This window comes from Escherichia sp. B1147, assembly GCF_001660175.1.
GTDB lineage: Bacteria > Pseudomonadota > Gammaproteobacteria > Enterobacterales > Enterobacteriaceae > Escherichia > Escherichia whittamii.
The window spans coordinates 1-98,856 of record NZ_LFHY01000019.1; the positions used below are offsets into that span (position 1 = coordinate 1).

Annotated in this window: 76 protein-coding genes, 1 tRNA gene and 10 pseudogenes; 40 read left to right on the forward strand and 47 right to left on the reverse strand. The window is 49.9% G+C overall.

All coding sequences use genetic code 11. The annotated features are described in order from the left end of the window. Positions 1-259: 259 nt before the first annotated feature. Genes ytfR through A9180_RS19475 form a run of 4 tightly spaced genes read left to right on the forward strand, consistent with a single transcriptional unit; the run spans position 260 to position 4,331 of the window. Positions 260-1,762, forward strand: a complete 1,503-nt coding sequence (ytfR, locus tag A9180_RS19460; protein WP_064530196.1) for a galactofuranose ABC transporter, ATP-binding protein YtfR — start codon at positions 260-262, stop codon at positions 1,760-1,762. Positions 1,763-1,775: 13 nt separating this feature from the next. Beyond that, the gene (gene ytfT / locus A9180_RS19465; protein ID WP_064530197.1) at positions 1,776-2,798 is read left to right on the forward strand and encodes a galactofuranose ABC transporter, ATP-binding protein YtfT; all 1,023 of its coding nucleotides are present in this window, start codon (positions 1,776-1,778) and stop codon (positions 2,796-2,798) included. Beyond that, a complete protein-coding gene (yjfF, locus tag A9180_RS19470; RefSeq protein ID WP_064530198.1) occupies positions 2,785-3,789 on the forward strand; it encodes a galactofuranose ABC transporter, permease protein YjfF in 1,005 nt (334 codons plus the stop codon). Before ytfT ends, yjfF begins: the two co-directional genes overlap by 14 nt. 26 nt (positions 3,790-3,815) lie before the next feature. Beyond that, a complete protein-coding gene (locus A9180_RS19475) occupies positions 3,816-4,331 on the forward strand; it encodes a DUF2569 domain-containing protein (RefSeq protein ID WP_064530199.1) in 516 nt (171 codons plus the stop codon). 39 nt (positions 4,332-4,370) lie between these two features. On the opposite strand, the gene fbp is transcribed toward A9180_RS19475, so the two are convergent. Then, positions 4,371-5,369, reverse strand: a complete 999-nt coding sequence (gene fbp / locus A9180_RS19480; RefSeq protein WP_064530200.1) for a class 1 fructose-bisphosphatase — start codon at positions 5,367-5,369, stop codon at positions 4,371-4,373. A gap of 175 nt (positions 5,370-5,544) precedes the next feature. Here fbp and mpl point away from each other — a divergent pair, with 175 nt between their 5' ends. Then, a complete protein-coding gene (gene mpl / locus A9180_RS19485; RefSeq protein ID WP_064530201.1) occupies positions 5,545-6,918 on the forward strand; it encodes a UDP-N-acetylmuramate:L-alanyl-gamma-D-glutamyl-meso-diaminopimelate ligase in 1,374 nt (457 codons plus the stop codon). A gap of 149 nt (positions 6,919-7,067) precedes the next feature. Here mpl and yjgA read toward each other — a convergent pair whose 3' ends face one another. Further along, positions 7,068-7,619 (reverse strand): ribosome biogenesis factor YjgA, encoded by a 552-nt coding sequence (gene yjgA / locus A9180_RS19490; RefSeq protein WP_000166266.1) that lies wholly within the window; start codon positions 7,617-7,619, stop codon positions 7,068-7,070. Positions 7,620-7,712: 93 nt separating this feature from the next. Here yjgA and pmbA point away from each other — a divergent pair, with 93 nt between their 5' ends. From pmbA to A9180_RS19510, 4 genes and pseudogenes are all read left to right on the forward strand, one after another. Next, the gene (gene pmbA, locus A9180_RS19495) at positions 7,713-9,065 is read left to right on the forward strand and encodes a metalloprotease PmbA (RefSeq protein WP_001162191.1); all 1,353 of its coding nucleotides are present in this window, start codon (positions 7,713-7,715) and stop codon (positions 9,063-9,065) included. A gap of 181 nt (positions 9,066-9,246) precedes the next feature. Next, positions 9,247-9,633: a cytochrome b562 gene (gene cybC / locus A9180_RS19500; RefSeq protein ID WP_064530202.1), complete on the forward strand. Its 387-nt coding sequence runs from the start codon at positions 9,247-9,249 to the stop codon at positions 9,631-9,633. A gap of 191 nt (positions 9,634-9,824) precedes the next feature. Beyond that, positions 9,825-10,067 (forward strand): type II toxin-antitoxin system RelB/DinJ family antitoxin, encoded by a 243-nt coding sequence (locus tag A9180_RS19505; RefSeq protein ID WP_064530203.1) that lies wholly within the window; start codon positions 9,825-9,827, stop codon positions 10,065-10,067. Beyond that, positions 10,057-10,346 (forward strand): annotated as a pseudogene (locus tag A9180_RS19510) (type II toxin-antitoxin system RelE family toxin). The gene A9180_RS19505 and the pseudogene A9180_RS19510 overlap by 11 nt, the downstream one beginning before the upstream one ends. On the opposite strand, the gene nrdG reads toward A9180_RS19510, so the two are convergent. The 3 genes from nrdG to treR all read right to left on the reverse strand — a co-directional run bounded on the left by nrdG (position 10,347) and on the right by treR (position 14,655). Next, on the reverse strand, positions 10,347-10,811 hold the full coding sequence (gene nrdG / locus A9180_RS19515) for an anaerobic ribonucleoside-triphosphate reductase-activating protein (protein WP_064530204.1): 465 nt from the start codon (positions 10,809-10,811) through the stop codon (positions 10,347-10,349). 223 nt (positions 10,812-11,034) lie between these two features. After that, positions 11,035-13,173, reverse strand: coding sequence for an anaerobic ribonucleoside-triphosphate reductase (gene nrdD, locus A9180_RS19520; RefSeq protein WP_064530205.1), 2,139 nt, complete (start codon positions 13,171-13,173; stop codon positions 11,035-11,037). Positions 13,174-13,707: 534 nt separating this feature from the next. Further along, positions 13,708-14,655: a trehalose operon repressor TreR gene (treR, locus tag A9180_RS19530; RefSeq protein ID WP_064530206.1), complete on the reverse strand. Its 948-nt coding sequence runs from the start codon at positions 14,653-14,655 to the stop codon at positions 13,708-13,710. A gap of 173 nt (positions 14,656-14,828) precedes the next feature. Between treR and mgtL the strand changes: the two genes are divergently transcribed. Together mgtL and mgtA are read left to right on the forward strand one after the other, a co-directional pair. Further along, complete coding sequence (gene mgtL, locus A9180_RS24430; RefSeq protein ID WP_100207247.1) at positions 14,829-14,882, forward strand: mgtA regulatory leader peptide MgtL; 54 nt, start codon at positions 14,829-14,831, stop codon at positions 14,880-14,882. A 140-nt stretch (positions 14,883-15,022) separates the two neighbouring features. Continuing rightward, positions 15,023-17,719 carry a magnesium-translocating P-type ATPase gene (gene mgtA, locus A9180_RS19535; RefSeq protein ID WP_064530207.1) on the forward strand — a complete coding sequence of 899 codons (2,697 nt, stop codon included), beginning with the start codon at positions 15,023-15,025 and terminating at the stop codon, positions 17,717-17,719. Between the two features lie 44 nt (positions 17,720-17,763). Here mgtA and A9180_RS19540 read toward each other — a convergent pair whose 3' ends face one another. The 5 genes from A9180_RS19540 to pyrL all read right to left on the reverse strand — a co-directional run bounded on the left by A9180_RS19540 (position 17,764) and on the right by pyrL (position 20,291). Then, positions 17,764-18,219 (reverse strand): transposase, encoded by a 456-nt coding sequence (locus tag A9180_RS19540; RefSeq protein ID WP_064530208.1) that lies wholly within the window; start codon positions 18,217-18,219, stop codon positions 17,764-17,766. A gap of 66 nt (positions 18,220-18,285) precedes the next feature. Beyond that, positions 18,286-18,672, reverse strand: a complete 387-nt coding sequence (locus A9180_RS19545; protein WP_064530209.1) for an enamine/imine deaminase — start codon at positions 18,670-18,672, stop codon at positions 18,286-18,288. A 72-nt stretch (positions 18,673-18,744) separates the two neighbouring features. Next, positions 18,745-19,206 (reverse strand): aspartate carbamoyltransferase regulatory subunit, encoded by a 462-nt coding sequence (pyrI, locus tag A9180_RS19550; protein WP_064530210.1) that lies wholly within the window; start codon positions 19,204-19,206, stop codon positions 18,745-18,747. A gap of 12 nt (positions 19,207-19,218) precedes the next feature. Then, positions 19,219-20,154 carry an aspartate carbamoyltransferase gene (pyrB, locus tag A9180_RS19555; protein ID WP_000013046.1) on the reverse strand — a complete coding sequence of 312 codons (936 nt, stop codon included), beginning with the start codon at positions 20,152-20,154 and terminating at the stop codon, positions 19,219-19,221. A 2-nt stretch (positions 20,155-20,156) separates the two neighbouring features. After that, on the reverse strand, positions 20,157-20,291 hold the full coding sequence (gene pyrL / locus A9180_RS19560; RefSeq protein ID WP_032341226.1) for a pyr operon leader peptide: 135 nt from the start codon (positions 20,289-20,291) through the stop codon (positions 20,157-20,159). 260 nt (positions 20,292-20,551) lie between these two features. On the opposite strand from pyrL, the gene tabA reads away from it, so the two are divergent. Beyond that, positions 20,552-21,004, forward strand: a complete 453-nt coding sequence (gene tabA / locus A9180_RS19565; RefSeq protein WP_064530211.1) for a toxin-antitoxin biofilm protein TabA — start codon at positions 20,552-20,554, stop codon at positions 21,002-21,004. A 45-nt stretch (positions 21,005-21,049) separates the two neighbouring features. Here tabA and argF read toward each other — a convergent pair whose 3' ends face one another. Next, on the reverse strand, positions 21,050-22,054 hold the full coding sequence (gene argF, locus A9180_RS19570; protein WP_064530212.1) for an ornithine carbamoyltransferase: 1,005 nt from the start codon (positions 22,052-22,054) through the stop codon (positions 21,050-21,052). A gap of 161 nt (positions 22,055-22,215) precedes the next feature. On the opposite strand from argF, the gene rraB reads away from it, so the two are divergent. Further along, on the forward strand, positions 22,216-22,632 hold the full coding sequence (rraB, locus tag A9180_RS19575) for a ribonuclease E inhibitor RraB (RefSeq protein WP_000002947.1): 417 nt from the start codon (positions 22,216-22,218) through the stop codon (positions 22,630-22,632). 45 nt (positions 22,633-22,677) lie between these two features. On the opposite strand, the gene A9180_RS19580 is transcribed toward rraB, so the two are convergent. Further along, the gene (locus tag A9180_RS19580) at positions 22,678-23,181 is read right to left on the reverse strand and encodes a GNAT family N-acetyltransferase (RefSeq protein ID WP_064530213.1); all 504 of its coding nucleotides are present in this window, start codon (positions 23,179-23,181) and stop codon (positions 22,678-22,680) included. 192 nt (positions 23,182-23,373) lie between these two features. Here A9180_RS19580 and A9180_RS19585 point away from each other — a divergent pair, with 192 nt between their 5' ends. Next, on the forward strand, positions 23,374-24,561 hold the full coding sequence (locus A9180_RS19585) for a YjgN family protein (RefSeq protein ID WP_064530214.1): 1,188 nt from the start codon (positions 23,374-23,376) through the stop codon (positions 24,559-24,561). Between the two features lie 46 nt (positions 24,562-24,607). Here the strand turns inward: A9180_RS19585 and valS are convergent, their stop codons facing one another. The 3 genes from valS to pepA all read right to left on the reverse strand — a co-directional run bounded on the left by valS (position 24,608) and on the right by pepA (position 29,579). After that, entirely contained in the window at positions 24,608-27,463 is a 2,856-nt protein-coding gene (gene valS / locus A9180_RS19590) for a valine--tRNA ligase (RefSeq protein ID WP_064530215.1), read from the reverse strand. Beyond that, positions 27,463-27,906: a DNA polymerase III subunit chi gene (gene holC, locus A9180_RS19595; RefSeq protein ID WP_000786393.1), complete on the reverse strand. Its 444-nt coding sequence runs from the start codon at positions 27,904-27,906 to the stop codon at positions 27,463-27,465. Before holC ends, valS begins: the two co-directional genes overlap by 1 nt. Positions 27,907-28,067: 161 nt before the next feature. Continuing rightward, the gene (pepA, locus tag A9180_RS19600) at positions 28,068-29,579 is read right to left on the reverse strand and encodes a leucyl aminopeptidase (protein WP_000397144.1); all 1,512 of its coding nucleotides are present in this window, start codon (positions 29,577-29,579) and stop codon (positions 28,068-28,070) included. A 153-nt stretch (positions 29,580-29,732) separates the two neighbouring features. Here pepA and ytgA point away from each other — a divergent pair, with 153 nt between their 5' ends. The 3 genes from ytgA to lptG all read left to right on the forward strand — a co-directional run bounded on the left by ytgA (position 29,733) and on the right by lptG (position 32,028). Continuing rightward, positions 29,733-29,783 (forward strand): protein YtgA, encoded by a 51-nt coding sequence (gene ytgA / locus A9180_RS24660; protein ID WP_211180521.1) that lies wholly within the window; start codon positions 29,733-29,735, stop codon positions 29,781-29,783. A gap of 62 nt (positions 29,784-29,845) precedes the next feature. Next, a complete protein-coding gene (gene lptF, locus A9180_RS19605; protein ID WP_064530216.1) occupies positions 29,846-30,946 on the forward strand; it encodes an LPS export ABC transporter permease LptF in 1,101 nt (366 codons plus the stop codon). After that, complete coding sequence (gene lptG / locus A9180_RS19610) at positions 30,946-32,028, forward strand: LPS export ABC transporter permease LptG (RefSeq protein ID WP_001182249.1); 1,083 nt, start codon at positions 30,946-30,948, stop codon at positions 32,026-32,028. Before lptF ends, lptG begins: the two co-directional genes overlap by 1 nt. Positions 32,029-32,210: 182 nt before the next feature. Here the strand turns inward: lptG and A9180_RS19615 are convergent, their stop codons facing one another. Further along, on the reverse strand, positions 32,211-33,713 hold the full coding sequence (locus tag A9180_RS19615; RefSeq protein ID WP_064530217.1) for a helicase HerA-like C-terminal domain-containing protein: 1,503 nt from the start codon (positions 33,711-33,713) through the stop codon (positions 32,211-32,213). Positions 33,714-33,819: 106 nt separating this feature from the next. Next, positions 33,820-34,050: pseudogene (locus A9180_RS23540) on the reverse strand (alcohol dehydrogenase); the annotation flags it as partial. A gap of 190 nt (positions 34,051-34,240) precedes the next feature. Here A9180_RS23540 and A9180_RS19620 point away from each other — a divergent pair. The 4 genes and pseudogenes from A9180_RS19620 (at position 34,241) to A9180_RS19635 (ending at position 37,876) form a co-directional block, all read left to right on the forward strand. After that, a tRNA-Leu gene (locus A9180_RS19620) sits at positions 34,241-34,325 on the forward strand. 180 nt (positions 34,326-34,505) lie between these two features. Continuing rightward, positions 34,506-35,703: pseudogene (locus A9180_RS19625) on the forward strand (tyrosine-type recombinase/integrase). Between the two features lie 114 nt (positions 35,704-35,817). Continuing rightward, positions 35,818-37,002: a DNA cytosine methyltransferase gene (locus tag A9180_RS19630; RefSeq protein WP_064530218.1), complete on the forward strand. Its 1,185-nt coding sequence runs from the start codon at positions 35,818-35,820 to the stop codon at positions 37,000-37,002. After that, positions 36,989-37,876 (forward strand): Bpu10I family restriction endonuclease, encoded by an 888-nt coding sequence (locus tag A9180_RS19635; RefSeq protein ID WP_064530219.1) that lies wholly within the window; start codon positions 36,989-36,991, stop codon positions 37,874-37,876. Before A9180_RS19630 ends, A9180_RS19635 begins: the two co-directional genes overlap by 14 nt. Positions 37,877-38,085: 209 nt before the next feature. Here A9180_RS19635 and A9180_RS19640 read toward each other — a convergent pair whose 3' ends face one another. The 3 genes and pseudogenes from A9180_RS19640 to A9180_RS19645 form a co-directional block, all read right to left on the reverse strand. Next, the gene (locus A9180_RS19640) at positions 38,086-38,397 is read right to left on the reverse strand and encodes a conjugal transfer protein TraD (RefSeq protein WP_064530220.1); all 312 of its coding nucleotides are present in this window, start codon (positions 38,395-38,397) and stop codon (positions 38,086-38,088) included. 766 nt (positions 38,398-39,163) lie between these two features. After that, positions 39,164-39,343, reverse strand: a pseudogene (locus A9180_RS23545) (sialate O-acetylesterase); the annotation flags it as partial. 104 nt (positions 39,344-39,447) lie between these two features. Next, a complete protein-coding gene (locus A9180_RS19645) occupies positions 39,448-40,554 on the reverse strand; it encodes an N-acetylneuraminate epimerase (protein WP_064530221.1) in 1,107 nt (368 codons plus the stop codon). 573 nt (positions 40,555-41,127) lie between these two features. Between A9180_RS19645 and uxuA the strand changes: the two genes are divergently transcribed. The 4 genes from uxuA to iraD all read left to right on the forward strand — a co-directional run bounded on the left by uxuA (position 41,128) and on the right by iraD (position 45,717). Then, complete coding sequence (gene uxuA / locus A9180_RS19655) at positions 41,128-42,312, forward strand: mannonate dehydratase (RefSeq protein ID WP_064530222.1); 1,185 nt, start codon at positions 41,128-41,130, stop codon at positions 42,310-42,312. Positions 42,313-42,392: 80 nt separating this feature from the next. After that, positions 42,393-43,853, forward strand: coding sequence for a fructuronate reductase (locus A9180_RS19660; RefSeq protein WP_064530223.1), 1,461 nt, complete (start codon positions 42,393-42,395; stop codon positions 43,851-43,853). A 268-nt stretch (positions 43,854-44,121) separates the two neighbouring features. Next, positions 44,122-44,895 carry a Uxu operon transcriptional regulator gene (gene uxuR / locus A9180_RS19665; protein WP_064530224.1) on the forward strand — a complete coding sequence of 258 codons (774 nt, stop codon included), beginning with the start codon at positions 44,122-44,124 and terminating at the stop codon, positions 44,893-44,895. Between the two features lie 417 nt (positions 44,896-45,312). Further along, the gene (gene iraD, locus A9180_RS19675; RefSeq protein WP_064530225.1) at positions 45,313-45,717 is read left to right on the forward strand and encodes an anti-adapter protein IraD; all 405 of its coding nucleotides are present in this window, start codon (positions 45,313-45,315) and stop codon (positions 45,715-45,717) included. On the opposite strand, the gene hypT is transcribed toward iraD, so the two are convergent. From hypT to A9180_RS19695, 4 genes and pseudogenes are all read right to left on the reverse strand, one after another. Continuing rightward, a complete protein-coding gene (hypT, locus tag A9180_RS19680) occupies positions 45,697-46,608 on the reverse strand; it encodes a hypochlorite stress DNA-binding transcriptional regulator HypT (protein ID WP_064530226.1) in 912 nt (303 codons plus the stop codon). The genes iraD and hypT overlap by 21 nt on opposite strands. A 64-nt stretch (positions 46,609-46,672) precedes the next feature. Further along, positions 46,673-47,845, reverse strand: a complete 1,173-nt coding sequence (gene iadA, locus A9180_RS19685; protein ID WP_064530227.1) for a beta-aspartyl-peptidase — start codon at positions 47,843-47,845, stop codon at positions 46,673-46,675. 12 nt (positions 47,846-47,857) lie between these two features. Then, positions 47,858-48,319: a YjiG family protein gene (locus A9180_RS19690; protein WP_064530228.1), complete on the reverse strand. Its 462-nt coding sequence runs from the start codon at positions 48,317-48,319 to the stop codon at positions 47,858-47,860. After that, positions 48,316-48,998 (reverse strand): annotated as a pseudogene (locus A9180_RS19695) (nucleoside recognition domain-containing protein). Before A9180_RS19695 ends, A9180_RS19690 begins: the two are co-directional and overlap by 4 nt. A 139-nt stretch (positions 48,999-49,137) precedes the next feature. On the opposite strand from A9180_RS19695, the pseudogene A9180_RS24440 reads away from it, so the two are divergent. Beyond that, positions 49,138-49,200 (forward strand): annotated as a pseudogene (locus A9180_RS24440) (RNA--NAD 2'-phosphotransferase); the annotation flags it as partial. Between the two features lie 12 nt (positions 49,201-49,212). Here the strand turns inward: A9180_RS24440 and A9180_RS19700 are convergent. From A9180_RS19700 to A9180_RS19715, 4 genes and pseudogenes are all read right to left on the reverse strand, one after another. Beyond that, a pseudogene (locus tag A9180_RS19700) lies at positions 49,213-50,368 on the reverse strand (MFS transporter). 67 nt (positions 50,369-50,435) lie between these two features. Next, a complete protein-coding gene (locus A9180_RS19705) occupies positions 50,436-51,296 on the reverse strand; it encodes an SdiA-regulated domain-containing protein (protein WP_064530229.1) in 861 nt (286 codons plus the stop codon). Positions 51,297-51,456: 160 nt separating this feature from the next. Next, positions 51,457-51,666, reverse strand: a pseudogene (locus A9180_RS19710) (hypothetical protein); the annotation flags it as partial. A 43-nt stretch (positions 51,667-51,709) separates the two neighbouring features. After that, a complete protein-coding gene (locus A9180_RS19715; protein ID WP_064530231.1) occupies positions 51,710-52,990 on the reverse strand; it encodes a DUF445 domain-containing protein in 1,281 nt (426 codons plus the stop codon). Between the two features lie 185 nt (positions 52,991-53,175). Here A9180_RS19715 and A9180_RS19720 point away from each other — a divergent pair, with 185 nt between their 5' ends. Further along, positions 53,176-54,132, forward strand: coding sequence for an Rpn family recombination-promoting nuclease/putative transposase (locus A9180_RS19720; protein ID WP_064530232.1), 957 nt, complete (start codon positions 53,176-53,178; stop codon positions 54,130-54,132). A 241-nt stretch (positions 54,133-54,373) separates the two neighbouring features. Here the strand turns inward: A9180_RS19720 and A9180_RS19725 are convergent, their stop codons facing one another. After that, the gene (locus tag A9180_RS19725) at positions 54,374-55,786 is read right to left on the reverse strand and encodes a PLP-dependent aminotransferase family protein (RefSeq protein WP_064530233.1); all 1,413 of its coding nucleotides are present in this window, start codon (positions 55,784-55,786) and stop codon (positions 54,374-54,376) included. A 142-nt stretch (positions 55,787-55,928) separates the two neighbouring features. Here A9180_RS19725 and A9180_RS24835 point away from each other — a divergent pair, with 142 nt between their 5' ends. From A9180_RS24835 to A9180_RS19740, 4 genes are all read left to right on the forward strand, one after another. Next, positions 55,929-56,048: a cytoplasmic protein gene (locus A9180_RS24835; protein ID WP_241957069.1), complete on the forward strand. Its 120-nt coding sequence runs from the start codon at positions 55,929-55,931 to the stop codon at positions 56,046-56,048. Continuing rightward, entirely contained in the window at positions 55,999-56,127 is a 129-nt protein-coding gene (locus A9180_RS19730; RefSeq protein WP_241957071.1) for a DUF1127 domain-containing protein, read from the forward strand. Before A9180_RS24835 ends, A9180_RS19730 begins: the two co-directional genes overlap by 50 nt. A gap of 482 nt (positions 56,128-56,609) precedes the next feature. Then, on the forward strand, positions 56,610-59,900 hold the full coding sequence (gene yjiT, locus A9180_RS19735; RefSeq protein WP_064530234.1) for a protein YjiT: 3,291 nt from the start codon (positions 56,610-56,612) through the stop codon (positions 59,898-59,900). Between the two features lie 12 nt (positions 59,901-59,912). Then, entirely contained in the window at positions 59,913-66,257 is a 6,345-nt protein-coding gene (locus tag A9180_RS19740) for a DEAD/DEAH box helicase (protein ID WP_064530235.1), read from the forward strand. 42 nt (positions 66,258-66,299) lie between these two features. Here the strand turns inward: A9180_RS19740 and symE are convergent, their stop codons facing one another. The 4 genes from symE to hsdR form a co-directional block, all read right to left on the reverse strand. Next, complete coding sequence (gene symE, locus A9180_RS19745; protein WP_064530236.1) at positions 66,300-66,641, reverse strand: endoribonuclease SymE; 342 nt, start codon at positions 66,639-66,641, stop codon at positions 66,300-66,302. Positions 66,642-66,868: 227 nt separating this feature from the next. Continuing rightward, complete coding sequence (locus A9180_RS19750; protein ID WP_064530237.1) at positions 66,869-68,203, reverse strand: restriction endonuclease subunit S; 1,335 nt, start codon at positions 68,201-68,203, stop codon at positions 66,869-66,871. After that, a complete protein-coding gene (gene hsdM, locus A9180_RS19755) occupies positions 68,203-69,789 on the reverse strand; it encodes a type I restriction-modification system methyltransferase (protein WP_064530238.1) in 1,587 nt (528 codons plus the stop codon). The genes A9180_RS19750 and hsdM overlap by 1 nt, the downstream gene beginning before the upstream one ends. Before the next feature lie 201 nt (positions 69,790-69,990). Further along, a complete protein-coding gene (gene hsdR, locus A9180_RS19760; RefSeq protein ID WP_064530239.1) occupies positions 69,991-73,503 on the reverse strand; it encodes a type I restriction-modification system endonuclease in 3,513 nt (1,170 codons plus the stop codon). 187 nt (positions 73,504-73,690) lie between these two features. Between hsdR and mrr the strand changes: the two genes are divergently transcribed. Continuing rightward, on the forward strand, positions 73,691-74,605 hold the full coding sequence (gene mrr / locus A9180_RS19765) for an adenine/cytosine-specific restriction endonuclease Mrr (RefSeq protein WP_001517695.1): 915 nt from the start codon (positions 73,691-73,693) through the stop codon (positions 74,603-74,605). A 43-nt stretch (positions 74,606-74,648) separates the two neighbouring features. Here mrr and yjiA read toward each other — a convergent pair whose 3' ends face one another. The 4 genes from yjiA to A9180_RS19790 all read right to left on the reverse strand — a co-directional run bounded on the left by yjiA (position 74,649) and on the right by A9180_RS19790 (position 79,699). Continuing rightward, a complete protein-coding gene (gene yjiA, locus A9180_RS19770) occupies positions 74,649-75,605 on the reverse strand; it encodes a GTPase (RefSeq protein WP_001600951.1) in 957 nt (318 codons plus the stop codon). Positions 75,606-75,615: 10 nt separating this feature from the next. Further along, positions 75,616-75,819, reverse strand: a complete 204-nt coding sequence (locus A9180_RS19775) for a YbdD/YjiX family protein (RefSeq protein WP_000467859.1) — start codon at positions 75,817-75,819, stop codon at positions 75,616-75,618. 117 nt (positions 75,820-75,936) lie between these two features. Further along, positions 75,937-78,087 (reverse strand): pyruvate/proton symporter BtsT, encoded by a 2,151-nt coding sequence (gene btsT / locus A9180_RS19780; RefSeq protein ID WP_001298933.1) that lies wholly within the window; start codon positions 78,085-78,087, stop codon positions 75,937-75,939. 391 nt (positions 78,088-78,478) lie between these two features. Further along, positions 78,479-79,699, reverse strand: a complete 1,221-nt coding sequence (locus A9180_RS19790) for an amino acid deaminase (RefSeq protein WP_064530241.1) — start codon at positions 79,697-79,699, stop codon at positions 78,479-78,481. Positions 79,700-79,899: 200 nt separating this feature from the next. On the opposite strand from A9180_RS19790, the gene A9180_RS19795 reads away from it, so the two are divergent. The 3 genes from A9180_RS19795 to A9180_RS19805 all read left to right on the forward strand — a co-directional run bounded on the left by A9180_RS19795 (position 79,900) and on the right by A9180_RS19805 (position 83,313). Beyond that, positions 79,900-81,342 carry an N-acyl-D-amino-acid deacylase family protein gene (locus tag A9180_RS19795; RefSeq protein WP_064530242.1) on the forward strand — a complete coding sequence of 481 codons (1,443 nt, stop codon included), beginning with the start codon at positions 79,900-79,902 and terminating at the stop codon, positions 81,340-81,342. 9 nt (positions 81,343-81,351) lie between these two features. After that, on the forward strand, positions 81,352-81,741 hold the full coding sequence (locus tag A9180_RS19800; RefSeq protein ID WP_064530243.1) for a RidA family protein: 390 nt from the start codon (positions 81,352-81,354) through the stop codon (positions 81,739-81,741). A 102-nt stretch (positions 81,742-81,843) separates the two neighbouring features. Further along, on the forward strand, positions 81,844-83,313 hold the full coding sequence (locus A9180_RS19805) for a sodium:solute symporter family protein (RefSeq protein WP_064530244.1): 1,470 nt from the start codon (positions 81,844-81,846) through the stop codon (positions 83,311-83,313). 9 nt (positions 83,314-83,322) lie between these two features. Here the strand turns inward: A9180_RS19805 and A9180_RS19810 are convergent, their stop codons facing one another. Then, positions 83,323-84,186 (reverse strand): MurR/RpiR family transcriptional regulator, encoded by an 864-nt coding sequence (locus A9180_RS19810; RefSeq protein WP_064530245.1) that lies wholly within the window; start codon positions 84,184-84,186, stop codon positions 83,323-83,325. 182 nt (positions 84,187-84,368) lie between these two features. Here A9180_RS19810 and tsr point away from each other — a divergent pair. After that, a pseudogene (tsr, locus tag A9180_RS19815) lies at positions 84,369-86,039 on the forward strand (methyl-accepting chemotaxis protein). Positions 86,040-86,087: 48 nt separating this feature from the next. On the opposite strand, the gene A9180_RS19820 reads toward tsr, so the two are convergent. Continuing rightward, a complete protein-coding gene (locus A9180_RS19820; protein WP_000410144.1) occupies positions 86,088-87,449 on the reverse strand; it encodes an MFS transporter in 1,362 nt (453 codons plus the stop codon). A gap of 214 nt (positions 87,450-87,663) precedes the next feature. Next, positions 87,664-88,578 carry a GntR family transcriptional regulator gene (locus A9180_RS19825; protein WP_064530246.1) on the reverse strand — a complete coding sequence of 305 codons (915 nt, stop codon included), beginning with the start codon at positions 88,576-88,578 and terminating at the stop codon, positions 87,664-87,666. Positions 88,579-88,716: 138 nt separating this feature from the next. On the opposite strand from A9180_RS19825, the gene lgoD reads away from it, so the two are divergent. Continuing rightward, complete coding sequence (lgoD, locus tag A9180_RS19830; RefSeq protein WP_053273433.1) at positions 88,717-89,739, forward strand: L-galactonate oxidoreductase; 1,023 nt, start codon at positions 88,717-88,719, stop codon at positions 89,737-89,739. A 179-nt stretch (positions 89,740-89,918) separates the two neighbouring features. Here lgoD and opgB read toward each other — a convergent pair whose 3' ends face one another. The 6 genes and pseudogenes from opgB to A9180_RS19860 form a co-directional block, all read right to left on the reverse strand. Next, complete coding sequence (gene opgB / locus A9180_RS19835) at positions 89,919-92,210, reverse strand: phosphatidylglycerol--membrane-oligosaccharide glycerophosphotransferase (protein ID WP_064530247.1); 2,292 nt, start codon at positions 92,208-92,210, stop codon at positions 89,919-89,921. Between the two features lie 254 nt (positions 92,211-92,464). Continuing rightward, positions 92,465-92,896, reverse strand: a pseudogene (locus tag A9180_RS19840) (DUF2501 domain-containing protein). 48 nt (positions 92,897-92,944) lie between these two features. Then, entirely contained in the window at positions 92,945-93,682 is a 738-nt protein-coding gene (gene dnaC / locus A9180_RS19845) for a DNA replication protein DnaC (RefSeq protein WP_064530248.1), read from the reverse strand. 2 nt (positions 93,683-93,684) lie between these two features. Beyond that, positions 93,685-94,224 carry a primosomal protein DnaT gene (gene dnaT / locus A9180_RS19850; RefSeq protein WP_064530249.1) on the reverse strand — a complete coding sequence of 180 codons (540 nt, stop codon included), beginning with the start codon at positions 94,222-94,224 and terminating at the stop codon, positions 93,685-93,687. A gap of 106 nt (positions 94,225-94,330) precedes the next feature. Beyond that, positions 94,331-94,804 carry a threonine/serine exporter gene (locus tag A9180_RS19855; RefSeq protein ID WP_064530250.1) on the reverse strand — a complete coding sequence of 158 codons (474 nt, stop codon included), beginning with the start codon at positions 94,802-94,804 and terminating at the stop codon, positions 94,331-94,333. Next, complete coding sequence (locus A9180_RS19860; protein ID WP_064530251.1) at positions 94,795-95,565, reverse strand: threonine/serine exporter ThrE family protein; 771 nt, start codon at positions 95,563-95,565, stop codon at positions 94,795-94,797. The genes A9180_RS19855 and A9180_RS19860 overlap by 10 nt, the downstream gene beginning before the upstream one ends. Before the next feature lie 627 nt (positions 95,566-96,192). Between A9180_RS19860 and A9180_RS19865 the strand changes: the two genes are divergently transcribed. Further along, positions 96,193-96,918, forward strand: coding sequence for a helix-turn-helix domain-containing protein (locus A9180_RS19865; RefSeq protein ID WP_064530255.1), 726 nt, complete (start codon positions 96,193-96,195; stop codon positions 96,916-96,918). Next, positions 96,876-97,553, forward strand: a complete 678-nt coding sequence (bglJ, locus tag A9180_RS19870) for a DNA-binding transcriptional activator BglJ (protein WP_064530252.1) — start codon at positions 96,876-96,878, stop codon at positions 97,551-97,553. Before A9180_RS19865 ends, bglJ begins: the two co-directional genes overlap by 43 nt. 37 nt (positions 97,554-97,590) lie before the next feature. Here bglJ and fhuF read toward each other — a convergent pair whose 3' ends face one another. After that, positions 97,591-98,379 (reverse strand): siderophore-iron reductase FhuF, encoded by a 789-nt coding sequence (fhuF, locus tag A9180_RS19875; protein WP_064530253.1) that lies wholly within the window; start codon positions 98,377-98,379, stop codon positions 97,591-97,593. A 140-nt stretch (positions 98,380-98,519) separates the two neighbouring features. Between fhuF and A9180_RS19880 the strand changes: the two genes are divergently transcribed. Further along, positions 98,520-98,756, forward strand: a complete 237-nt coding sequence (locus A9180_RS19880; protein ID WP_064530254.1) for a DUF1435 domain-containing protein — start codon at positions 98,520-98,522, stop codon at positions 98,754-98,756. The last annotated feature ends 100 nt before the right edge of the window (positions 98,757-98,856 follow it).

Here is a 98,856-nt window from a genome sequence, read left to right on the forward strand (position 1 = left end):
ACGCTGGCGCGTCTTATCAGGCCTACAAACCGATGCTGATTTGTGTAGGCCGGATAAGGCGTTTACGCCGCATCCGGCGATTGTGCACTGATGCCTGATGTGACGCTGGCGCGTCTTATCAGGCCTACAAACCGATGCTGATTTGTGTAGGCCGGATAAGGCGTTTACGCCGCATCCGGCGATTGTGCACTGATGCCTGATGCGACGCTGGCGCGTCTTATCAGGCCTGGCAGGAGCACGCTTAACACTGGGGGAAACCATGACTACCGACCAACACCAGGAAATCCTCCGCACCGAAGGATTAAGCAAATTTTTCCCCGGCGTCAAAGCGTTAGATAACGTGGATTTCAGCCTGCGCCGTGGCGAAATCATGGCGCTGCTCGGCGAAAATGGTGCCGGTAAATCGACGCTGATTAAAGCACTTACCGGTGTCTACCACGCCGATCGCGGTACTATCTGGCTGGAAGGTCAGGCCATCTCACCGAAAAACACCGCCCACGCACAGCAGCTAGGCATCGGCACCGTCTATCAGGAAGTCAACCTGTTACCCAACATGTCGGTTGCTGATAATCTATTCATAGGCCGCGAACCTAAACGTTTCGGCCTGCTACGACGTAAAGAGATGGAAAAGCGCGCTACCGAACTGATGGCTTCGTATGGTTTCTCTCTCGACGTGCGCGAACCACTTAACCGCTTTTCAGTCGCGATGCAGCAAATCGTCGCCATTTGCCGGGCCATTGATCTCTCCGCCAAAGTGCTGATCCTCGATGAACCTACTGCCAGCCTGGACACCCAGGAAGTGGATCTGCTATTTGGCCTGATGCGCCAGCTTCGCGATCGCGGTGTCAGCTTGATCTTCGTCACTCACTTTCTCGATCAGGTTTATCAGGTCAGCGATCGGATTACCGTCTTACGCAACGGCAGTTTTGTAGGCTGTCGGGAAACTCGCGAGCTACCGCAGATCGAACTGGTAAAAATGATGCTGGGGCGCGAACTGGACACTCACGCGCTACAGCGTGCCGGAAGAACATTGCTTAGTGACAATCCCGTTGCAGCGTTTAAAAATTACGGCAAGAAAGGAACGATTGCGCCGTTTGATCTGGAAGTACGCCCCGGTGAGATCGTCGGGCTGGCAGGTTTGCTGGGATCAGGGCGGACAGAAACGGCTGAAGTGATCTTCGGTATCAAACCTGCCGATAGCGGCACGGCGCTGATCAAAGGCAAACCACAAACGCTACGATCGCCACATCAGGCTTCGGTACTTGGCATCGGCTTTTGCCCGGAAGACAGGAAAACTGATGGCATCATTGCCGCCGCTTCGGTGCGGGAAAATATCATTCTTGCCCTCCAGGCCCAGCGTGGCTGGCTGCGGCCGATTTCCCGTAAAGAACAGCAAGAGATTGCCGAGCGCTTTATCCGCCAGCTTGGCATTCGCACCCCTTCCACTGAACAACCGATTGAGTTTCTCTCCGGCGGTAATCAGCAAAAAGTGTTGCTCTCACGCTGGTTGCTGACTCGCCCACAATTTCTGATCCTCGACGAACCTACGCGGGGCATTGACGTTGGCGCCCATGCCGAGATCATTCGCTTGATTGAAACGCTGTGTGCCGATGGCCTGGCACTGCTGGTGATCTCTTCCGAACTGGAAGAACTGGTGGGTTATGCCGATCGGGTGATTATCATGCGCGATCGCAAACAGGTAGCGGAGATCCCGCTGGCAGAGCTTTCCGTTCCGGCGATCATGAACGCCATTGCGGCGTAAGGAGAACAGTGTGATGCCTCAATCTCTCCCGGACACCGCGTCGTCGAAAAAGCGCTTTCGCTGGCCGACGGGGATGCCGCAGTTGCTGGCGCTGTTGCTGGTGCTAGTGGTCGACAGTCTGGTGGCACCGCATTTCTGGCAGGTAGTGCTTCAGGATGGCCGCTTGTTCGGTAGCCCCATTGATATTCTCAATCGCGCCGCCCCGGTTGCGCTACTGGCGATTGGCATGACACTGGTGATCGCCACCGGCGGTATAGATCTCTCCGTGGGGGCGGTAATGGCTATCGCCGGAGCAACAACTGCCGCGATGACGATAGCGGGATTTAGCGTACCGATTGTGCTGCTTAGTGCGTTAGGTACTGGCATTCTGGCCGGAATGTGGAACGGCATTCTGGTAGCGATCCTCAAAATTCAGCCGTTTGTCGCCACTTTAATCCTGATGGTCGCCGGACGTGGTGTTGCGCAATTGATCACCTCCGGGCAGATCGTCACCTTCAACTCGCCGGATCTCTCGTGGTTCGGCAGCGGATCGCTGTTGTTCTTTCCAACACCAGTCATTATCGCTGTACTGACGTTATTCTTCTTCTGGTTGTTGACCCGCAAAACAGCGCTGGGAATGTTTATCGAAGCCGTTGGTATCAATATTCGGGCGGCAAAAAATGCCGGCGTAAACACACGAATCATCGTCATGCTCACCTACATGTTGAGCGGATTGTGTGCGGCGATCGCGGGCATTATCGTGGCGGCAGATATTCGCGGTGCCGACGCCAATAACGCCGGGTTATGGCTGGAGCTGGACGCCATTCTCGCAGTGGTGATCGGCGGAGGATCGTTGATGGGCGGGCGCTTTAACTTGCTGCTCTCAGTGGTAGGGGCGCTGATCATTCAGGGAATGAACACCGGGATTTTACTCTCGGGCTTTCCGCCAGAGATGAACCAGGTCGTGAAAGCGGTGGTGGTGCTTTGTGTGCTGATTGTTCAGTCGCAACGCTTTATCAGTCTGATTAAAGGAGTACGTAGTCGTGATAAAACGTAACTTGCCACTGATGATCACCATCGGCGTCTTTGTGCTGGGCTATCTCTACTGCCTGACACAGTTTCCCGGTTTTGCCTCCACGCGGGTGATCTGCAATATTCTGACCGATAACGCTTTTCTGGGGATTATCGCCGTCGGCATGACCTTTGTGATCCTCTCCGGTGGGATCGATCTCTCCGTCGGTTCGGTGATCGCTTTTACCGGCGTATTTTTGGCAAAAGTGATTGGCGACTTTGGCCTCTCGCCGCTGTTGGCGTTTCCGCTGGTACTGGTGATGGGATGTGCCTTCGGTGCATTTATGGGACTTCTGATCGACGCGCTGAAGATCCCCGCGTTCATTATTACCCTGGCGGGGATGTTCTTTTTGCGTGGCGTTAGCTATCTCGTTTCGGAAGAATCGATCCCTATTAACCATCCCATTTATGACACGCTCTCAAGCCTTGCGTGGAAAATCCCCGGCGGTGGTCGCTTAAGCGCGATGGGGTTGCTGATGCTGGCGGTGGTGGTTATCGGTATTTTCCTCGCACACCGTACCCGCTTTGGTAATCAGGTATACGCTATTGGCGGCAACGCGACTTCAGCAAACCTGATGGGAATTTCTACTCGCAGCACTACTATTCGCATTTATATGCTCTCCACCGGGTTGGCGACCCTGGCGGGGATTGTTTTCTCTATTTACACCCAGGCCGGATACGCGCTGGCAGGCGTAGGTGTGGAACTGGACGCTATCGCCTCCGTGGTGATTGGCGGTACACTTTTAAGCGGCGGCGTTGGGACAGTATTAGGGACGCTTTTTGGCGTGGCGATTCAGGGACTCATTCAGACTTACATAAACTTTGACGGCACACTGAGTTCATGGTGGACGAAAATCGCCATTGGCATTTTGCTGTTTATTTTTATTGCGTTACAGCGTGGGTTAACGGTGCTGTGGGAGAATCGTCAGAGTTCGCCAGTAATAAGAGTGAGCCCGGAAAATACAATAAAAGAGTAAATTTACTGATATAAAAGGATATTTTTATGTGGGCAAAGGAAGGTGAGGATTTAAGTACAACATGCAAAAGTTGTGGAGTGGATGTTTTACCACCTGACGATTATTGTAAAAGTTGTGCTGATAAAAAGCTTACAGGGATTGGAGGTTGGCTGTATATACCTGCTATTTCTTTAGTGCTGGTGATTATTTCGAGTATTTATTCTTTTGTACGAACATGGGGGCTTGCTCAGGGCAGTCAGGAAGAGCCGCTCAGAACTCTGCTTTATCTGGAAGTGGTCGGATTTGCCATGATATTTCTGTTGGTGAGTTATACGACTTTTTTGTTTTTTAATAAGAAACGCCAACTTCCGCACTACTATATTGCCCTTCTTCTGGCGCTCTTCGCATTGAATGTTGCAGATATCTGGGGAGCAGTACAATTTCTTCATGCCACAATTGAACTTTCAGACGCATGGGGTGTGCTGAAAAATATCATTCATCTGGCTATCTGGGTTCCCTATTTCCGTGTCTCTAAACGAGTCAAATTAACTTTTGTTAATTAAAACGCAAAAACGCCGGAACAATCCGGCGTTTTTAAACCATTACGCGTCCGGGAACTCACGGATAAAGCGTTCGACATCTTCAACCATATGGTCATTGCCGACGAAGAAAGAACGGCGCTGGTGCAGGGTTTCCGGGATGATATCCAGAATACGCTCTTTGCCATCGCTCGCTTTACCGCCCGCTTGTTCCGCCAGGAACGCCATCGGATTGCACTCATACAGCAAACGCAGTTTACCGTCCGGGTGGCTGGCGGTGCTTGGGTAGAGATAAATACCGCCTTTCAGCAGATTACGGTGGAAATCCGCGACCAGTGAGCCGATATAACGTGAGGTATACGGGCGATTGGTGGACTTATCTTCTTCCTGGCAGAATTTAATGTACTTCTTCACCCCGTTAGGGAACTTAATGTAGTTTCCTTCGTTGATGGAGTAGGTTGAGCCTTTCTCCGGGAAGCGCATCCGTTCCTGGCACAGGCAGAAAACGCCGAGCGAAGGATCGTAAGTAAAGGCGTGAACACCGCATCCCGTGGTGTACACCAGCATGGTAGAGGAGCCGTATACCACGTAACCTGCAGCAACCTGTTTGTTACCAGGCTGGAGGAAATCTTCTTCCGTTACCGGCGTGCCGACCGGTGTAACGCGGCGGTAAATGGAGAAAATGGTACCGACAGAGACGTTAACATCGATGTTGGACGAGCCATCCAGTGGATCCATCAGCACAACGTATTTTGCGTGTTCACAGCCTTCAAAAACGACAATCTCATCTTCTTCTTCGGATGCAATGCCCGCAACAATATCGCGCGCTTTCAGTGCGGCTTTCAGTTTTTCATTAGCGAACAAGTCGAGTTTTTGTTGAACCTCGCCCTGCACGTTCTCAGCACCGCTGGCACCCAGGATATCAACCAGTCCAGCTTTGTTGATATCGCGATGGATAATCTTGGCGCCCAGTTTTATTGCCGATAGCAAAGCAGTGAGCTCACCGGTAGCATGAGAAAACTCGTGCTGCTTTTCGACAATAAATTCACCTAACGTTTTCATAAAACTTTCCCTGCAATGTTTATGGAGTAAAGCGACCGCAACAATCTTAACAAATAATCTTAATGTTGCGCTCAGGTGAATCGCGCCAGCAAATTACGGATTATCCTGAAATGCGTTTCTCTGTTGCCCGACATATGCGTAAAATGAACGGTAGATTAAAAAAGGATAGTGACGTATGCGCATTCATATATTAGGAATTTGTGGCACGTTTATGGGCGGTCTGGCGATTCTGGCGCGCCAGTTGGGCCATGAAGTAACGGGTTCGGACGCCAATGTGTATCCGCCGATGAGCACCTTACTTGAGAAGCAAGGCATTGAACTGATTCAGGGTTACGATGCCAGCCAGCTCGATCCTCAGCCGGATCTGGTGATTATTGGCAACGCCATGACCCGTGGAAATCCGTGTGTGGAAGCGGTACTGGAAAAAAACATTCCATATATGTCAGGTCCGCAGTGGTTGCACGATTTTGTGCTGCGCGACCGCTGGGTGCTGGCCGTTGCCGGTACACACGGCAAAACCACCACGGCGGGAATGGCGACCTGGATTCTGGAACAGTGCGGCTATAAACCAGGTTTTGTGATTGGTGGCGTTCCGGGGAACTTTGACGTTTCTGCTCGCCTGGGCGAAAGCGACTTCTTTGTTATCGAAGCAGACGAGTATGACTGCGCCTTCTTCGACAAACGTTCTAAGTTTGTTCATTACTGCCCGCGAACGCTGATCCTCAACAACCTTGAGTTCGACCACGCCGATATCTTCGACGACCTGAAAGCGATTCAGAAACAATTCCACCATCTGGTGCGTATTGTTCCTGGTCAGGGGCGTATTATCTGGCCGGAAAACGACATCAACCTGAAACAGACTCTGGCGATGGGCTGCTGGAGTGAACAGGAGCTGGTGGGCGAGCAAGGTCACTGGCAGGCGAAAAAACTGACCACTGACGCTTCCGAATGGGAAGTCTTGCTTGATGGCGAAAAAGTGGGCGAAGTGAAATGGTCGCTGGTGGGCGAACATAATATGCACAACGGTCTGATGGCGATTGCTGCGGCCCGTCATGTTGGCATCGCGCCGGCTGATGCCGCTAACGCGCTGGGTTTGTTTATCAATGCCCGTCGCCGCCTGGAACTGCGTGGTGAAGCTAACGGCGTGACGGTGTATGACGATTTTGCCCATCACCCAACGGCAATTCTGGCAACGCTGGCGGCGCTGCGCGGCAAAGTTGGCGGTACGGCGCGTATTATTGCCGTGCTTGAGCCGCGCTCAAACACCATGAAGATGGGAGTCTGCAAAGATGATTTGGCGCCGTCATTAGGTCGTGCCGATGAAGTCTTCCTGCTGCAACCGTCGCATATTCCGTGGCAGGTAGCAGAAGTAGCAGAAGCCTGTATTCAGCCTGCGCACTGGAGTGGAGATGTTGATGCGCTGGCAGACATGGTGGTGAAAACCGCCCAGCCAGGCGACCATATTCTGGTGATGAGCAACGGCGGTTTTGGTGGTATTCATCAGAAACTGCTGGATGGTCTGGCGAAGAAGGCAGAAGCCGCGCAGTAATTCTGCACCTTGCATGCTTGTGTAGGCCGGATAAGGCGTTTACGCCGCATCCGGCATTTGAGCATAGTGCCTGATGCGACGTTGACGCGTCGTATCAGGCATACAGATTCACCGCATCCGGCAAACCATACACACATCAACAACGAAAATTACCCTTCGTTCTCCGCTAACTCACGCAGATACTGGAAAATTTGTCGCGCGGATTTCGGCGGCTTGTTCCCTTCTTTTTCTTTCTTCGCGTTGCGGATCAGAGCACGTAATTGCTGACGATCGGCATCTGGCCACAGGTTCAATACTTCAGCGATAGCATCATCACCGTGATCGATCAGACGATCGCGCAGGTTTTCCAGTTTATGGAACAACACCACCTGCTGGTTGTGGCGGTTTTTCAGCTTATCCAGCGCCTGACGGATAGGCTCTACATCGCGCTGGCGCAGCATCTTACCGATAAGCTGCAACTGGCGGCGGCGGCCTTCCATCTTAATACGTTGGGCGAGCTCGATAGCCGCGCGCAGATCCGCATCTAGCGGGATCTTATCCAGCGCGTTTTTCCCCAAATCTACAATTTCCGCACCCAGGCGTTTTAACTCCTCGGCATCGCGTTTAATTTCACTTTTACTGACCCAGATAATTTCATCGTCTTCGTCTTCGATGTCATCACCGGGAACGTCGTCGAGCCAGTCTTCGGGCTGCTTAGTCATGTCAGGCTCCTTAAAAAAAGAGGCTAATGTTACCAGTTAAGATGCGCACTGAAAAACGGTTCTCTGTTAGACTTCAGAGAAACTCTCTACATTATGGCACTTGCAATGAAAGTAATCTCTCAAGTTGAAGCGCAGCGCAAGATTCTGGAAGAAGCAGTTTCGACTGCGCTGGAGTTGGCCTCAGGCAAATCGGATGGTGCGGAAGTTGCCGTCAGCAAGACCACCGGCATTAGCGTTAGCACGCGATATGGCGAAGTGGAGAATGTCGAATTCAATAGCGATGGTGCGCTGGGGATAACCGTTTATCACCAGAACCGTAAAGGTAGTGCATCGTCCACCGATCTAAGTCCGCAAGCCATTGCCCGCACTGTACAGGCGGCGCTGGATATTGCGCGTTACACTTCGCCAGATCCGTATGCAGGCGTGGCAGATAAAGAGCTGCTGGCCTTTGACGCGCCGGATCTCGACTTGTTCCACCCTGCGGAAGTTTCCCCGGATGAAGCCATTGAACTGGCGGCCCGCGCAGAACAGGCGGCATTACAGGCGGATAAACGCATTACCAACACCGAAGGCGGCAGTTTTAACAGCCATTACGGCGTCAAAGTTTTCGGCAATAGCCACGGTATGCTGCAGGGCTACTGCTCAACGCGTCATTCACTCTCCAGCTGTGTGATTGCCGAAGAAAATGGCGATATGGAGCGTGATTACGCCTACACCATTGGCCGTGCGATGAGCGATCTACAAACGCCGGAGTGGGTTGGCGCAGACTGCGCTCGCCGTACTTTATCGCGTCTGTCACCGCGTAAACTCTCCACCATGAAAGCACCGGTAATTTTTGCCAATGAAGTGGCAACCGGGCTGTTCGGTCATCTGGTGGGGGCGATTGCCGGTGGTGCGGTTTACCGTAAATCCACCTTCCTGCTCGATTCGCTGGGTAAACAAATTCTACCGGACTGGCTGACTATTGAAGAACATCCGCATCTGCTGAAAGGGCTGGCATCTACGCCATTCGACAGCGAAGGTGTGCGTACCGAACGTCGCGACATTATTAAAGATGGCATCCTGACTCAGTGGCTGTTGACCAGCTACTCGGCGCGTAAGCTGGGACTAAAAAGCACCGGGCACGCGGGCGGTATTCACAACTGGCGCATTGCCGGACAAGGTCTAAGCTTCGAGCAAATGCTCAAAGAGATGGGCACTGGACTGGTGGTGACAGAATTGATGGGCCAGGGCGTGAGTGCAATTACCGGCGATTATTCCCGTGGTGCAGCGGGCTTCTGGGTAGAAAACGGCGAAATCCAGTATCCGGTTAGCGAAATCACCATCGCAGGTAATTTAAAAGATATGTGGCGCAATATTGTCACCGTCGGTAACGATATTGAAACTCGCAGCAATATACAGTGTGGTTCTGTACTGTTGCCGGAGATGAAAATCGCCGGGCAGTAAAAAACTGGCGCGACCTGCCGCGCCATAAACTAAAAAATTACACAAAATCATTCGCGCTGCATCGAGACGGAAAGTGAATGAGAGCCGGGGAGCGTACTCGTAGTACGTGACTCGGGCGAATGAGCGTAGCCGTCGATGAGGCAGTGTGAAGGATGAAGTGTAAATAAGAAGGAAGTGAGCAATGCGTAAAAGCCTGTTAGCTATTCTTGCAGTCTCCTCGTTGGTATTCAGTTCGGCGTCGTTTGCCGCGGAACTGGAAAGCAATATGGAAACCCTCAACGACAATTTAAAAGTGGTTGAAAAAGCGGATAACGCGGCGCAAGTCAAAGACGCGTTAACGAAGATGCGCGCCGTGGCGCTGGATGCGCAAAAAGCGACGCCGCCGAAGCTGGAAGGCAAATCGCCAGACAGCCCGGAAATGAAAGATTTCCGCCACGGTTTCGACATTCTGGTTGGCCAGATTGACGATGCGCTGAAGCTGGCTAATGAAGGTAAAGTCAAAGAAGCACAGGCCGCCGCAGAGCAACTGAAAACGACCCGCAATTCATATCACAAGAAGTATCGTTAATTCCTCATTGGGCGGTGAAACGTCGCCGCCCAACGCACTCTTCTCCCTTCGTAAAATCACCGCAAAATCTATCTTCACTACAGCATATTCCTGCGTGTCACCGACATTTTTGCGAGGCGTTTTCCAGAAATGAATGTAATGCATATGTAATGCTATTATGCATTACACTTTTCATAATTACCGGAGGCATAATGGCCACACTTAACGTCCGCCTGGATGACAAACTGAAAAATGAGGCTTATGCGGTGCTGGAAAAATTAAATATCACGCCTACTGAAGCCGTACGGCTGCTGTTTCAGTACGTTGCGGAAAATGGGCGAATGCCGGTAAAAACGCTTACTGTCAGTGACAGTGAAGAAGCCTTGTTACGCACTGTCAGGGAACGACTGGTCAACTCACAAGAGACCATTAAGGTCCGACTGGATGAGCTATGAGCTGGCCTTTGCTCCGCGAGCACTGAAAGAGTGGCAAGAACTGGGCGTGACAGCCCGGGAACAATTTTAAAAAAAGCTTGAGGGGCGCTGAAAAGACCGTGCAATCAGTCGGCTAAACTGCGGGATTTGCCGGACTGCTACAAAATTAAGCTTCGCACAATGGGATATCGCCTAGTCTATCAGGTCAATGATAAAGAGTTGTTCGTGTTGGTGATAGCTATTGGTAAGAGAGAGAACTCAGCCGTTTATGAAGACGCGGATAAACGGCTGGAAGAGTGATTACCGCAAATGGTGCACCACCTGGTTGCTGCTGCCGCGCCAGATCAGGGAAGGGTCTTTTAAATCCTGCATAAATTTGCCGTCGACCAGCACGTTAATCAAATCAACAACCTGCATTTGCGCAGCGTTGAGTTCGTCGAGTTTATAGCCTGTCCACACCCAGATATCCTTACCAGGGCACTCGGCGCGGATGCGTTGTACCAGCTTCAGAATATCCGGCACGTTTTGCGGATGCAACGGGTCGCCGCCGGAAAGGGAAATGCCCTGGCGTTTGATGCGGGTGTCGTTCAGATCGTTGATGATCTGGTCTTCCATTTCTTTGGTAAATGGCTGACCGGAATTTACCCGCCAGGTGCTTTTGTTATAGCAACCGGGGCATTCATGAACGCACCCGGAGACAAACAGGGTGCAACGAGTGCCGGGGCCGTTGACGATGTCGACAGGATAGTACTGATGAAAGTTCATTTTCGCTTCTCAATTGACGCCATGACTGCGGTGGCAGCTCTCACTCACCCAGGTCACTTACTTGACGTAAGCTCCCTGGGGTTCATTCGTTTGCCGCCTTGTCCTGACGCCAATTGCTTTGCGAAAACGGAGTGATATGTGAAAGCCTACAGCCGTTGCCGAACGTAGGCCGGATAAGACGCTTTAGCGTCGCATCCGGCATTTGCTTAACGCAGCGTGGAGATCAACCGATCTGCCCATTTCCCAAATGTTTAACGCGGCGCTTAACTTCTTCCTGCTTACCGGCGTTAAACGGACGCGCATCCGGGCTACCTAAATATCCGCACACGCGGCGAGTCACCGACACACGGGAGGTGTCATGGTTACCACATTTCGGACAGGTGAAGCCTTTGCTGGTGCACTCAAACTCGCCGGTAAAGCCACATTCGTAGCATTCATCGATCGGCGTGTTGGTGCCGTAATACGGTACATGCTGATAGCTGTAATCCCAGACATCTTCCAGCGCCTTCAGGTTGTGCTGAATGTTTGGATACTCGCCGTAGCAAATGAAGCCACCGTTGGCCAGCGGGGGATAAGGCGCTTCAAAGTCGATCTTGTCGTACGGGTTCACCTTCTTCTCCACATCGAGGTGGAAACTGTTGGTGTAGTAACCTTTGTCCGTCACGCCCGGCACTACGCCAAACTCTGCGGTATCGAGACGGCAGAAGCGGTCACACAGGTTCTCACTCGGCGTACTGTAGAGGCTGAAACCGTAACCGGTTTCTTCTTTCCACTGATCCACCGCCTGACGCAGACGCTCAACAATCGCAATTCCTTTCGCACGAAGCTGCTCGTTGTCGTAAACATGCTCGCCGCCGAACAGCGCGTTAATGGTTTCGTGGATACCGATGTAGCCCAGCGAAATAGATGCACGACCGTTTTTGAATATTTCAGAAACGTCGTCGTCAGCATTCAGACGCACGCCACAAGCACCTTCCATATAGAGGATCGGCGCTACGCGCGCTTTCACGCCTTCCAGACGGGCGATACGGGTCATCAGCGCCTTACGCGCCAGCACCAGACGTTCATCCAGCAACTTCCAGAAGGTGGCTTCATCACCTTTCGCTTCCAGCGCAATACGTGGCAGGTTCAGGCTGATCACGCCGAGGTTGTTACGACCATCGTGGATCTGCTCACCGTTTTCGTCTTCCCACACGCCGAGGAAGCTGCGGCAACCCATTGGCGTTTTAAACGAGCCAGTGACTTTCACTACCTGATCGTAGTTCAGGATATCTGGATACATGCGTTTGCTCGCGCACTCCAGCGCCAGCTGTTTGATGTCGTAGTTCGGATCGCCCACTTTATGGTTCAGGCCATCGCGAATTGCAAACACCAGTTTCGGGAACACGGCGGTTTTACGGTTTTTACCCAAGCCCGCGATACGGTTACGCAGGATAGATTCCTGAATCAGGCGCGATTCCCAGCTGGTACCCAGACCAAAGCCAAAGGTCACAAACGGCGTCTGACCGTTAGCGGTGTGCAGGGTATTTACTTCATATTCCAGCGACTGGAATGCGTCGTAGCACTCTTTGATGGTACGAGAGTTGGCGTAGCCTTCGGCGTCCGGGATGCTCCACTCTTCCGCAGTTTTACGATGCTTGTTGTAGCTGGCGGTGACAAACGGCGCCAGAACTTCGTCGATACGGTTAATGGTGGTGCCACCATAAATATGGCTGGCGACCTGAGCAATAATCTGCGCAGTTACTGCTGTAGCTGTAGAGATCGACTTCGGCGGTTCAATCTCGGCATTCCCCATCTTAAAGCCTTGCGTCAGCATGCCTTTCAGGTCGATCAACATGCAGTTGAACATCGGGAAGAACGGCGAGTAATCGAGATCGTGGTAGTGGATATCGCCACGTTCATGCGCCTGCACCACGTCACGCGGCAGCAGGTGCTGACGTGCATAGTGTTTAGCAACAATCCCGGCCAGCAGGTCACGCTGGGTCGGAATGACCTTACTGTCTTTATTCGCGTTTTCATTGAGCAGCGAGGAATTAGTCTGCTCGACCAGACCACGGATCTCCTGGTTCAGACGACCGCGTTTTTCACGTTCAATGTCGCGATCGTGACGGTACTCAATATATGCACGGGCCAGTTGTTTGTACGGGCCAGACATCAGCTGGTTTTCAACGGCGGTCTGGATTTCGTTGATATCTACCTGGTTACGCCCCTGCATTTGCTCGCTGACGATAGCGGCAACAGTGGCACAATAATCTGCATCATCGACTTCCGCTGCTTTAGCTGCACGCAGAATAGCTTCTTTGATGCGCTCTGATTTAAACGGCACTTTGCAGCCGTCTCGTTTCATCACATGCGGTGTCATGATCGCTCCATATTTTTAAGAACAGGTTATCCACAGAAAGTGGGGAAGTGCGCCCCGGTTTATTCAGCTCTTGTTACGGGGATTTACGGCAATCCCAATTCGCTTTATCCACAATTGTGTCGGCTTCGTTGGTATGTATCTTGTTGCAAGTTTAGACGATGGATACAACATATTGGGTTCAGATGCATTTTAAAGTCTATATATAGTGCTTTGCATTAAGGATGTTTGCGGTTTTTTTGATTTAGCTCAAAGTAAAAGGCAGAGAGTACGGATGGCGGGCGCTAGAGCGATGTGTAAATTTTTTAATGATTTTCTGGTTATAAAATCAACAAAAACAATATACTACCCGGTAAGTCCCCGGAAATACTCGCTTTAGCGTGGTCTGGAGGAGGATTATCTCTGAAACCGCCAGACAGCCTTAAAAGACCGTAATGTCATGGCACAGCGTTGTAGAGAGGCTTCTTCAATTTATGCATCAGAAGTTACCTGTGGTGTTCTGAACACTCTTTGGATAAATCTGGTAGAAGGAAACACTCAGGAAAGGGCCGCGGGTATGACGATTTGTTGAGGTTCACTGCGTCCGGTTACCTGCCCGATCAACTGGCAGGCCGCCTGGTGTCCGGCTTCTGCGTAGCCTGGATCAACGGTTATGATTTCCGGATGGAGAAACTTCATCAAAGGCGTATTACCAACACTCGCCAGTTGTAAGGTATCGATGCATTGTTCTTGCAGGTATTTACTTGCGCCAAGTGCCAGTGTGTCGGTTGCGCACAGTAACGCGGTGGTTTCAGGGGTAATTACTTTTGCCACATTCTCGTAACCTTGCTTCATGGTGAGGCCAGGCAGGGCGGCGACGGGATGTAGCTTATGTGCTTTGCAGAACGCCTGGTAGGCTTCGTGACGCCGCTTACCGGTAGTCACGTCGCTGTGCGGTACGCCGAGATAGCTGATATTGCGATGCCCCTGGTCATACAGCCGTTGCATCAGGATTTTGATTGCCCCTTCGTCGTCATAACAGACCGAAGCAAAGCCTTTTGCGTCACGCGCCAGCAGAACCAGCGATGACTGCCAGGGGGCTAACATTTCTTCTGTTATGCCGGTAAAACCAAACAGTACCACGCCGTCGATATTACGACGTTTCAGTACCCCCAAATGTTCGGCCACTAATTGCGGGGAAAACTGGCTTTCCATCATGATTGGGTCGTAACCCTGTTCATAGAATGCAGGCAGCATGGTCTGAACGGCGAGATTTTCTGAAAACGAATCCAGACGGGTAACGATAATGGCGACAACTTTATCGCTTTGTCCACGCATGGCGCGCGCAGAGCGGGAAGGGGAAAATCTATGCTGATTCATCACGGCTTCAACTCGCTCGCGCGTGTGCCGACTCACGCCGCTTTCGTTATTCAGCACTCGGGAAACCGTGGATTTCCCCACGCCGCTTAAGCGAGCGATGTCTTTGATGGTCAGCCGATTTTGCATCCTGTTGTCCCGTAATTTGCGTTTAATTATTTGAGCCTAACTTTACCCACGCATTCAGCAATGGGTAAAGTCTGGTTTATCGTTGGTTTAGTTGCTTACAGGTATTATATCGGCATAAATGCTACGAATATTATTGGATTCGCGGCGCTATTTATTCACTTACCGGAGGTTATATGGAACCTGATCCCACGCCTCTCCCCCGTTGGAGATTAAAACTTTTCCGGTAAGCCTGTCTTTTCACGGTGTTACCGGATGCGTAAGGCCGTGACGTTTTAACGTCCCTGCTCATATTTATTACCGTCAGGTAAGGCTTTGCTACGCCTGAAGACATTTCTGCACTGTTCCAGACGGTGCGGAGGGACTCTCTATGTTTAAAGAAATTTTTACCCGGCTAATTCGCCATTTACCTTCCCGTCTGATCCGTCGCGATCCGCTGCCTGGTGCGCAGCAGACAGTAAATGCACCGATCCCGCCTTCCTTAAGCGCGTATTGCCTGAAGATGGCGGTGATGCCAGAAGAGGAACTATGGAAAACGTTCGACACCCATCCGGAGGGGTTGAATCAGGTAGAAGTGGAATCTGCCCGCGAACAATACGGTGAAAATAAATTACCTGCGCAACAACCGTCGCCGTGGTGGGTACATTTGTGGGTCTGCTATCGCAACCCCTTTAATATTTTGCTCACCATCCTCGGCGGTATTTCTTATGCCACGGAAGATTTATTTGCCGCAGGCGTTATCGCGTTAATGGTGGCCATTTCTACGTTGCTGAATTTCGTTCAGGAAGCGCGTTCCACCAAAGCCGCAGATGCCCTGAAAGCGATGGTTAGTAATACCGTGACAGTGCTGCGCGTAATTAACGACAAAGGCGAAAATGGCTGGCTGGAGATCCCCATCGACCAGCTAGTGCCTGGCGATATTATTAAACTGGCAGCGGGAGATATGATCCCGGCAGATTTACGTATTTTGCAGGCGCGGGATCTGTTCGTCGCCCAGGCGTCGTTAACCGGTGAGTCTCTGCCCGTTGAAAAAACAGCAACCACTCGCCAGCCAGAGCATAGCAATCCGCTGGAGTGCGATACCCTGTGTTATATGGGGACCACCGTGGTGAGCGGCACGGCGCAAGCAATAGTGATTGCCACAGGCGCCAACACCTGGTTTGGTCAACTGGCAGGACGAGTCAGCGAGCAGGAAAGTGAACCGAATGCTTTTCAGCAAGGGATCAGCCGCGTCAGTATGCTGCTGATTCGCTTTATGCTAGTGATGGCGCCCGTGGTGCTGTTCATCAACGGTTACACCAAAGGCGACTGGTGGGAAGCTGCACTATTTGCGCTTTCGGTAGCGGTGGGCTTAACGCCGGAAATGTTGCCGATGATTGTCACCTCGACGCTGGCGCGTGGTGCGGTAAAACTGTCGAAACAGAAAGTGATCGTCAAACATCTGGATGCGATTCAGAACTTTGGTGCAATGGATATTCTGTGCACCGATAAAACAGGCACCCTGACGCAAGATAAAATTGTGCTGGAGAATCATACCGATATCTCCGGTAAAACCAGCGAACGCGTGCTGCATAGCGCGTGGTTGAACAGTCATTACCAGACCGGACTTAAAAACCTGCTTGATACGGCGGTGCTGGAAGGTATAGATGAAAAGTCAGCGCGTTTGCTGGCCAGCCGTTGGCAGAAAGTGGATGAAATTCCTTTTGATTTCGAGCGTCGCCGGATGTCGGTGGTCGTGGCAGAAAATGCCGAACACCATCAACTGGTGTGCAAAGGTGCATTGCAGGAAATCCTCAATGTGTGTTCGCAGGTGCGTCATCATGGCGCGATTATTCCGCTCGATGACACCATGCTGCGCAAGATTAAGCGGGTAACCGATACGCTGAATCGTCAGGGGCTGCGCGTAGTTGCGGTGGCGACGAAATACCTGCCCGCGCGTGAAGGGGATTACCAACGGGCGGATGAATCCGACCTGATCCTCGAAGGATATATTGCTTTTCTCGATCCGCCAAAAGAGACAACGGCTCCGGCACTGCTGGCGTTAAAGGCGAGTGGGATCACCGTAAAAATCCTCACTGGCGATAGCGAACTGGTGGCGGCGAAGGTGTGCCATGAAGTGGGACTGGACGCTGGAAAGGTGGTTATTGGTAGTGATATTGAAACACTATCAGACGACGAACTGGCAAATCTCGCGCAGCGTACCACGTTGTTTGCCCGTCTGACGCCGATGCATAAAGAACGTATTGTGACCTTACTGAAGCGCGAAGGGCATGTGGTTGGCTTTATGGGAGATGGTATTAATGACGCACCAGCGTTACGTGCCGCCGATATCGGTATTTCCGTAGACGGCGCGGTAGATATAGCCCGTGAAGCGGCTGATATCATTCTGCTGGAAAAAAGCCTGATGGTACTGGAAGATGGGGTCATTGAAGGACGCCGAACTTTCGCTAACATGCTGAAATACATCAAAATGACGGCGAGTTCTAACTTCGGTAATGTGTTCAGCGTGCTGGTGGCGAGTGCTTTCTTGCCCTTCCTGCCGATGTTGCCATTACACTTACTGATCCAGAACTTACTGTACGATGTATCACAGGTAGCGATCCCGTTTGATAACGTTGATGACGAGCAAATTCAAAAGCCGCAGCGTTGGAATCCGGCGGATCTTGGCCGCTTTATGATCTTCTTCGGACCGATCAGTTCGATCTTCGATATTCTGACGTTTTGTCTGATGTGGTGGGTATTTCATGCCAATACGCCGGAAACGCAAACTCTGTTCCAGTCGGGTTGGTTTGTGGTGGGATTGCTGTCGCAAACGCTGATTGTGCATATGATCCGCACCCGCCGTGTGCCGTTTATTCAGAGTTGCGCGTCGTGGCCATTAATGGCGATGACCGCGATTGTGATGGTCGTGGGGATCGCGTTGCCGTTTTCACCGCTGGCTGGCTATCTGCAACTGCAGGCGCTGCCGTTAAGTTACTTCCCGTGGCTGGTTGCGATTCTGGCAGGGTATATGACGTTAACGCAGTTGGTCAAAGGGGTTTATAGTCGTCGTTACGGCTGGCAGTAAGCCAGTGATGAGACTGATCTGAAATACTTTTTCAGGTCAGTCTCCTACGAAAAGATCTGCACAAAAAAATAGATTACTGCAAAAATAAAAAAACAAATAAACGTCCAGCTCAAATTATAAAGGGCGCTATAGCTGTTATTTACAGAACGAGAGAGATAGATATCTTCTTTTTTTATGTGTCTGGAGGAGATGTTGCGATACAGGCGAATATAATAAATACAATAAAGTAATAAAGGTGGTATTACCCATCCACCTGTAGGTTTACCAAATATCAGGGTGAGTATAATGGAGACAGCAAAGAAAAGGAGAAAGACGATTTGCGCTTTGGATTCTATTTTTTTTAATTCACTTCTTACGCCTTCTGCGTGCTGTTCTTGCCAGCGCCGGAGCGTACTAACACTAAATTGATAGTGTTCACATAGTTCCTTATTAGGCGCACCTTTTTTTGACTGCTGTAAAATTTCAGCAATTTGTGCGTCAGTGAAGCGGGCTTTAGCCATCTTCAACCCTCCGTGGTTGAATCAGATAATCCAGGCGCGAAACCTGGATTATCTATTTGAAAGAGATTAGCGACGAACAGCGATCGCTTCGATCTCAATCTTCACGTCTTTCGGCAGACGTGCAACTTCAACGCAAGAACGTGCCGGGAAGGTGGCATTGTGCTCGGTGAAGAACGCTTCGTAAGTGGCGTTTACGGTTGCGAAATCGTTCAGGTCTTTCACAAACACGGTGGTTTTAACGATATCGCCCACTTTCAGACCAGCCGCTTCCACGATCGCTTTCACGTTTTCCAAAGACTGACGCGCTTGTGCCGCTACGTCTGCCGGTACTTCGCCAGTTTTCGGGTTTACCGGGATCTGACCGGAGGTGATGATCATACTGCCCAGATCAACGCCCTGAACATACGGACCGATAGCTGCGGGTGCATTTTCCGTCGCGATAGTTTTGCTCATGATTTCTCCTTTATTACAGCGGTAAAAAGTCTGGCTCATTATAGGGAGCCAGACATTTATTACCAACCGCAATTAATTGGCCAGCACCACATTATGGGAAAACTCTTTTTCACAATATTTGCATTTGAGCGCAATATCATTGGCGCGCTTTCTCACGGCAAAGCTGGAAGAAACCGGTTCAGCATGGCTGATACAGTTGCTGTTCGGGCAGACCAGCACATTATCAATACGTTCCGGCAGGCTGGGGCGCGATTTGCCGACCACGTCATAGTTGTCGATACGGTTTACAGTGGCTTGCGGTGCATACAGTGCCAGTTGGTCTACCTGATCTTCACTTAAAAAAGTATTTTCGATTTTGATCAGATCCTTGCGGCCCATCTCTCCGGAAGGCAGGTTCAGACCGATGGTGATGCGCTGATCGGTTTCGGTTAACTTGAACAAGCTCAACAGCTTAAAACCGACCTGGGCGGGGATATGGTCAATTACCGTGCCGCGTTTGATAGCTTCAACCTGCAATTTATTATCGTGTGTCATCTCTATTTCCCCTTACAGTACCAGATCGCGATTCAGAACCAGTGCCAGTAACGCCTGGCGAGCGAAAATCCCGTTGCCTGCTTGCTGGAAGTACCAGGCGTGCGGCGTTTTATCCACATCGGTGGCAATCTCATCAACGCGTGGCAGTGGATGCAGCACTTTCATATTGGCTTTGGCGTTGTGGAGATCGCTGGCGCGCAGGACAAACTGTGCTTTCACGTTGGCGTACTCGGACGGGTCCAGACGCTCTTTTTGCACGCGAGTCATATACAGAATGTCCACTTCCGCCATCACTTCTTCAATGGAACTATGCAGACTCCAGGCGATACCTTTTTCATCGAGCATATCCAGAATGTACTGCGGCATTGCCAGCGCATCCGGGGCGATGAAGTAAAAACGGTTGCCATCGAACTTCGCCAATGCCTGAGTCAGGGAGTGAACGGTACGGCCATATTTCAGGTCGCCGACCATCGCAACGTGGAGATTGTCGAGACGTCCCTGGGTTTCCTGAATAGTGAACAGATCCAGCAAGGTTTGGGTTGGATGTTGGTTGGAGCCATCACCCGCGTTCAGTACTGGTACATTGCCGGAAAACTCGGTGGCCAGGCGCGCCGCACCTTCCTGCGGATGGCGCATCACAATCGCATCGACGTAAGTGCTGATAACCGAAATGGTGTCGGCCAGCGTTTCGCCTTTTTTACCCAGTGAAGTGTTAGCGCTGTCGGAGAAGCCCACTACGCTGGCGCCCAGGCGGTGCATCGAGGTTTCGAAAGAGAGGCGGGTACGCGTAGAGGCTTCGAAGAAGCAGCTGGCGATCACTTTATGCTTCAAAAGCTCTGGCTGCGGATTGGCTTTCAGTTTCGCCGCTGTCGCCAGCACCAGATTAAGGTCATCGCGACTAAGGTCATTTATGGAAATGATGTGTTTTTGATATAGCGGATTAGCCATGTTTATCTCCTGACGCCTGGGCAAAAAAAAGCCCCTCGATTGAGGGGCTGGGAATAGGTGAACAACGGGAAGAAAAACGGCAGGCCAGCGTCTTTTTTCAGACGCGGTAAGACAAAATGTCGAACACACTGAACCATACATCCTCCCGGCAAATTGTCCGGCATTATACTCAGGCAGAAAATGTGATCAAGCGATTAATGCAAAAAATTACCCAGGTAAACGATTGTAGTGAATTTATATGCTTTAAAATTGAATTTTTAACAATATTTGTTTTTATGGCAAGCGGACAGAAGAACATGCTCTGGCGCAATCGGACGGCAAAAAATGCTGGTATGGCAGTAAGGAATTACGTATAACGAGAGAAATGAAACATTGTTTTAATTGAGGAATGAAAAAGATGATCATCGGAAATATTCATAATCTCCAACCGTGGTTGCCAGAAGAGTTACGCCAGGCTATTGAACATATCAAAATGCACGTTACGGCAGAAACACCAAAAGGTAAGCACGATATCGAAGGCAACCGTCTGTTTTATCTTATCTCTGAAGATATGACCGAGCCGTATGAAGCGCGTCGTGCGGAGTACCATGCCCGCTATCTCGACATTCAGATTGTGTTAAAAGGGCAGGAAGGAATGACCTTTAGCACGCAGCCTGCGGGTACGCCGGATACTGACTGGTTAGCCGATAAAGACATCGCCTTTTTGCCGGAAGGCGTTGAGGAGAAAACGGTTATCCTCAATGAAGGTGACTTTATTGTGTTCTATCCGGGTGAAGTGCACAAACCGCTGTGCGCAGTGGGGGAGCCTGCTCAGGTTCGCAAAGCGGTTGTGAAAATGCTGATGGCGTAAGCGAGTTATACCGGTGGCGACGTTACGCCGCCTCCGGTACTGGCGTTATTGGGCGAGCGTCGCGACCATCACCGCTTTGATAGTATGCATACGGTTTTCCGCCTGATCAAAAACAATGCTGGCGGCAGATTCAAAGACTTCATCCGTCACTTCCATCCCACCGTGCAGGCCAAATTCTTCGGCCATCTTTTTACCTAACGTCGTTTGGTCGTCATGAAACGCGGGCAGGCAGTGGAGGAATTTGACTTCGGGATTACCAGTCAACTGCATCATTTTGCTATTCACCTGATAATCACGCAGCAATGCAATACGTTCTGCCCATTTCTCTTTCGCTTCCCCCATCGACACCCACACATCGGTATAGATAAAGTCAGCACCTTTAACGCCTGCTGCGATATCTTCTGTCAGCGTAATATTCCCGCCATTTTGCTGCGCCAGAGCGCGGCATTCGGCAACCAGTGAGGCTTCCGGCCAGCACGCTTTTGGCGCCACCAGACGCAAATCCAGGCCGGTCAGCGCGGCCGCTTCCAGCATCGAGTTGCCCATGTTATTGCGGGCATCTCCGGCGTAGACCAGCGTCATCTCATTGAACGCTTTACCCGGCAAGTGTTCTTGCATGGTCAGCAGATCTGCCAGCAGTTGCGTGGGGTGAAACTCATTGGTCAGTCCGTTCCATACCGGGACTTCAGCGTATTCCGCCAGTGTTTCGACAATCTCCTGACCATAGCCGCGATACTGAATACCGTCATACATGCGGCCAAGCACGCGGGCGGTATCTTTAATTGACTCTTTATGGCCAATCTGACTGCCGTTGGGGCCGAGATAAGTGACGCGAGCGCCCTGGTCATATGCGGCAACTTCGAAAGAGCATCGGGTACGAGTCGAGTCTTTTTCGAAGATGAGCGCGATGTTTTTACCGATGAGTCTGGCTTCTTCTTTACCGTTTTTTTTATCTGCTTTTAGTTTCGCGGCTAACTGGAGCAAGGTGTTGAGTTCAGCTGGCGTGAAATCAAGTAATTTCAGGAAATGCTTATGATAAAACCCGGACATAGATCCCTCCTGTGGCTTACGCCATAATGAATTAAAATTCAATTTATATGTATGAATATTCATTTGCAAGCCTAAAGCATAAAACTTTGTCACAAAGGTGGAGGCAATGTCAGTGGTGTGTGACAATAAGAGTATCAGCAGGACATTAAGAGGAATAAGACATGGCAAACCCGGAACAGCTCGAAGAACAGCGTGAAGAAACCCGTTTGATTATTGAAGAATTACTGGAAGATGGTAGCGATCCGGACGCGCTGTACACCATCGAACACCATCTGTCCGCGGACGATCTGGAAACCCTGGAAAAAGCCGCGGTTGAAGCATTTAAACTCGGCTACGAAGTGACCGATCCAGAAGAGCTGGAAGTGGAAGATGGCGATATCGTTATCTGCTGTGACATTCTCAGCGAATGCGCGTTGAATGCCGATCTGATCGACGCTCAGGTTGAACAACTGATGAACCTGGCAGAAAAATTCGACGTTGAATACGACGGTTGGGGAACTTACTTTGAAGATCCTAATGGCGAAGACGGCGACGATGAAGATTACGTCGACGAAGACGATGACGGCGTTCGCCACTAATTAATTGATTAAAAGGCCCGATAGCACACACTAGCGGGCATTTTTTTAGAGTTCGCGCAGCATCCGCACTTCACAATCGACATGACCCGTACAGCCAAGTGCATAATCGATATGTTGAAAACCTAAATGTTCATACAAACCAATCGCTTCTTTCAAAAAAGCGGTCGTTTCCAGATAGCAGCGTTTGAAACCCATTTCTCGCGCCTGCTCCATCGCCATTAAGGCCAGTTTTTTTGCCAGCCCTTTACCGCGAATGACGGGGAGAAAGTACATCTTTTGCAGTTCGCAAATGTCCGCTTCACTACCTGTTAATGGCGCAATCCCGCCGCCGCCGACCACTTCACCATTGTATTCAACCACCCAATAAGCATGACCAGGCTGGCTGTACACTTGATACAGTTCGTCGAGATTCGGATCGGCGACGGTATAGCCTTTATCAGCGGTAAGACCGTATTCTGCAGATACCTGGCGGATGACGCTGGCGATGGCGGGATTATCGGCGGCAGTAAGTTTGCGCAAACGGAGCGCGGGAGAAGCGACAACATTCATAGCATAGCTCAATTTCAAATGTATGATTTATAGCTCACTTTAATACCACCCTCGCTAATGCGGTGCAAGAAGAAGATAAATCAGAAAATATTAAGCATATATCTCTTTGAGAAAGCGTATTCTAGGCGTACCAGTATCAACTTACTGGAATTATTATCTATATGAATGGAATTTATTTTAGGGATATGATTCATGAATGGTGTAAACGTCGGGAAAGATAATTCTCGTCACGCATTTGTTTTTACAGGCAAAGGCGGTGAGTATTTTCTTATTTGTCTTGTGAATTTTTTACTGACAATTATTACTCTTGGAATATATGGGCCGTGGGCATTGGTGAAATGCCGTCGTTATATTTATCAACATGTGACACTCAAGGGGCAACCATTTAGTTATAAGGGAACAGGTGGTGCCATTTTCGTTAGCATGTTCCTTATTTTTGTCGTTTATCTTCTTAGTATTTCTTGTTTTTCAGGCCAACACTTTGTTCTTGGCTTTCTCCTGTTTGCTCTCTTGATCTGCGGTATTCCTTGCATGGCAGTGAAGAGTCTACAGTATCAGGCGAACATGACCTCACTGAATGGCATTCGCTTTGGCTTTAACTGCTCGATGCTCCGTGCATGGTGGGTCATGTTAGGTCTACCTGTACTGTTGGCGTTAGCTTTTTGGTTCGCACTGTATCTTATTGCGCAAGTGACGACATCGATAGGAGGATTATTCTTTAACTTAGTCGCGTTAAGTTTGCTTTCTGCCATCGGGCTGGGTGTCGTCAATGGTATAACCTATAGTAAATGGATGCCATTGCTGGGTAACAATGCAACTTTTGGCATTCATAAGTTTTCTATTCAGGTAAACGTAAAAGAATGCATTAAAGGATGTACACTCGCAATATTAACCATGGCTCCTTTCATCATTGTGATTGGTATTATGATTGCACCAGTATTCCAGCAGTTAATGATGATGACCATGTTGGGGCAGTCTAAGGCAGGTAGTGAGCTTGTATTGCAATATTACCCGCAGATTGCGGCTTCTTATTTCCTTTATTTTGTTGCGATTCTTGTGTTTGCCAGTTATCTCTATGTCACGTTACGCAATCTGTTTCTGAATAATTTAACGCTGGCAAATGGAACAATTCGTTTTCATTCGTCCGTTACCACGTTCGGTATGCTTCTGCGCATGTTTGCAGTATTAATGGGTTCCTCAATTACCTGTGGTCTGGCTTATCCCTGGCTGAAAATGTGGATGATTAGCTGGATTGCTAACAATACCCATGTCCAGGGTGACCTTGATTCGCTGGAGTTAGCGAATGATGACAAACCGCAGGATAGCGGTCCGTTAATGTGGATTTCTCGCGGTATTGTGCCGTATGTTCCGTTTATCTAAGTAAAAAGGCCGGAGCATGCTCCGGCCTTCGTTTACATCGTGAATATTACAGCGCGGCGATAACTGCCTGCTGTTCAATCAGCTTCGCTTTCGCTTCCGCATAACCTTCCAGCTTCTCGCGCTCTTTCGCGATAACCGCTTCCGGTGCGCGGGCCACAAAGCCTTCGTTCGCCAGTTTGTTCTCAATACGGCTGATTTCACCTTCAATCTTCGCCACTTCTTTCGCCAGACGCGCCAGCTCATCTTCTTTGTTGATGAGGCCAGCCATCGGGATCAGCAGCTCTGCGCCGTCGACGATCTTAGTAACGGAAACCGGGCCTTTGTCATCGGCAGGCAGCACGGTGATGCTTTCCAGACGCGCCAGCGTTTGCAGGAAGCCACGGTTTTCGTTCACGCGACGTTCTGCATCTGCACTGCAACCACGCAGCAGCAGCTCCAGCGGTTTACCCGGCGCGATGTTCATTTCCGCGCGGATATTACGTACAGCAACGATCGCCTGCTTCAGCCACTCGGTGTCGGCCAGCGCTGCTTCATCGACCTGAGACGCATCGTACTGCGGGAACGGCTGCAGCATGATGGTGTCGGCAGTGATGCCGCAAAGTACTTTCACACGCTGCCAGATGGTTTCGGTGATAAACGGAATGATCGGATGCGCCAGGCGCAGCAAGCCTTCCAGCACGGTTACCAGCGTATGGCGAGTACCACGCAATTCGGCTTCGCTGCCACCGTTCATTACCGGCTTGGTAAGCTCCAGATACCAGTCACAGAACTGGTTCCAGGTGAATTCATACAGAATGCCCGCAGCGATATCGAAGCGGAAGCTGTCCAGCGCTTCGCGGTACGCTTTGATGGTCTGGTTGAACTCCGCCAGAATCCAGCGGTCCGCCAGCGACAGCGTCATTTCGCCGCCGTTGAAGCCACAATCCTGACCTTCTGTGTTCATCAGCACAAAGCGGCTGGCGTTCCACAGCTTGTTACAGAAGTTACGATAACCTTCCAGACGCTTCATATCCCAGTTGATGTCACGACCGGTAGAAGCCAGCGCCGCCAGGGTGAAGCGCAGCGCATCAGTACCGTGCGGCTCAATGCCGTTCGGGAACTGCTTCTCGGTGCGCTTACGGATTTTATCCGCCAGCTGCGGCTGCATCATATTGCCGGTACGTTTTTCCAGCAGTTCTGGCAGCGAAATACCGTCAACCATATCCAGTGGGTCAATTACGTTACCCTTGGATTTGGACATCTTCTGGCCTTCGTCATCACGAATCAGACCGGTCATGTAAACGGTGTGGAACGGCACCTGCGGTTTGCCATTTTCATCTTTGATGAAGTGCATGGTCATCATGATCATGCGGGCAATCCAGAAGAAGATGATGTCGAAGCCAGACACCATTACGCTGGTTGGGTGGAACTGACGCAGGGCGTCGGTGTTTTCCGGCCAGCCGAGCGTAGAGAAGGTCCACAGCGCAGAGGAGAACCAGGTATCGAGAACGTCTTCGTCCTGACGCAGAGCAACGTCGGCACCGAGGTTATTTTCCTGACGCACTTCGTCTTCGTTGCGACCAACATAAACGTTACCTGCTTCGTCGTACCATGCCGGGATACGGTGACCCCACCACAGCTGACGAGAGATACACCAGTCCTGAATATCGCGCATCCAGGAGAAGTACATGTTTTCGTACTGCTTCGGTACGAACTGAATGTCGCCGTTCTCAACCGCTTCAACTGCTGGTTTCGCCAGTACATCGGCGCGTACGTACCACTGGTCGGTCAGCATTGGTTCAATAACCACGCCGCCACGGTCGCCGTAAGGAACGGTCAGGTCGTGCGGTTTGATCTCTTCCAGCAGGCCGAGGGCGTCAACCGCCGCAACGATCGCTTTACGTGCAGCAAAACGCTCCAGTTTCTGGAATTCTGCCGGGATTTCGCTGGAATAAACGTCAGATTCGTTACCTTTGGTATCGAACACCTGAGCGCTTTCACGGATATCACCGTCAAAAGTCAGGATGTTGATCATCGGAAGCTGGTGACGTTTACCCACTTCATAGTCGTTAAAGTCGTGCGCCGGAGTGATCTTCACGCAGCCGGTGCCTTTTTCCATGTCGGCGTGTTCGTCGCCAACGATCGGAATACGACGGTTAACCAGCGGCAGAATGACATATTTGCCAATCAGATCTTTATAACGCGGATCTTCCGGGTTAACAGCTACGCCGGTATCGCCCAGCAGGGTTTCCGGACGGGTAGTCGCAACCACCAGATAATCTTTACCATCAGCGGTTTTCGCGCCGTCAGCCAGCGGATAGCGGATGTGCCACATCGAGCCTTTCGATTCGCGGTTTTCCACTTCCAGGTCAGAGATAGCGGTACGCAGTTTCGGGTCCCAGTTTACCAGGCGCTTGCCACGGTAAATCAGGTCTTCTTTATACAGACGAACGAAAACTTCTTTCACCGCATTGGACAGGCCTTCATCCATAGTGAAGCGTTCACGCTCCCAGTCTACAGAGTTGCCGAGACGACGCATCTGACGGGTAATGGTGCCGCCGGATTCCGCTTTCCATTCCCAGATTTTGTCGATGAAAGCTTCGCGGCCATAGTCGTGACGGGTTTTACCTTCTTCTGCGGCAATCTTGCGCTCAACGACCATCTGGGTAGCGATCCCGGCGTGGTCAGTACCGACCTGCCACAGGGTGTTTTTACCCTGCATGCGCTGATAGCGGATCATGGTATCCATGATGGTTTGCTGGAAGGCGTGACCCATATGCAAACTGCCGGTGACGTTCGGCGGCGGGATCATGATGCAGAAACTTTCCTGGCTTTCATCGCCATTAGGCTTAAAGTAGCCCTGCTTTTCCCAGTGCTCGTAAAGCGGCTGTTCGATATCTTGTGGGTTGTATGTCTTTTCCATTATTTCCAGGTTGCCGTATTCAGGTTGAAACCAGCCACGCGGTAGGCTTTATAGCGTTCGCGCGCCAGTTGTTTCAGAGAATCTTCATAAGGGACGAAGTCTACCACTTCTGTGAAAGCGGTGGCAAAATCTGCAAAGCTTGTTCGCAGACTAATCAATATATCGCGCGGGCTGCTGCTCCGTTTTTGCGGCCAGGCGATCTCCACCGGCGCACCGCCGCGCGGTCCTTCTCCCGCTAAATTGTGCGGAACAAAGCTTTCTGCCGGACGCGCCCACAGGGCTTCATCCAGTCGATAAGCCTGCTTTTCATCTTCACAGGCGATGAGCACGCGCTTACCGCTGCGCCAACGTTCTGCGGCAATTTCACACACCAGTTGCTCAACGGCGCTTAAGCCATCGATGGTCGTGTCATTGTCCAGAAGGTAGAACGTTGCGTTTTTCATATATGGGGCTTCTTGTGGTGGATTTAAATACGCATCAGGTATACACAACATTGCCTGATGCGACGCTGTCGCGTCTTATCAGGCCTACGAGTTCAATGCTCTGTGTAGGTCGGATAAGGCGTTCATGCCGCATCCGACAATAACAACAATGGCTGATGCAATCACTCTTCGCCGTTAAACCCAGCACGGTTCAGCAGGAACTGTGCCAGCAACGCCACCGGGCGACCGGTTGCGCCTTTTGCTTTACCAGAACGCCAGGCGGTACCTGCAATATCCAGGTGTGCCCAGTTGTACTTACGGGTAAAGCGTGACAGGAAGCAACCTGCGGTAATCGCCCCACCAGGACGACCGCCAATGTTCGCCATATCGGCAAAATTGGACTCCAGTTGTTCCTGATACTCGTCACCCAGCGGTAAACGCCATGCGCGGTCACCGGATTGTTCAGATGCGGCAATCAGCTCATGGGCCAGCGGATTGTGGTTCGCCATCAGACCGGTAATGTGATGACCCAGCGCGATCACGCAGGCACCGGTCAGCGTCGCCACGTCAATCACCGCTTCCGGCTCAAAACGTTCAACGTAAGTTAACACATCGCACAGCACCAGACGGCCTTCGGCGTCGGTATTCAACACTTCTACGGTCTGACCGGACATGGTGGTTAACACATCGCCCGGACGATACGCGCGCCCGCCAGGCATGTTTTCGCAGCCTGCCAGCACGCCGATAACGTTAATCGGCAGTTGCAGCTCTGCCACCATACGCATCACGCCGTAAACCGCCGCCGCGCCGCACATATCGTACTTCATCTCATCCATGCCTTCTGAAGGCTTGATGGAGATACCGCCGGAGTCGAAGGTTAAACCTTTACCGACCAGCACGATTGGGCGCGCATCTTCCGACGCATTGCCTTTGTACTCAATCACCGACATCAGCGATTCGTTTTGTGAACCCTGACCGACCGCCAGATAAGAGTGCATCCCCAACTCTTTCATCTGCTGTTCGCCGATAACGCGAGTGATGACATTCTTGCTGTAGCTATCAGCCAACTGACGCGCTTGTGAAGCAAGGTAAGCGGCGTTACAGATATTCGGTGGCATATTGCCGAGATCTTTCGCGGCTTTAATCCCTGCAGCAATCGCCAGACCGTGCTGGATCGCGCGCTCCCCGCTGGTCAGCTCACGGCGGGTCGGCACGTTGAAGACCATTTTACGCAGCGGACGACGCGGTTCGCTCTTATTCGTTTTCAGCTGATCAAAACTGTAGAGCGTCTCTTTTGCTGTCTCGACAGCCTGACGTACTTTCCAGTAGTTGTTACGGCCTTTAACGTGCAGTTCAGTCAGGAAGCAAACCGCTTCCATCGAGCCAGTATCATTCAGCGTATTAATGGTTTTCTGAATAACCTGCTTGTACTGGCGCTCATCCAGCTCACGTTCTTTGCCGCAACCAATAAGGAGAATGCGCTCAGAAAGCACATTCGGCACATGGTGCAGCAACAGGGTCTGCCCCGGCTTTCCTTCCAGTTCGCCTCGGCGCAGCAGGGCGCTGATGTACCCATCACTGATCTTATCGAGCTGTTCTGCAATCGGAGAAAGGCGACGTGGTTCGAAGACGCCCACGACGATGCAGGCACTCCGCTGTTTCTCCGGGCTACCGCTTTTTACACTAAACTCCATGCACTACGCTCCTGAATCTTAAAGACAACGGCGGTGGCTACAGATAGAATTGCAAGCTTTCGTAACTCATGTCCGCTGTTGCGATGACTTCGTGTTAATCTTAACGTTATTACAGCATTGGCACGTCAGAACAAAATCTGAGAGGTGAATCCGTTGAGTATAATTATCTTAGCGACGATTTCGACGACTCAAGAGAATAAATGACGTTTAAGCCATGAAACAAGCTAAAATCCTGCAAAAGACGAGTTTTTACGGGCGTATTTAAAGTGATAATCATAAGATATCTGGTTCGGGAGACGCTCAAAAGCCAGCTGGCGATACTCTTCATCTTGCTTTTGATCTTCTTCTGTCAAAAGTTAGTGAGGATCCTCGGCGCAGCGGTTGACGGTGACATTCCGGCGAATCTGGTGCTCTCCCTGTTGGGTCTGGGCGTGCCGGAAATGGCGCAGCTTATCCTGCCATTAAGCCTGTTCCTCGGGCTGCTGATGACGTTGGGTAAACTGTATACCGAAAGTGAAATTACGGTCATGCATGCCTGCGGCCTGAGCAAAGCGGTTCTGGTGAAAGCGGCAATGGTTCTCGCGGTGTTCACAGCGATTGTCGCGGCGATTAACGTCATGTGGGCGGGGCCGTGGTCATCGCGTCATCAGGATGAAGTGCTGGCAGAAGCGAAAGCGAACCCTGGCATGGCTGCGCTGGCGCAAGGGCAATTCCAGCAAGCGACCAATGGCAGCTCAGTGCTGTTCATCGAAAGTGTTGATGGCAGCGATTTCAAAGATGTGTTTCTCGCGCAAATTCGACCAAAAGGTAACGCACGTCCTTCTGTGGTGGTGGCCGATTCCGGACATTTAACGCAACTGCGTGACGGCTCCCAGGTCGTTAGCCTCAACCAGGGAACGCGCTTCGAAGGCACCGCATTGTTACGTGATTTCCGCATTACTGACTTCCAGGATTATCAGGCGATCATTGGTCACCAGGCGGTGGCGCTGGATCCGAATGATACCGACCAGATGGACATGCGCACGTTATGGAACACCGATACCGATCGCGCCCGTGCGGAACTAAACTGGCGTATCACGCTGGTATTCACCGTGTTTATGATGGCGTTGATGGTTGTACCGCTGAGTGTGGTTAACCCGCGTCAGGGACGCGTCCTGTCGATGCTGCCAGCCATGCTGCTGTATCTGCTTTTCTTCCTGATCCAGACCTCCCTGAAGTCGAACGGCGGTAAAGGTAAGCTGGACCCGACGCTATGGATGTGGACCGTTAACCTGATTTATCTGGCTTTGGCGATTGTTCTCAACCTTTGGGATACGGTGCCGGTTCGCCGCCTGCGCGCCAGTTTTTCGCGTAAAGGAGCGGTGTGATGCAACCTTTTGGCGTACTTGACCGCTATATCGGTAAAACCATTTTCACCACCATCATGATGACGCTGTTCATGCTGGTGTCGCTCTCCGGCATTATCAAGTTTGTCGATCAGCTGAAAAAAGCCGGGCAGGGGAGTTACGACGCGTTAGGCGCGGGAATGTATACCCTGTTGAGCGTGCCGAAAGATGTGCAAATCTTCTTCCCGATGGCGGCCCTGCTGGGCGCGTTGCTCGGATTGGGGATGCTGGCACAGCGCAGCGAACTGGTGGTAATGCAGGCTTCTGGTTTTACCCGTATGCAGGTGGCGCTGTCGGTAATGAAAACCGCCATTCCGCTGGTTTTACTGACGATGGCGATTGGCGAATGGGTCGCGCCGCAGGGCGAACAGATGGCGCGTAACTACCGCGCGCAGGCGATGTACGGTGGTTCGTTGCTCTCTACTCAGCAAGGTTTATGGGCCAAAGATGGTGACAACTTTGTCTATATTGAGCGAGTAAAAGGTGACGAAGAATTAGGCGGTATCAGTATTTATGCCTTTAACGAAAATCGTCGTCTGCAATCCGTTCGCTATGCCGCTTCTGCGAAGTTTGACCCTGAACATAAAGTCTGGCGTCTGTCACAGGTTGATGAATCTGACCTGACCAATCCAAAACAGATAACCGGTTCGCAGACTGTGAGCGGCACCTGGAAAACCAACCTCACGCCGGACAAACTGGGCGTGGTGGCGTTGGACCCGGATGCGCTTTCCATCAGTGGTTTGCACAACTACGTGAAGTATCTGAAGTCGAGCGGTCAGGATGCCGGACGATATCAGCTCAACATGTGGAGCAAAATCTTCCAGCCGCTTTCTGTTGCGGTAATGATGCTGATGGCGCTGTCGTTTATCTTCGGCCCACTGCGTAGCGTGCCGATGGGCGTGCGCGTGGTCACCGGTATCAGCTTCGGTTTTGTCTTCTACGTACTGGACCAGATCTTCGGCCCACTGACGCTGGTTTACGGCATCCCGCCGATCATCGGCGCATTGTTGCCAAGCGCCAGCTTCTTCTTAATCAGCCTGTGGCTGTTAATGAGAAAATCGTAATCTGATGAGTGAATAAAGGGAGCTAAAGCTCCCTTTATTGTTGTTAGCAAAGTGGCGTAGGCCTGATAAGCGTAGCGCATCAGGCAAAGGCAAGCTGGTGTGAGAGAATACAAACCGCACCAAACTGTCCCCTCGCCCCTTTGGGGAGAGGGCCAGGGTGAGAGGCACAGACAGCACCTGACTTACCTTCTTCTTCCCCCCAGCAAACTCCCCAGCACACCGCGTACAATCTGATTCGTGACCTGGCGGGCGGCGCTTTTCGCCATTGTTTGCACCACACCATCTTTCTTCCCGCCGCGTGGTCCGGTAGTGCCAAACAAAATATCCTTCAACCCACCCAGAATACCGTCATCTTCACCTGTCTCTTTCCCTTTGGCCGGAGGAGTATTTTGCTGCTCGGTACTTGCCTGTACGCCTTTTTGCAATATCTCATAGGCGGATTCCCGGTCCACGTCATCTTCATACTTGCCATACACCGGGGAGTGATTAATCAAGCCATTACGCTCATCTTCTGTTACCGGCCCCATCCGTGAACAAGGCGCGATCACCATCGCACGCTCTACCACAGAAGGGCTTCCTTTCGCATCCAGAAAAGAGATCAACGCTTCGCCGGTTCCTAGTTCCTGAATCGCCTTTTCCGTATCAAATGCAGGATTGGGGCGCATGGTTTGCGCTGCCGTCTTCACCGCTTTCTGGTCTTTCGGTGTAAAGGCGCGCAGAGCGTGCTGAACGCGATTTCCCAACTGCCCAAGCACGTTGTCCGGGATATCAGAAGGGTTTTGCGAAACAAACCAGACGCCTACACCTTTTGAACGGATAAGCCTTATTACCTGTTCAATCTTATCCAGCAGCACCTGCGGCGCATCATTAAACAACAGATGCGCTTCGTCGAAGAAAAACACCAGTTTCGGTTTTTCCAAATCGCCCGCTTCCGGAAGTTGTTCATACAACTCTGAAAGCATCCACAACAGGCTGGCGGCGTACAGTTTTGGCATCTGGTAGAGTTTTTCGGCGCTAAGGATATTGATAACACCCTTACCGTTGGCATCGGTACGCATCCAGTCTTTGATATCCAGCATCGGCTCGCCAAAGAAATGCGTCGCCCCTTGCTGTTCCAGCGTCAGTAATCCGCGCTGAATGGCGCCAACCGATGCGCCACTGATATTACCGTACTGATTCTGGAATGATTTGGCGTTATCACCGATGTATTGGGTAATCGCCCGCAAATCTTTAAAGTCGAGAAGCAACAATCCCTGATCGTCAGCAATACGGAAAATAATATTCAGCACGCCAGATTGCACATCGTTGAGATTCAACAAACGCGCCAGCAACAACGGCCCGAGATCCGATACCGTTGCCCGCACTGGATGACCTTTCTCACCAAAAATATCCCATACCACCACTGGATTCGCATGTGGTTGCCAGTCGTTGACGCCGATATTTTTCAACCGAGCGAGCAGTTTTTCCGAGGTAGTACCTTCTGCCGCCACCCCGGTCAAATCACCTTTTACATCGGCCATAAACACCGGAACGCCGATTTCTGACAGAGATTCCGCCAGTTTTTGCAGCGTGACAGTTTTACCTGTCCCCGTTGCGCCAGTAATCAGTCCGTGACGGTTAGCCATAGCGGGTAGTAAAAACAGTTCTGTGTCCGGCGTGCGGGCAATTAAACGTGATTCGCTCATGAGATTTCCTCCAGTTCCCTGCCTGGAGTATAGACACGGTTGAGCTCCTTTCACCACTAAATTCAGCCGATTGCGAGATATCTTAAAGGCCTGGCAGAGGCGCACCGGAAAAGCCTCCTCGATTCATAATTGTCGGCACCGAACCTTGCCAAAAGTTGATCTGATTACCGCGAATACCGGCGCCGCAGTGACCACGGCTGCGCGCCGTCTGTTGACCTAACTGCTAATCTTTATCCTGCGCGGTGCTACCCAAGGCAACCACACGGACAATCACCACATGTCCGGCAACCCGCGGATATTGCGAAAATCCTTATTCGTTATCGATCATCGGCATATTTTTGTCGTTCTCTGGTGTTGTCTGGGAAGTGTAGAGCATGGCTGGGCGGGGCCAGGAGTGTGACAAAGGTTACATATCGCTGAAGACAATGCTGAAATTTTCAGCACTTAGCGAGGCAGGCACAAGCTGGCGCTTGCATGGTGGCGCGTGACAGGTATAATTCACAACGTTTTCCGCATACCTCTTCAGTGCCGAAGTGGCGAAATCGGTAGACGCAGTTGATTCAAAATCAACCGTAGAAATACGTGCCGGTTCGAGTCCGGCCTTCGGCACCAGTCAAGGCTTTTACAGTCTACTACTAAAGTCTACTTATGTGTACAAAATCAATAAGTTAGATAGTGTTCTTCTTGTTTCAGGTCTATCAAAATCTACTGTCGAATATCAATGTCTACCAATAAATACTGTTGGTGGTTTCTGTTCGATTTATATTGATACCATCACGGCGAGGGCGATCTATGGCTCTTACTGATATCAAAGTCAGAACGGTTAAGCCTGCAGATAAACCTTTCAAACTTACCCATGGTGAGGGTATGCATCTGCGGGTTAACCCTAATGGCTCAAAATACTGGCGTTTTCAATATCGATTCAGTTGCAAACAGAAGATGCTGGCGTTAGGGGGGTATCTAATGATTTCATCGGCAGAGGCTAGTAAGAGGTGCGATGCAGCAAAGAAACTGGTATCTGATGGCATCGATCCCTCTCAAAAGAAAAAGAGGAAAAGATTGCAGAAAGCGGAGCACTAACCTTTGAGGCTGTGGTAAGAGATTGGCAGGCATCCTTAGTAAAAAATGGTCGGCGTCCCATAGTGAACGAGTGCTTAAAAGCTTAGTGGATAATCTTTTCCTAGCGTTAGGTCAGCGGAAAATTTCGGAAGACAAGAGATTTACTCGCCCCGATAAAGGTAGTTGAGGCGAACGGACGATATGAAGTTGCCTCTCGTCTTCAACAACATACAACTGTTATCATGCATTTTGCGGTACAAAATGGTCTGAGTGATTATAACCCGGCCCAAGACATGGCTGGTGCGGTAGCCATGGTTAAACGGGTGCATCGTCCCGCCCTCAATTTTGAGCGAATCCCTGAATTGTTTGATAAAATTGAGCGCTTCAATGGTTGAACATTGACTAAGTTGGCGGTGGCGTTAACGTTATTAGCCTTCATTCGTTCGAGTGAACTTCGTTTTGCCAGATGGAAATAAATCGATTTTATAAATGTGCTTTGGACGATACCTCCAGAGCAAGAACCTTTAAAGGGCGATAAACAGTCACAACGTGGTTCTAAAAATGCTTAGTCCTCACCTTATTTCCTTAAGCCGTCAGGCACTGAAAATGTTAGAAGAGATAAAACATATCAGTGGAGATAACGAGTTGGTCTTCACGGGTGATTACCAGTCAGATAGGCCAATGAGTGAGAACACTGTTAACAAGACCCTTCGTTCAATGGTGTACGACACGAAAACGGAGGCTGTGAGCACGGGTTAGGGCGATGGCTTGTAGTGCCTTGATTGAGTCTGGTTTATGGTTAAGAGACGCTGTTGAACGCCAGATGAGCCATCAGGAACGAAACAATATCCGTGCGGCTTACATCCAACTTGCAGAACATCTTCATGAACGTAGACTTATGATTCAGTGGTGGGGTGATTATTTACACTAATGTAGAACTAGTTATAAGCAACCATTTAGCTTTGATAAATCGTGAACAAGTTTGTTGTGCCGCTCTTAAAATAGTTTACAAATATCAACGTGGAATTAGGATTAGATTAATAAAATGAGTAAAGTTAAAGTGTTAGACACCTTCGCTGGAGCAGGAGGATTTAGTCTGGGATTCCATATGGCAGGTGCCGAAATAATTGGCGCTATCGAGGTTGATAGTTGGGCAACTGAAACATTTAAATTTAATCATCCAGAGTCATTGGTAATTAAAAAAGACATATCACAGTTTAGTGACGAAGAGATATTGAAGACTTTTAAAAATAACAAACCTGATATTATACTCGGTGGGCCGCCATGCCAAGGTTTTTCAATAGCTAATAAAAATAATGGCGATCATAAAGATCCACGAAATTCATTATTTGAGGAGTTTCTTCGCATTGGAAGAATATTATCGCCAATGGTAATGATAATGGAGAATGTTCCGAATATAGTTAAAGCAAAAACGAAAGATGGAATATTTGTCGTCGATATTATAAAAGAAGAACTGTCCTCATTAGGATATCATGTATATCACAGTATTTTGGAGGCAACAGATTTTGGAGTACCGCAAATCAGAAGGCGGTTGTTTATTATAGCATCCAGAAAAGAATTAAAAAATCCATTTCCAAAACCAACACATAACATAACTGGTAGTGATGGATTGAAAAAAACACCCACATTATGGGACGCTATTTCAGATCTTCCTCAAATTAATGCCAGAGAGGGAAGCGAAGAGATGGATTATGATAAACAAGCTTTAACTGATTATCAAAAAAAACTCAGGTTTAATAGTTATAAAATATTTAATCATAAGGCAATGAATCATTCAAAAAGACTAGTTGAGCGTTTTTCGTCCATGACTTGGGGGCAATCTACTTCTGATGTTCCTGAACATTTAAAACCGTATAAAAGAAATAGCAAAGAAATTTCTGAAAAGGTATATGATCAGAATAATAGACGTATGCATCCTAATAAACCATGTCATACAATTGCTGCTTCATTTTATGCAAACTTCGTTCATCCTTATTTAAACCGAAACTTTACTGCGAGAGAGGGGGCTAGAATTCAGTCGTTTCCAGACTGGTATGTATTTAAGGGGAAACCTACTGTAGTAAGCCACAAATTGTTACAGAGAGAAGGTCGTGAAGATGAAAAATACTTATGTCAATACAATCAAATAGGCAATGCCGTTCCACCATTAATGGCAAAGGAAATTGCATTAAATATCTTTAATGAGGTATTTTATAATGATAAAAAATAATGTGTTTGTGCATGGAAATAATATATTACAAAAGCTTAACAGTAAAGTAAAGTATACAGATCGAGAATCAGTTTTATTTTTAAAAGAGATAAGCCAAAGATATGAAGTTTGGAAGAAAGGTAATCTAGAACTCAAAGGACCATTTAAAAATTCTTCTTTAGATGAAATACAAGAAATAATCTGTAAAAGAGTTGAACTCTTAAATAATTACAAGGATTTTCTTGATGTTCAAAAATATGCAGAACATTTTGACTCAAGATCAAATCTACACTCATCCGTTCTTGAAGAGTTTATGTATTATTTATTTAAAGATATAGTTGAAGAAATAAGTCCACATGCTCTTATAGGTAAATCACATTCGTTTAAAGATATATTTTTTAGGTCAAATTCATATGGTAATATGGTGGAAAGGCCTTATGCTGTAATTGAGAAAAAAGATCATGATTTTTCGATCGGAGTCAGTGTAAATGCTGAGATGAATTGCAATGGATCTCAAAAAAATGAGGTTCATATTTGGGATATTCCTGCTATAGCAATTGAATGTAAAACGTACCTTGATAAAACAATGCTACAGGATGTTTCAACGGCGGCTGAAGAAATAAAACTCAAAAATCCAAATGCAATGTATATTGTAGTTGCAGAATGGATAAAGTTAACCGAGAATATAAATTTGAAAAAATATAAGGTTGATCAAATTTATGTGCTACGCAAACAAAAGAACACCGATAGAGAATACAGGTTTTTAGATGGTTATGTAAAAAATCCAATTTACGAAGATGCAGTGATGCATTTGTTTATTCTTGTAAAAGACTTCCTAACGTCTGATTGGGAGGGTGGTGTAAATTATGGGTTGCAAAATGGCTATCTCCTTTGATTGAATAATTTATTTACCGTTGTTTAAGTAGGTGGTTTTTTATAAACCACCTACTTGTGGTGATATAGAATTAAATGCAATAAAACCTTGATGGTCATAATTCCTAACGTGCTATATACTAAACTGTCTTCCTAGTTAACTTTAACCCCCGAAACCCCGCTAGATATTCTTGTTTTGCTACTATAAATATCCGCCGACTGAATCAAAAATTACTCATTTCTACCAACCATATACTCAAGGAATCTTTGCCCTCGTAATTTAACTCTTGCTTTAGTCTCCGAATTAAGATTCGAAGTTTGTAATAATATCTCCAATACAAATTCCTTATCGACATTTTCTACTTTGCAACTAATAGCCTTAGCTATTTCCGCACCGAGGATGATTTTCAGGCGTGTTTCAACGCTTTTGGATAAAGATTTCTCTTTGGTCTTGAGTCGATTTAGACGCATCTGCGCTGATGCTATTTTTTGCTCAATTGTTTTTTCTGTTCTCGGCTTTCTGTTTTTATCGTCCGTACTCATAATTACTTTGCTTTTTTGTTTTTAAAAAAATGAATTACAATTAAAAAATAAAAGGTCAAATAATACGCAGAAAGTTGAATATTTTTCATTTCAAATTAAAATACGCAGCACGAAATGATTATTCCAGACAATCACCTGCTGAATAAGCTAACCCTGTTCATGATGGTATTCTTCCCGAAAAATGGTGCTTTGGTTTTAAAAATGATAAGACAGCAAGCTCAAAATAAAATTATGCAATACAAACGAGTACAATCACTAAATTAAAATATCTGAGACTCTCAGTGTTCCTTATTTTATCAAATCAATGAAAACAATTTCACCTGTTGTCTTTAGATTCTTATTTCATCTCTTAACCTGTAAATTGTGCAACACATAAAGGCATCTGTTATTTTCACAATTCTATCTGATTTAAGCTTCCCCGCCTTACGGCAGGAAGGAAACACTACGCTTGTACTTACAGGCGCCCTCTAAAAATAATACATTTAATATAACCATACTCATCCGATTTCCATCCTATTAATTCCACAGATATTAAAGCTATAGTCTATATTTAATTATAGACAAAGTTTTTACATCGTCATTATTTAAAACTCCTTTATGAAATATAAAAATAAAGCAATGACAACCTATACACTTAATTCTTGAGTGCGTGGGTCTACCGACAGTTGCTTGTCGCCGGTTAAAATAAAAACCAAGGTCAACGTCAACACCAAGGTTTTTCTTACGAAAAACTAGCTAGATGCAAATAAATCAAATTAATAAACGCTCACCCTTCACGCCAAAACTGCAAAATAGCGTCAACAAATTTGTCTACAATCATCCCCCGACTGAAATGACGGCTTCGTAGCGCCGTCGTCCAGTTCTCCGGCGATCGGTACGCTGAACCGTAATATCCCTTTCTCAAATTATTTGGATTTTCATCAGGTGCGTTTGTCAGTTCTCTTTTAAAGTGATATGACGGGTGCGGGATATGTCTGCGCAAACCGCGCCAGTTGTTTTATTCCAGGATGAACAACATCTTTATTTTCAGGCAATGAGAACCCTGAAAAGTTAGTTTTGCACAGTAACTTTATTATCTTTCACCGAGAGCAACACTGAATCCGCCACCGCTTTACCCCCCGCAGTTTCACCGCCAATAATCAATAAACTATTATTCCAGGGCAATGATACTCCGTAGGCCCGACCTTGTGTCAGTTCGCCAGACTTATCCCATTTCCCGTTATGCCACAAATAAATATCAGCACTATACGATTTTTTCAGGCCTTCATGCGCATAGTTCTTACCGTTCTGGTAATTTTTGCGCGAGCCTATAAAACCTGCGCCTCCGGCAAATATAAGAGAATCATTGCTTATCCCCGCAAAACCGCCAGCGACGCCATCTGGTGATGAGACGGGAGGAAGCTTATTCCATTTTATGTTATTGCCGGTAAAATCAAGTTCAAATACGGCATCTGTCCGCAGCCCAGGCTTTGCTTCCCCATTAATAAGCCAGGTTTTATCACCTTTATTCACAACCGCCGCACCAGCCGTACCGTACCAGGGAGATTCGCCAGCGTAACTCCATTGCTGTGTAGAGGGATCAAAAGACAACAGAAACTTATTGAAGAAATAATCTTCTGCTTTTTTATCGAAATAGTGGGTGTTGATTTTATCTATGATTTTTGAATCTTTTCCGGCCTCATTGAGATCCTCAAAATAGCCATTAAATATATTCTGATTTACTCCACCGGTAATATAGGCTTTGCCGTTGTGTACAAATGTCACATGACCCGCCATGCCTATCGGTGCGTGTGACATCAATTTAATCCAGGTATTAGTTGCTGGGCTATATTTGTACACATCATTGAACACCCTGGTTAAACCTTGTTGGTTTTTGCCAATACCGCCGAATACATACAAATCACCATCAATAAATGCGGACGTTGCTTGATCTCTCGTGCCACCGGGGAACTCAGCCAGAGCTGTCCATTTTTTATCTTTGGCTTGCGTATCCAGCTTGTACCATGCTGTTCCTGCACTACCTAAACCAATGTAGACAGTGTTGTTTTCAATTGCTCCAGTACCACTTTTCAATGGCACTGGAGTCTCCGGTAATACAGACGCGTTCGCGGCAAATGATGCCATCATGATAGCAAGCGCCATTATTGTTTTATTCATTGTGAATGACTCCTGCTACGCTGGAATTCAAATGTCGCACCATGTGCCTGTATACCTTTTATACCAAAACTAAATAGCAATCTTTGCAACAAAGTCAGTTTTGTTGTGTCGGTCACAACTTATGCAATGGGGGAACAGGTTAAGAGAGAAGCATCAGGGGATATGATGCGTTTTACAGTCAGTGTGCTTCAGCACGCCGTCAGCAATCACCACCACAATCGCCGAGGAACCAATAAAGTTTAATTTTTCCAGGTTAATCCATTGTTATGTTGGACGACACGTTATGTAAATTGGTCAACCATTATTGCGATGAATGTCACATTCCCCGATCACTAACTGCCGATCCCCCTTTGTTATCATTTGCAGCAACCGGCAGCGGAGTGGATTTCTTGTGATGTGGTTAACCAATTTTAGATTTCAGGTTGACATGTATTACCAAAAGGTAGAACTTATACGCCATCTCATCCGATGCAACGCCACGGCTGTGGTCTGGTTGTTCATTCGGATACCTAAACAACTCCGGGGTTCCGCGTCTCTTCGCTGTTGAACCCACTACGTGAAAGAGGAATAAACATGGAACAGACCTGGCGCTGGTACGGCCCTAACGATCCGGTTTCTTTAGCTGATGTCCGTCAGGCGGGCGCAACTGGCGTGGTTACCGCGCTGCACCATATCCCGAACGGCGAAGTATGGTCCGTTGAAGAGATCCTCAAACGCAAGGCTATCGTTGAAGACGCAGGCCTGGTGTGGTCTGTCGTGGAAAGCGTGCCAATTCACGAAGATATCAAGACCCACACTGGCAACTATGAGCAGTGGATTGCTAACTATCAGCAGACCCTGCGCAACCTGGCGCAGTGCGGCATCCGCACCGTGTGCTACAACTTCATGCCAGTGCTCGACTGGACCCGTACCGACCTCGAATATGTACTGCCAGACGGCTCAAAAGCGCTGCGTTTCGACCAGATCGAATTCGCTGCGTTTGAAATGCATATCCTGAAGCGTCCGGGCGCGGAAGCCGATTACACTGAAGAAGAAATTGCTCAGGCCGCTGTTCGCTTCTCCACCATGAGCGACGAAGATAAAGCGCGTCTGACCCGTAACATCATCGCTGGTCTGCCGGGCGCGGAAGAAGGTTATACCCTCGACCAGTTCCGTAAGCACCTGGAACTGTACAAAGATATCGACAAAGCCAAACTGCGCGAAAACTTTGCTGTCTTCCTGAAGGCGATCATTCCAGTTGCGGAAGAAGTCGGCGTGCGTATGGCTGTTCACCCGGACGATCCGCCGCGCCCGATCCTCGGCCTGCCGCGCATCGTTTCCACCATTGAAGATATGCAGTGGATGGTCGACACCGTGAACAGCATGGCGAACGGTTTCACCATGTGCACCGGTTCCTACGGCGTGCGTGCTGACAACGATCTGGTTGATATGATCAAGCAGTTCGGCCCGCGTATTTACTTCACCCATCTGCGCTCCACCATGCGTGAAGATAACCCGAAAACCTTCCACGAAGCGGCGCACCTGAACGGTGACGTTGATATGTACGAAGTGGTGAAAGCGATCGTTGAAGAAGAGCACCGTCGTAAAGCGGAAGGCAAAGAAGACCTGATCCCGATGCGTCCGGACCACGGCCACCAGATGCTGGACGACCTGAAGAAGAAAACCAACCCAGGTTACTCCGCGATTGGTCGTCTGAAAGGCCTGGCCGAAGTTCGCGGCGTCGAAATGGCGATCCAGCGCGCTTTCTTTAGCCGTTAATATCCACCGGCATGGCTGCGCGCCGTGCCGGTTCCTTCTTCCTTGCCGTCACTCTTTGAAGACGGATTCTGGAGTTTACGATGACTACTATTGTTGACAGCAATCTGCCGGTTGCCCGCCCGTCATGGGATCATTCTCGTCTGGAATCACGCATTGTGCATCTCGGTTGCGGGGCGTTTCACCGCGCGCACCAGGCGCTGTACACCCATCATCTGCTGGAAAGTACCGACAGCGACTGGGGCATCTGCGAAGTTAACCTGATGCCAGGCAACGACCGCGTGCTGATCGAAAACCTGAAAAAACAGCAACTGCTGTACACCGTGGCGGAAAAAGGCGCAGAAAGCACCGAGCTGAAAATTATTGGTTCGATGAAAGAAGCCCTGCATCCGGAAATCGACGGTTGCGAAGGTATTCTCAACGCGATGGCGCGTCCTCAGACGGCGATTGTCTCTCTGACGGTCACGGAAAAAGGTTACTGCGCCGATGCGGCAAGTGGTCAGCTGGATCTTAACAATCCGCTGATCAAACACGATCTGGAAAACCCGACCGCGCCGAAATCCGCGATTGGTTACATCGTAGAAGCCCTGCGTCTGCGTCGTGAAAAAGGGCTGAAAGCGTTCACGGTGATGTCCTGCGACAACGTACGTGAAAATGGTCATGTGGCGAAAGTTGCCGTTCTGGGGCTGGCTCAGGCGCGTGACCCGCAGCTGGCGTCATGGATCGAAGAGAACGTCACCTTCCCATGCACCATGGTTGACCGTATCGTTCCGGCAGCTACCCCAGAAACGTTGCAAGAAATTGCTGACCAGCTGGGCGTTTATGACCCGTGCGCCATTGCCTGCGAACCGTTCCGTCAGTGGGTCATTGAAGATAACTTCGTTAATGGTCGTCCGGACTGGGATAAAGTCGGCGCGCAGTTCGTTGCGGATGTTGTACCGTTCGAAATGATGAAACTGCGTATGCTTAACGGCAGCCACTCCTTCCTGGCGTACCTCGGTTATCTCGGCGGCTATGAAACTATCGCCGACACCATGACTAACCCGGATTATCGCAAAGCAGCCTTTGCCCTGATGATGCAGGAACAAGCGCCAACGCTGTCAATGCCGGAAGGGACTGACCTGAACGCCTATGCGACGCTGCTGATCGAGCGTTTTAGCAACCCGTCTCTGCGTCACCGTACCTGGCAGATTGCGATGGACGGCAGCCAGAAGTTACCGCAACGTCTGCTGGACCCGGTGCGTCTGCACCTGCAAAACGGCGGTAGCTGGCGTCACCTGGCGCTTGGCGTAGCGGGCTGGATGCGTTACACCCAGGGCGTGGATGAGCAAGGTAACGCTATCGACGTGGTAGACCCGATGCTGGCCGAGTTCCAGAAGATCAACGCGCAGTATCAGGGCGCAGAACGCGTGAAAGCGCTACTGGGCTTGAGTGGTATTTTTGCCGATGATCTGCCGCAAAATGCAGACTTTGTGGGCGCGGTGACTGCGGCTTATCAGCAACTGTGCGAGCGCGGCGCGCGTGAGTGTGTGGCTGCACTGTAACTGACTGATTACCCTACAGACATTCTGGTCAATCAAAAACATATTTGGTTGACCAGTTTTCGTTTTTTGCCCACCTGTACGTGCCAACTTCCAGTGCTAATGGTATAGTTTGAAATTAACGGTCAACGTAAAATTGCCCGATAAACAAGCTTATCGGGCCTACGGATCAATCGCAATTTATTGAATACGCACTCTTTGTAGGCCGAATAAGGCGTTCACGCTGCATTCGGCAATAATTTGATTAATCGCATCTAACGGACACAACATCATGAAATCTGCCACCTCTGCGCAAAGACCTTACCAGGAAGTTGGGGCGATGATCCGCGATCTGATCCTTAAGACGCCGTATAATCCTGGCGAACGGCTGCCGCCGGAGCGCGAAATCGCAGAAATGCTGGATGTCACCCGCACGGTGGTCCGTGAGGCGCTGATCATGCTGGAGATCAAAGGGCTGGTAGAAGTACGACGTGGTGCCGGTATTTATGTTCTCGACAATTTACCCAGCCACAATGCAGACAGCGCAGAGGCCAACGTCTGCAATGACGCCGGTCCTTTTGAACTGTTACAGGCGCGCCAGTTGCTGGAAAGTAACATCGCCGAGTTTGCCGCTTTGCAGGCCACCCGTGAAGACATCGTTAAAATGCGTCAGGCATTGCAACTGGAAGAGCGTGAACTGGCCTCCAGTGCGCCGGGCAGTAGCGAAAGCGGCGACATGCAGTTCCACCTCGCTATTGCCGAAGCCACGCATAACAGCATGCTGGTAGAGTTGTTCCGTCAGTCCTGGGAGTGGCGTGAAAACAACCCTATGTGGATCCAGTTACATAGCCATCTGGATGACAGCTTATACCGCAAAGAGTGGTTGGACGATCACAAACAGATCCTGGCTGCGCTAATCAAGAAAGATGCCCGCGCAGCAAAACTGGCGATGTGGCAGCATCTGGAGAATGTGAAACAGCGCTTGCTGGAGTTCTCTAACGTTGATGACATCTATTTCGATGGTTATCTGTTTGACTCGTGGCCGTTGGATAAAGTGGACGCCTGATCAATCCCTCATCTCTGGTGCAAAGTTGAACCGCTTTGCACTGTCTATGTTCCCCGAATAATTAATTATGTTCTGCAGAATATATTATGCGTAATTCAATAATTACGTACGATATATTATTTTGGAATAATTATATATCAGTTTAACGCTGAGAAATTATTCGGAATAATCAGAATATGTTAACGTATTTCCGTTATGTTTAATGACTTTTGTCAAATGACACCTTTTTAAATAAAAAGTCAGTGGATATTCTTTTCAGTCCAGTGTTTTATCTTTGGCGGATCTTATAAATCCCTTATGAAAGTGCCAGGGACGCAATGAGCATAAAGGAATGATTATGGAATATGAGCATCAACCCAGTGGTGTCCAGCAGCCAGGGCAGGATACAGATGCCACTAAACGTCAGGAGTGCGCAAAATGATGCGCCAATCAGTTCAGACGCTATTACCTGAAAGTACAGGGAACAATACGTTATCGCTGCGTGATTCCGTATGCCGGGATCTCTTTCAACTTTTTAGTTCTCCCCATTCACCGCTACCAACATTACTTGTTTCAGGCATGCCTGAGTGGCAAGGGAATAATCAGAGCGACAAGCTTCTCCAGAGTTGGTATTGCCGTCAGTTACGTTCTGCGCTTTTATTTCATGAACCACGTATTGCGGCATTGCAGGTCAACCTGAAAGAAGTCTATTGCCACGAGTTGGCCATTAGTCTGGAGATGATGCTGTACCACGATGATGAGCCGCTCACATTTGACCTGGTCTGGCAGAAGGGGAGCTGGCACAGTTCAATACCGGGAGTTTCAGCCAGGTTCAATCTTTAGTTCGCGCAGTTCACGCCAGAAACGCTCTGCAACGGGATTCATCCGTGTGTTCATCCGGTATGCGTAGGCCTGAATCGGGATAACTAATTCGTCCCGATTCAGGACAATGAGCTGCCCGCCGCGAATTTCTTGTTGTATGGCGTACTCCGGTAGCCAGGCAATCCCACAACCGTCGAGGGCAACCTGCTTTAATAACTCGCTCATTGAAGACACGAAAAAGGTGCTGAAACTTAACTCGCAGTGGCGCGTCAGGGTACGGTTAATCAATCGCCCCATGTAAGAGTTGCGGCTGTAGTTGAGCAGAGGAAAGTGCGGCTGTGCGAGGTTAAAAAGCGCTTCCCCCCGTTCGTTAACGGCGCAGACGGGGAACAGTCGTGATTCAAACAGCCGAATGTAGTCGAACGGCGCTTCCAGTAAGTCTTCGTCGTGAAAGGAAAAAATACAGTCACTTTGCCCTTCGCGCAGCTTATCAACCGCTTCGTCGACATCAATGGCTTCAATCGCCCAGGTAAAGAGCGGTGGCATCTGGCTGATAATGGACGGTAACAGACTGAGGGAAAGGGAGTGTGCGGCGGCAATCTTGATTTTGCGTTGCGCATAATCGCTGCCGCCACGAAGCTCTGCGAGGTTGCTCTCTAACTGCTGCAACAGATGGCGGATTTGCGAATGGAAGATTTTCCCTTGTTCCGAGAGTTGTAGCGGCGTTACCTGACGATTGAACAACTCAACGCCAACCGCCTGTTCCAGCGCGCGTATTCGGCGGCTGAATGCCGGTTGTGAGACGTTGCGGCTGACTGCTGTCTGGGAGAAATTACGGCATTTTTCCAGGGTCAGAAAATCATAAAGCCATTTGGTTTCAATATTATGCAAGACCGCACCACTGTCATCCATTGCGTTTTACTCTGTCAGCCGCCGTTGCGGGCATTCTACGTCCATTCGGGCGGCTGACAACCGCTTATGCAGTTTCAAACGTTCCTTTCACGCAGGCTTTGCCGTCTTTAACCATCAGTTTGCCGCGAGCGTATACCTGTTCAATGTGCAGTTCCGGCGTCATGACTAACAGGTCCGCATCGGTACCCGGCAGAATTTCGCCTTTACCGGTCAGGTTGAGAAAACCAGCGACGCTGCTGGTGAGTGGACGCAGGGCATCGCTAAGGCTGAAGTTATAGTCTTTGACCAACACTTGCACGGTTTCCAGCAACGTCTCAAAACCCGCAACGCCGATATGCGTTAAATTCCCTTCGTCGTCAAAGAACGGCTGACTGCCGTTGCCGTCGGAGCTAAGGGTGACGCGAGCCAGTGGAATACCCGCCTGAACGGCGCGGGCAATACCTTCGGCAGGGGCGACCGGTTCGTCAATGCTGCTGGTGATATCGATGGTGCCGCCTTTGCGCGCGAACTCCAGCGCCTGCTCAAACAAAGGTACATTGCGGTTAACGTGGGTCGGCAGCAACTTGCTGATAGGCACATCGCAGTTCTCAAGGAGGTCATAGATCGGCTGTAACGCCTTTTTGCTGTCGCCCATGTGGAACACGGTGACGCCAGGCTTACCGCCAAGTAACCCCCCAACGCGGGATTCCGCCGCCATATTGGCCAGATGATAAACATCCGGCGCGGCCGAACGGTGGTCTGAGATGGCACATTTCACGCCAATCACGCGATCGATAATCGCCACATCTTTTTCCACCGAACCAGTAATGGTGCGGGAAGGCACATGATAAGCACCGGTCAGCATCCAGGCGCTGATGCCTTCTTCATTGAGTGCACGAGTTTTGGCGAGTAAGGATTCCGGGTGGCGAGAGATAGAGTCAGTGCCGAGCAGACCAACCACTGACGTGACGCCTGCTTCTGTCAGACGACTTAATGCCACTTCCGGCGTACGTGTGGTAGGGCCTGCTTCGCCGCCGCCGCCAATTAAATGGACGTGTTGATCAATAAAACCTGGGCAGAGGATCTGCCCGCTGAGATCGACAACCGTGCAGTCCGGTACGATGTCAGAAGGGATGTTGCTGGCAACGGCGATAATCTTGCCGTTAGCGACGAGGACATCGCAAATTCCCCGATCTTCGGGCGCGTACAAATGCGCTCCCTGCAGCAGGGTAAAACCGGCTGCGGAATAATCAATCATGGTAACTCCTTGTTAAACAATAAGCTGCATAACCCAGATCGACAGCAATGCGTTAATCACGCAGACCGTAATGATATGCGGGTAATATTTGGCATTCACTTCGGCTGTCCCCAGGCAGCGACCGACATTTTGCACCGGGTTGCCCATTAAATACATCGCGGGCAGTAAAACGGTGACATCGTGACCGGTTAATGCGCCAGTGGTCGCCAGGCTGGCGGCAACGCCGACCGCACCACCCATACTCATTAATGCGGCTAAAAGGACGGTTGCCGCTTCACCGGGCAATCCCCACAGTGCCATTACCGGTTCACAGATATGTCCCACCCAGTCGAGCAGACCAGTAATTTTCAGTGCCTGAATGATGACAAACGCCATCACCACGTTCGGCAGCAGGTTGGTGGTGGCGATAGTAAAGCCACGGCGTGCGCCATCGATAAACATATCCATGACATTTTTGCGGACCTGAGTTGTCATGCTTGCGCTCCTTGCGTTGGGTTGCGACGTTCTTCGAAGTTAAGCCAGACGCGCAAAATGTTGGCACCGACAAATTTAAACACCAGGATGACAGCTAAAGGTACGATTACGGACGTCCCCAGAAAGGCAAACACAGCGACGCCGGAAGAGAAATAGTTGGTGATGATGGCGCTACCGCTGGTTTGATAAGCGGCAAAAATCACTTTATCGCGCTCGGTAATTTCCCCTTCCTGTGCCAGCTCTTTGGTCATACCCGCGGCGGCATCGGTGTTTTGCAGGTTGGCGATTAGCGCCAGTGAACAGATACCTGGAATGCCCAACAACGGTTTTAGCACGGGCGTCATTAGCTGCTGCGCGGCGCGCAATCCGCCAAGACCATCGGTAATTGAGATAATCCCCAGCGAGAGAATCACTGACGGTGCCAGTTCCAGCGCGAAGAGAAAGCCATCTTTAGCCCCTGCGCCACCTGCGCCGCGAAACGAGGTGGTCGCGCCATTCGCACCAGGCAGTTGCCCAAACGATCCGTTCAGAACGGAAAAATCAAAAACACGCCACCAACCGTCTGTTCCGGAAAAAACTCCGGAAAAAAGATAATCGTGAGAAAAAAGGCCAGATACCCTTTAATACCCACTTTTTCTGTCGCCAGCTCCCCAGCTACAGCATCCCCTTGTTGTGTCATAACAATCCCCATTGTTTTTTTGTGTATGTGTGTTGCGGCTACCAGGAAAATTCCTGGAGCTGAAAAACCTTATCAGTCATGTGGGTATGGGGAAAATGCAAGTATGTTTCTGGCTATGCGTTTTTTGCATAGTGGAAAATGGCAAGCGGAAAACGGGGTCTGGCTGACATCAACGGTTGCGGTTGAGTTTCTTGAGTGGTAAGGGAAATTGCCCTTATGAAGCGACCACTTGCAGCTTGAATAATTGCACTGTGCTGATCAGCGCGGCAAAGAGTGGCGCTGGCAAGCGCCGATGTTCCATTGCCGAGCATACTGGTTAGCGCCGGGCCCAGAATTTGCCCAATGCCGTAAATGAGCGTCACAAAGCCTAAAAGGTTGAGATTTCCTGGTACGCTCAGTTGGCGGGCGATGGTCATCACCAGAGAGGTCGTACCCATAAAGGTGCCGCCAAAACCAATACTACTGATGATAAGCAAGAGAGGAGAGTCGCTGGCGAGAGTAAGCAGTACACAGATAGCCTGCACCAGTAAATTCGCCGTCAGGCAGGGCAAAGCCCCCCAGCGTTTTGCTGCCCATAGCCAGCCAAAGCAGCCTGGCACAATTGATAAGCCGACTAACGTCCAGAGATGAGCGGTTAACAATGGTGAGCCTGCATCATTTGCCATGAGCGGCAGGTAAGTCGCGACGATGATATAACCAAATCCCGCCAGGCCGTACAGAATAGCCAGTAACCACCAGCTCATTATCTGTTGCTCCGCTTTTGCCAATGGCGCTGGCGCGATGGTTTGTTTTTTCGAGGGCATTAAAAGCGCCAGTGCAATCAGCATCATGCCAGAAAGCGCCCCGGCGCCTTGCCATAACGTTTGCGAGGAGAGGGCAAAATGCAGGCCCGTCAGTACATATTCATTGCCCAGCGCGATGCCAATACCAACGCCAGAAAACAGAGCAGCCAGCACAAAGGGATGGCGGGTGTGCTGCATAATCAGCGTCGAACCAAAAATCAGCATTCCGGCGCTGGCGACACCCGCCAGGAAGCGAATCAATAACACCAGAATAAACGACGGCGACCATGCCATTGCGAGGATCAACAATCCGCTCGCCAGGGCAGAAGCCAACAGAAATGGGCGCAGGCGCGACGGCTGGTGAAATGCGCCAAATGAAAATAGCAGACTGCCAGTCAGATACCCCGCGTAGTTGCCGCTGGCAATCCACGAGAGCTGGCTAAATGAAAATGCCCCTTCCGCCATCATGACGGGCAACATAGGCGTATAAAGGAAGCGACCTAATCCCATCCCTAAGGTCAGAACCAGCATCCCGAAAAGCGCGGTGCTGAAAGAAAAGCGTTCTACGGGATGCGAGGACGGGGGCATGTTTAACCTTGTTTGTATTTTTTGTTGTTAACAAGTTAATAACAAAAAAGTGAAACATGCCAGCCTGTTAATGTGATGATTTAGGGGTAAAGCGATAAAAATGATTTGGTTCGCTAACGATATAAATATTACCAGAGGCATCCATCGCAACCCCTTCGGCCTGTTTAATGTTATGCGACAAACCTCGACTACCTTTAGTTAGTGACATTTCACCGATAACTTCGCCCGCCAGCGTTACTTCCTGGAGTGCGCGTGATTCATGAGACAGCACCAGAAGCGTATTTTTTTGCTGGTTAAATTCTGCGCCGGACACATCATCTAAAGTAAATTGACGTTGTAGTTCCTTGTCTTTGCTGATGTGCAATTCATTGCTACTTAACAGTCCGTTAACTTTATAGACCTCAATCGGATTTTTCTCTTTAAAAAACCAGAAAGTGTGATCCTGGCGAGAATAGGCCACCCCTTCAAAACCACAATTGGTTGGAGATTCCTGCAGCGGGATTTTTATTTTTTTGAGGATTTTTACTTCCGAGTTTGGGGTCAGTGAAATCACATAAATGGCATAATCGCGCTCATCGCTAATGACAAACTGATTATCGCCAATGTATTCGATCGTCTCGAGATCCTTAACAAAATCCAGCGGAATAGTGCGGATCAAATCGCCATTGGTGGTCATTTCAACAATGGCGGCGGGTTTGTTGATAGTGCTAAACAAGGTATTGCTCTGTGCCGACCAGGTCAGCGAGGAGATATTATTCGTTACGCCTGCAATTTCTTTGCCGTCAATGGTGGCGTGGTAATTCTGAAATGATGCCGCATGATTGCTTTTACGGGCGCAAGATTGCACGAAGAAAGTACACACTGCCACAATGGCAAAAAGAATCACAATAACGGCGATGCGTTTACTTAACGAAATACTTTTTGTCACGGTAATCCCTTTAAGGCAAATCAATAAGATATCGAGAAGTATACGTAGCGATCTTAATGAATCCTTAACGCGGAGCCAGACCGTAATGTGCAATGCATTTTCAGTCGCTGTCTTTCTTCCTGTAGTTGATGAATGCGGGCTTCAGTTCGTTGCGCAATGACAAAGATTGCGCAGGCTCTTTCTCCGCTTCTTCGATAGTTTCAGCTAAGGTGGAGCAACCGCACCGGAAGCCGCTAGCATCTTCTGCGGCATAAACGTGCAGTAAGTGCCGACCAGCGGAATGCCGCGCTTCGGAGAACTGCTCGAAACTGGCGGGTAGAGCGGTGACAAGTGCTTCCCCGTACACGGGAGACAATGAAAAAGGCCGCATTATCACCATGATTTAAGTGTGCTTTATTTGTTCTCTCACGCGGTTAAAAGTTGCCGAGGGGTAACAAGGTCGGAATTTGCGATAAAAGATACAATATCAGCCCAATACAACCGCCGACCAGCGTGCCGTTAACGCGGATAAACTGGAGATCTTTGCCGATATTTAACTCGATTTGCCGTGACATATCCCGCGCATCCCAGCTTTTTACCGTATCAGTAATGTGGCGCGTCAGGAATGTCGAAAACTCTGGCGCGACGCGGTGAGCGGCCTGTTCCAGATGACCATTTAACGAGGCACGCAGGGCATCATCGGCAATTAACGTCTCGCCAAACCACTGTCCTGCTCGCGCGATGCGTTCCTTCACGCGAGAATCTTCGCTGTTGATATCCACTTTCAACCACTCCCGCAAATCTCCCCACAATTCACCAAGATAGCGGTTAAAAGCTTCATCTTCTTTCAGATAACTTTTCACGGCATCGGCTCGCGCTGCCATTTCAGGATCGTTTTTCAGTTTCTCGATCAGCGCGAAGGTAGCGCGATCAAAAGCATGGCGGATCTGATGCGCGCGATCGCGGCTGATATCATCAAGCAAAGAATTCACGGCGTCAGAAACCAACTCCGCGCTATGTTCGCCCAGCCATTCGGTAGGTAAGATTTTCGCTTTCAGTGGATGCTCACTCTCCAGCCAGCGCACAATCTGCTGGGCGATAAATTTGCGCGATTTGTCTCGTTGCAGCAGGGCGATCAGTTGTGCGATTAACGTATCGAGCAGCACCTGATGACGATCGTTTTTGGTCATGCTTTCCAGCATCAGCGCACTGGTGCCGGAAAGATCCACTTTATCGATCGCCTTATGCACCGCGCGCTTAAGCAGGCGCTGAATGCGCGCATCATCAGTTAATTCGAGAAAACCGCTCATGATCTGCAACAGATGCTGACCCACGCGGGCGGAGTTCTCCGGCTGGCTGAACCAGTTACCAATTAACAACGCTGGTTCGTGACGCCGAATTAATGCCACCAGCGACTGGGTATCGAGAAATTTTTCCTGTACGAACTGGCCGAGATTTTCGCCAATCCGGTCTTTATTACGCGGAATAATCGCCGTATGACGAGAAATAATCGGAATCGGCACACGGCGAAATAACGCCACCACCGCAAACCAGTCCGCCAGCGCGCCGACCATCGCTGCTTCGGCAATCGCCTTCACGCCGCTCACCCAAAAATTGGGCGGCAAAAACAGCGTAACGACAAAGGTAGCCGCGGCGATAAGCAGCAAAGAGAGCGCCAACATTTTGGCGCGTCTGAGTTCAATGAGTTTATTCATAATGTTAAGAATAGAGCCTGACGATAAGAAAGCGCAAAAAGCGAGATATCTTCCATAAAAATGTATCGCTTGCAGAAGAATAAAAATAGCCTGGAAAGCGTCTCGGTGAACGGGATATTGCCGGGTGAGAGTTGGTTTATTAATCGCTAAAGTCTGGCCATCTCTTTTATAGGTGACGGACCGCCATGACAAACTTCACGACCAGCACGCCGCATGATGCATTATTCAAATCTTTTCTCACACACCCTGACACTGCGCGGGATTTTATGGAGATCCATTTACCCAAAGATTTACGTGAACTGTGCGATCTCGATACCTTAAAACTGGAGTCAGCCAGCTTTGTCGATGAAAAATTACGGGCGCTACATTCCGATATTCTGTGGTCGGTAAAGACCCGCGAAGGCGATGGCTATATCTATGTGGTGATTGAACATCAGAGCCGCGAGGATATCCATATGGCCTTTCGCCTGATGCGATATTCCATGGCGGTGATGCAGCGCCATATAGAGCATGATAAACGCCGACCGCTACCGCTGGTCATTCCGATGCTGTTTTATCACGGTAGCCGTAGTCCTTACCCCTGGTCCCTGTGCTGGCTGGACGAATTTGCAGACCCTACTACTGCACGGAAGCTTTATACCGCCGCGTTCCCGCTGGTGGATATCACCGTGGTGCCGGACGACGAGATTGTGCAGCATCGCAGAGTCGCCCTGCTGGAGTTGATCCAAAAGCATATTCGCCAGCGCAATATGATGGGGCTGATTGATCAACTGGTAGCATTACTGGTTACAGAGTGCGCTAATGACAGCCAGATAACCGCGCTGTTAAATTACATTTTACTGACAGGTGATGAAGCGAGTTTTAAAGAGTTTATCAGCGAACTAACCAGTCGAATGCCACAACACAGGGAGCGAATCATGACGATTGCAGAGCGAATTCATAATGCGGGATGGCTGTTGGGAAGGGAAGAAGGGAGGATCGAAGGTAAAGAAGAAGGGGAACAGCGCCTTCTCCGATTGTTTTTGCAAAATGGTGCAGATCCTGAATGGATACAACGATATACCGGACTTTCGGCAGAGCAAATACAGGCATTAGAACAGCCCTTGCCTGAAAGAAAGCGCGCTCCATGGATCGAGTACTAATCAGAGACTGATGACAAACGCCAAACTTCCTGATGTGCTACGCTTAACAGGCTTACATAGCCCATGCAATATATTGAATTTGCAATATTTTTATGCCGGATAAGGCGCTAGCGCCACATCCGGCATGAACAAAGCGCACTTTCCTAAGCCATACTGGAATTTGGTGATGACCCAGCAGAGACAAAACGAGCCACAAGCTATTCGTGAGAGGAAATTCAGGCGCGTCATCACGATTTCGTATTTATTCCATTGCCCGATACACGGCCTCGCCAATTTGCTTCAGTGCTTCGCGGTAGGTTTCGCTGAGTGGCAAAGCGCAGTTGATGCGCAGGCAATTACGGTATTTACCGGAAGCTGAGAAAATTGAGCCTGCCGCTACCTGGATTTTCATGCGGCACAGCTGCCGCGCGACGCAGACCATATCGACCTGTTCAGGCAATTCTATCCACAGTAAAAATCCGCCTTTCGGGCGCGTAATACAGATTTCGCAGGGAAAATATTCCCGTATCCAGCAGGTATAAAGTGCCATATTGCGCTGATAGTTCTGCCGCATCCGCCGGATATGGCGATGATAGTGACCTTCCAGCACAAACGTTGCCGCCGCCATTTGCGTGGACGGCACATTAAAGCTGCTGGTGGCGTATTTCATATGCAGCAGTTTATCTTGATAACGCCCTGGCGCGACCCAGCCCACGCGCAGTCCTGGCGCAATGCTTTTACTGAACGAACTGCACAGCAGCACCCGACCGTCGCTATCCCATGAATGAATGGTACGTGGGCGCGGATACTCCGTTGCCAGTTCGCCGTAGACATCATCTTCAAAAATCACAATATCATGGCGTTGAGCAAGAGTGAGAACGGCTCGTTTGCGCGCATCCGGCATAATAAATCCCAGCGGATTATTGCAGTTTGGCACCAGAATGATGCCTTTGATCGGCCACTGTTCCAGCGCCAGTTCCAGTGCTTCAACGCTGATGCCGGTTTCTGGATCGGTTGGGATTTCTATCACATTCACGCCTATGCCACGCAGCATCTGCATCGAACCGTAATAACAGGGCGATTCAACCGCGACAATATCGCCCGGTTTACACACCGCCATTAACGCCAGCGACATCGAGTTATGGCAGCCGCTGGTGATGATAATGTCATCGGCGGTGACCACCGAGCCGCTGTCGAGCATCAGGCGGGCAATCTGCTCGCGCAATACCCGCTGACCGGTTAACGAATCATAGCTGAGAACGGTTTGCAGATTATGCTGCACCACCCGACTTAGCTCCCGCCAGAGCGGTTTCAGGCTGGGCGCTTCGACATCCGGTGTGCTTTTACTGAACGGAATAACAGAACTATCGCTATGCGCTTTCAGCATATCCAGCACCTGATCCCACTGGGTAATTTCCACCGGGCGCTGAACCGGACGCGTCATCGGCGGCACTGGCGGCTGGGCTTTATGTTGCGCGACAAAATAACCCGAACGCGGCTGCGGGGTGATGAGCTTCATCGTTTCCAGCGTCTGATACGCCTGCTGCACGGTGCTGATGCTGACGCCGTGCTCCTGACTTAAGCTGCGTACCGACGGCAATTTCTCCCCGTGACGATACAGCCCTTGCTCAATTCGTCCGGCAAGCAGAGTCGCCAGATGTTGGTAACGCGTCATGCTGTATTCCTTATTTGGACCATACAGAGAGAGAAACCAGTACAGATGCTGGCAAAAAACCGGATGCAGATGTTGTTTTAACCTGTCTGTATGTTAAATAAAAGTAATATTTGAATCTGTATTGTGAACTGCCAGAAGGCGGATGATGAAGCCTCTGAAAGATGAGGAGGCAGCAGATGGAATTTCACGAAAACAAAGCCAAAGCGCCGTTTATCGGCTTCGTGCAACTCTGGCAGGCGGTGAGAAGCTGGTGGCTGAATAGACAGACCCGGCGCGTGTTACAGCAGATGAGTGATGAGCGGTTGAAGGATATTGGGTTACGCAGGGAGGATGTGGAGTGAGGGGGAAATTAAAACGTTTTTGACTTTTAAATTAAGTTATAAACATTTTCCCAAGACAACTCCTCAATAGTCATGGAGTGTACAGGGATATTTTCTTCGCCAGCCTCTTTAGATGTATGTCAGTAATGGTCAAAAAACGCACAGTAATTTCATGTGTTTTTTGACTGACTTTACAACTCTCATTATTCCCGATTGTGCAGTTTCTCTAATTGTTTTATATCTTGGAAAGTTAATTTTTAGTAACTGAATACTTTTTGATTATGTATAGGTTATTTTCATTTGAAATTATAAAGTCAGGTGATAAATAAATCGTGATTAATAGATAGTCGGTATTGTTTTTTACTTAAAATGATTTGTAAGTACCGATCTGAAAATTAGTTGTTGTCGTCTAGTTGATTGTACGATAGCCTAAAAGGTTTTCTTTTGGTTTTAATTTGTTCTGGGGTTTTGTTTTTGTTTCTTTTATCTGTAAGGGGCTTGCTTTGGATCAATCAGAATACATTTCATGGGTAAAATGTACTTCCTGGCTAAGTAACTTTGTGAATCTTAGAGGGTTGAGACAACCGGATGGCCGTCCTCTTTATGAATATCATGCGACCAATGATGAATATAACCAATTAACGCAGCTACTCCGTGCAGTCGGTCAATCACAATCTAATATATGTAATAGGGACTTTGCTGCCTGTTTTGTTCTTTTTTGCTCTGAGTGGTACCGCAGGGATTATGAACGGCAATGCGGATGGACGTGGGACCCTATATATAAAAAAATAGGGATTTCATTCACCGCCACAGAGCTTGGTACTATCGTACCGAAAGGGATGGAAGATTACTGGCTGCGCCCGATTCGATTTTATGAATCTGAACGACGCAATTTTATCGGAACATTATTCAGTGAAGGTGGTTTACCTTTCCGGCTACTCAAAGAATCAGACAGTCGCTTTCTGGCTGTTTTCTCGAGGATCCTTGGACAATATGAGCAAGCAAAACAGTCAGGTTTTTCTGCCCTTTCGCTGGCAAGAGCTGTCATAGAAAAATCAGCGCTGCCAACTGTTTTTAGCGAAGATACTTCTGTAGAACTTATCAGCCATATGGCTGATAACCTCAATTCCTTAGTACTTACTCACAATCTAATAAATCACAAAGAACCAGTACGACAGCTTGATAAGGTTCACCCTACCTGGCGAAGCGAGTTTCCAATACCGTTAGATGATGAAACAGGAACGCGTTTTTTGAATGGACTGCTTTGCGCAGCCTCTATTGAAGCTAAACCTCGGGTACAAAAAAATAAGAGTAAGCGTTGCCGATTCTATTGGTCAGAAAAGCATCCTGATGAGTTTAGGGCGATAGTATCTCTCCCTGACGAAGTTTCTTTCCCTATAACCAGCGAGCCTTCAACCACGCGCTTTGAACTTGCCATTTGTGAAGATGGTGAGGAAGTTTCTGGTCTTGGGCCAGCCTATGCCTCTCTGGAAAACAGACAGGCAACAGTTCGGTTACGTAAAAGCGAAGTGAGATTTGTCAGGCAAAAACCATCGGCAAGTTTGTCGTTAGTCGCTCGTGCTGGAGGGATGATTGTTGGGAGCATTAAACTTGATGACAGTGAAATTGCCATTGGCGAAGTGCCATTAACCTTCATCGTTGATGAAGAACGATGGCTATTACAGGGTCAGGCTTCCTGCAGTGTGCAAAGCAGCGATGTTCTGATTGTGCTCCCCCGGGACAACAGCACTGTTGTCGGTTTTGATGGCCAACCGAGCGCAATAAACGTATTAGGACTTAGAGCGTTACCTGTTAAAGGATGTCGGGACGTTACTATTACAGCAAATGAAACTTATCGGATTCGCACCGGAAGAGAACAAATTAACACCGGGGGATTTGCTCTACATGGAAAGCGAGCAAGCTGGGTTTGTCATCCAGATGAGACATTTATTGGTGTACCAAAAGTCATTTCTACACTACCGGATATTCAGAGCATTGATGTAACGCGTTACCTGAGCGGAATATCAATTGAGCAATGTCATATACAAGAGATGATGGGGGCTCAATATCTTTCTATCCGGAATAGTAATAATGAAACGCTCTTACGTCGCAAAATCGGTATCCTGCCAGCAGATTTCAGTGTTGAGATAAAAGGCGGTGTGCGCGCAAATGAAGGTTCTATCGTAATCACCACACAGCATCCTTGCGTAGCAAAACTTAAAGATAAAACATTGGAGGCTACACGTAAGCGTACCGAGGGGCGAACAGAGATACAGCTTAAAGCTGAAGGGATACCTCCGGCATTTGTTACATTACAAGTTCTGCCTAATTTGGCGGCTGACCCCATCGACATAGAATTACCTTTCCCTGCTAAAGGTTGCCTGGCCCTTGATGTAAACGGACGTCCCCTGGATAAAAACATTACGCTGCATGATCTGCTGGGTTCCAGAGCGTTCCTGTTTTCCAGAAATGGTGAACCGACAAGATATACATTGCAGTTGCATTTGCGCTCCGTTAGTGGATTACAGGCATGGCACGAATGGTGTTATACGGCATTGAGCGATCGTCCTGTTGAATTGAATCTCTATAGTCTGCGCGAACATATTGAGAACCTGATTTCACTTGAGGCAGGTATTGATCAGGTTGTTGAGATGCGTATTACGGGGGCGGGGGTGGTCATGGCCTGGCAAATTCGCCGTTATAAATACAACCTGCGCTATGACTATGAAAAAGAACTATTATTCAGCCAGTCGGTGAACCATCGAGGCGGACAAATTCCTTCCCCCGTTATCATGCTGTTAAGTGAACCCGAGAGGAAATCCATTCCCTTAGCGTCAAGAATGAGCGAGGGAGTGCCTGTCGGTGAATATGAATTGAGCTCGATCGTTAACAAAAATGGACCGTGGTTGGTTGTTCCTAAACCGGGTGAAGAGATGGCTTTTCGCCCCTGCTTCATTCGTGGCGAATCTTCGTTACCGGTAGAAGAAAGCAACATCCGCTCATTGCAGAAAGCGACCCAGCTTTTTAATCCACAGGCAGAAGTTAATACCATCACACTGGTACTCGGACAGATGGCTAACGATCCTGCCCATTCCGGCTGGCAATTTATGCGTAGTCTGTACGATCAATTTGGTTATTTACCGCTGGCAACCTTTGAAGTATGGCGTGCACTGGTGCAGCATCCGCAGGCACTGGCGATGTCGCTCTTCAAATTCGAAATGTCAGCAGAGTATCTGAGTCGTATTGAGAATGAATTCCCTATTTTATGGGAGTTTTTCCCCATCTTTGAGATCAAAGCTGCATCTGAGCGTTTCAAATTGTTCCTGAGCCAAAAAGGTGCACCAGAGGAAACCCAGAAGTTACTGGTTACTAATATGTTTCAACGACTGGGGCTCGTGTTCCCGACATATGCCGACGAAATTGAGAAATGGTTAAGTAACGGATATCTCCCCCCGTCTATTCCTGAATCTTTTGTCCACGAGTGGTATCAGGAGCTTTTACGTGAGCACAGTGAAGCTCGCTGGCCTGAATATGGCTGCAAGCGCCTGCATAGCTGGGTGATGTCACAAAAAAATCCAGTGATTGGTATTAATCCTGACGCAGACTACCGCTATTCCGTGGCCTGGTTACCCGTCTTCGCTGCAGCTGTGGCAAGCGGAAATACTTCTTTTGAAGCTGTATTTGACCGTAAACCCGGTGCCGTATTTTTCCTGAGGCAAGTCAGGGACTTCGATTCCCGCTGGTTTAAGACCATCTTCCAGTGCAGCCTGTTGCGTTATGTTGCTAAAAAATAAAAAGGAATAAGGATGACTACACGCTATTTTTCGTCACTTATTGAACAATCGTTGTCTCGTTCAACTGAAGCAACGCTCAGTATCATGGGCGTTACAAACCCGCAGTTGCGTGAACATCTCGCGCAGCAAATGGGGGCTGATTGTGGGAAACCGGGCTCATTCCTTGCTTCTCCGGTATTCCAGCAAATGTTTGGCTGGAAGGAGTCAAACCACACGATGCGCAGCCTGACGGAAGGCAACGCATTGTTGAGCAAAGCAGTGGTTGATTCACTGGATGATCAGAGTAATGGTCGGTACCGGTTTGGTGCTGACTGGAAGCCTTTTACGCACCAGTTAGCCAGTTGGAAAGCTTTGCTGGAAAAGAAACATTCGGTGGTGGTAACCAGTGGTACGGGTTCAGGTAAAACGGAATGTTTTATGGTTCCGGTGCTGGAAGATCTCTACCGGGAATTGCATGAAAACGGCAACAATCCGTTGGTCGGTGTCCGAGCCCTTTTTCTCTATCCATTGAACGCCCTGATCAATTCACAGCGCGAGCGTCTGGATGCCTGGACGCGTGGTTTTGGTACTGGGATCCGCTACTGCCTTTACAACGGCAACACCGAAAACCTACATGCTTCGGTAAAAAGCGAACAGGCAAAAAGGCCGAATGAGGTGCTCTCGCGCGAAAAAATGCGTGAAGAACCAGCTCCGATTCTGGTGACCAATGGCACGATGCTGGAATATATGATGGTTCGCCAGATCGACGCCCCAATTATCCAGCAATCCAGAGAACAAAAATCACTACGTTGGATCGTACTGGATGAAGCTCATACTTATGTAGGGTCGCAGGCCGCTGAACTGGCGCTCCAGCTGCGTCGTGTGATGACAGCGTTTGGCGTGACACCAGATGACGTGCGCTTTGTAGCGACCTCTGCGACCATTGCCGGCAGCGATGCTGAAAAACAGCTGAAAAAATTTCTCTCTGAGTTATCTGGTATTCCGCAGGAGCGCATCGATGTTCTGGACGGAAGTCGGGTGATTCCTGAGCTGGAACCGTGCAAGAACGTTTCTATTCCGTTAGACGAAATAGAGCAAATACCTGATGAGGATATAAAAGATAAAAATAACAATAAAATTAAAGGAATAAGTCCGGATCGCTTTTATGCGCTCACGCACTCCCCCGAAGCGCGTTACATACGTGAGATGTTGGTCAAACAGCCCAATCCAATGAGGCTGGATGAGATGATGCAGCGGTTAAATGCTTTGACTAAAAAGCATTACAGCCAGCAGGAAGTACTGCGTTGGATCGACGTCTGTTCAGGTACCCAACCTAATGCAAAAGCTCCCGCATTTCTTAAAGTCAGGGCGCATATCTTCCAGCGTAATACCCAGGGAATATGGGCTTGTGTTGATAAAGATTGTAAGTTAAAGCACGGTACACCGCTCGAAAAAGGCTGGCCCTTTGGCTATGTATATGTGAACCAGCGACAAAATTGCGATTGTGGAAGCCCTGTCTATGAAGTGGCGTTCTGTAATGATTGTAATGAGCCTCATCTTCTGGCGCGGGACAAAAAGGGCAAACTTGTCCAATGGGAAAATAAAGGTGGCGATGAATTCTCTCTGCAGGATGAAGTACCTGTTGAACATGACGCGACAGAGGAAAAAGTCGAAAAAGAGAACAGTTTCCAGCCTCCGTTGATTATTGCCGCAGGAGAAAGCAGTGAGGCAGGTTATACCCTACAACGCCTCGACCGTCAGACGCGCCGTATTGGCGTTATTAACAATGACAGCATTCCGCTGATTATTAATGATATTGAACAGGTTTGTAGCGCCAGTGGCTGTGGCTACAGAGGCATGAGTGGGAAACAACCCTTCCGGCGTGCATTATTAGGAGGGCCATTTTACGTTACTAACATCGTGCCCACCGTTCTTGAGTATTGTCAGGACTTTACCAGTGATGAAGGCAAAGAGGGCGTCGGACCAGATTCGTTGCCAGGGCGAGGACGTCGACTCATTACTTTTACGGACAGTCGACAAGGTACAGCCCGAATGGCGGTGCGTATGCAGCAAGAAGCAGAACGCAGCCGCTTACGTGGAAGCGTAGTCGAAATTCTGAGCTGGCATCAACGGACACAAACGTCCACAGCGCCGAATGCCAATGCCGATTTGGAAAAATTAGCGGCCAGGGCGAAGCAAGCCCGTGAGCAGGCAGAAGAATATCGAAGCTGGGGATTGCCGGACCAGGCTAAATTGTCGCAAGCGCAGGCTGAACAGCTTGAACAGGCTTATCAGGCTGCAACCGGTGGGAAAGCCGCGACTATTCTGGTATCCCGAACCTGGACAGAAATGGTTAACGAGCTTAAAGAGAGAGCCGATATCCGCGGGCCGGTTCTGCAATATAACCATTATCTTAAGCCTGAAGTGTTTAATGAAAACGGCGGGCCTCTAAAGCTTTCGGAAATGTTGTTGTTCCGGGAATTCATGCGCCGCCCTAAACGGACTAACAGCTTGGAAACACAAGGGCTGGTTCAGGTTGGTTACCTGGGACTGGAGAAAATACATAAGATCCCTCTGCACTGGCAGGAAAGGGAATTAACGCTGGATGACTGGCGCGATTTTCTCAAAGTTACGCTGGATCATTACGTTCGTGAGAGTAACTTCACACAGTTGGATGATGAGCTGAAAAACTGGATCGGTAGCCGTTTTTCATCAAAATTCGTCCGTAACCCGGAATCAAAAGATCCTGAAGATAATCAGAACAGACGCTGGCCTCAAATTCGTAATGGCAATATAACCCATCGTTTAGCGAAGTTGCTGATGCTGGGAGCCGGATTCAAAACCGTCAATACGGCGACTATTGATATTATCAATACATGGCTGAAAGAAGCATGGGCCCAACTTACCGGACCGCTTGCAGTACTGAAACCCGATGGCAACCGTTTTTATTTACCGAAAGAGCATATGACTTTTTCTTTAATCACGGATGCCTGGATTTGCCCGGTAACCAATAAAATCCTGGATACGGCTTTTAAAGGCTTAACCCCTTATCTGCCTACCCATATTTCGTTCGAGCATCTTACCCAGGTGCAATATGACAGTTTTGTCGCGCAGAAAGTCACCATGCCGGAAATCTGGAAGCTGGATCGTTCACAGGAAGACTACGCAGAGGGTCTGGCAAAAGCACGCGACTGGGTCAGCAATGATCCGCTGATCGCACAATTGCGGTCAGAAAACGTCTGGACAGATATTAACGATCGTGTCGTGGAAGGCGGCTTCTACTACCGTACAGCCGAGCACTCAGCCCAGCAGTCTTCAGAGCGCCTGCAAAGCTATGAAAAGATGTTCAAGAATGGGCAACTTAATGTTCTCAACTGTTCAACCACCATGGAAATGGGGGTTGATATCGGGGGCATTACTGCGGTGGTCATGAACAACGTTCCGCCACATCCGGCCAACTATTTACAGCGCGCCGGGCGAGCCGGGCGTAGTAAAGAGTCGCGTGCGATCTCTTACACCCTATGTAAAGGTAACCCACACGACCAGCAGGTTTTTGCCAACCCGCTCTGGCCATTTGAAACCATGATCCCGGCACCCATGGTCGCGATGAACTCCGCTCGACTGGTGCAACGTCACGTCAATGCATTATTACTGTCCGACTTTTTATGTAACGTTATTGGCGAAACCGATAAAGAGAAAACCAGCCTCGATAGCCTCTGGTTTTTCGGTGAAGATGACGGGCAATCAAAATGCGAACGCTTTAAAATCTGGCTGGAACGCCCGGTTCTTGATATCGACACGGCGCTGGAACGGCTGGTGAAAGGTACGGCGTTGCATGGCGCAAGAGCCGAACATCTGCGGGATAAAACAATCAACGCGATCACCTTCCTGCAACAGCGGTGGCTCTCCGTTTATCGCGATCTCGTGGCCCAGGAGCGTGAGTCGCAGCCGCAAACGCCTTATCGTAAGCGCATAGAGCTGGAGAAGAAACGGCACTGTGGCGAGTATCTGCTGCGCGACCTGGCTGCCAGAACCTTCCTGCCGGGATACGGCTTCCCGACAGATGTAGTGACGTTTGATAACTTCACGATGGAAGATTATATCCGCGAAAAATCGCAGAAAAGTCGTGATAAAAAGGACCGTGAAGATAACGTCTCCCGTTATAAAGGATTACCTTCCCGTAACCTCGGTGTTGCCATTCGTGAATATGCGCCGGGAGCAGAGATCATTCTTGATGGCCGTGTCTTCCGCTCTGCCGGTGTCTCACTGCATTGGCACAATATCAATGCCGATACCAATGAAGCCCAGCGTCTGGATTGCGCCTGGCGCTGTCACAAATGCGGGACCATTGGCTATGAAGAGGGGATGAGCAGTTCCGGGATGCTCTTTTGCTCCAATAGCGCCTGTGGCGAAAAAATAATCATGAATAATCGCCGTCAGGTGCTGCAGCCTGCCGGGTTTGTCACCGATGCACACGCTCCGGTAACGAACAATATTGAAACCATGAAATTCGTCCCGGTTGTCCCCGCCTGGGTCTTTGTTAAAGCAGAGCCCGTACCGTTACCTAACCCGCTAATGGGTTATATGGCTTCTGGGGCTGATGGGCATGTTTTCCAGCAAAGTCTGGGGGAAGGTGGACACGGTTATGCATTGTGTCTGAGCTGTGGCCGTGCGGAGTCGATGCTGAATGAAAATGATGCGCCGAAAAGTATGGAAGCTCACTATCCACCGCGTCCGGGTAAAGCGGACCGCGACAGCCAGAATCATCGTCTGATTTGCCCAGGTTCGACGGCACTCATGAAGAACGTCACCCTGGGCGCACTGGCGCGCACCGATGTCTTTGAAATGGTTCTGCGCAAACCGCAAAACGGCGAGTATCTGCCAGATAACACAGAGGAGGGTCGGATTGTCGCCATGACTCTGGCGGTTGCTCTGCGTCAGGCGCTGGCGGGCGTTCTGGGTATCTCCGCCGCAGAACTCGGCTATTCTGTACGTCCGGTCAGACTGGAGGATGGGCAATCGGTATTAGCCGTTCAGCTTTATGATGTGATCAGCGGTGGTGCAGGTTTTGCCTCCAGTGCACCGGTACACATTGAAGCCATATTGCAGGGAATGGTGAAACAGTTAGGCTGCCGCCATTGTGATACTGCATGTAGTGAATGCCTGCTTGATTCCCAGACTCGCCACGATCACGATTTGCTGGACCGCAAAGCGGCACTGGCCTGGCTTGGCGATGACTTCACGTATTACATCGGTTTACCGGATGAAGAGACATTCTCGCTGCCGGATGCCCGCTACTGCCCTGGCGCTATTGGCGATACGATTCGCCGGGCGATTAACGAAGGTGCTGAAAAGCTTACCCTGTGGATGACCGGCGCGCCCAATGAGTGGGATTTATACGCCCGTCAGTTCCGCGCGGCTATTCAGAGCTATCGGCTAAAAGACAACGTCGAGGTCGATCTTGTTATCCCTGCGGGAGTGGATGACCCGGATCTGTTGCATGAACTTTCGCAATTTACTGCGCTGGGTGTGCGGCTGTGCCATGTTGAGCAGGAGCTGCAATTACCGATCGTTGCCCAGGTCACCTTTGCCGATCGCGTGATGACGCTGGCCTCTCGCAGCCAGCAGGCAACGATTCCGGGGCCGGAGTGGCACCTGAATGACGAACTGGTGGTGCGTAGTCTCGGTTATAAAACGGTACAACTGAGCGAGTTTATTCTGCCGGCTAAAGCCGCCAACGCTGTGGAGCGGGTCAAAGACATTCAGATCCACAAACAGTTGAATGGGCCACTTTCGCAGTTCGGACAACGCTTCTGGGACGTGCTGTTTAACGACCATGAAGAAGCGCAGTCACTGATGAAAAATATGCGAATTACCGGCGTTCACTATACCGATCGCTATCTGCAAAACCCGGTTGCGCTGGCGTTGTTGGGGTCAATTCTGAAACCGCTAAAAACAAAGCTGACCGATGGCGCTGAAGTGATGCTGGATACGCTGTTTAAAGATAAAGATCGCCCCGGTAACCGGCCTTTCCATGACTGGATGAGCATAGCGGATTTTCAGGATTTCGCTGATCAGTGGTTTGCTGCTGCGCTGGGCAGGCCGGTAGAACTGACGGTGTTCGATTCGCCGCGTGATATCCCTCACCATCGTAAACTGACGGTGACTTTTGAGGATGATCAGGTTTTGAAGATCCGCTTCGATCAGGGGATGGGCTACTGGCGTATCAACTTTGCATCGAAATGGCATTACTTTGACTTCAGCGATGACGTTTCTTTCCAGTTAGTCAAAATGGCTCAGGCCTGCAATGAAGGAAATGTGGCCAACAGCGAAGAGAGCTGGGCAACGGATGTGCTGGTGGAGGTGATCGCCTCCTGATGATGAACCGCTCCCGACGTCGTGTCGGGAGCGTTTTTCCATTCATGCAACTTTCTGTTTACCCGCAATCACCCCAATAAACTCCTGCACCTGCTTTTGTTTACGCGCCGACAGCTTGCACACCTGGCGCAGCGACTGCATCAGTTCGCTCTCTTCGGCGGCGGGGGGTTGGGCGGTGAGGACAATACAGCCTTCCATCACTTTGACGTCTACTGCCGTACCGGTGGCAAAACCGGCGGCTTCCAGCCACTGACCTTTCAGGGTGATGGCGGCAATACGGCTGTAATCCGGGTAGCGACTCGCATAACTCACGGTTAATTGACGGTTATTTGCCGGGGAGACTTCTGCTTCGAACGGTTGTGCAATAGAATGCGTGTCAGTCATGATTACTATTCCTTAGAAATAGGGATTGTGATGAGCGGTGCGGGTGTGTTGGCGCACATCCGCACCGCGCTAAATACCTGGATATATCATCAGTAAATACAGGGAAAGTCCAGCTAAAAATAGAATAAAATGGGCAGTTTCTGGAATGATTTAAATATATTTATGTGAGTTATGATTGGCATGAAATAATAAAAAGCGCACCGGAAAGGTGCGCCAGAAAATAATGATCAGGATTTTTTACGCGAGGCTTTTTTACCCCCGCTGGCTGCGCGTTCAGCTTTGATTTTTTCCAGCAACGCGGCGGCGCTGTTTTCTCCGCTGATTAATTCCGGGTTTTCGGCCCGCCACTGGGCGGTGAGTTCACCACGGAACGCTTTTGCCAGGATGGATTGCGTCAGGTTGTTGACGCGGGCCAGGGCGTTGTTGACCTGTTTTTCTATGGTGTCGGCGTAGGCGAAGAGTTGCTCGACGCGGCGAACGATTTCGTGTTGTTCGGTAATATTGGGAACATTAATCAATAGTGCTAAAAATTTCTTTTGGGTTAAATTCATACCGCTATCAGATGTACCAGTTTTTATTTTCTCAATGATATCTAAATACTGAGGTGAATTTAGACACCAGTTTAGAAACTTACTGGATATTTTGTTCGGTTGTACACGAACCCTGTAGACTTTATCGCATATCATTAAGTATGGATAATCTTTATCAACAATACAAGTAACTCCACACCTTACTCGAGGCCCAGCCCTGGTTATTAAAATATCATCAGCTTTTAGTGATAAATGAAATCTTGGTGTAAGAGATTCAGGTAATTTTTTGTTCCCTTTGCTTACGAAGTATCCTGGTTGTATAGCCGTGGTTTTTATTACACCCCATTCGTACTCATTAGCTGGATGATTTTCACATTTCGGACTCCAGCCTTGATCTATACTTTGAATCAACTCTTCTAAGGTTATAAAAACAGGCGGAGAAATTTTTAAGCTATCCCTCCATTCTTCTGTTAAATTTCCTTTTATTGCAGTCGCCAATACCGCCTGACGAAAACGTTTCAGGATTTGTGGGATTTGCTCAAGACGTGCTTTGGTGCTGTCTACCTGCGCCAGCAGCGTATCAAGTTTTTCAGCAATGATTTTTTGTTCTGCCAGAGGGGGAAGAGGCACCTGAACCTTTTCTAAACCTTGTCTGGTTATTTGTGGCTGGGCTGAACCTGAAATCGCATCTTCTAAGCCTCTTGCTTGAAGTGCGTATTTTAGAAAATGTAGGCCTATTAAATTTATTGGCTGATTGTCTAAAGCCATCGCATTGCCATTTATATAAGAAAATGGCTCGGATATATGAATATTGCCACAGGTTGCCCCACGGCAAGTTAACATAATGGTCGGATTCTCATGTGTGTATTCGCTATAAAATCCTATTTTCCCATTTGCACCATATACAGTATAACCACAGGGAGTAAGATCTTTTACAGATATAGTTTTCCATTGTTTTGGGTATACCATATCTTTCAAAAAAGGTGTTTCCCACTCCTGAGGTAAAGAACCTGAAATATATCCAAGTGACATTATTTCACCCCACCAAACGCTTCTTCCAGTAACTGACGCTGCAAATCCGCCTCATCGCTCGCTCCCAGTTCACGCATCAGCGCATCCAGTTCGCCCAGCGCCTGTACCAGTTCGCCCATCGCTTCTGCCGCTAATACATCCGGCTCCGGCAGGCTGTCGGCATCAATACTGTCTTTATCTTTCAGCCAGGAGATATCCAGCGAATCGGATTTCGCTGTGCGGATCCACTCGCGGCTGAACTTGCGCCAGCGGCTGGTAGCCAGATGCTGATCGGTATTTTTGTTCTCTTCGCTGTCGGCAACTTCCGTCTCTTCGGCGTTAAAACTCCATTCCCCTTCAGTGCGCGGGCTTAAACCGTGTGGGTCTTCGCCATACACGCGCTCAAACGGCTGCAAATGCTCGTCGGTAAACGGCGTGCGTTTACCAAAACTCGGCATATTGGTACGCAGGTCGTACACCCACACGTCGTCGGTACAGTTCTTATCCTGATTTGGGTTCGCCACCGTCCCTTTGGTAAAGAACAGTACGTTGGTTTTCACGCCCTGCGCGTAAAAAATACCGGTCGGCAGACGCAGGATGGTGTGCAGATGACACTTATCCATCAGGTCACGACGAATGTCGGTGCCTTTACCGCCTTCAAACAGCACGTTATCCGGCACCACGACCGCCGCACGACCGCCGGGGTGCAGCGTTTCGATAATATGCTGCATAAAGCACAACTGTTTGTTGCTGGTCGGGTGAACAAAGGTGCGGGTAATGTTGGTGCCTGCGGCGCTGCCAAACGGCGGGTTAGTGGCGACAATATGCGCCTTCGGCAGGTTTTCGCCGTCGCTGCCCAGGGTGTTGCCCAGACGGATTGCGCCGCCGTGGTCGAGGTTGCCTTCAATATCGTGCAGCAGGCAGTTCATCAGCGCCAGACGACGGGTGCCGGGCACCAGTTCGAGGCCGATAAACGCGCGGTGGATCTGGAAATCCTGCGTGTCGCCATCAAGGTCGTCCAGATCGTTAGTCTGCGACTTAACGTAGCGGTCGGCTTCAATCAAAAAGCCCGCTGTACCTGCTGCCGGGTCCTGTACCACTTCACGCGGCTGCGGTTTCAGCAGATGAATAATGGTTTTAATCAGCGGACGCGGGGTGAAGTACTGGCCCGCGCCAGACTTGGTTTCATTCGCGTTCTTTTGCAACAGACCTTCGTACATATCGCCGAAGTCATCGCGCGACTTACCGTGTGCGCCGTTGTACCAGTCCAGTGAATCCATATTGCTGACCAGTTCGGTCAACTGTTTCGGCTGGGTAATGGTGGTGTTGACGTTCTGGAACACCGCCTGCACCAGCTTTTGATTGTCGGCGCCCAGATGCACCAGCAGGTTACGGTAGAACTGCAACTGCTCCTGGCCGATACGGGATTTCAGGTCATCCCAGCGGTAGCCTTCTGGCAGGTATTCCGCTTCCTGTCCGGTTTCTTTACACATTTTCAAAAACAGCAGCGAGGCGAGTTCATTGACGTAGTTTTGATAGGAAACGCCGCCATCGCGCAGGTTGTCGCACAGCTTCCACAGCTTGGCGACCAGATCGTTATTGTTCATTGTGAGTTCCGTAAATTAAGCAGCGGCCCGCATTGTTTGGGGCCGCAGAAAAAGAAATTGCCGGGGGTAATATACACAAAATCATTCAGGTTGCATCAAGGTGGCAAGCGAGTGAATCCCCGGGAGCGTACAGAAGTACGTGACCTGGGTGAACGAGCGCAGCCAACGCAGAGGCAGCCTGAAGGATGAAGTGTATACGTGTCAGGCCAGCTCGTCCCAGATATAATCGCTGAATTTATCGAGCAGGTTGTCGAGATTATCGTCAAAGGTTCTTTGCAGCATTGCCTTCCCGCCACGGCGGTGGAAGTTGCCAGTTTTGAAGACATCGTCGTCGAGCACCACTTTCTCTTTCAGCGCCTGCGCTAAACGATCGAGCCAGTTTAATTGCTCGCTGCTCCAGTCGTTTTCGCCCTTAATGCGCGTCAGTGCGTGATCGACACGTTCCTCAAATGGTTTCAGTGCATCGCCCACCGCAGCGCGGCGAATATGTCCAATCAGCCGGGCGGCGATATCTTCATTGCGCGTCTCTTTCCACGCTTTGCGCAGGGAAGATTCCTCAAAGTGCTGGCGGTCAAACCACTCCTGTAGCTCGACCAGCCCTTTACGGGTGAGATCGCGCGGGCGATTAATCACCACCTGCAATGCCGGTTGTGCGTTCGGGGAACGTTGCACCAGCGAGTCAAAGGCTTCGAGGAAATCCTGCGGCGTGTCGTAATCACCGTACAGCGATTTTACGCTCACCACCTCATCGTCGATATCGAGGAAGATCGGCGCATCATTCAGGTTGTTGATGTCAGTTTTCAGCTTTTCCAGACGGGCAATAAAGCCAGGCAGTTTATTAAAGACTTCGGCGCTCCAGTGCGGCCCTTTATCCCGCAGGCGTGAGGCGAAGCCGTTAAAGTTCACCCCCGCCGCGTCCTGGCATAGCTCATCCAGACGACGCACCTGTTTATCTATCGTTTCGCTGCGGTCACGGTTAAACGTGGCCAGACCGATGATGCGCTGGAGCTTCGCCACCAGTTGTTCATGGCTGTGCTCGGCAAAGCTGCGGCCATCCGCTTCGGTGATTTTATAGGTTTCTGAATCGGTAATTTCGTTGACCAGCGTTTGCAGTTCCACCTTCGGGCGCACCACTACCGGACGCATGGTGTCGACGCTCTCCAGCGTGCTGTAGATATCGACACAGTCGAAAATCTTAAAGCTGGTTTTATTCACGTCCGGGCATAAGCGCGTGGCGCGGCCTTTCATCTGCTCGTACAGAATGCGGCTGCGTACTTTACGCAGGAACACGATGTTACAGATCGACGGAATATCGACGCCGGTCGTCAGCAGGTCGACGGTTACCACGATATTGGGCAGCCGCTCTTTATTGAAGCGGGTGATCATGGTCTGCACTTTGCGCGCGTCTTTATCGGCATCACCGGTGATCTTGATGATCGCGTCGTGCTCCAGTTGCGGATACTTTTTCTTGAACGCGGTACGCAGCTCTTCCACCACCATATCGGCATGAGCATTGGTGACGCAGAAGACCAGCGTTTTTTGTGACCCGGTCGGGTCAAGGTAATTGGTGAGCTCGTTACAGACGGCGCGGTTAAACGCCGGGATCACCAGGCCACGGTTAAAGTCGGCGACCTCAAAATCCTGATCGTCTTCCAGGGTGTCGTTGATCACTTCTCCCTGCGGGCTGATGCGCTCTACCTGCTCGCCTTTGGAGAGATAAACCCCCTCCTGCGCGTTGCGGGTGGTGATCTGAATAGGCGGATCCTGGTCGATCAGAAAACCGTCGATAACCGCGGTACGGTAGGTATAACGGTAAACAGGCTCGCCGAAAATCTGCACCGTATGCAGCGCCGGGGTGGCGGTGAGGGCGATTTTTACCGCATCGAAGTGATCGAGAATGCGACGGTAGGCAGAAACGTAATCCAGCTGACTGCGGAACTGCAGTTCGCCTTCGGTCTGCTCTTTATCGAGAATATAGCCGCGATGCGCTTCATCGACGACGATACAGTCGTAACGGGCCACCGGCATCGGTTCATCTGATTGCAGGGTGCGTTTCACCAGCGACTGTACGGTGGCAACGTGAATTTTGGTGCTGTCTTCCGGGAATTTATCCGTCAGACCTTTAATGTCGAAAATGCTGTTAAAGGTGTCGCCGTTAATACGCGTATCTTCAAACGCCCCCAGCGCCTGCTCGCCAAGAGAACGGCGATCGACAAGGAAGAGAATGCGTTTAAAACGCTGGGACTGGATCAGGCGGAACATCATGGCAATTGCGGTGCGGGTTTTACCAGTACCCGTCGCCATCGCCAGCAGGATTTCTTGTTGACCCTTGACGATTGCCTTTTCAACCGCGCGGACGGCATCTTCCTGATAATAACGCAAGCCCAGCTCGCTCATGCCAGGGTTATCGGCAAACCACTGATTCTGTTTTTGCGGTTCGCTGCCGAGCATTTCCAGCAGCTCTTCCGGGCGATGCCACTCGGGTAAGGCTTTCGACATATTGCGGGTATCACGCACGTCGCGATACCAGATGCCGCTTTTAGTCTTCATCGCTGCGCGGTATTCGCGCCCGTTGGTCGAGTAGCAGAAGGGGATTTTAAACCGTTGTTGGCCGCTGGTGTCCTGCCAGCTGGTTTCATACTCTGGCACCGCTTCATGCACTTCATCCGGTGAGTAGTGCTCAAGCAAGGTTTCCCGCAGGAAGCCATTATCGAAACATTTACTGTAGCGATAAGACTCATTGAGCTTGGCGGGAACGTCGATATTGTTACGTTTCGCCTCTACCACTGCGATAGGCTTGAGGCCGACAAACAGTACATAATCCGCAAAGCCCTGTTTACCCGTTTCATCTATCCCGGTCGGCCATTCGGCAATGGCTTTATTGACGCCGGGTTCAGGGCGTGCGCCTTTGGAGAAGCGCAGGGCTTTACTGTCGGCCTGCCAGCCCGCTTTACGCAGTTGGGCATCAATCAGGAAGCGGCTCTCTTCTTCGCTAAGGTTGAGTGTGCGCTTGATGGCCTGATCGGTAATTTCTTTGTGGTAAGCCTTACGTTCCTGTTCGGTCTGTTTGGCCAGCTCCGCGTTCTTCTCGGCGAGCTGTGCTTCCAGTGCCGCAAGGCGAGCCTGGGTTTGCGCTTCGGTTTCCTGTTGTTTGCCTTCCAGAATGGCGATATAGCCGTTCAGGGCAACCAGTTTCTGCTGCTGCGCTTCGACTTCAGCCTGAGTCTGCGCTTTTTCTCGCGCCTGCTGTTCAAGCTGTTGTTTTAGCGTCAACACTTCCTGGTGATAGAGGTTTTCACCACGTTCCGGCAACACAAACACCGGCACCGGGAAGTCATAATCTTTGGTGACCAGACGGTAGTACCAGACAGCCAGACGGAAGCCGAGCCGCAGGCACATCTGGGCATCGTCGAGATCGTTATGATATTCGTGCACCGCCTGGTTACCAATGCGGCGTAATTTGTGGAATACAGAGAGGATGTTGTCATCAACGAAGGCGATTTTGCCGAGTTCGCGCAGGAGATCGTGTTGATTCTCACAAGGGGGGATGTTGAGTAACAGACCAAGATGTTTTGCTGTGGCTTCTCCAAACATACGCATTTTAATCAGCGTCGTGTTGGGATCATCCGGGTAGTTATTTTCCGCCGCACAGGCGATGGCATAAGTGAAGTCGTTGACACCCTTCAGGAATTCAAAATTGGATTTATTCATCATTCTTATTAATCCATTGCAGTGTGGGCCTGTCCAAATATTTAAGGCCCATAACGTCTTATCTTAACTTTCTGTACCTTCCCGGGCAATGACCGGAGTCACAGCAACTGACTCATTTCTAAAGTGTTCGTCTATTTTGGTAGTGCTATAGTAGCTGAAAAACATCTACCTGATTCTGCAAGGATGTACTATGACGGTCCCTACCTATGACAAATTTATTGAACCTGTTCTGCGTTACCTGGCGACAAAACCGGAAGGTGCAGCCGCACGTGATGTTCACGAGGCTGCTGCGGATGCATTAGGGCTGGATGACAGCCAGCGAGCAAAAGTCATTACCAGCGGACAACTTGTTTATAAAAATCGTGCAGGCTGGGCGCATGACCGTTTAAAACGTGCCGGGTTGTCGCAGAGTTTGTCGCGTGGCAAATGGTGTCTAACCCCCGCTGGTTTTGACTGGGTTGCGTCTCATCCCCAGCCAATGACGGAGCAGGAGACAAACCATCTGGCCTTCGATTTTACGAATGTCAAACTCAAGTCACAGCCGGATGCCGTCGATTTAGAGCCAAAAGCCGACACTCCCGATCATGAAGAACTGGCAAAGAGCAGCCCGGACGATCGGTTAGATCAGGCGCTAAAGGAGCTTCGCGATGCAGTGGCTGATGAGGTTCTGGAAAACTTATTGCAGGTTTCTCCTTCGCGCTTTGAAGTTATTGTTCTGGATGTTTTGCATCGCCTGGGGTATGGCGGCCACCGTGATGATTTGCAGCGTGTTGGCGGTACCGGAGATGGTGGTATTGATGGTGTAATCTCGCTTGATAAACTGGGCCTGGAGAAAGTTTATGTTCAGGCAAAACGTTGGCAGAACACCGTAGGCAGGCCAGAATTACAGGCGTTTTATGGTGCACTGGCTGGGCAAAAAGCGAAACGTGGGGTGTTTATTACCACTTCTGGATTTACGTCGCAGGCTCGTGACTTTGCCCAATCCGTCGAGGGGATGGTGCTGGTTGATGGGGAACGCCTGGTGCACTTAATGATCGAAAACGAAGTAGGGGTTTCTTCACGTTTGTTGAAGGTGCCGAAACTGGATATGGACTATTTTGAGTGAAATATCAGGCCGGATGCGCTGCGCTTATCCGGCCTACCAGCTCTTACTTCCTCAACCCCGCAAACGCCGCCCTTATCTCTTCCTCCGGCAACTGAATCCCGATAAACACCATTGTGCTATGCGGTTTTTCATCGCCCCACGGGCGGTCCCAGTCGGCGCTGTAGAGGCGCTGGACGCCCTGGAACAGCAGGCGGTTAGGTTCGCCGTCAATCCACAGCATCCCTTTGTAACGCAGCAGTTTATCTGCCGACTCCAGCAGCAGGTTTTCCATCACCCGGGAAACTTCGCTGATATCTACCGGGTAATCCAGTTCCACCACAATCGATGAAATATCGTTTTGTTTATCCGCGATAAAGTGGAAACGCGGTTTGGTGCTGACGACGTTCTCTTCCAGCATAAAACCATTGGTGTTGAACAGCAGACCCAGGTCGATATCGCCGTGGGTGACGGTGTAGACCGGTGCACGGGCGTTGATGCGCGCCAGTCGTTCACGCAGTTTTTCTGCTTCGCCAGCGACGTCGGTTTTAGTCAGCAGAATACGGTCGGCGTAGCCAACCTGGGACTGGGCGATGGTGAACTGGTTCATCTGCTCATCGGCATGTACCGCATCCACCAGCGCAATCACGCCGTCCAGCAGGTAGCGCTGGCATAAAACCTCATGGGAGAAAAAAGTCTGAATAATCGGGCCGGGGTCGGCCATGCCGGTGCATTCAATGACCAGACGGTCGAACTGAATATTGCCCTTGTCGAGATTGTCCAGCAGGTCAAGTAGCGCGTCCTCCAGCTCGTTGGAGCGCGAACAACAGATGCAGCCGTTGGTCAGCGTTTTGATCTGCGTGGCGCGGTCGCCAATTAATTGATCATCAACGGAGACTTCGCCGAATTCGTTTTCAATCACGGCAATCTTGTAGCCGTGCTGTTCGTTAAGAATATGGCGCAGCAGGGTGGTTTTGCCCGCGCCTAAAAAACCGGTGAGTAGGGTAACTGCAATCGGGTTCATGCTCTCTCCATTAACAACAGCGCATACCGCCTTTACCATCGCCGCCGTAGCGCGCGTTCTGGCGTTCGCGGAAGAATTCTTCATAGCTCATGTACGGCTTGTCGGGATGGTTGGTCTTCATATGCTCGACGTAGTTGTCGTAGTCTGGAATGCCAATCAACATCTTCGCCGCCTGGCCGAGATATTTTTTTGCCTGTCCTAAGTTACCAAACATTTTGCCTTCCAGATATGCGTAAAGCCCGGAAGGTCCGGGCTGAGGATTTGCCGGATGCGGCGTAAACGCCTTATCCGGCCTACGATAGACATTTTGTAAGCCGGATAAGGCAACCTGTTAGTGGTGCGAAGAGATCTTCACGCCGCCTTCCGGGATTGGAACGTACGGTGTTTCTTTGTCAGTACGTTTGTCGCTGTTACGCACCGCAAGCCAGGTTTTGAAACCGTAGAAGATGATGCTGTACACCACAATCAGGAACAGAATACTCAGGCCTGCGTTGGTGTAGTTGTTCACAACGATGTGGTTCATGTTGGCAATCTGCTGCGCCGTCAGGTCAGTACCGTTAGCAATCTTCTCTTTGTACTGGCTTGCCATGTAGAAGAAGCCTTCCATCTGCGGGTTGGTGCTGAACAGTTTCAGGCCCAGCGCCCAGGTGGTGCAGATAAGCAGCCATACAGCCGGAACAACAGTTACCCAGATGTATTGAGTGCGCTTCATCTTAATCAGCACAACGGTGCCCAGTACCAGCGCCACGGCTGCCAGCATCTGGTTAGAGATACCGAACAGCGGCCACAGGCTCTTAACGCCGCCCAGCGGATCGACCACGCCCTGATACAGCAGGTAGCCCCACAGACCCACACAGCCCGCAGTACCGATGATACCGGCAACCAGAGAGTCAGTTTTTTTCAGGAACGGGATGAAGTTACCCAGCAGGTCCTGCAGCATAAAGCGGCCAGAACGGGTACCGGCATCCAGCGCGGTCAGGATGAACAGGGCTTCGAACAGAATACCGAAGTGATACCAGAAGCCCATGTCAGCCATCGGCAGCACTTTGTGGAACACATGAGCGATACCTACCGCCAGCGTCGGCGCACCACCTGCACGGTTCAGAACAGAAGGCTCACCAATGTCTTTCGCGGTTTGCAGGATCTGCTCTGGCGAAATCACGAAGCCCCAGGAGCTGACGGTCGCTGCCGCGTGTGCGGTAACGTCTTTCAGCTGCGCCATGATGATCGGCGCGTTCTCGCCACCCATTTCATGCAGGTTAGGCATGGTGATGCCAAGACCCGCAGGCGGGGTATTCATCGCGAAGTAAAGACCCGGTTCGATGATGGACGCAGCAACCAGCGCCATAATCGCCACGAAGGACTCCATCAGCATTGCGCCGTAGCCAATGAAACGCGCGTCGGTTTCGTTAGCCAGCAGTTTCGGCGTTGTACCGGAAGAGATCAGCGCGTGGAAGCCAGACACTGCACCACAGGCGATGGTGATGAACAGGAACGGGAACAGAGCGCCTTTCCACAGCGGGCCAGTACCGTCAATGTACTGGGTCATCGCAGGCATTTTCAGTTCCGGGTTCAGCACGACGATACCCAGCGCCAGGCCGACGATAACGCCGATTTTCAGGAAGGTGGCCAGATAGTCGCGCGGTGCGAGGATCAGCCACACTGGCAGCAGTGCGGAAACAAACGCATAGCCAATCAGCGCGAAGGTAATGGTGGTGTCTTTAAAGGTCAGTGCCGGACCCCAGTACGGGTCGTGAGCAATCACGCCGCCGAAGTAGATAGAAGCGACCAGCAGCACGATACCAATGACAGAGACTTCACCCACACGCCCCGGACGAATAAAGCGCATGTAGATACCCATAAACAGCGCAATCGGCACGGTTGAGCAAACGGTGAAGACACCCCACGGACTTTCGGCCAGGGCTTTAACCACAATCAGCGCCAGGACGGCAAGGATGATGATCATGATTAAGAAACAGCCAAACAGCGCGATAGTTCCCGGTACTGGCCCCATCTCTTCTTTGATCATCTCACCGAGAGATGCGCCGTTACGGCGAGAGGAGATAAACAGCACCATAAAGTCCTGAACCGCACCGGCCAGCACTACCCCCGCCAGCAGCCACAGTGTGCCAGGCAGGTAGCCCATCTGCGCGGCGAGAACCGGGCCAACCAGCGGACCAGCACCGGCGATAGCGGCGAAGTGGTGACCAAACAACACGTAACGGTTGGTCGGAACGTAGTTCAGACCGTCGTTGTTAATAACCGCAGGTGTCGCGCGCGTGGGGTCGAGTTTCATCACCTTCTGGGCGATGTACAGACTGTAGTAGCGATAAGCCACCAGATACACTGACACAGAGGCGACCACAATCCACAGGGCGCTGACGTGCTCCCCCCGACGTAATGCAACTACCGCGAGGCAGAATGCACCGATGATTCCGAGAATCACCCAGGGTATGTGCTTGAATAGTTTTTTCGTATCCATAGTAAAACCTGGCATTTTACTCGTCGTCTTTTGGCTTACAGGTGCGGCAACTGCGTTCGTTCACCCCTGTCACTTACTTTTGTAAGCTCCCGGGGATTCCCTCACTTGCTGCCTTCCTGCAAACCAAAATCCATAGAGTAATTTGTTAATCATTGGCCGAAGCCGTTCTAGGTTTGCGTTGCGTTTGAGGAGGTAAATTGACCGCTATCCTGCTGTGATGTTGCCAGAGTTACGCGCGCGTAAAGTAAGGTAAATAACTGAGTGGTTATATTAGGGACGTAAGCGGTCAGGAATGGCGGTGAGCGGTTGGGCAAGAATTATTCATTAGGCTAATATGTGATTGAGATCACAATAAAAATGCCCCTTCGATAATTAACCGAAGGGGGCGTTCTTAGAAGAGAGTATCCAGCTCTGCCAGTACGTTGTAGTCGTCATCAGTCAATAACAACGTTTTCCATTTGTCGAAGGTCAGGCACGGATGGGAAGTGCCAAACACCAGAATATCCCCCACCTGCACGTCGCTGTTGGCAGCCAGTTGTAACATGCAGTGCTGATCCATAATGCCAACACTGTGAATAGCCTCAGGATTAAACGCCAGTGATTTACCCTCGCGATAGTGGGCGACCGGTTGCGGTAATCCGGCGTCGAAGGCGCAATCACGTTTACCAAAATTAACTACCGCCCGATCTGCTTCCGGCACCGATTGCACCATAGCCACCAGCTCCAGCGCAGATGTGAGATCGCCTGCCAGATCGCAAGCCACCGGATCGCGGGCGATCAATTGCTGTTGTGCCGCGTCGTAGATCCCTGTGTCATGGGTGATGTAACAGCCTGGGCGAATGACAATGCGGCAGTTATCAGGTTTTTCTGCCGCCAGCCAGATGTTGCACACCACGTCATACCAGACCGTGCCTGCTCCGGTGAGAATAAATTCGCCATCAACCAGGTAAGCCATATCACAAGCCAGTTGTGCGGCATCCCGCAGCAGTGTTTCTACCTGCGGTTGCGGATCTTCGCCGTGTAAAACACCTTCATATAGCTCAAGCCCCCGCAGACATAAACCTGGTAATTGGGCCGCCTGTCCAGCCAGTGCCAGTGCGGCATCCGTTGAGCGGCAACCACAGCGCCCGCCGGGAACACCCAGCTCAATCATCACGTTCAGCGTCTGTTGCTGGCTGGCAAAAAAGGCAGACAAAGCGCGGGCGTTCTCAATGCTGTCAATGCAGCAGATAAAATCGACCGTCGGGTAATGCCGTTGCAACTGGGCGATTAGCTGCATATTCGCCTTGCCGACCAATTGGTTAACCATCAGTACACGCAGGATCCCGCTCGCCATTGCTGCACCAGCCTGCCATGCGCTACCGACACCTATTGCCCAGGCGCCTGCTGCCTGCTGCGCCTGAAAAATCCACGGCGTCATGGTGGTTTTACCGTGCGGTGCCAGTGAAACGCCGCGCGCGTCAGCATAGCGTTGCATCCACGCAATGTTGTTCTCCAGAGCCTGCTTTTTAATGATCGCGGTAGGTAAACAAACATCTTCGGCAAGGATATTTGCGGGCGTTTGCATCAGGGCTGATTTATGGGGAACCAGAGGTTCGGAGTGGTATTTCATAACATTCACCTTTTGAAGATTTCAGCGTATCGGATGTGAGTATCATTTGTAACTAAATGAAATATAAATGTTTAGTTTATTTGTCTTATGGTTTATGAATAAAAGTATCATAAAATCATCTGGGTTTTGCGTAGTTTTCCACTGTTTTTCATCCTTGTAAATGGTTAACTTGTCACCATTGCAGAAATGGAGTGACGAACATGCAGATTGACTGGTTAATCAAAAATGTGACGGTTATCGACGGTAGTGGCGGCCCTGAATTTCGCGCTGACGTGGCAATAACAGGTGACCGGATTGTCGATATTGCCCCTGCGCTTAACGTTACGGCGCAGCAGGTCATTGACGGTGAAGGACGGGTGCTGGCACCAGGGTTTATCGACGTTCATACCCATGACGATATCAACGTTATTCGCATCCCGGAGTATCTGCCAAAAATCAGCCAGGGGATCACCACTGTGATTGTCGGCAACTGCGGGATCAGTGCCGCGGCAGCGAAAATGAAAGGCGAAGTCCCTGACCCGATGAATCTGTTAGGGGAAGCGGAGCACTTTATTTATCCCACCGTTGAAAGCTATGCCCAGGCAGTGCAAGCAGCCAGGCCATCACTGAACGTTGGCACGCTGATTGGTCATACTGCGCTGCGTAATAACCATATGGATGACCTGTTTCGCCCGGCAACAGCGGATGAAATTGCCGCCATGCGTGCTGATTTACGTCTGGCGTTGAGTCAGGGGGCGCTGGGGTTAAGTTCCGGGCTGGCCTATGCCACGGCGTTTCAGGCGACCACCGAAGAGGTGATGGCGCTGGCGGAAGAACTGGCCGGTGAGAAGGGCGTTTATACCACCCATCTGCGTTCTGAATTTGAACCCATTCTTGATGCCCTGGATGAGGCGTTTCGCATTGGGCGTCATGGCAAAGTGCCTGTCGTGGTTTCCCACCATAAATGCGCCGGGGCGAAAAACTGGGGGCGGACAAAAGAAACGTTGGCCTTTTTTGACCAAATGCGTCAACACCAGGAAATTGGCTGCGATGTCTACCCTTACTCGGCCAGCTCTTCAACGCTGGATCTCAAACAAGTCACCGACGAATTCGATATTGTGATCACCTGGTCACAAACACATCCGCAGCAGGCCGGGAAAACACTGGCACAAATCGCCATCGACTGGCAGATGAGTATGCTGGAGGCCGCGAAGCTGCTAATGCCTGCCGGGGCTATCTATTACAACATGGATGAGCGCGATGTCCGCCGAGTGTTGAGTTATCCGGTCAGTATGATTGGCTCTGACGGTCTGCCCAATGATCCCATGCCGCATCCGCGTTTATGGGGCGCTTTCCCTCGCGTGCTGGGTCACTATTGCCGTGATGAAGGCTTATTCCCGCTAACCACCGCTATCCACAAAATGACCGGGCTTTCTGCCAGCCGTTTTCGTCTGCCCCTGCGTGGGCTGGTGAAAGTCGGTTATTTTGCTGACCTGGTGTTGTTCGATCCACAAACCATTCGTGATGTTGCCAGCTTTTCTGATCCCAAACGCCCGGCAGATGGCATTGAGGCGGTGATGGTGAACGGCGTTATGAGCTATGGTCGCGATAAACAGATTACAGGCCGTGCGGGACGTTTCCTGCGCCGCCAGACCTCACATTAAGGAGTGAATATGAGCATTAAACGTTACGGTACGGAAGGTGGAACAGGCACTGGTGGGCAGCATTTGCCGTTTGCCAGGGCGGTTGAGGCGGGCGGCTGGTTGTACGTCTCCGGGCAAACACCAATGAAAAACGGTGAAGTGGTAGAAGGCGGTATCGTTGAACAGTCACGACTGGCAATCCAAAACTGTGTCGACATCATGACCGAAGCCGGTTATAGCCTGGCGGATGTGGTTCACGTGAAAGTGATCCTGACCGACGCCCGCTATTTCCCGTCATTTAATAAAGTATTCAGAGAATTTTTTGGCGAGAATCCGCCTGCACGTATTTGTTGTGTGGCTGATCTGGTTGTCGATTGTAAAGTCGAAGTCGATGTGACCTGTTATAACGCGACCCGCTAATAAATTTAAGAATTAAAAAAATAGACCGCAATTGAGTGCTGAATACATTCAGCACTCCGGGAACCCTTACATTATTCTCTCTCTACTGGCAGGATGTGAATTATGAACAGTCATATCTTTTTAGTCGGCTTTATTATTTATGCCATCGCCATGATTTGGCTTGGTTGGTTTGTTTCTCGTAATCAGAAAAGCGGAGAAGATTTTCTGCTGGGCGGGCGTTCGCTACCGCTGTTTCTGACGCTGGGCTCAACCGTTGCCACGATGGTTGGCACGGGGTCCAGTATGGGCGCGGTAGGCTTTGGCTACAGCAATGGCTGGGCCGGAATGCTTTATGGCGTCGGTGGGGCCGTAGGTATATTGCTGGTGGCGTGGCTGTTTGCTCCAGTACGTAAATTACGTTTTATGACCATGAGTGAAGAACTCTCTTATTATACTGGCGGGAGTCATTTAATTAAAAATATTGTCGGCCTGATGATATTTATTGCCTCTATTGGTTGGCTGGGAGCGCATATTTTAGGTGGTAGTATGTATCTTGCCTGGGCAACGGGTATCGATCTTACTGTAGCAAAATTAATTATCGCCTTAGCTTTTGCGATATACGTTATTATCGGTGGTTATTCGGCGGTAGTGTGGACAGACACCATTCAGGCATTAATTCTGTTCTTTGGTTTTATATTAATGGCTATTCTTGCCGTTGTTCACGTTGGCGGCTGGAGTGCGATTGAACAGGCGATGGACCCAAAAGCGATGAGCCTGTTTGCGATTGATAAAATGGGCGTGTTGCCTGCGCTTTCGCTGGCGCTGGTTATTGGCGTAGGTGTGCTGGCAACACCGTCCTATCGCCAGCGTATTTACTCGGGTAAAGATGTTTCTTCTGTACGCCGTTCGTTTGTCATTACTGGCGTGTTGTATCTGTTCTTCTCGATTCTGCCTGCCATTATCGGCATGGCGGCGTTCACCATGAACCCGAATCTGGAAAACAGCAACTACGCCTTCTTGTTCGCCACCAGTTTTCTGCCGCCATTGCTTGGGCTGGTGGTACTGATTGCCGGACTTTCTGCCACCATGTCATCCGCCAGCTCTGATGCCATCGCTGCGGTGGCAATTATGATGCGCGATGTCTACACCATGATTACCGGCAGAATGCCGCCGGAGAACAAGGCAATCACTTACTCACGCTGGATGTTGACCTTTGTTATTGGCCTGGCGCTGGTCTTTGCTCTGACCTCTAACGACATCATCAGCTACATTACCAAAATGATTTCGATGCTGATGTCCGGGCTGTTTATCTGCTCGATTCTCGGTCGCTTCTGGCTACGTTTTAACTGGCAGGGCGCGTTGGCGGCGTTAGTGAGCGGTATGGCGATGTCAATTGTGGTGCTGATGAATGCCGACTGGCTTGCGTACTGGGGTAACCCGTGCATTCCGTCAGTGCTGGGAAGCCTGGTCGCTGGCGTACTGGTGACGCTGGTAACGCCAGCAAGCGAGGTCAGCCGGGAAGAAGCTCTGGCTATTATCACCAATGAGCGTGAAAACCAGAGCGTCGTGATCACCAAACCTGAAGAGGCATAACCGATAGTGCTAATCGCCAAGTGGCTGGCGGTTAGCGCCACCCCGGTGGCTGTCTAATGCCAGTTTTATCCGCCGCAGGCGATCTTTCGCCTGCGCTTTATTTGCCATAGCCAGCTCTGTTGCCAGCACATCGATCATCGCGAGCATTGCGTAACGGGAAGGCGTGGGCTTAAAAATGTAATCACTTTCCTGAACCAGCAATGGCAATACCAGATCCACCTGTTCTGCCAGTGGTGTTTGTGCAGGCGTAATGGCGATAACTCGAGCGCCGTACTGACGGGCGATAGCGGCGCTTTCGATGATTTCTGGCGTATAACCACCGAGAGAAAGAACTATCACCACATCCTGCGGCATAACCGCAGAGCACATCATTCTCATCATCAGTGAATCGTTCTGACTGACCACTGGTAATCCCAGGCGGAACAGACGGTACTGGATCTCCTGCGAGCAGATGGTAGAACCGCCGCCAGTTCCCAATGCAAGAATTTGCCGCGCCTGGCTTAACCAACTGACCGCCTGACTGATGGCGTTCATATCCAACGAGCGACGATGCGTTTCCAGCACGCTGATAATTGATTCGTAGATCCCCTGAACACCGTCAAGATCCGGTACATCGAGAATAAACCGCTGCCCGATAGCCAGTGACTGCGCCAGTTTGACTTTCAGTTCGCGGACATCTTTGCAACCCAATGCCCGGGCAAAACGTGTCACGGAAGCCTGGCTGGTTTGCGTTAACCGCGCCAGCTCGGCGATAGGCAGTTCCACGGCTGCGGAGACGTCATCAAGAATAAATTGTGCGATACGCTTTTCAGTGGCGGTTAACGCCATAAACCGTTCGGTAATGCAGGAGATGATATCGATGCTATAAGCCATGGGAGTATCACTGATTCAGTAAAAACTGGTACTTTGTATCATAAAGAATCGCTCCAGAGTGTGACCCTCATAAAAAATGTAAGTAAACAGCGACAAAAACCCGCTCAACACCGCTTCAGATCATAAAGTTTTCTACCGCCAGGCCGACAACCTGAGTATCCGGTCTGGAGGGAAGAGAAACCATGTTAAAACGTATTAAGATCGTGACCAGCTTATTGCTGGTTTTGGCCGTTTTTGGCCTTTTACAACTGACATCAGGCGGTTTGTTCTTTAATGCCTTAAAAAATGACAAAGAAAATTTCTCCGTTTTACAAACCATTCGTCAGCAGCAATCCACGCTGAATGGCAGCTGGGTCGCGTTGTTGCAGACACGTAATACCCTCAACCGTGCGGGTATCCGCTACATGATGGATCAGAACAATATTGGCAGCGGTTCAACCGTTGCCGAGCTGATGCAGAGTGCCAGTATTTCGCTGAAACAGGCGGAAAAAAACTGGGTGGACTACGAAGCGTTGCCGCGTGACCCGCGTCAGAGCACAGCCGCAGCGGCAGAGATCAAACGTAATTACGATATTTATCACAATGCGCTGGCGGAGCTGATCCAGCTGTTAGGTGCAGGCAAAATCAACGAGTTCTTTGAGCAGCCGACCTAGGGATATCAGGACGGTTTCGAGAAGCTGTATATGGCTTATATGGAGCAAAACGATCGTCTCTACGATATTGCCGTCAGCGATAATAATGCTTCCTACAGCCAGGCGATGTGGGTGCTGGTGGGCGTGTTGATCGTCGTGTTAGCCGTCATCGTGGCTGTCTGGTTTGGTATTAAAGCCTCGCTGGTAGCACCAATGAATCGCCTGATCGAAAGCATTTGTCATATTGCTGGCGGGGATTTGGTAAAACCCATTGAGGTGGATGGTTCTAACGAAGTAGGACAACTGGCTCAGAGTTTGCGCCATATGCAAAGTGAACTGATGCGTACTGTCGGAGATGTTCGTAACGGCGCTAATGCCATTTATAGCGGTGCCAGCGAAATTGCCATGGGTAATAACGATCTCTCATCACGTACTGAGCAGCAAGCGGCTTCACTGGAAGAGACTGCGGCCAGCATGGAGCAGCTGACTGCAACGGTGAAACAGAACGCCGAGAACGCGCGTCAGGCCAGTCATCTGGCGTTAAGTGCTTCTGAAACCGCGCAACGTGGCGGCAAGGTCGTGGATAACGTGGTGCAGACGATGCGCGATATCTCAACCAGTTCGCAGAAGATTGCCGATATTATCAGCGTTATCGATGGTATTGCCTTCCAGACCAATATTCTGGCTTTAAACGCGGCGGTTGAAGCGGCGCGCGCGGGTGAGCAAGGGCGTGGTTTTGCGGTAGTTGCGGGGGAAGTGCGTAACCTGGCGCAGCGTAGCGCCCAGGCGGCCCGTGAAATTAAAAGCCTGATTGAAGATTCAGTGGGTAAAGTGGATGTCGGATCTACGCAGGTCGAAAGTGCCGGGGAAACCATGACAGAGATTGTCAGCGCCGTAACACGCGTTACTGACATTATGGGAGAAATAGCTTCTGCTTCTGATGAGCAAAGCCGTGGCATTGATCAGGTTGGTTTAGCTGTTGTCGAAATGGATAGGGTAACGCAACAGAACGCCGCGTTAGTGGAGGAGTCTGCCGCCGCCGCCGCCGCGCTGGAAGAGCAGGCCAGTCGCCTGACCGAAGCAGTGGCAGTGTTCCGGATTCAGCAGACGCAACAGCAGCAACAGCAGCGTGAAACATCGGCTGTGGTAAAAACCGTGACGCCAGCTACGCCGCGTAAAATGGCCGTGGCAGATAGCGAGGAGAACTGGGAAACATTTTAATCGCCATAAAAATGCCCGATAAGCAAAATGTTATCGGGCATAGGGAGATTAATCTTTCCGTGGGTCGTTGATCGGCTGACGAACCAGGAAGATGTACGCCAATGCCCCCGCTGCGGTGACGCAACCGCAGATGATTAGTGCCAGACGGAATGAGTGGGTGGTATCAACAATAAAACCAGTAATGATCGGCGCGAAAGAGGCGCAGATGAAGCTGGCAAAGTTCTGGATACTGCCCACCGACGCAGTCATGCGAGAAGCAACTGCGACGTGGATCAATCCCCAGCAGGATGTTCCTGCAAAGTGAATACAGAACAGTGCCATACCAATCAGCAGAACCGCTGTCATGGATGTTGTCGCTTGCGGTACGACCAGCGTAAAGGCGGCAGAACAGAACATCCCGGCAATAATGCAGATCTTACGGCTTTTAATCGGAGCCATTCCCCCTTTGACCAGCCAGTCAGTAACGTAACCGTTGACCAGCATCCCGGCAGCCCCAAACAGGAAAGGGATAGCCGCCATCAACCCTGTGCTTTTTAAATCCAGGTTATAGGCTGTTTGCAGGTAACCAGGAAGCCAGGCCAGGTACAGCCACGCAGTGTAGTTGATGCCACTGAATCCGAGCATCATTCCCCACATTGTGCGGTTACGGAACAGGCTGCGCCATTCGGCAAAACTGAGCGGATCTCGGCGGGCATTGACACTACCAGCATTGAGGTAAGCTTGTTCAACGGCAGTCAGTTCTACGTGCTCGCGGTTGCGATAGAGCATATACCAGCCAATGGCGAGAAAAATCCCCAGCACACCAATGGTAATAAACATCCCACGCCAGCCCATCACCAGCATCATCGCCGCCAGAATCGGTGGGCTTACGGCAACGCCAATGGTAGAAGCTGCGTTGAAGAAGCCCATCGGGCGTCCGCGCTCTTTGATGTTGAACCAGTCATTAATGACTTTTACACCGCATGGGTTCATCGGCGCTTCACCAATTCCCATACCGATACGCACCAACACGAACTGCGTAAAGCTGTGCACCATGCCAGACATTGCCTGGAACAGTGACCAGAAGAACATCCCAAGTCCCAGCATCAGGCGCGGGCCTTTACGATCCAATAGTGGGCCGCAAGGAAGTTGCGCAATCCCGTAAGCGAGTGAAAACACGGAGAGCAAAGCGCCGATTTCGGTGGCACTTAATCCCAATTCTTCACGAATCGTTAAATTTGCTACCGACAACGAACTGCGGTCGAGATAATTGATTACCGCCGCAAAAAATAATAACAACATGGCGGTGGTTTGAATGCGTTTAATTCGGGTACTGCGTTGAACTAATCCATCTGGTGGCACGGGAATATCTGCCGACGAAGATGGAGTAAATGAAGAACGCGGATCGAGGGTGATATTTTCTTTTTCCACGCCGGACTCCTGTATTTATAATTTTAATTGTTTACGTAATTGTGCATTACGCAAGGTTGACATTAACGGCAGGTTAAAGTTTTAGGACTTTACTACCGCTCACAAAAACATTTTTAGTCGACTGATTGTGAGCATAGGTAAGCGGGAATTTCCCGGTATTTATCTTTTGATAAAACCGTGCACCCGCTAATAGTTTGCTGTTTTTAATCCGTACTTAATGAGCATAACGCGTGTTCTCATTAATGGATCGAATCATTGATTGTTTAGCTGAATTCAAATGGTTACGGAGCGCAAGGGTGGCATCAAGGTCACTGCGGCAAATCAGAGCGCTGAGAATGGTCATATGCTCATCGACGGCAATGATATTGCGCTGTTTAAGATCGCTTTCGTCCCATTGATAGTGAAAATGAAAGATGACTGAGATGATCTCAAGCGATTGATCAAAAAAGATATTGTCGGCAGCTGAAAGCAGTAAGGAGTGAAAATCTCTGTCAAGTTGCGAGAACATGCGAAAGCTATTGCCGATGTTGTCACGCAGTAGCCGATGACGTTCGAGCATGGTTTTCGCCTGCAGCCAGCGGGGATCATGATCAGGCAGGTTGAGAAAGTGCTGAAGTGAATGTGTTTCGAGCATTTCGCGTAGCTCAAACAGCTGCTCAGCGTAGGATTGCTCGAATTGCTTCATGCTCCACTGGCCGCGCTTTTCGCTTTGAATAAGATTATAACGGCCGAATTTTAAAAGATATTCTCTTACTACAACCGGGCTGACACCCGCGGCCCGAGCCAGTTGCAGTTCAGAAAAAGTTTCCCCAGGGCGTAACTGGCGCTGGTTTATCATCGTGAAAAAAGCCTGCTCAAACACTTTGTTTTGTTCACTCATTGAAGCGGTAGTACAGGCGAAACCGTCATCATGGTCAGGTTTACGCGCAATAACATAGTCGTTTCCAACCTGCGTTAAGACGCCGCATTCGCGTAAGTGGCTGAGAATATGACGCACTGTAGTGCGGCTGATGTTGTACATTTCCGCCAGCGCACTTTGCGATGGAAGTGGGGAAGGGATATGACCCCGCGCTATATCATCAATGACCTGGTTAATCACATTGTGGCGTAAATTTTGTGAACGACTCATATTTTTCTCCTTGTGAGTCCATTAAAACCCGATTTAAAACATTTTTATGCGTGTGTTTTCACAAAACAGATTTTCCGTTCCGCTGCCATTTTTCATTTTCATTGATATCTAAGGCAACAAAAAATGGAGAGCCGAATCATGTCTACGATGAATGTTTTAATTTGCCAGCAGCCGAAAGAATTAGTCTGGAAACAACGCGAGATACCTATTCCGGGTGACAATGAAGCATTAATAAAAATTAAGTCTGTCGGGATTTGCGGTACCGATATTCATGCCTGGGGTGGAAATCAACCATTTTTTAGTTATCCACGGGTTTTAGGCCATGAAATATGTGGGGAGATTGTTGGGCTGGGTAAAAATATTGCTGATCTTAAAAATGGTCAGCAAGTTGTTGTGATCCCTTATGTTGCCTGTCAGCAATGCCCGGCGTGTAAAAGCGGTCGTACCAATTGCTGTGAAAAAATTTCAGTCATTGGCGTGCATCAGGATGGCGGTTTTAGTGAGTATTTGAGCGTGCCGGTGGCGAACATTTTGCCCGCAGACGGTATTGACCCGCAGGCGGCAGCATTGATTGAACCTTTCGCTATTAGCGCTCATGCGGTGCGTCGCGCAGCCATTGCTCCCGGCGAGCAGGTGCTGGTGGTCGGGGCGGGGCCAATCGGTCTGGGCGCGGCGGCAATCGCTAAAGCCGATGGCGCACAGGTGGTGGTGGCGGATACCAGTCCGGCGCGCCGTGAACATGTGGCAACGCGTCTGGAGTTGCCCGTGCTGGACCCATCAGCCGAAGATTTTGACGCGCAGCTGCGGGCGCAGTTTGGTGGTTCGCTGGCGCAGAAAGTGATCGACGCGACAGGTAATCAACATGCGATGAATAACACCGTGAATCTGATTCGTCACGGCGGCACGGTGGTATTTGTCGGCCTGTTTAAAGGTGAGTTGCAGTTCTCTGATCCGGAATTCCATAAAAAAGAAACGACGATGATGGGCAGCCGCAACGCCACGCCGGAAGATTTCGCTAAAGTCGGTCGACTTATGGCGGAAGGGAAAATCACTGCCGACATGATGTTAACCCATCGCTATCCGTTCGCCACGCTGGCAGAAACCTACGAGCGCGATGTGATTAACAATCGTGAGTTGATTAAGGGTGTAATTACTTTCTGATAAGGCGAGATTATTAAAGTTGCCATGCAGCGTCCGGGGAAGTGTTGGGCGCTGTTTTTTTCTGTTTCTCAATGATGTTTTGTAGGCCGGAGAAGGCGTTTACGTCGCATCCGGCATTATGTCCTCAATGTTGGATGCGACGCTTGCGCGTCTTATCCAACCTACAAATTAGTCAGGAATTACCCTTCACGTTCCACCACTTTAATTTCCACCATGCCGATCCCGAGCTTACGCGGCGAGTGTCCGAGGATATTCCCTTCGTTGGTTGAGACAGGTTCCGGCGGCACAATTACCAGTGTGTCGGCATCGGTTGGGTTATCGAAATGCAGTGTGGTGGTGGTCACTTCATTGCCCAGCACAAGGGTTTGTTCTTCATTGCCTACGCGTACCGGAATAGGACGGCTGGCGTTATTGCCGTATGCTTTGGCGGTAATCACCAGGTCAAATTTCTTCGGCAGCGGATGCTTGTACTCGATTTTCACTTCATCGCCTAGCTGCGCGTTGGACCAGCGCCCCCACGACTCCGGACGGGAAATCCCGCTAAACTGTTTCACTTCTTCCGGCGCACCTGCGACGTTAAAAATGAAACTGTCGGCTTTGTAGCGAATATCGTTATCAACAATCTTCAGCGTATCGACATTGCTTTTGTAGCGTTCCATATCGATGACGGTATCTTTAAATGCGGTTTTGCCCTTCCACGTCGTTTTATCAACATGCTGAACAATTTGCTGGCCACCAAGCTGCCCCTGGGAAACACACCAGTCAGTGGAGAGTGCCAGCTCCGGCGCCCATAGCTGCGCCATCTTGTAGCAGCGATCAACCCAGACGAAATTGTCGCGCGGAGCGAAATCGGCCAACTGGAAACGAAGTGGTGCAGAATATTCGCTTTCTGGCAGTGGTTCTACGCGTTTATCTGACACGCGTAACAGCAGTGGCAGACGGAAATGGGTACCCGAGAAGGCGATCATGTTTTTATTCTGATCGATGGTGAACTCTTTCATCTCGGTGGGGAATTTCCACAGACGAATGATATCGGGCTTCCACGCCAGCACTTTCTCTTTAATGTTGAGGAACACTTCCGACATTGATTGACCAGAGAGGCTACTACGCCCAAGGCCAATAAAGTTATCGCCGCCCAGAATATCCAGCACCGTCGCGCCGTTATCCATGGTGTTGCGTTTCACCGCCAGCGTCTCTTGCTGTGGCTTGTCGCCACGGATGACGAAAAACAGGTTGTTACGATCCTGTTTATTAAGGTATTTCCACGCCGTGTTGTTCATCGCCAGGTGGTCAGAAGAAACCACAATAACGGTGTCCTTAAACCACGGGGAGTTTTTGATTTTGTCGATAAACGCGGCGATGTTCTCCTGGCTGCAACTTACCGCGCTGAATGACTGGTTCGGTTTACCATCAAAGTCATACTTTTTACGGTTACAGGTACGAGAGATAAAACCATCCGGGTGATGGGTATCAACCGTCAGAGTAAACAGTGAGAATCGCTGACCAGAGCGGGAAAGCTCTTCAAACTTTTTCCAGGCTTCATCCAGCACGGTATCGTCGTAGAATCCCCAGTCGTTACGATAATGCGGGTCCGCCACCACGCTTTTCAGCTCTTCTGCACCATACAAATGGTCAAAGCCGTGTGATTTCAGGAACACATCTTTACCCGCAAAACGCAGGTTAGCCCCTTGCACAAAATAGTTCTGATAACCTGAGTTTTTCAGGATATCGCCAAGACAAATGTTCTGCGGGAAGAAGCTGGAAACCGAGGCAGAGGCGTTGCCTTCGAATGGAGCAAAAAGCGGAATGCCGCATTGAGAAGCCACCATGCCCGCGATAGTGTAATCCGTTCCCGGCAGCTGCTGCGTGTGGCTGAAATCCAGCCCTTCATTTTTCAGCGCGCCCAGTTCGGGAGTGAGATCCGGGAAAGCATTGTTGTCAAAATAGGTGCGTTCGAGGCTTTCTCCGTAGATATAAACCAGGTTAAGTTTTGGCTCAGGGATGGTTTTCGACGGTTCTTTATAATAAGCCGCAAAGTCAGGATCGCCGTCGCGTGACTGGGATTTTACCAGCTCCGTTATCTGGCGAAACGCCGGGCTGGCGTCTACAGAACCCAGCGCCAGTAAGAGCGCCAGCAGGCTGTAGCCAAAATGGTGAGGATGATGACGGCGTCGGCGTAGGATCCAGCCCAGCGCGCCGAAAACTACTGCCAGCGCCAGCACGATCCCAACTCCCGGCAGGATATATTTACTGACGCCAGCACCGGTCAGGCTGTTAGTTAAGGTATAAAGCACCGCGTCGTTAATGCCGTCGCCAGTAAAATAGTCACTGGCAAACAGGGTAATGTTTAAAACGACAAATAGCCCCAGCACCGTTAACGTGGCGGCAAACCACCAGGTGTTACGTCCCGCTTTCCATGCGTATATCAGCACAGAGGCGAGAAACAGGGCGAAAGAGAATAGTTCTGACAACGGGCGATCCTCACTAAACCAGGCTGTTTAGCCGATGTTTAAGATTTTTTGAGAAACACAATGTAATGGGGCTGCCATATTGCTGCAATTCTAGTGTCAAAAAAATGCGATGTTGTTAGGAATTAGTTTATAAACAGACTTTTTTGCGCAAGAAAGCTTCCCGTATACCAGAGGGAAAGACGCCCAGAAACAGGGAAAAGAGCGGGGAGGGGCCGCGTTAGCTTGTTAACAGCTAAAACGCGGCGTTATGCGGATCAGGAAATAAAGTTCAGACCTTGCTTTAACACCAGATCGCAGGCTTTGGTTTTTACCTTTTCTGCCAGAGGAGTCGTACCGATGTTATCCAGATTAAGCTGCTGACCATCTTTGGTTTTTAGCAAACCCTGAATGCCATCCAGATAGTTGGTATCTTCTTTCTGCTCTTCGTTGTTCAGGCCCAGCTTTTCCAGGACCTGATTTTTGATGTTTTCCGCATCGGTAACTGAAGCCAGCTTTTGCTTCGCGCAGTATTACAGAATGCCTGCGGCATTGTTCATGTTGTCTGCGCTTAACGCCTGGTTGCCGCTACTAAGCAGATTAGTTAATGAAGAGAGCGACCAACCGCCTCCCTGTGAGGTGCTATTTTGAGTGCTTAACTCGCTGGCGGCAATGGCACAGCACAGCAGGTGTTTAACAGTTTTCATCATCATTACTCAAGGTGAAATTGTGTCGCAGTATAACGCCGGAAAGGAGGATTAATACTCTTTGCCCGTTACCCGGCTACGATAACTGTCCCAATTAAAAATAACCCACAGACTGTTACCCAGGCGCATACGATCCATGACGCGCTCGCCCAGTAACTTGGTCATCTCTTCCATATTGCTGTTGGTCAGCATCCCGGTTGGGCGTTTGGAAGAAGAGCGGCGATCGACGATCTGGTTGATGATCACTTTTTCGTATTTCGATTCGGTCTGCACGCCGATCTCATCGATCACCAGCAGATCAACGTTGCTCAGATCGTTAAGCAGTTGCTCTTCGCTGGTACCGCTATTTCTGAAGGTATCTTTCATCGCCGACATAATATCGGCCACGGTAATTATCAATACCGATTTGCCGCGTAGCAGCAGTTCGTTGCAGATTGCCGCCGCCAGATGGTTTTTGCCGGTTCCCGGCTTGCCAGAAAAGATGAAGCTGGCGATGTTACCGTCAAACTCTTCGACATACTGGCGCGCTTTGCTCAACGCATTCATCTGCCCTTCGCACTCAACGCGATAGTTCTCAAAGGAGCAGTTTTGATGCAGTGGACGAATGCCGGAGCGGTTAAAGGTACGCTGCATTTTCATCGCCCGATTCTCGCGCTCAAGAGCGGCGGCGCGGAGCGCCCCTTGTTCTTTCTGCCACGCCAAAAGTTCTTCACCCGTTTTGAAGGCAGGTTTGATATGGGCAGGCATCATTTTTTGCAGACGTTGCATCAGGTCGCCAACGTTTTTCATCGTTACCCTCTGAATCCCGGTGGAATTTGGCTGTCAGGTTCACTGACTGTGTTCACATCTCGTTTTGCTAATCCGCCATTGCTGGCACGGCCGATTTGCAGACTGCGCGCCAGTTTTTGTTGCCACTGCACATGATGGAAGACTTTGCCTTCCGCCTGCCAGTAAGAAATAAATGACGCCAGTTCTTCGGCGGTAACCGGCTCTCTTAGCGCCACGCCCCATAATGCCGCCTGACGGATAAAGTCGGTATCGGGTTGCCAGTCTGGGTACATGGCGAATTTACCCATGGGTACAGCAACGGGAGCGGCTTGCGGTTCCTGATAGAGTTGATCGTCCAGGGCCACGTCACTTCCCGGACGCGTCAGTTTTTCTTCCAACGCCAGCAGTTCAGCAAGACGCGCAGGCGTAACGGCATAAAACGCCGGAGCGTTGTTGGCAAATACGGCAACCATGCCGCCTTCTGCTTTTGCCAGAACGGTTTGGTGATCGTGTACCAGGGCGTCAATACCAACGACGTCCGGGGTCAAAACTCTGGAAGACATACTGTTTCTCAATATGGAACGATGAACGAGAAGGGAGATTACTTTTATAGTAACACACGGATGAGGCCAGGCAGCCTCTCATCCATGTGCTTTAAGCGAGGCAATTTTATACGCGGGGGCGCTTGCGGTACAACCACAATCCAGGAACGGAAAGGCCGATGGATAACGCGCCAACAATTGATGAAGCTGTAAGGAAGTTAGTTAACAGGGTAATCATTAACGACTCGCTGTAACCTAACTGACTGATTTTTACCGCTGAAATCATTGCTGTATACGCCGGGATGCCCGGGAACATGGGAATAACGGCTGCCACGGTAAAGACTTTCGGATGCGCCAGATACCAGCGCGACCACTGAATACCAATGGTACCGACCAGTAGCGAAGCCATAAACGTCGACCACTCAATATTGAGTCCGGTAGTCATTAAAATCATTCGCGAACCATGACCCATCGCGCCAAGCAGCGCACACCAGCGTAATGCCCGGATTGGCACGTTGAACACCATCGCAAAGCCGACCGCAGGAATTGCGGCGAGGATCATATCCTGCGCCAACGCTAACAGAAATTCGATCACACCCATCCGCGTAGCCCCCAAATTGTGAGTGCCATCACCACGCCAACGCAGGTTGCCAGCGTCAGCAGACTGGCAATCGCCCAGCGTGCCAGTCCGGTATTTATATGACCTTTAAACATATCGGCTACAGCATTTATCAACGGAAAACCCGGTACCAGTAAAAGAACACTGGCCGCCATTGCCACAGTAGGCGTATGACTGAATGTCGGTAGTTGTAGAAGGAGGCCGGAAATTGTGGTGGCGGCGAAGGCAGTGATGCAAAAGTTTATTTGTGGATGGAGGTGGCGTTGTGCCAGTAGCTGGCGGATATACATGGCGATCATACTGGCGAAGAATGTAATCAACGCACCATCCCAACCACCGTTATTCAGTTTACAGAAACAGGCGCAAGAGAGTCCCACCATCAAAGCGACCAGCCAACGCGGATAGCGCAGGGGATGTATTTGGCTAAAACGCTTCTCAACACCTTTGTAATCCAGCAGATGGTGTTCCGCCAGAATCACAATGTGCTGGACTTCAGTCACCACATGCATATTAATGCCGCGATCGTGGTTTTTACGTGTCGATGTGAGACATTGACCATCTTTAATGGTTGTCAGCACTATGGCGTTCGAAGAGATAGAACTTTCGACGCAGTCCATCCCTAACGCCCGACCCAGTCGTGAGGAAAGCTCATCAACCAACGCACTTTCCGCACCATGTTGCAAAAGAAATAACCCACACTGGATACAAAGCCGTGTTACGGCTCGCTGTTGCTCAGTTTGCATAACTCGCCCTTTGTCATAGACGTGTTGCGTATTTTTCAAAAAATGAGAACCCTTTTGTATCACGAAGTATGGCTGTTTTGACGTTGGTTAAGATCAAAATTGCGCTGATTAATCCAGGTTGCGGTGATTAGTTCGCTGACGGGAGGTGATGCGAGTTTTGGGTTGAATAAATAATTTTATGAATATTATCATTAAAATGAATATGTCGTTTTATTTTTACGCGTTTGAGTAATGGCTGGTGAAATCAACTTTTCGGATCCCGGCAAGAAATACCCTTCAGTTTTTATTGATTTTTTTCTTGATATTCTGACTAAAGGCTTTTTATTTTACTTTTATTCGTGATTTTAAATGATATCTTAAACTGATTGAATCTGAGGGTTTTGATTAAGTATTTCTAACAACACAATTTAGATATTTTAAATGTGTCAGAGGTATTTTTCCAGGTTATTATTTGATGCTAGTCTCCTGAAACATACAAAGGATTTTTTGTGTGGCTGGGGTAAACTGATATGAAGTGAATGCTAAGGATAAATTATCCGCTCAATCTATTAATTTATTGGAATCATTTAAAGGATGAATGTCCGGAATAAACCATCATAATTTATAGACAGTGGATGTGGAGGATATATGTTGCCAGGATGCTGCAAAAATGGAATTGTTATCAGTAAAATACCCGTTATGCAGGCAGGGTTAAAAGAGGTCATGAGGACTCATCTCCCTGAATACGATATAACGAGTAGCGCCTCTGCGGAGGAGCTGACCATATTACAATTACGTCGTGCTGAGTTAGTTATTGCCGATTTAGCCGGACAAACAGAAGACCCGCGTTCTGTTTGTGAACATTACTATTCATTGATCTCACAATACCGGGAAATTCATTGGGTTTTCATGGTTTCGCGAGCCTGGTACTCTCAGGCGGTGGAACTGCTTATGTGTCCAACTGCGACGTTGCTGTCCGATATCGAGCCCATTGAGAATCTGGTCAAGACCGTTCGTTCCGGTAATGTCCATGCCGATCGCATCAGCGCCATGCTGACTTCGCCTGCAATGCCGGAAATCCAGGAATTTGGTTATCGCACCGTGATTCTTACCCTTTCTGAACGCAAAGTACTGCGGCTGTTAGGTAAAGGATGGGGCATCAACCAAATAGCTTCATTGCTTAAGAAAAGCAATAAAACCATCAGCGCACAAAAAAACAGTGCGATGCGTCGGCTGGCAATTCACAGTAACGCTGAGATGTATGCATGGATTAATAGCGCACAGGGGGCAAGGGAACTTAACTTGCCTTCTGTTTATGGAGATGCCGCGGAATGGAACACAACCGAATTAAGAAGAGAAATGTCGCACTCATAGAAAAATGCGTCATGAGCAGTATCGGTATTGAGAGTTTATTCAGAAAGTTTGCGGGTAATCCTTATAAACTCTATATGTATACCAGCCAGGAGGCTTTTCAGGATGCTATGTCGCGGGTTTCATTTGCGGCGGTTATTTTTTCTTTTTCTGCCATGAGAAGTGAGCGCAGAGAAGGATTATCGTGCCTGACTGAGCTGGCGATTAAATTTCCGCGTACCCGACGTTTGGTTATTGCAGATGATGATATTGAAGCACGGTTGATTGGCTCATTGTCGCCTTCTCCTTTGGATGGTGTGTTAAGTAAAGGATCGACGCTGGATGTTTTTCACCAGGAGCTGTTTCTTTCATTAAATGGTGTTCGTCAGGCGACCGATCGACTGAACAACCAGTGGTACATTAATCAAAGCCGGGCGCTGAGTCCGACGGAGAGGGAAATATTACGGTTTATGTCGTGTGGCTACTCAATGACACAAATTGCCGAGCAGCTTAAACGCAATATTAAAACGATCCGTGCGCATAAATTTAATGTGATGTCGAAACTGGGCGTCAGTTCTGATGCGGGGTTGTTGGAGGCCGCAGATATTCTCTTATGTATGCGGATTTCAGAAACAAGTAATGTGTTGCATCCATATTAATCTGTTTAATGCCGGGTTTATCCTCCCGGCAGTGTTTTTATTTCAGCGTACAATCCCCACACTGTTGCACATCCGGTAAGCGATAACGCTGGCAGCAGGTGCGGCGCACCAGCAGGCCGTCGCGCAGCACCACGGTACGCCAGAGTGGATTATCTTCACCGGTAGTAAGCGTTTTCTCAAAGAACAGGGCATGGCGGAGCGATTCAACTAACGCCTCGCCGAGCAACGGCTTCATCTCGGTCAGATACCAGTTAATCAAATAACCGGTATTACTCCAGATGAGTTTGCCGTTAATTTCACCTGTCGCTTCTAATGCCTGCACTACCGGGACAAGCGCCTGGCTGATTAACTTTTCCATTCGCTGCTGTGGTGAATGCGGTGTTGCGTTTTTGTCTTCACACACATCGACCCAGAAACAGGCGGCGCGCCCGGTTTCGTGAAACTCAACGTGGAAATGTTCCGGGGAAAGATCTAACGCTTTATCCTGCGTCAGCAATGCCAGCATTAATGGCGGTACCATCAGGCCGATATACCATTGCGCCCACAGTGAGATCAGCGGTTTGTTCTCGCGGATCATCAAGGGTTGATTGCGGTAGATATGATCGGAATAGACAGACAGCAGAGAACTTAACGCATTCGGTGATGACCATTGCGCCAGCGTCATGGCGCTATGCGGGGCGGGTTCATCCAGGCGGATAAACTCCAGCAAATGTTGACGATGTTCCGCAATCGTCGCACGTACCGCTTGTGCAAGCGTCGGATCTTGCGGCTTGAGATGCGTTCGCCAGATAACATCTTCAAAAAGCGTTGCGGAACGATAGGTCATAATCGTGATAGTAATCTAAATGATAATGATTGCTAATACTAATGATAGGTTTACCCGATAGCAAGTGATTTCTCTGGCTTGCAAATGATAAAAATTATCATATGATATTGGTTATCATTATCAATGAAAGAGATTAAACCATGTTGCAACGTATGCTGGGCAGTGGCTGGGGAGTGTTGCTGCCGGGATTGCTGATTGCAGGGCTGGCATATGCGGATTTATCGCCGGATCAGTGGCGGATTGTCATTCTGATGGGATTAGTGTTGACGCCGGTGATGCTGTATCACAAACAGTTACGGCATTACGTTTTGCTACCATCGTGCCTGGCGCTTATTTCTGGCGTCATGCTGATGATAATGAGCGGGAATCAGGGATGATAAAGCAAAGAAGAAACAAGAGAGGAAGTAAAGATAATTGGTGCGAGGGGGGGGACTTGAACCCCCACGTCCGTAAGGACACTAACACCTGAAGCTAGCG

Bases quoted from the DNA above. Each gene is read 5' to 3' on its own strand.
- A9180_RS19545 (WP_064530209.1), bottom strand. From the start codon at position 18,672: ATGAGCAAAACTATCGCGACGGAAAATGCACCCGCAGCTATCGGTCCG.
- uxuA (WP_064530222.1), top strand. From the start codon at position 41,128: ATGGAACAGACCTGGCGCTGGTACGGCCCTAACGATCCGGTTTCTTTA.
- A9180_RS19740 (WP_064530235.1), top strand. From the start codon at position 59,913: ATGACTACACGCTATTTTTCGTCACTTATTGAACAATCGTTGTCTCGT.
- argF (WP_064530212.1), bottom strand. From the start codon at position 22,054: ATGTCCGGGTTTTATCATAAGCATTTCCTGAAATTACTTGATTTCACG.
- A9180_RS19805 (WP_064530244.1), top strand. From the start codon at position 81,844: ATGAACAGTCATATCTTTTTAGTCGGCTTTATTATTTATGCCATCGCC.
- mrr (WP_001517695.1), top strand. From the start codon at position 73,691: ATGACGGTCCCTACCTATGACAAATTTATTGAACCTGTTCTGCGTTAC.
- pyrI (WP_064530210.1), bottom strand. From the start codon at position 19,206: ATGACACACGATAATAAATTGCAGGTTGAAGCTATCAAACGCGGCACG.
- pyrL (WP_032341226.1), bottom strand. From the start codon at position 20,291: ATGGTTCAGTGTGTTCGACATTTTGTCTTACCGCGTCTGAAAAAAGAC.
- A9180_RS19855 (WP_064530250.1), bottom strand. From the start codon at position 94,804: ATGGGTGTGATCGAATTTCTGTTAGCGTTGGCGCAGGATATGATCCTC.
- bglJ (WP_064530252.1), top strand. From the start codon at position 96,876: ATGGAACACAACCGAATTAAGAAGAGAAATGTCGCACTCATAGAAAAA.
- lgoD (WP_053273433.1), top strand. From the start codon at position 88,717: ATGTCTACGATGAATGTTTTAATTTGCCAGCAGCCGAAAGAATTAGTC.
- mpl (WP_064530201.1), top strand. From the start codon at position 5,545: ATGCGCATTCATATATTAGGAATTTGTGGCACGTTTATGGGCGGTCTG.
- yjgA (WP_000166266.1), bottom strand. From the start codon at position 7,619: ATGACTAAGCAGCCCGAAGACTGGCTCGACGACGTTCCCGGTGATGAC.
- dnaC (WP_064530248.1), bottom strand. From the start codon at position 93,682: ATGAAAAACGTTGGCGACCTGATGCAACGTCTGCAAAAAATGATGCCT.
- A9180_RS19615 (WP_064530217.1), bottom strand. From the start codon at position 33,713: ATGAGCGAATCACGTTTAATTGCCCGCACGCCGGACACAGAACTGTTT.
- A9180_RS19725 (WP_064530233.1), bottom strand. From the start codon at position 55,786: ATGACGCGTTACCAACATCTGGCGACTCTGCTTGCCGGACGAATTGAG.
- nrdG (WP_064530204.1), bottom strand. From the start codon at position 10,811: ATGAACTTTCATCAGTACTATCCTGTCGACATCGTCAACGGCCCCGGC.
- symE (WP_064530236.1), bottom strand. From the start codon at position 66,641: ATGACTGACACGCATTCTATTGCACAACCGTTCGAAGCAGAAGTCTCC.
- A9180_RS19750 (WP_064530237.1), bottom strand. From the start codon at position 68,203: ATGTCACTTGGATATATTTCAGGTTCTTTACCTCAGGAGTGGGAAACA.
- uxuR (WP_064530224.1), top strand. From the start codon at position 44,122: ATGAAATCTGCCACCTCTGCGCAAAGACCTTACCAGGAAGTTGGGGCG.
- nrdD (WP_064530205.1), bottom strand. From the start codon at position 13,173: ATGACACCGCATGTGATGAAACGAGACGGCTGCAAAGTGCCGTTTAAA.
- btsT (WP_001298933.1), bottom strand. From the start codon at position 78,087: ATGGATACGAAAAAACTATTCAAGCACATACCCTGGGTGATTCTCGGA.
- holC (WP_000786393.1), bottom strand. From the start codon at position 27,906: ATGAAAAACGCAACGTTCTACCTTCTGGACAATGACACGACCATCGAT.
- A9180_RS19825 (WP_064530246.1), bottom strand. From the start codon at position 88,578: ATGAGTCGTTCACAAAATTTACGCCACAATGTGATTAACCAGGTCATT.
- A9180_RS19775 (WP_000467859.1), bottom strand. From the start codon at position 75,819: ATGTTTGGTAACTTAGGACAGGCAAAAAAATATCTCGGCCAGGCGGCG.
- dnaT (WP_064530249.1), bottom strand. From the start codon at position 94,224: ATGTCTTCCAGAGTTTTGACCCCGGACGTCGTTGGTATTGACGCCCTG.
- A9180_RS19720 (WP_064530232.1), top strand. From the start codon at position 53,176: ATGACAAACTTCACGACCAGCACGCCGCATGATGCATTATTCAAATCT.
- iraD (WP_064530225.1), top strand. From the start codon at position 45,313: ATGATGCGCCAATCAGTTCAGACGCTATTACCTGAAAGTACAGGGAAC.
- cybC (WP_064530202.1), top strand. From the start codon at position 9,247: ATGCGTAAAAGCCTGTTAGCTATTCTTGCAGTCTCCTCGTTGGTATTC.
- iadA (WP_064530227.1), bottom strand. From the start codon at position 47,845: ATGATTGATTATTCCGCAGCCGGTTTTACCCTGCTGCAGGGAGCGCAT.
- A9180_RS19540 (WP_064530208.1), bottom strand. From the start codon at position 18,219: ATGGCTAAAGCCCGCTTCACTGACGCACAAATTGCTGAAATTTTACAG.
- ytfT (WP_064530197.1), top strand. From the start codon at position 1,776: ATGCCTCAATCTCTCCCGGACACCGCGTCGTCGAAAAAGCGCTTTCGC.
- mgtA (WP_064530207.1), top strand. From the start codon at position 15,023: ATGTTTAAAGAAATTTTTACCCGGCTAATTCGCCATTTACCTTCCCGT.
- hsdM (WP_064530238.1), bottom strand. From the start codon at position 69,789: ATGAACAATAACGATCTGGTCGCCAAGCTGTGGAAGCTGTGCGACAAC.
- lptG (WP_001182249.1), top strand. From the start codon at position 30,946: ATGCAACCTTTTGGCGTACTTGACCGCTATATCGGTAAAACCATTTTC.
- A9180_RS19880 (WP_064530254.1), top strand. From the start codon at position 98,520: ATGTTGCAACGTATGCTGGGCAGTGGCTGGGGAGTGTTGCTGCCGGGA.
- A9180_RS19800 (WP_064530243.1), top strand. From the start codon at position 81,352: ATGAGCATTAAACGTTACGGTACGGAAGGTGGAACAGGCACTGGTGGG.
- A9180_RS19635 (WP_064530219.1), top strand. From the start codon at position 36,989: ATGATAAAAAATAATGTGTTTGTGCATGGAAATAATATATTACAAAAG.
- A9180_RS19690 (WP_064530228.1), bottom strand. From the start codon at position 48,319: ATGACAACTCAGGTCCGCAAAAATGTCATGGATATGTTTATCGATGGC.
- A9180_RS19585 (WP_064530214.1), top strand. From the start codon at position 23,374: ATGAATGGTGTAAACGTCGGGAAAGATAATTCTCGTCACGCATTTGTT.
- A9180_RS19640 (WP_064530220.1), bottom strand. From the start codon at position 38,397: ATGAGTACGGACGATAAAAACAGAAAGCCGAGAACAGAAAAAACAATT.
- hypT (WP_064530226.1), bottom strand. From the start codon at position 46,608: ATGGATGACAGTGGTGCGGTCTTGCATAATATTGAAACCAAATGGCTT.
- A9180_RS19630 (WP_064530218.1), top strand. From the start codon at position 35,818: ATGAGTAAAGTTAAAGTGTTAGACACCTTCGCTGGAGCAGGAGGATTT.
- A9180_RS19790 (WP_064530241.1), bottom strand. From the start codon at position 79,699: ATGAAATACCACTCCGAACCTCTGGTTCCCCATAAATCAGCCCTGATG.
- A9180_RS19660 (WP_064530223.1), top strand. From the start codon at position 42,393: ATGACTACTATTGTTGACAGCAATCTGCCGGTTGCCCGCCCGTCATGG.
- A9180_RS19860 (WP_064530251.1), bottom strand. From the start codon at position 95,565: ATGCAAACTGAGCAACAGCGAGCCGTAACACGGCTTTGTATCCAGTGT.
- ytfR (WP_064530196.1), top strand. From the start codon at position 260: ATGACTACCGACCAACACCAGGAAATCCTCCGCACCGAAGGATTAAGC.
- valS (WP_064530215.1), bottom strand. From the start codon at position 27,463: ATGGAAAAGACATACAACCCACAAGATATCGAACAGCCGCTTTACGAG.
- A9180_RS19795 (WP_064530242.1), top strand. From the start codon at position 79,900: ATGCAGATTGACTGGTTAATCAAAAATGTGACGGTTATCGACGGTAGT.
- A9180_RS24835 (WP_241957069.1), top strand. From the start codon at position 55,929: ATGATGAAGCCTCTGAAAGATGAGGAGGCAGCAGATGGAATTTCACGA.
- A9180_RS19715 (WP_064530231.1), bottom strand. From the start codon at position 52,990: ATGAATAAACTCATTGAACTCAGACGCGCCAAAATGTTGGCGCTCTCT.
- A9180_RS19580 (WP_064530213.1), bottom strand. From the start codon at position 23,181: ATGAATGTTGTCGCTTCTCCCGCGCTCCGTTTGCGCAAACTTACTGCC.
- pmbA (WP_001162191.1), top strand. From the start codon at position 7,713: ATGGCACTTGCAATGAAAGTAATCTCTCAAGTTGAAGCGCAGCGCAAG.
- fhuF (WP_064530253.1), bottom strand. From the start codon at position 98,379: ATGACCTATCGTTCCGCAACGCTTTTTGAAGATGTTATCTGGCGAACG.
- A9180_RS19865 (WP_064530255.1), top strand. From the start codon at position 96,193: ATGTTGCCAGGATGCTGCAAAAATGGAATTGTTATCAGTAAAATACCC.
- pepA (WP_000397144.1), bottom strand. From the start codon at position 29,579: ATGGAGTTTAGTGTAAAAAGCGGTAGCCCGGAGAAACAGCGGAGTGCC.
- A9180_RS19475 (WP_064530199.1), top strand. From the start codon at position 3,816: ATGTGGGCAAAGGAAGGTGAGGATTTAAGTACAACATGCAAAAGTTGT.
- pyrB (WP_000013046.1), bottom strand. From the start codon at position 20,154: ATGGCTAATCCGCTATATCAAAAACACATCATTTCCATAAATGACCTT.
- A9180_RS19645 (WP_064530221.1), bottom strand. From the start codon at position 40,554: ATGAATAAAACAATAATGGCGCTTGCTATCATGATGGCATCATTTGCC.
- treR (WP_064530206.1), bottom strand. From the start codon at position 14,655: ATGCAAAATCGGCTGACCATCAAAGACATCGCTCGCTTAAGCGGCGTG.
- yjiA (WP_001600951.1), bottom strand. From the start codon at position 75,605: ATGAACCCGATTGCAGTTACCCTACTCACCGGTTTTTTAGGCGCGGGC.
- tabA (WP_064530211.1), top strand. From the start codon at position 20,552: ATGATCATCGGAAATATTCATAATCTCCAACCGTGGTTGCCAGAAGAG.
- fbp (WP_064530200.1), bottom strand. From the start codon at position 5,369: ATGAAAACGTTAGGTGAATTTATTGTCGAAAAGCAGCACGAGTTTTCT.
- rraB (WP_000002947.1), top strand. From the start codon at position 22,216: ATGGCAAACCCGGAACAGCTCGAAGAACAGCGTGAAGAAACCCGTTTG.
- A9180_RS19505 (WP_064530203.1), top strand. From the start codon at position 9,825: ATGGCCACACTTAACGTCCGCCTGGATGACAAACTGAAAAATGAGGCT.
- A9180_RS19810 (WP_064530245.1), bottom strand. From the start codon at position 84,186: ATGGCTTATAGCATCGATATCATCTCCTGCATTACCGAACGGTTTATG.
- hsdR (WP_064530239.1), bottom strand. From the start codon at position 73,503: ATGATGAATAAATCCAATTTTGAATTCCTGAAGGGTGTCAACGACTTC.